We start from the raw sequence: 112,318 nt of genomic DNA, 5'->3' as shown, positions 1-112,318 counted from the left end.
TGGCGGTTCCCGCGGCAAGCAATGCGTCGCCCTTGGGAATGGCGCGGCTCGGGGCCTGTCCGGCCGCGTCACGAATGCCTCGTTCCTTGCGCGATTCCAGCACTTTCATGAAGGCGCCGAGGGCGTTGAGGCTGCGCGGAAAACCTGCGTACGCGTAAAGCTGCACCAGGATTTCCCGCGTATCGCTCACGGTCAGGCCGGCGTCGAGTCCATGGTCGAGGGCCGTGGTCAACCGGCCGATGTCGCCGGTGGCGGCGAAGGCCGCGATGGGAACGATGGCTTGCTGGCGAGCGGAGAGAGCTTCGGATGCCGCTGATTCTTCTGTCATATGGTTGCGTCCTTACGAAGCGTGATCCCCTGGAATTTATTATGTCGGCCGTCGCTCCGTAAGGCCACGCATGCGCATGAGCTTATGCGCATGGTTCATCAATGGCAGCCGATCGGCCGGATGGCTGCGCGCCTTACGGCCGGCGATAGGCAATCGGGACTAAGCCGCCAGCGTCTCGATGCTGCCCATCGCGCGCGCCAGCGCGGCCGCGCGCAGTTCAGGACTGATGTCGACCCCGTCGGCGGCGATCACCTCCAGGTTGTCGATGCCGAGCACCGAGAAGATGGACCGCAAATAGGTTTCCGCATGTTCATGGCACGCGTTCGGCGATCCCTCGCCATAGATTCCGCCCCGCGCCAGAAGAACGATCACGCGCTTACCGCGCGCCAGCCCGACCACGCCGCTGGCGCCAAAGCTGAACGTTTTTCCGACGACACAGATCCGGTCGATCCAAGCCTTGAGGGAGCTCGGGACGGTGAAATTGTAGAAGGCGACGCCCATCACGATCACATCGCTGGCCATGAACTCCTCGAGGACCTTCCCACTTTCTGCCAGGTCGCTCAGTTCGGCCTGATCGAGATCACTGGTGCCCGCGTCGTGCGCATGGGCTGCGAATACGCCCCCGGTGAGATCGCCGAGTGGATGGGCGGCGAGGTCGCGGTATTGGACCGCCATGCCGGGTGATTCACGCTTGAGGCGTTCCACGGCCGCGGCTGACATGTCCCGGCTTAACGATCCCGTCGTTTTGATGCTTGTGTCGATATGCAGCAGCTTCACCGCGTCTCTCCTCGTGGTCTGTATTTGAGATTAGGTAATTTAATGAGACCATGGCGCGGCGTGAAGGAGGCAGAATTTTGGGAAAAGGTAAGGAAGTAGTAACCATCCCGGCATCCGCCGGAGGCCGTTACTTTCACGATCAACCAACGTGGGCGTTCGACTCGCAATGTCCCGCGCGAGACGTTCTCGACCGGATCGGCGACAAGTGGTCGGTGCTCGTCGTGGCGACTCTCGCGAAGGGCCCGCATCGCTTCAGCGCCGTTCAGCGCGCGATCCCGGACATCTCCAAGCGAATGCTGACGCAGACGTTCCGAGATCTGGAGCGCGACGGGTTGATCACGCGGACGGTGTTCCCGACCAGGCCGCCGAGCGTCGAGTACCGCCTGACGCCTCTGGGCGAAACGATTCTCGAGCCCCTGAACGTTCTTGTTCAGTGGGCGAATCGCAACCAGGTGGCGATCAAGAACGCTCGCTTGGCATACGACGGAATGTCGTAAACGGCGATCAGAGATTTTTAGTCTTGAGCCAAGTGCGGATGGCCTGTGTGAGTTCCGTCTTCCGTTCCAGCGGCAACCAGTGTCCCGAGGGCATGCTCGTTACGATGAGGTCTGCGCAGGCCGCGCGCATGGGATCGCCTTGGCGGTTTCCCGTGACTAACCCCGTGTCCAACGGTTGACGGTGAGAATCGCATCAGCGAAATCCCGTGGCGCTTCCCATGGAAGATTGTGGCCACACTCGACGATGCGGTGCTCATGCCGCGCAGCGAACATCTTCGCGTGGTCAGCGGTGCCACCTGGCTTGAGCGGGTCTTGCGTCCCATCCAGCGTCATGGCGGGAACGGTAATCGGCGGTTTCTGCGCGAGTCGTTCTTCCAGGGGTGCCAGTGCGGGGTCCCCCTCGGCCAGCCCGAAGTCGAAGCGGTAGGAATGGATCACGACGTCGACGAAATCGGGATTGTCGAAGGAGGCTGCCGTTCGCTCGAAGGTCGCCTCATCGAACGACCAATGCGGCGACCACTGCTTCCAGAGAATCCGGCAGAGCTCGCGTCGATGGAGGGCGAGGCATTCGCGGCCTCGCTCGTGCTGGAACAAGTGCTGATACCACACGGCTTGCTCCAGGCTTGGTGCATAGGCGTGACCAAGCCGCTCGACGTCGATGATGTCGTAGCCCGCGTATGAAACGAGGCCCGCGACACGCTCCGGCCACAACGCACTCGCCACGCAGGAAGCCAGGCCGCCCCAGTCATAGCCGGCCAGAAGGGCGCGCTCGATACCAAGGGCATCCAACAGTTCGATAATGTCGCGGCCCAACGCCGCCTGCTGACCGCTGCGTATCGTTGCTTCCGATAAGAACCGCGTCGGTCCGAAGCCACGAAGATAGGGCATGATCACTCGCGCTCCGGCGTCGGCCAGCAGCGGAGCGACCTCGTCATATGCGTGAACGTCGTAGGGGAAGCCGTGCGATAGAACGACCGGCCAGCCCGCTTGCGGACCGAGTTCCACATAAGAGATGTTCAAGGTCGCCGTATTGACCGAGTGCATATAGCCGCTCGCCGTGAAATCGCTGCCGCCGGTATGTAAGGTAGGGCGAGTGGACAGCCTGTGAAGTTCCACGCCGTGGAAATGGCGAGCCCTCGTGGCAAGCAAGCTCGTCATGATTCCTCGGGAACGACCAGGTTCTTCCCCCTCCGCCATCAACGATGTCCTAGGAGCCGGGGTGCTGTCTCAGCGCTTCCAACAGCCATTGTCCAGCGGGTCCAGGCACACGATCGCGCCGGTGGGCTGCGTAGATCGTCAATCCGTCGCCAGGTGTCGGATCGTTCTCGATCTCGATGCGAGCCAGGCGCCCGTCCGCGATGGCGTCGGCCACCATGTGGCTGGGCATGCGGCACCACCCGAACCCTGCCAGCAGGAAATCCAGGCGACGCCCAAGATCGACGAAACGCCATAGCCTGGCGCTTGACACCCCGTAGTTGGCCCCTCCGGGATCGACCGGATCCGAGAGTACGAGTTGGACGTGCGGTTCGAGATCGCTGGGTGTCGCAGGCCTTCCGAGCGATGCCAGAGGATGATCGGGTCTGACCACCGGGACCATGTCGATGCGCAGCAGCGGATGCGCGATGAGGTCTTCGGGCACGGCGGGGAGCAGCAGGCAGATGGCCAAGGCGGCGGAGTCATTGCGCAGGCGGCGCAAGGCGCCGCCCAGGCCCTCGGTGGTGAAACTCACGGGAAGGTCCGGATAGGTCGTGCGCAACGCGTGCAGGGTCTCGATCAATGGCGCGGTCGGCACCAGCGGATCGATCGCCAGCGCGAGTTCCGGTTCCAGCCCTGAGCGATTGCTGGCCGCGACGGCCTGGAACCGGGCCGCGCTGGCCAGCACCAGGCGCGCTTGTTCGACCAGCACCATGCCGATGTCCGTGAGCCGCGGCCGATGCCCGCTTCGGTCGAACAGGCGCACGCCCTGTATCTCTTCAAGGGTGGCCACCGCCTGGCTGATGGCCGATTGGGCGCGGCGAAGCTCCCGAGCGGCCGCGGAGAAACTGCCGACGTCGGCAATCGTCACCAGCACACGCAGTTGATCCAGGCTGAGATTGCCGATCGCCATACATCATAAAAACCGATAGAAACTATCTCCATAATATCTCTTTTCAAGAAGAATGGAGGGTCGCAACATGCATGCGTGCAGCCCACCTATGGCTGCCCCGGTTTTCTGGCACCAGCAATGGAGAGTCGACATGTCCCAACTTCTTGTCATCGAAACCAGCCCACGCGGCAATCATTCGGTCTCGCGCAACATGACCCGCCGTTTTGTCGAGGAGTGGCGCAGCGCACATGCGGGAGGCAGCGTGGTCTTTCGCGATCTTGCGCAAATCCACCTGCCCTTTGTCACGGCGCCCTGGCTGCAGGCGTATTTCACGCCACCCGAGCAGCATTCGCCGGACATGAAGGAAGCCTTGAGCCTTTCGGATGAGCTGGTCGCGGAGGTGCTGGCCGCAGATCACATCGTCGTTGCCACGCCCGTCTACAACTACAACATTCCGGCCGTACTGAAGGCATGGGTCGATCACATCGTTCGCAAGGGCACGACGCTGGGGTTCGACGGAAAAGGCCTGGTCCTTGGCAAGAAGGCGACCGTGCTTCTTGCCTCGGGCGGGATCTACACGGAAGGCTCGCCGATTCGCGATCGCGACATCGCCACTCAGTATCTGCGCATGATTCTCGGCGTCATCGGCATCACCGACGTGACCGTCGTCGCTGGCGGCGGTGCCAAGGTCGTCGACCTGGGCGAGGAAACGATGGATGGTTTCATCGCCAAGCTGCACTCCGATCTGCATGAAGCCGCCATGCAGGGCCCGCTCGCGAAGGTCTGAACCGTCGAGGCCTGGATACGCCCGCCGATCACCCTGTCACTTCGATTGGCATGGTTACACACCGGTGGGTATGGCGGCGTCGGCTCTGAACCCGGTGGCCGTCTCCGCGGCACGATGCAATAGCGCTGGTGCGGATACGCCCTGGTGGTCTTGACGAGGGGTGTAAGGAGCTTCCAGTAGCTTCGCCTCATCATCGGTAAGCGTGATCGATAGAGCCGCAACCGCATCATCGATATGCCTGGTTTTGAGTGCCCCGATAATCGGTGCCGCAACCACGGGATTACGAAACAACCAGGCAAGCGCAATCTGTGCCTGATTCACTCCACGCTCGGCAGCGATGGCGGCAACCGCTTCTATGATTTCCTGGTCGCTCGCTGCCGTCACCGGGCTTTGCGCGGCAGCTGAAGTCTCGGTTTGCGACCGTTCGGTGACTTGCCCCCACGGACGAGCGAGACGGCCACGCGCAAGGGGGCTGTACACCATCGTCTGCACACCTTCATCGGCGCAAAGTGGCAGCATTTCGCGCTCTTCTTCGCGAACGAGCAGGTTGTAGTTGTCTTGCATGGAGATGAATCTAGCCCAGCCGTGTACCTTCTGTAGATGAAGCGCTTTACTGAACTCCCACGCCATCATCGACGAGGCACCGATGTAACGAACCTTCCCCATCTTCACGAGATCATGCAGCGCCTCAAGCGTTTCCTCCCAAGGCGTCAGTTGGTCGCGACGATGAACTTGATAGAGATCTATGTAATCTGTCCCTAGCCGACGCAGGCTGTGGTCGACCTCGGCCATGATCGCCTTGCGCGATAGCCCAAAGGCATTGGGACCGTTTCGGGTAGGTGCGGATAGCTTGGTTGCAATGACCACCGCGTCACGATGCGCAAAGTCCTTGAGCGCCCTCCCCACGAACTCTTCGCTCGATCCTGTGGAGTACATGTTGGCCGTGTCGAAGAAATTGATGCCAGCGTCGACAGCGTGGCGAATCAGAGCACGGCTTGCGTCTTCGTCGAGAGACCATGCGGGGTACCCTTGTTCCGGTCGACCGAAACCCATGCAACCGATGCAGATGGGCGATACGTCCAGTCCTGAGTTACCGAGCTTTCTGTATTGCATGATGAATGCCTTTCGCTGAAAATGATAGAGTTCTCCGTATTTAACGGAGAACTCTCCGCTTCGTCAAGAGGTTCATCCAAATTGAGCGAAAAACTGCGCACCGACGCGCGTGCGAACCGGGACCGCATCCTTGAAGTGGCGCGGGACATGCTCGCGGCAGACCCCGATGTGTCGTTGAACTCCATCGCGAAGCTGGCTGGCGTAGGCGCGGGCACGCTTTACCGCCACTTCCCGAACCGGGAGGCTCTGGTGTTGGGGGTCTATAAGAACGAGATCGATGCACAAGTTGAACTCGCGTCAGCGCTACTTGCCCACCATCGCCCCTTGAAGGCGTTTCGCCTTTGGTGCGACCGCCTTGCTCAACTCGGCAGGGTCAAACATGCGATGGCCAAGTCGCTCCAGGCAACGCTCTCGGAACAAGACTCCCAAGACGCCTATCTGCCCATGCTGGACGCGGTACAGAGGTTGATAGCGGCGTGTGAAGCGTCTGGTGAGATGCCGCCGGGTAACCATGCGGCTGACGTGCTGGTCCTACTGTCTTGTCTCTGGCGCATCCCCCCCAACGAGGATGGGGAAGCTCAGGCAGCCAGAGTATTGGCGCTTACTTTCCGCGCCATGGGTGCAAGCAATTGATGGGTATGTAGTGCCTGGTGGGTATGTCTGCATCAGGACCCATCGGCGGCTAGTACACGCATCGTTTCAAAAAGACTTGATTTGGTAGCGATCACTTCCTAACATGAAGACATGTCTAGATCACCTGCACGAGATTCAGCCACCAGGGCGCCAGGGCGCCCCCGGGAATTCGTGCTCGAGGATGTCCTGGACAAGGCGATTGTTGTCTTTAGTGAATTCGGTTATCCAGCAACCTCGCTGGGCAAACTGACGGCGGCCATCGGACTCACCGAGGGCAGCATCTATAAGGCATTCAAGGACAAGCGAGCACTTTTCCTCGCGGCGCTCGAGCGTTATGTCGATCTGCGCGCCGCTCGTCTGGAGCAGGCGCTCTTGGGGGCTCCAACGGGTTTCGAGCAAGTGCGAGCGGTACTGGAACTCTATGTGGACTACAGCCACGGCGCCGCGGGACGACGTGGTTGCTTGGTGGTCGGTAGCGCTGTGGATCTGGCGAGCTCCGATCCGGAGATGGCCAAGCGCGTGAACCTGATCTTCAAGATGCACGAAAAGCGCCTTGTCGGTTGCATCCGGCAGGGACAGGAAGATGGTTCCATCCGTTCTGACGTGGACGCTGAATCCGTCGGACGCTTGCTGGTGTGTGTCTTGCAAGGCATGCGTGTGCTGGGCAAGACCGGCCGCTCCCGCGAGGAAATGACAGGTCCGATCGAGCAGGCACTGAAGCTGCTCGAGTAAGTTTTTTTTGACCAATTTGGTAACGATTGCTATCTAATTAGGTACTGCGCACAGCCGCCAGTCGGACCAATCAGTCACAAAACAGTCATCGAACTTGAAGCGAAGAGGTCTTCTTGTGGAACACGTGATTATTCAAACCCCGGAAAATGACGCAGCGCCCCTTCTCACGCCAGAAGCGTTCTGGTCGATATTCCACCACGGTACGGCCACAGTGAACGGCGTTCGCCTGCACTACGTCGAAGGTGGTCACGGTTCGCCGATCCTGCTGCTGCCTGGCTGGCCACAGAGTTGGTACGCATGGCGATATGTGATGCCGCAGCTTGTCCAGGCCGGGCGCCGTGTCATCGCGCTGGACCCACGTGGCATGGGTGATTCGGAGCGACCGACATCCGGGTATGACATGCAGACCGTGGCTTCGGACGTTCATGGATTAGTCGAAGCACTGGGCCTTCTGGCTGATGGTCCCATCGATGTCGTGGGGCACGATATCGGCGCATGGATCGGCTATGCCTATGCGGCCGGATGGCCGGCGCACGTAAAGCGGCTGGCCGTTTTCGATTCGGCCCTACCGGGTGTCACGCCATTACTGGCGAACGGCATTCCTTCGGAAGAGGCGAACGTGAAGACCTGGCATTTCGCCTTCAATCGTTTGCCCGATCTGCCGGAGATCCTGCTGAAAGGACGTGAGCGCGAGTTCTTGACCTGGCTGTTCCATGCCAAGTCGGTTCACAACTGGGCGATTGGTGCGGTGGATCTGGACGAATACGTTCGCGTCAACTCGGCGCCGGGCGCATTGCGTGCTGCGTTGTCCTACTATCGCCATCAATTCAGCCAACAGGGATTGGCCGAAAGCCGGCAACGCGCCGAACGCAAGCTTGGAATCCCGGTGCTGGCCTTTGGCGCACAGCAAGGCGTAGGCACGATGCTGTTAGAAACGATGAAGCTGGTCGCGGATGATGTGCGGGGTGGAGTATTGAACGCCTGCGGGCACTACATGCCGGAAGAAGCACCCCGTACGGTTGCACGACTCATTATCGAATTCGTGAATGCGTGACACTACAGATGCCGGGTCGGAGGTACGAGAACCGCCCTCGCGTTAGCGGTTCCCTGATAGGCCATCGCAGCTTCAATCTCCTCGAAACGAAAGGTTTTGCCAATCCGGGTTCGAAACAAAGGGTCTGCGATGACCGTGCGCAGATCGGCCATCGCCGCCGCCAGCCGTGTCGGGTCTTGGGCCGTGGTGCTGCTGAAGTTGCTGAATCGCTTCACGACGAGGTTTTTGCTCATGAACAGCCGCGACGGGATTGTCACGGGCACCGAGGCATCCAGCGTTCCATAGATGTAGATCGAGGTATTCATGGGCATGTGTGGCGCAATGCGGTTGATCGAGGCGCCGCCCAGCCCGTCGAACACCGCGGTGGTTGCAAGGCTTTGGGCCAGTTGTTCCAGTTGGTCCTCGAACCCTTCGTCATCCGTCGCCACGACGTGAGCAAGACCCCATTGACGGAGCTCCTCGCCTTGCGCCCGCGAACGCACGAGGTGCACCACCGCAACCTGGCGTTTTTTCGCCAGCGCGGCCAGGGCCAGTGCGGTCGCCGAGGCGCCCGCCGTCGCGATCACACCATGATGGCCTTCGGCCGCAATTTGATCCAGGAAGGCATAGGCCGTGAACGCATTGACCAGCGAACCACAGTAGTCGCGTATCCGCACCTCATCAGGCAGGATGACGCAGCTGGTGTAAAGCAACTGCGCCTTTTCGGACCACAACCCAACCGTCCTGGCACCGATGCCAAGCGACCGATAAATCGCCACGGGCTTCCCCAGGAAGTCCTCCGGCACGTCATCACCGATCGCGGCCACTTTGCCAGCCGCGGACGCGCCCCATACGCTGTTCGATCCACGGAGAACTCGACCGGCCGCGTCGGGCATCGTCAAGAACAGCTTGTCGCCGTGGTTGATGGCGCATGCCTCGATGTCCACGATCACATGACCGGGCGGCGGCGTATCAGGCGTGGGAAGGTCCAGCACGGCCAACCCGCGGCTGGATGTATTGATGCCGATCGCTTTCATGCATGCTCCTCAAGTCCGGCCGTCATTGAAGGGAGTGATACCGGAACCGGGTACATGAGAATCCCAATACTTACTTCTAACAAGTACGGAATTATTTGTTAGTGTCGCCGCCATGAAACTTGAAACGAAGTGCCCTGTGGCGTTCACCTCGCGCATCCTGGGCGGCAAGTGGAAAGCCAGAATCGTCTGGGCGCTCGTCCGGAACGAACCATTGCGTTTCTCGGAGATCCGTCGAGCCTGCCTGCCCGTCAGCGATCGCATCCTGACCAAGGAACTGCGGGAGCTGCAGCACTGCGGCCTGATCTCGCGCAAGGAATTCCCGGTCATTCCGCCGAAAACGGAGTATCGCCTGACCGCCTTGGGTCAGACGCTTCGTCCGGTCATGGCTGTCATGGCCGAATGGGGTTCGGCCAATCGCGAAAACGTGATTGAACCCCCGGAAGATGCCCGCCCACCCGCCTCTACCGAAGACGTCGGACATGACTAGGCTTTCAAACCAGCATCGACTGCTGGGCGAAGATCCCCGCCATCGTGCCCTGCGATGATGCCTGGGTGACCGAGGGCAAGAAGGGCGTGACGAGGTCGCCGGCGGCGTAGATGCCGGGCATGCTGGTTTCGCGGCGCTCGTCGACCTTGAGGACGATGCCGAGGGGTGTATCCACCGTCGCGAGGCCCAGTGATTGATGCAGGCTTGCGGACGGCTTGTTGCGCGGATGGGCGAACAGGATGTCGACCGTGACATTGGGGCCTGTATCGAGATTGACCGTGGCGATGTGGCCCCCGCGATGGGCGATCTCGACGATCCGGCCATCGACGACAGGTATGTTGCGGCGCGCGAGATCGGCTTGGATATCGGGCGGAATGTCGTGACCATCGGCGAAGACAGTCAACGTGTCGGTCCAATCGTGGAACAGCCTGACCGACTGATGCGACTGCGGGCCGGACCAGACGAGGCCCCAATGCTGGCCGGCGACTTCAAAGCCGTCGCAATAGGGGCAAGGCACGATGAATGTGCCCCAGCTTTCGGCAAAGCCCGGGACATCGGGCATCTGGTCGACGACGCCATAGCTCAGGATCACACGGCGCGCCCCACGGCTTTCGCCATCGCTCGTGAGGACGGAGAAGTCGTCGATGGCGCCGGAGACGCTGTCGGCCCGCGCATGGACCAGCCTGATCGTGGGATAACGCGCCAGCTGCCGTCGCGCCTCGGCCAGGATGTCCAGCGGTGGCTTGTGATCGTGGCCGAGCAGGCCATGCGAGTGGCCGGCGAAGCGATTGCGCGGCAGGCCGGTATCGAGCACGGTGACCTTGCGGCGGGCACGGCCGAGCTGCAGGGCAGCGGCGAGGCCGGCAAAGCTGCCGCCGACGATGATGACGTCATCCATGGTGATGGCCCGTGTGGATGGAAAGTTGAAGGACGTGGTTGGAAACCTGCCCACGGCTTGCACATTTTAGATACTACATGGTACCGTAATTCAAGAATTGAGATACTGTCAAGTACTGGAATTGTCGTGACCGAAAACAGCCTGGGCCGGCGCGGCCGGCCCGCCAACGAGGCGCTGGGCCAAGCGATAGTCGACGCGGCGAGCGAACTCTTTGTGGAACTGGGTTTTCAAGCGACGACAATGGACAAGGTCGCCCAGCGGGCGAAGATCTCCAAGCTAAGCATCTATCGGCATTTCGAGAACAAGGAGGCGCTGTTCAGCGCGGCCATCGCTGCTCACTGCCATCAGTTCGCACCACAGGCCCTTATTGAAGGCGTCGACGGTTCGGCCGAAGATCAGCTCATCGCTGTGGGATCATCCCTGCTTCGCACGCTGTTGAGTCCGGACGTCCGCAGTGTCGAAGCCATGATCATGGCCGACAAGACGAATCAAAAGTCGTTAAGCAAGCTCCATTACGAAGCCGGGGCCGCCTATGTCATCGCCCGGATCGAGGCCCTGTTACGCCAGTTGCATGCGAAGGCGGTTCTGAACGTGCCCGATCCTCTCCGGTCCGCCCGCTTGTTCGCCGCGCTTTTCAAAGGATCCGATCTCCTGATCACCGCACGTTTCGATGAGGCGAAAGCAGAGGACGACAACGAAATCGAATCCTATTGCCGGTCGGCCGTGGCCATGTTCATCGCCGCGCACGGCGGCAACGACTATGCAAGCGGATAAGCATTCGATTGCTCATAAATCGTCGTAGAACCCTGGCGCGGCGATGACTCGTCGGGGACGACCAGGCTCTCTCCCGCTTACGACACCATCGCACCTACTCGAAATCCGAATAAATGCAATTTGCCGAAACGCGGTCCCACGACTGGCGGAGCTTGTGCGCCAGCCTCGGGAGCACGAGGGGTCAGACCTGCGCCATGCCGCCATCGACGGCGAGATCCACGCCGGTGATGTAAGAACTTTCATCGGAAGCGAGGAACGTGACGGCCGCCGCGATTTCCTCGGGCATGCCTCTGCGGCCCATCGGGATCTGCGCGGTGAATTGTGCGGCTGCCTGCTCGGCCTGTTCGGCGGTGAGGCCCGTCGTCGTCGCCAAGGCCGGGGTGTCGATCGCTCCGGGGCTCATGGAATTCACGCGGATCCTGCGGTCTTTCAATTCCATGGTCCAGCCGCGCGCGAAGTTGCGTACAGCCGCCTTACTCGCGGCGTAAGCAGTAAATCCCGGAAGCCCGAGGACGTTCGAGACCGAAGAGTTCAGGATGATCGAACCGCCGTCTTTGAAGAGGGAAAGAGCCTTCTGCACAGTAAAGAACATGCCCTTCACGTTCACGTCGAAGGTCTGGTCGAAATGGGCTTCACTAGCTACCGCGAGCGGAGCGATCGTCCCCGCGCCCGCGTTCGCGAAGAGAATGTCGATGTGACCATGTTTCTCTTTCACGACGGCATAGAGCCGGTCCAGATCTTCCAGGCGCGATACGTCGCCGACGACCGTCGTAACGTTTCGCTTGATGGAGGCAGCAGCCTCCTGCAGCTCTTTCTCTCGTCGCCCAGTGATCACGACGTGCGCACCTTCTTCCACGAAGCGCTTGGCCGTGGCCAGGCCGATCCCGCTGCTTCCGCCCGTGATGACCGCAACCTTACCTTCCAGTTTTTTCATGATCTTCTTGACCTTTCGTTCGTGGTGTAAAGCGGCGCCGCTGTTCCCATTGGCACAAAGGCGCCGTATCATTTGGATCATCGATCCACATACTGATTCGAGGCATGTGGATCAGTGATCCAAATATATGGATCAATGATCCACTTGTCAAGAGACACTCATGCGAGCCGACGCAAAAAAAAACTACAGCCACATCCTCACGATCGCGCATGAGGTTCTCATCGAAGATGGTGCCGATGTCTCGATGCGAGATATCGCCCGTCGGGCCAATGTCGGATTGGCGACACTGCTTCGTCACTTCCCGTCGCGGGAAGCCTTGTTCGAAGCGCTGCTATGTACGAATCTGGATGCGCTGACGCAGAAGGCAGGTGAACTCGAAAAATCGAGCTCACCTGGCGAGGCGATCATGTCCTGGTTCCGCGAATGGATGACATTTGCCCAAAACCATAGAGGCGTTGTCGCCCTGATGGCGGCAGCTCATACCAATCCGGACTCCGCGCTTTACGCTTCATGCGCAGCAGTGCACTCAGCGAGTGCCCGACTGCTGCTGCGCGCCCAAGCCGAAGGGACGGCACGTGCCGATATGAATGGGGACGACATGTTCGGCTTGATGGCGGCGCTCGGCTGGCTTGTCGATCTGCCCTCATTCGCGCCACGGGCAGATCATCTTGTTCACCTTATTACGAGCGCCATCCTGACAAACCAGCCCAGCAACGATGTCAAAAAGAAAGGTGTCAAAAAGGCGATGCGCTGAGTCGGATCGGGCCAGAAGTCACTCCCACTCGATCGTAGCCGGCGGCTTCCCCGAAATGTCATAAACAACACGAGAGATGCCACGCAACTCATTGATAATACGAGTGGAGCACTTGTCGAGGAAGTCATACGGCAGGTGCGCCCAATGCGCCGTCATGAAGTCGATCGTCTCCACGGCGCGTAGCGCGATCACCCACTCGTAGGCACGACCGTCGCCAACCACGCCCACCGAGCGCACCGGCAGGAACACGGCGAACGCCTGGCTGACGCGGTCGTAGAGGCCGTGGTTGCGCAACTCCTCGATGAAGATCGCATCGGCGCGCTGCAGCAGGTCGACGTATTCCGGCTTCACCTCGCCCAGCACGCGCACGCCAAGGCCGGGACCCGGGAACGGATGGCGGTAGACCATCTCGCGCGGCAGGCCGAGTTCGACGCCGATACGACGAACCTCGTCCTTGAACAACTCACGCAGCGGCTCGACCAGCTTGAGCTTCATGTGCTCCGGCAAGCCGCCGACGTTGTGATGGCTCTTGATGACATGGGCCTTGCCGGTCTTGCTGCCGGCGGACTCGATGACATCGGGGTAGATGGTGCCCTGGGCCAGCCACTTCACGCCTTCGAGCTTGGACGATTCCTCGTCGAAGACCTCGACGAACAGGCGACCGATGACCTTGCGCTTGGCTTCCGGGTCTTCCACACCGGCGAGCGCGTCGAAGAAACGCTGCTTCGCGTCCACGCGGATGACATGCACGCCCATGTGCTCGGCCATGGTCGACATCACCTGGTCGCCTTCCTGGAAACGCAACAGGCCGGTGTCGACGAAGACGCAGGTGAGCTGGTCGCCGATCGCCTTCTCGAGCAAGGCCGCCACGACAGAGGAATCCACGCCGCCGCTCAGGCCGAGCAGCACGCGATCGGTACCGACCTGCGCGCGCACGCGTTCGACGGCGTCCTCGATGATGTGCGCGGCGTCCCACAACGTGGCCGAACCGCAGAGGTCGACGACGAAGCGGCGCAGCAGCTCCATGCCACGCTTGGTGTGGGTCACTTCCGGATGGAACTGCACGCCGTAGAAGCGGCGCTTGTCGTCGGCCATGGCGGCCAGTGGCAAGCTCGGCGTGGAGGCCGAGACGTTGAAGCCTTCAGGGATCGCCGTGACGCGGTCGCCGTGCGACATCCACACGCCGAGGGATTCACCATCCTGCACCACGGTCTCGAATAGCGCGCAGCTGCCGAAGGTGATCGTGGCCGGGCCGAATTCGCGATGGTGGCCGGCCTCGACCTTGCCGCCGAGTTGCTCGGCCATGGTCTGCATGCCGTAGCAGATGCCCAGCACCGGCACGCCGAGTTCGAACACCACCTGGGGAGCCCTCGGGGAGTCGTCCTCGGTGACCGATTCCGGGCCGCCGGAGAGGATGACGCCGCGCGGGGCGAAGCCGCGGATCTCGTCCGGCGCGTGATCCCACGCCCAGACCTCGCAGTAGACGCCGATCTCGCGAATGCGGCGGGCGATCAGCTGCGTGTACTGCGAACCGAAGTCGAGGATGAGGATCTTGTCGCTATGGATGTCGGTCATCGGGCGGCCTGCAGTTCAAGAATGTCAAAAAGCAGAACGCCCACTTGCGGCGGGCGTCCTGGGTACCTGGAGCGAAGCGCCCGGAGGCGTCAGTCCAGGCGGTAGTTGGGCGCTTCCTTCGTGATCTGGATATCGTGCGGATGCGCTTCGCGCACACCGGCACCGGTCACCTTCACGAACTGGGCCTTCTGGTGGATTTCCTCGATATTGGCCGCGCCCATGTAACCCATGGAAGCGCGCAGGCCGCCCATCATCTGGTGGATGATGTTGCGCAGCGGACCGCGATACGGCACACGGCCCTCGATGCCTTCCGGCACCAGCTTGTCGGCGTCGGCCTCGTCCTGGAAGTAGCGGTCCTTCGAGCCGAGCTGCATGGCGCCGATGGAGCCCATGCCACGGTAGCTCTTGTACGAACGGCCCTGGAACAGCTCGACCTCGCCCGGCGCCTCTTCGGTACCGGCGAACATCGAGCCGAGCATCACCGAGGACGCACCGGCGGCGAGCGCCTTGGGGATGTCGCCCGAGTAACGGATGCCGCCGTCGGCGATGAGCGGGATCTCGCCCTTCAGCGCGGTGGCGACGAGGTCGATCGAGGTGATCTGCGGCACGCCGATGCCGGTGACGATGCGGGTGGTGCAGATGGAACCGGGGCCCACGCCGACCTTCACCGCGTCGGCGCCGGCGTCGAGCAGCGCGCGCGCCGCCTCGCCCGTGACGATGTTGCCGGCGATGACCTGGACCTGCGGGTAGCGCTTCTTGACCCAGCCCGTGCGGTCGATCACGGCCTGCGAATGGCCATGCGCGGTGTCGACCACGATCACGTCGACGCCGGCATCGATCAGCGCTTCGACGCGCTGCTCGGTATCACCGCCCACGCCGACCGCGGCGCCGACCACGAGGCGCTCGTGCGAGTCCTTGGCGGCGTTCGGGTTGTCGCGGGCCTTCTGGATGTCCTTCACCGTGATCAGCCCACGGAGCTGGAAGCCGTCGTTGACGACGAGCACCTTCTCGATGCGGTTGCGGTGCAGCAGTTCGAGCACTTCGTCATGCGAGGCGCCTTCCTTGACGGTGACCAGGCGGTCTTCCCGGGTCATGATGTTGCGGACCGGGTCGTCGTGCTTGCGCTCGAAGCGCAGGTCGCGGCTGGTGACGATGCCGACGAGCTTCTCGCCGTCGACCACGGGCACGCCGGAGATGTTGTGCGCGCGGGTGAGCGCCATGACCTCGCCGATCGAGGTGTCCGGGCGGACGGTGATCGGGCTGCGGATGACGCCGGCCTCGAACTTCTTCACCAGGCGCACTTCCGCGGCCTGCTGGGCTGGGGTCATGTTCTTGTGGATGATGCCGATGCCGCCGTTCTGCGCCATGGTGATGGCGAGGCGGGCCTCGGTGACGGTGTCCATGGCGGCGGACACGATGGGGATGTTCAGGCGAAGACCGCGCGTGAAGCGCGTCGAGGTGTCCACATCGCGCGGCATGACCGTGGAGTGGCCGGGAACCAGAAACACGTCGTCGTAAGTGAGTGCCTCGGCAAGGATGCGCATAGCATTAGTCCCGCGAGTAAATCGCGGCATTATACCGTGCGTTGCAACAAAGCGACAGCCGCCGATGCACTCAGCCGTCGATGGCCTCGGCGGCTTCGAGCGTGTTTTCCATGAGCGTCGCCACCGTCATCGGACCGACGCCACCCGGCACCGGAGTGATCCACGAGGCACGCTCCGCGGCCGGCGCGAACTCCACGTCGCCGACCAGGCGCCCGTCTTCCAGGCGGTTGATGCCGACATCCACGACCACGGCACCCGGCTTGATCCATTCGCCCTTGACCAGTCCCGGCTTGCCGGCGGCGACGACCAGGATGTCCGCCTGGGCCACGAAACCAGCTAGACCCTGCGTGAACTTGTGACAGCAAGTCACTGTACTACCTGCAATAAGAAGCTCAAGCGCCAAGGGGCGGCCCACATGGTTCGATACACCGACGATCACCGCGTGCCTGCCGCGCACCGGGCGGTCGGTATGGCCGAGCAAGGTCATCACGCCCTTCGGGGTGCACGGACGCAGGCCGAAACGACGCAGCGCGAGGCGTCCCACGTTCACGGCCTGGAAGCCATCCACGTCCTTGCCAGGATCGATGCGATCGACCAGCACATCCTCGTCGATGTGTTCGGGCAACGGCGACTGCACGAGGATGCCGTGCACGGCGGGATCGGCATTGAGCGTATCGATCAGCGCGAAGAGTTCGTCCTGCGTCGTCGTGGCCGGCAAGTCGTAACCGAACGATTCGAAGCCCACCTGCTGGCAGGCGCGGCGCTTGTTCTTCACGTACACGGAGGACGCCGGGTCGTCGCCGACCAATACGACGGCGAGGCCGGGCGCGCGACGCCCCTCGGCCACACGCTTGGCTACGCGGCGGCCGATGTGCTCAAGGAGTTCTTGGGCGATGCGCTTGCCATCGAGGATGCGTGCGGTCATGGGAGGGTCGCCCTGCGAAAACGCGGCATTATCGCCGATACAATGTGGGCGTGACCATCGATACCCTTCCCTATCCGCACGACCTCGGCGATGGCGTCGTGTCGCTTCGGGCGCACCGGCCTACGGATGCGGAGGCGCTCGCCGCCGCCGTGCGCGAATCGGCCGCCACCGTGGGCCGCTGGCAGGACTGGTGCCATGAGGGTTATGGCACGGCCGACGCCGAGACGTGGCTGGCCGTGTGCCGCAAGGACTGGTTGCTCGGCGACGGCTACGAGATGCTGATCGTCGATGCGCGCACCGACGTCATCCTCGGCGGCATGGGCGTGAACCAGCGCAACCGCGAGCAGCGCTTCGCGAACCTGGGGTATTGGGTGCGCCAGTCGATGCAGGGAAACGGGATCGCGACGCGAGCCGGACGTCTGGCGATCCGCTTCGCCTTCGAAACGGTCGAGGTCGCACGACTGGAGATCGTGGCCGCCTGGGACAATCTGCCGAGCCGAAAGACGGCTGAACGGCTTGGAGGTGTTTTCGAAGGAAGGTTACGTAAACGACTGGTAGTACAGGGAACTTCTGTCGATGCCGCGATGTATTCCGTGGTCGCCGAGGATCTGGCGGGAACATCAGCCAGCGGAAGCGCACATCCGCTCTAGATCCACGTAGCCTTCGAAACGAGCCCCCGCTCCGCAGCCCGGACAATCCGGATCGCGCCGCAGCACCAGTTCGCGGAAGCGCATGCCGAGCGCGTCGTAGGTAAGCAACCGGCCGACCAGCGGCTGGCCGATGCCGAGCACCAGCTTCATCGCTTCGGTGGCCTGGACCAGGCCCACCAGTCCCGGAAGCACGCCCAGGACACCGGCCTCGCTGCAGTTCGGCGCATCCGCCGCCGAAGGCGGTTCGGGGAACAGGCAGCGATAGCACGGCGAGTCGTCGCGGCGCGGGTCGAAAACGCTGGCCTGGCCGGTGAACCGCTCGATCGCGGCGTAGACCATCGGGATGCCCAGCCGCCGCGTGGCCGCCGCCAGCAGATAACGCGTGGCGAAGTTGTCGGCGCCATCGATCACCACGTCGTGGCCGCGGATCAGATCCTCGACGTTCTCCGCACGCAGGCGATCGACGACCGTCTCCACGCGCACGCGTGGATTCAGCGCCGCCACCGTCATGCGGGCCGATTCGGCCTTGTCCATGCCGACGCGGCCATCGGCATGGACGACCTGCCGGTGCAGGTTGGAGCGTTCGACGCGATCGTCGTCGACGACGGTGAGGTGGCCCACGCCCGCCGCCGCCAGATAGAGCAAGGCCGGAGATCCGAGGCCGCCCGCGCCGAGCAACACTATCCGCGCCTCGCCCAACCGCGCCTGGCCCACCTCGCCGATTTGCGGCAAGAGCACCTGTCGCGCGTAACGTTCGGCGGCATCCGTATCCAGCGCGCCCGCGCTGACCGGTAGGCCCGCGGCCTTCCATGCGCCCATGCCGCCGGCGATGGAAGACACCCTGCGATAGCCCATCCGCTGCAACGCCTCGGCCCCGAGCAAGGAGCGCTGGCCACTGCCGCACAGCACGAGGATCTCGCGCTGACGGTCGGGTTCGCTTTGTTCGATGCGCAACTCGAGGAAACCTCGGGATAATCCCAAGGCGCCGGAAGGCGTGCCGGTGGCGCGCTCGTTGTCTTCGCGAACGTCGATGAGCAAGGCACCGCCGAGTTGCCGGGCCAGTGCCTCGGTGGCGGAGACTTCGGCGACGCGCGAACGCAGTTCGGCCAGCCATCGGTCCCGGTTGAGCTCTTCGGTCATGCGAGGCCTCCTCGACGGGGCGACGCTTATTTTTCGCGTCGCTTCGCGTTACGGATCATGCGCTGGCGGCGGCGCTGCTGGCCTTCCGTCAGGACGTTCTTCTTACCGGCGAACGGGTTCTCGCCATCGCGGAAGTCGATCCGCACCGGCGTGCCTTCCAGGCGGAAACGCTTGCGGAAGAAGCCTTCCAGGTAGCGACGATACGCCGGCGCGATGTGTTTGGTGCGACTGCCGTGGATCACGATCGTCGGCGGATTGGAGCCGCCCGGGTGCGCATAGCGCAGCTTCGGGGCGTGACCGCGCACCAGCGGCGGCTGGTAGGCCTCGTAGGCCTTCTCCAGGGTACGAGTCAACTCGCTGGACGTGAGTTCCTTGGTCGCGGCGGCGTGGGCTCGGATGACGGCTTTCATCAGCTCGCGCAACCCGGAACCATGCAGCGCGGAAATGAAGACCGTCTTCGCCCATTCGGCGAACTGCAGGCGCCGTTCCAGGGCCTTCTGGGTCTGCTCGCGCTGGTAGCTGTCCATGCCGTCCCACTTGTTGACGGCGATGACCAGCGCGCGGCCTTCCTCGATGGCGTGGCCGATCAGCGTGAGGTCCTGGTCGGCCAGGTTCTCCCGCGCGTCGATCATCACGATGGTGACTTGCGACGCAGAAATGGACTGTAGCGTCTTGATAACACTAAATTTCTCTACCGCTTCCTCGACGCGCGCCCGGCGTCGCACGCCAGCGGTGTCGATGAGCGTGTAGCGCCGCCCATCCCGTTCCAGCGACACGCGAATCGGGTCGCGCGTGGTGCCGGCGACATCGGAAACGATGAGGCGGTCTTCGCCCAGCAGGCGATTGATGAGGGTCGACTTGCCGGCGTTCGGCCGGCCGACGATGGCGACACGGATGCCCTGGTCTTCGAGGCCCGGGTCGTCGTCACGGTCGTCCGGCAGGTACGGCAGCGCTTTGGCGACCAGCGTATCGACGCCACGATTATGGGCTGCCGACATGGGCAGCGTGTCGGCGATGCCGAACGAGGCGAATTCGCCGAGCGCCAGCGTCTCGTCGACACCGTCGGTCTTGTTGACCACGACCATGACGGGCTTGCCGCTGCGGCGCAGCTCGTTGAGGATCGCGGCGTCCAACGGCAGGATGCCGTCGCGCGCGTCGACGACGAAGACGAGCAGGTTCGCCTCGGCGATCGCCGCGCGCACCTGCACGGCGGTGAGGCCTTCGATACCTTCGTCGTTGCCCGACAGGCCACCCGTGTCCACGACCACGAAGGGCCGCGGACCGAGGCGACAGACACCGTAGTGCCTGTCGCGGGTGACGCCGGGCATATCGGCGACGAGGGCGTCCCTGCTACGCGTCAGCGCATTGAAGAGGGTCGACTTACCGACATTGGGGCGGCCGACCAGGGCGACGACGGGTAGCATGGGAGATACATCTATCCTGTGAATCAGTTCGCCGGGATGCGGTAGGCGCCGATATGGCCCTCGACATCTTCGACGTACACGGTGTCACCCACCACGAGGGGCTGGGCACGAATGGCTTTCTTGGAGAGGCGCTCGCGGGCGACGATCTTGCCGTCGCTGCCGTTGAGCCAGTGGATATGACCGTCGAGGTCGCCGACCACCACGTAGTTGCCCTGCGCCGCCGGGCCCGTGAGCCAGCGATATTTCAGGCCGTCCTGCTTCCAGACGTTGGCGCCGCCCGACTTGTCGAAGGCGAACACCTGCGACTGGTCGTCCACGCCGTAGATCGAATTGCCATGCACGTCCAGCGAGGTGAACGTGGAGAACGCGTGGTTCCACAGCGGGCGGCCGCTGGGGCCGTCGATGCCGGTGAGCTGGCCATGATAGGCCGCCCCGTAGAGCGTGCTGCCGTCGAGGACGAGCGCGCCGTCGGCATCGGCCAGGCGATCGATCTCGGTGCGGCCTTCGCCGCTGGCGAGGGTCTGTTCCCAGAGCTTCTCGCCATTGTCCAGGCGGATGGCGACGAGCTTGCCGGCATCGCTGCCCATGAAGACCACGCCATTGGCGACCAGCAGGCGGCCATTGCCGCGCAGGCTGAGCAGCGGCACCTGCGACTGGTCGTAGACCCAGCGGCGCTCGCCGCTCTTGGCATCGATACCGTACACGCGGCCGTCGTTGCAGCGGACTACGACGAGATCGCCGACGATGACCGGCGCGGTGATGACTTCGGACGAGACCTCGGCGGCCCAGCGGCGCTCGCCGTCCTTCGCGTTGATGCCGTACAGGTGACCGTCGAGCGTGCCGATGGCGACGAGATCGCCCGCGGCGCCCGGACCGCCCGAGAAGCGGGCATCTTCACGCTTGGCATCGCCCCAACCGAACCAGCCGTGCTGGCGGGTGCTCTTGGACCACAGCTTCTTGCCGGAGGCGGCATCGAAGGCGGCGATCTTGCCGTCGGTGCTGGCGGCATACAGCACGCCATCGGCGACCGTCGGGCGCATGCGCACGCCGGATTCCGCCGCGCCATCACCGATGCTGGACTTCCACAGGCGCTCGACCTTGAGCGAGGGCTCGAACTTCTTGTCGAGCGGGGTCGGCGGTTCGACGTTTTCCTTCTTGAACGAATGGCAGCCGGCCAGCACGGCCAGCGACGAAGTCAACGCGATTGCCCAGAAACGTTTCATGCACCCTGCTTCCCGGCCACGGCCAGATCATCGAGTTTGGTTTGAACCACACCGCGTTGCGGTGCGCTGTCGCCCATCGCGGCGATCGCCGCCTGATAGGCCTTGCGTGCGTCGTCCGGGCGTCCCAGCTTGACCAGCGCATCGCCGCGGAGTTCCTGCGCGAGCGCGACGAACACGCCGCCCTTCATCGCGTCGAGCGCGGCGATGGCCTCCTGCGGCTTGCCCTGCGCGTACTTCAACTGTGCGGCGCGAAGGTCGACGAGGGTCTTCAGGGAATCGTCCTTGGCGTGTGCCCGGGCCCATTCGAGGTCCCCGGCGGCCTTGTCGAGCTGACCCGCCATGACATTGCGCTGCGCGCGCTCGCCGGCGGCGAACACGGACCACGCCGTGTCCGAATAATCCTTGAGCAGGGTCTCGGTACGCATGTCGATCTCGTTGGCGCGGTTCTGCGCCACCGCGACCTGCAAGGCCGAGTATTCCGTGGCGGCGGCCTGCTCGTGATTCGCGCGATGCGATTTCCACTGCTGCCAGCCGAAGATCAGCACGAGGCCGAGGACGATGCCGACGGCGATGGAAACGCCGTTCTTGCGCAGCCACTGCTGGACGCGTTCGCCTTGCTCGTAATCGTCGTATACGTCGAATGCCATGCAATCACCCACTGCGCTCCGCGCAGCAAAACCAAGGAGGAAACGAGCCCGCGACCGGCCATCGGCGATGGGCGGCGCGGATCAATAGGCAAGGATACCCGAAAAGCACGGGCGGGCGGCGCCGCGCGACAACCGCGCGGCGTGCCGGGGAGGATCAGAACGCGACGGGAGCAGCCTTGCCGTCGCGGATGTCGACGCGGAACCGAGCCACGTTGGCGCGGCGGAACCCGTCGAGTTGCACGGGCTGGCCATCGACCGTCACCTGGGCGCCGCTGGCATTGCCGATGCGGACGTCCAGCGGGGTGTCGCTACGGTAGGACTTCTGCGTCCCTGCCGGCAGGATGCCGTACTCCAGCCGCGAGCCGTCGGCGGCGGTCACTTCCACCCAGCTGGCCGAAGGCAGGTTCAGGGTCAGGCTGTGACCGCCCTGCCCGCCACCGGCCTCGGGCGTCGCCGCCGTGGTGGCCAGCGGTGCCTTGGCGGTGTGGTCCAGCGGCGGGAACATCGCCATCGAGGCGAGCAACGGCTGCTGGTCCTCGGTGTGCTGCTCGGTCGCGGGGGCCGGCTTGTTGTCGCTGGTGGCCGCGGTGGCGACCGCCGCGCTCGACGACGAACCGGCGGGCGCGTCCTGCTGGGCCACGGGCGCCGCATCGAGGGGCGCAAGGCGCGCCATGTCGCGGTCGAGCGTGCCACGCACGCCCAGCCAGATCATCGGCACGACGATGACCGCGGTCAGGACCACATAGGTGGCCGCGGTGACATAGCGTTCGAGCAGGTAACGCGAATGGGAAACGCCACCCGTGACCACGAGGTCGGGCTGGCGCGGCGTCAAGCGCGCGAGTTCGGCCTGGATGGCCTCTTCGTCGACACCGACGTGACGACCGTATTTGGAGAGGTAGCCGGCGAGGTAGACCTGGTAGTCGATACCGCCGTATTCGCCGGCTTCCAGTTGGCGCAACAGGCGCGTCGGCAGGCGCAGGGCCTGCCCGCAGGCCTCGATGCTGTAACCGCGGGCTTCGCGTGCCGCGCGGAGGCGCGCGCCGAAACCGCCGGTACCGGACGAATGGTCGATCAGTACGCGACCGCCGTCTTCGCTAACCGCTTCGAGCTGGGGGTCCATGCTTTGCTCCCTGTCTGCGTTCGGCTCGAGTCCGGCGAACAAGTCCTGTTCGCGTCCGTCCCGACCGGAAGAATTCGAAGATGCTGTGGTCATTGACGTGCGGTGGCTTCGAGTGCGCGCGCGGGTTCCGAATCCGGGAACTTTTCACGCAAGCGCTTGGCGTAGTCCTGGGCACCCTCCCCGTTGCCCAGACGGAGCTCGATATCGTGACCGAGCTTCAACGACTCCGGACTCGGGTTTCCCAACGCCTCGTAGCGTTGCAGGAAGGCACGGGCCCTGAATGCATCGTTCTTAAGGTACAACACGTGAGCCATCTGATACAGGGCATCCGCGTTATTCGGATTGCGCTGGACGGCCTTGCGGAAATAGCCCTCGGCCGCGTCGTAGTCCTGCGATTGCAGCAGGCAGGTCCCGGCATTGGCCAAGGCGAGGTCCGGCGTCTCGTAGAACGGATCGGCCAGGGCGCGGTCGAAGAACGCCCTCGCTTCCGCCGGACGGTTTTGCTTGCAGAGGAAAACGGCGAGATTGTTGTTCACCGAACCCTTCTTCGGATCGAACTCGACGGCCTTGCGATAGTGCAACTCGGCGTTGACGGGATCGTTGATGCGCTCGTAGAGAACCGCGATCACCGTATGCGCCGGAACGTATTTCGGGTCGAACTGGAGCGCCTTCTGCAGTTTCTCCATGGCGCCCTTGAGGTCGCCGTTCTGCATGTAGCGCTGGCCGAGCTCGGTGTGGACCTCGGCCCCCTTGGCACGGTCATCGGCGGCCGTCGAGGGTTTCAACCCCGTGCCGTCCCCCACGCAGCCGGCGCACGCGAACGCGAGCGCCGCCAGCATCCCCCACCGCTCAAGCCGCATTCACCACTCCCTCTGCGAGTTTCTTGCGGAATTCCGCCTGACGGCGGGTGCGATCCACCACTTGCCCCTTCAACTGCCCACAGGCGGCGTCGATGTCGTCGCCACGGGTGCGGCGGAGCATCGTCAGCACGCCGGCGTTGAGCAGCTGGGTCTGGAAGGCGCGGATCTCTTCCTGCCCCGAACGCTCGAAGCGCGTACCGGGGAACGGATTGAACGGAATCAGGTTGACCTTGTTCGCCCCCGGAAGCCGGCGCATGAACTTGATCAGCTGCCGGGCATGCTCCGGCTGGTCGTTCACGCCCTTCATCAGGGTGTATTCGAAGGTGATCGACGTGCGCGGGGCACGGGCGATGTAGCGTTCGCAGGCACCCATCAGCTCGGCCAGCGGGTAGCGCTTGTTCAGCGGCACCAGCTCGGTGCGCAACTCGTCGTTGGCCGCGTGCAGCGACACGGCGAGCGAGACGTCGCTCTCGGCCGAGAGCTTGTCGATCATCGGCACGAGTCCGGCGGTGGACAGGGTGACGCGCTTGCTGGCCAGGCCGAAACCGAGGTCGTCGCGCATCAGGCTCATCGCCTTGACCACGTTATCGAAGTTCAGCAGGGGCTCGCCCATGCCCATCATCACCACGTTGGTGATGCGGCGCTGCTGGTGCGGCACGTTACCCAGGTGCTTGGCCGCGACCCAGACCTGGCCGATGATCTCGGCCGTGGACAGGTTGCGCGAGAAGCCCTGTGTAGCTGTGGAGCAGAACTGGCAGTTCAGGGCGCAACCGACCTGGGACGACACGCAGAGCGTGCCCCGCGTCGGCTCGGGGATGTACACGGTTTCGATGGCGTTGCCGCCATCCATGCCGAGCAGCCACTTGTGGGTGCCGTCGACCGCGGCCTTCTCGAACACGGTCGTCGGCGGCCCGATGTAGCAGGTGGCGCCGAGCTTTTCGCGAAGTGCCTTGCCGACGTCGGTCATGTTCTCGAAATCGCTTTCGAGACGGTGGTAGATCCACTTCATGACCTGCTCGGCGCGATACGGCTTCTCGCCGATCTGGGCGAAGAAATCGCGCAGACCCTTGCGGTCGAAGTCGAGCAGGTTGACCTTTTCGGCGGGCGTATTCACGGCGTCACTCAGTGCGAAACGACATCCGAGTCGTTGAAGAAGAACTTGATCTCGGTCGTGGCGTTCTCGGCGGAATCCGAACCGTGCACGGCATTGGCGTCGATCGAATCGGCGAAGTCGGCGCGGATGGTGCCGGCGACGGCTTCCTTCGGGTTGGTGGCACCCATGAGGTCGCGGTTCTTGAGGACGGCGCCCTCGCCTTCCAGCACCTGGATCATCACCGGGCCGGAGATCATGAACTCGACCAGCGCCTTGAAGAACGGACGCTCCTTGTGCACCGCATAGAAACCTTCGGCTTCTTCGCGGGTCAGCTGCTTCATCTTCGCGCCGACGATCTTGAGGCCGGCCTTCTCGAAGCGGGCAAGGATTTCACCGATGACGTTTTTCTTGACGGCATCCGGCTTGATGATCGAAAGGGTGCGCTCCAGCGCCATACGGGTGCTCCGGGAAATGGAAAAAGGACAGGAAAATCTGCCAGGGTCCGTGCGGACGCCCGGTGAACGTTTGGGGCCAAAGCCGTCCGGAATGACTGACTTAGCTCACGAAATCTTGACAGATTCTAGCTCAATCGCAAGTCGTTTGCAGGCATGTGCGGTCGCAGATTGACCCGCCCGGGCAGGCGGGCGTACTCTCAAACGATCGTTTGATTCAAACCACCCGCCTGCGGAGTCCGCCGACATGACGAGCGCACCCTACGCGTCCCGCGAACGCAGCACGAAGGAGCGCATCCTCGGCGCCGCCGAGGCCCTGTTCGCCACCCATGGCTTCGCCGGAGCCTCGCTGCGCCAGGTCACGGCCGCGGCCCGGGTCAACCTGGCGGCGGTGAACTACCACTTCGGTTCCAAGGACAAGCTGATCGAGGAAGTGTTCCGGCGCCGCCTGGACGAGCTCAACAGCCGCCGCCTGGCCGCCCTGGGCAAGGTGGCCGGCAAGGAAGACACCCGCCTGGAGGACGTCCTCGACGCCTATATCCGGCCCGCGCTCGACCTCTCCCGCGTCGACGGTGGCGGGGCGGCCTTCGTCCGTGTCCTGGCCCGGGCCTATGCCGAGCACAACGAGACCCTGCGCCGCTTCCTCTCGGAAAACTACGGCCACGTGCTGCGCCAGTTCGCCGGCGAGTTCGGCCGCCTGCTTCCCGGCCTGGCCAAGGAAGAGATCTATTGGCGCCTGGACATCGTCACCGGCGCCCTCACTTACGCCATGGCCGACTTCGGCATCATCCAACGCAAGAGCGACGTCGCCGAGCGCGACCATCGCGAGACCGCCGCCGAGCACCTGATCCGCTTCGCCGCCGCCGGCCTGCGCAACCCATCCGTTTCGAATTCCCCGGCCAGCCGCTGACCGGGGAACGATTCTTGAGCCATCGGAGATCACCATGACCGCAACACCGTTACGCATTCGCAAGGCCGCGGTTCTCGGCGCCGGCGTCATGGGTGCGCAGATTGCCGCGCACCTGACGAACGCCAACGTCGAGACCGTGCTGTTCGACCTGCCCGCGAAGGAAGGTCCGAAGAGCGGCATCGCCATCAAGGCGATCGCCAACCTCGCGAAGCTCTCGCCGGCACCGCTGGCCGACAAGAACCTGGCGGCGGCGATCATCCCGGCCAACTACGAGGAAGACCTCGCCCTGCTGGCCGACGTCGACCTGGTGATCGAGGCCATCGCCGAACGGATGGACTGGAAGCTCGACCTCTACACGAAGATCGCGCCGCACGTGTCGAAGACGGCGGTCCTGGCCAGCAACACCTCGGGCCTGTCCATCAATGGCCTCGCCGAGGCCTTGCCGGAGGAAATGCGCCACCGCTTCACGGGCGTGCACTTCTTCAATCCGCCGCGGTACATGCACCTGGTCGAGCTGATCCCGACCCGGCTCACCGACAAGGGCGTGCTCGAAGGCCTCGAAGCCTTCCTGACGACCACCCTCGGCAAGGGCGTGGTATACGCCAAGGACACCCCGAATTTCATCGGCAACCGCATCGGCGTGTTCTCGATGCTGTCCACCATGCACCACACGGAGAAGTTCGGCCTGGGCTTCGACACCGTCGATGCCCTGACCGGCCCGGGCATCGGCCGCCCCAAGAGCGCCACCTTCCGCACGGCGGACGTCGTCGGCCTGGACACCCTGGCGCACGTGGTCAAGACCATGAGCGACACCCTGCCGGACGATCCCTGGCACTCGTATTTCCAGCCTCCGGCGTGGCTCAAGGCGCTGATCGAGAAGGGCGCGCTCGGCCAGAAGACCGGCGCGGGCGTCTATCGCAAGGCCGGCAAGGACATCCAGGTGCTCGACCTGCAGAAGCAGGATTACCGGGTCTCCGAACAGAAGGCCTCGGACGAGGTCTCCGCCATCCTCGCCATCAAGGATCCCTCGGAGAAGTTCGCCAGGCTGCGCACCTCGTCCGATCCGCAGGCGCAGTTCCTGTGGGCGGTTTTCCGCGACCTGTTCCACTACTCCGCCTATCACCTCGCCGACATCGCCGATACCGCGCGTGACGTCGATTTCGCCATCCGTTGGGGCTACGGCTGGAAGCTCGGCCCGTTCGAGATCTGGCAGTCCGCGGGCTGGCAGCAGATCGCCGGCTGGATCGCCGAGGACATCGCCGCGGGCAAGACCATGAGCAGCGCCCCCCTTCCGGCCTGGGTCACCGATGGCCGCGGCGGCGTGCACGGCAAGGCCGGCTCCTACTCGGCCAGCGCCAACGCCGAGAAGCCGCGTTCGAGCCACCCGGTCTACGCCCGCCAGGCCTTCCCCGATCCGATCCTCGGCGAGAAGTTCGACCAGGGCACCACGGTCTGGGAGAACGACGGCGTGCGCCTGTGGCACGCGGGCGACGACATCGGCGTGATCTCGTTCAAGACCAAGATGCACACGGTCAACGACCAGGTGCTCGACGGCATCCAGCATGCGATCGGGCTGGCCGAGCAGCAGTTCCGCGGCGTGGTGCTCTGGCAGCCGTCCGAGCCGTTCTCTGCCGGCGCGGATCTCAAGGGCGCGCTCGGCCTGCTGCAGGCGGGCAAGCTCGCCCAGTTCGAGGCGATGGTGGCGAACTTCCAGGCCACCAGCATGCGCATCAAGTATTCGCTGGTGCCCGTGGTGGCCGCGGTGCGCGGTCTCGCCCTCGGCGGTGGCTGCGAATTCCAGATGCATTCGGCGCGCACCGTGGCGGCGCTTGAAAGCTACATCGGCCTTGTCGAGGCCGGCGTGGGCCTGCTGCCCGCCGGCGGCGGCCTTAAGGAACTGGCCGTGCGCGCGGCGCAGGAAAACCCGGACGATCCGTTCGAGTCCTTGAAGAAGGTGTTCGAGACGGTGGCCATGGCGAAGGTCTCGGCCAGCGCGCTGGAAGCGAAGTCGCTGGGCTTGTTGCGCAAGGACGACATCGTCGTCTTCAACAGCTACGAACTGCTCCATGTGGCCAAGGCGCAGGCCCGGGCGATGGCCGAATCGGGTTACCGTCCGCCGCTGCCCGCCCGCGCCATCCCGGCCGCGGGCGACGTCTCCACCGCCACGTTCAAGGCCTCGCTGGCGAACCTGGCCGAGGGCTATTTCGCCTCCGCCCACGACATCGAGATCGCCAGCCGCATCGCCGACACCCTGTCGGGCGGAAAGATCGAACGCGGCTCGCCGGTCGACGAAGCATGGTTGCTCGCCCTGGAACGCCGCCACTTCGTGGAACTGGCGCAGACCGAAAAGACCCAGGCCCGTATCGCGCACACGATGACGACGGGGAAGCCGCTGCGTAACTGACGCGCCACGCGCTCTTACGCATCCGACCTCCTCACTTAAAGGAACCACCCCATGAGCAAGCAAGTGCAAGACGCCTATATCGTCGCCGCCACCCGCACCCCGGTAGGCAAGGCGCCGCGCGGCGTGTTCCGCAACACCCGTCCCGACGACCTGCTGGCGCACGTGATCCGCGCCGTGATCGAGCAGGCGCCGGGCATCGATCCGGCCCTGATCGCCGATGCCGTCATCGGCTGCGCGATGCCGGAGGCCGAGCAAGGCATGAACGTGGCACGCATCGGCGTGCTGCTGGCCGGCCTGCCCGAACAGGTGCCGGGCGTCACCATCAACCGTTTCTGCTCATCCGGCGTCCAGGCCATCGCCATGGCCGCGGATCGCATCCGCCTCGGTGAAGCGGATCTCATGCTGGCCGGCGGCACCGAGTCGATGAGCATGGTGCCGATGATGGGCCACAAGATCGCAATGAACCCCGCGATCTTCGAGAACGACGAGAACCGCGCCATCGCCTTCGGCATGGGTATCACGGCCGAGAAGGTCGCCGAGCGCTGGAAGGTCAGCCGCGAGGACCAGGACCGCTTCGCCCTGCAATCGCACGAGCGCGCGTTCGCGGCGATCGCCGCCGGCGAGTTCAAGGACGAGATCACGCCGTTCCAGCTCGACGACCGTTATCCGGACCTGAAGAACCACAGCGTCCGTGAGGACCGCCGGATCATCGACACCGACGAAGGCCCGCGCAAGGACACCTCGCTGGAGGTGCTGGGCAAGCTGCGTCCGGTGTTCCGTAACGGCCAGTTCGGCGGTTCGGTCACGGCGGGCAATTCCTCGCAGATGTCCGATGGCGCGGGCGCCCTTCTTATCGCGAGCGAGAAGGCGATCAAGGACTACGGCCTCACGCCCCTCGCACGCTTCGTGGGCTTCTCCGTCGCCGGCGTGGCCCCGGAGATCATGGGCATCGGACCGAAGGAAGCGATCCCGAAGGCGCTGAAGCAGACCGGCATCACCCAGGACCAGCTCGACTGGATCGAACTGAACGAAGCCTTCGCGGCCCAGGCCCTGGCGGTGATCCGCGATCTCGGCCTCGACCCGGCCAAGGTGAACCCGCTCGGCGGCGCCATCGCGCTGGGCCACCCGCTGGGCGCCACGGGTGCCATCCGCGCCGCCACGCTGATCCACGGCCTGCGCCGTCGCAAGCAGAAATACGGCATGGTCACCATGTGCATCGGCACCGGCATGGGCGCGGCGGGGATCTTCGAGGCGCTCTGACCGGGCGCTCCGGCCGGAGGCCAATCGCCGACCGGGTCGGCTCCCACCGAAGTCTTGAGCCCTGGTGGGAGCCGACCCTGTCGGCGATGCTCTTAGATGCTCTTAATAGGGCCTCTTATAGGGCCTCTTGTTATAGGACCTCTTGCAGGAAACTCGTGCGGGAGCCGAAATCGTGTGGGGATCGATATCCTGTGGGAGCCGATTCATCGGCGATCCCGCGGCAGCGGGCCAGTCCCGTTCGCCGCTGAAGCGGCTCCCACACAGAGCCTCGGCACCTGGATCAACACGAAGCTTCCACACGCTGCCCGCGCCCCTGCATTAGTCTTGGCGCCATGCATGGCATCCACACCATCGACACCGGTTTCGGCCGCCCATCGTTCGACGCCGCCTACCTCGTGGTGGAGCGTGGCCGGGGCGCCTTCATCGACAGCGGCACCACGCACTCGCTACCGCGCTTTCTCGATGCCATCGCGGCCGCCGACCTGGAGCCACGCGACATCGACTGGGTGATCCTCACCCACGTCCATCTCGACCACGCCGGCGGCGCCGGCGAACTCATGCGACACCTGCCCAACGCCATGCTCGCGGTGCATCCGCGCGGTGCACGGCACATGATCGATCCCTCGGTCCTCATCGCGGGCGCCAACGCCGTCTATGGCGAAGACGCCGTCCGCCGGGACTATGGGCAGATCGTTCCCGTGGACAAGGATCGCGTGATCGAGGCGGATGACGGTTTCGTCGTCGACCTCGCCGGCCGCGCCCTGCTCTGCCTGGACACCCCGGGACACGCCCGCCATCACATCGCCATCCGCGACGAACGCGCCAACGCATTCTTCACCGGCGACATCTTCGGGCTCTCCTACCGCGAACTGGATTCACCCGGCGGCGCCTTCATCATTCCCACGAGTTCGCCGGTGCAGTTCGAGCCCGACGCCGCGCACGCGTCGATCGAACGCATGCTGCGCTACGAGCCGGAGGCGATGTACCTCACCCATTTCGACCGCGTCACCGAGGTGAAGCGGCTCGCCAACGACCTGCACGAGCAGATCGAAGCCATGGTGGCTATCGCCAGGCGGCATGCCACGGCCGACGACCGCGAACAACGCATCGCCGCGGACTTCGCCGACCTCTACGTCGACCGGGCACACCGCCAGGGCGTGACGCTATCGCGGGACGCCATCGTGAAACTGCTGCAGATAGACATCCGCCTGAACGCCCAGGGGATCGTCGTCTGGCTGGATCGGGGAAGCGCCAGGCTATAAAGCAGGCCTGGGAACGAAGCCTTCGCGGCCGAGGCGAAACAAGGCATCTCTTTCGCCCTGGCGAGAGCCGCCCCTTATGGAAGCCGACTCTTGTGGGAGCCGACCTTGTCGGCGATGGGTGCTTGCCTCGACCTGGCCCGCTGCCGCGGGATCGCCGACAAGGTCGGCTCCCACAAAAGCCGCACCGAAGGCTCCCACCGAGGTCATCGGCAGCCCTAGGCCAGTCGCGTCCCGTTCGGCACCGTGCGTTCCGTCGTGGTGATCACCACGCCCTCATCCGTGGGGAATCCCGTCAGCAGGAATTGCGAACGGAACGGACCGATCTGCTTCTCGGGGAAATTGATCACCCCGACGATCTGCTTCCCGACCAGTTCCTCCGGCTGGTAGATCGTCGCCACCTGGGCGCTGGTCTTCTTCTCGCCGTGAGGCCCGAAATCCACCCATATCTTGTACGCGGGCCGGCGCGCTTCCGGAAAGGCCTCGGCGCGCACGATCGTGCCCGCCACCAGCATCACCTTCTCGAAATCGGCCCAGCTGATGTCTTCGCTCATCTCATCCTTCCAGTCGTGACTTGAACCAGTCGCGCAGTTCATGTTTCCAGTACGTACCCTGCGCGGCAAGGTATCCGAACGGCCGGTGCACCGGTTCCAGCCCGAAGCCGGCATAGGCATCGAGCGTCGATTCGCCCGACGCGATCGCGTCGGCGAGTGCCTCGCCCGCGGCACAGGTCGGTGCGAGTCCGTGTCCGCCGAAGGCCTGGGCGTACCAGAGCCCGTTGCCGTGAGTACCCACCTGCGGCATCTCGTGACGGGCGTAACTCATCAAACCCGACCAGGCCTGCTCCACGCGCACGTCTTTCAGTGACGGGAAAACCCGCGCCATGTCGCGCTTCAACACGCGCTGCACGGCGCGCGGCGAACGATCCCGTATCGAGATGCGTCCACCCCACAGCAGGCGGGTGTCCGCCAGCGGCCGGTAATAATCGAAGGCGAAGCGCGTGTCGTAGATGGCCGCGCGGGTGCGCAGGCACTCGGCCAGACGCTCGCCCAGCGGCTCGGTCACCATGACATAGGTGGCGATGGGCAGCACCGCGCGATCGATGCGGCGGTCCAGCCCGGCCAGGTAGCCACCACACGCCAGGACGACGTTCGGCGCCTCGATCTCCGCGTCGCCGACGCGCAGGATCCAGCGCGGTCCGCGCCGTTCCAGCATGCGCACCCTCGAACCCTCGTGAATCGCCACGCCGGCCTGTTCCGCCGCGCGTGCCAACCCTCGCGCGTAGGCGAGCGGGTCGATGTGCAGCGCGTTCCGTTCATAGAGCCCGTCGTGATAGCGCGTGCTGCGGACGAACTCATGCATGGCGTCGGCTGGTATCCACTGCCAGTCCGCGTCGTAACGCTCCGCGAGCAGGCGCTGCCTTGAGCGCAAGACCTCGCCATCGCGGAACCAGTTCGCCCAGACGACGCCGGCATCCACCGCTTCGCAATCGATCGACAAGGCGGCGATGCGTTCGCGGATGAGATCGACCGCATCCACCGTGCGCCGGTAGAGTGCCCTGGCGCGCTCGGCCCCGGCCTTTTCCAACAATGCCTGTTCGCCCAACGAATAACCGGCGAAGACGAAGCCGCCATTGCGCCCCGATGCCCCGTAGCCGATCGACTTCGCCTCTAGCAGCACGATGTCGCGGACGCCACGCGCGGCCAATCCCACGGCCGTGTTGAGCCCGGCGAAACCTCCGCCCACGATCACGACGGACGCTTCCCGCCGGCCTTGTGGCGGCGGGCGAAGCGCAGGTGTCGCGACTCGGTCGTGGTACCACGACAGCATGACGTATCGATGCGTTGGGAAAGGGATAGCTGTTGTACGACACGACGAGGCAACGCGAAAGGGTCGGAAGACCTTACGGGAGCCGCATGCAAGCCGCTTCGGGATGGGGCCGGCTTCAGGTGGGAGCCGACCCTGTCGGCGATGGGTGCTTGCCGTAACCACTCCGCTACGGGAATCGCCGCTGAAGCGGCTCCCACGGCGGAGTATGATTTCCCCGACTTCCACACCCGTGCCATGCGATGAGCCTCCTGCCCCCGATCGACCTCCAACGCTGGATCGACGACAACCGCGCCCTGCTCAAGCCACCGGTCGGCAACAAGTGCATCGTCGATGGCGATTTCATCATCATGATCGTGGGCGGTCCCAACGCGCGCACGGATTATCACTATGACGAAGGTCCGGAGTTCTTCTACCAGCTCGAGGGCGAGATGGTGTTGAAGGTGCAGGACGATGGCGACGCGCGTGATATTCCGATCCGGGCCGGCGAGGTGTTCTACCTGCCGCCGAAGGTGCCGCACTCGCCGCAGCGCATGCCCGACTCGATCGGGCTGGTGATCGAGCGGCGGCGGTTGGCTGGAGAAAAGGATGGCCTGATGTGGTTTTGCCCGAACTGCAACCACAAGCTGTTCGAACAGTATTTCCCGCTCGGCAGTATCGAGACCGACTTCCCGCCGGTGTTCGAGAGGTTCTACCGCTCACTCGAAGCCCGCACCTGCACCCGGTGCGGCACGGTGCACCCCGCACCGGCGAAGTACTCCGACTGATCCACCACGGCAGCCGGGCCACCTGGCAGGAATCGACCTTGCCTGGCAAGGACCGACCTTGCCCTGGTGGGAGCCGACCCTGTCGGCGATGGGTGCTTGCCCCAATCCGCCCCGCTGCCTAAGCCTGGCCCGCTGCCGCGGGATCGCCGACAGAGTCGGCTCCCACCAGGCCCTCTGGTGCTCCTGTTGCACGTAGGGCCAGCCATTTGCCCGCCATGCGGCGCAGGGAATCGTCGGACGATGGATCCGCCGCGATGTCGGAAATGGACCGCCAGGACAGCGCCAGTGACTCCTCGTTCACCGTGAACGCCTCCTCGCCACGCGCCAGCACCACATAGCGCACGTCGTAATGCCAGTGCGCCGGCTCGTCGCCCCGAGCCGGAATGAGGTGGCGATCCAGGTCGAAGATGCCGGGCAGCACCTCAAGGTCGCGCAGGCCCGACTCTTCTTCCGCCTCGCGCAAGGCCACGGCCGCGAGATCCGCCTCGCCGTCCGCGTGCCCGCCCAACTGCAGCCAGCGTCCCAGCTTGCGATGGAGCATCAACAGCACCCGTTCACCGTCGGCGCTCACCAGCCATGCGGAACCGGTGAAATGCCCCGCGTGCGTTTCCCGGTGGAACGGTCGCGGTTGCCCGGTCAGCCAATGGATGAAAAGAGGAATGCCGGCTTCATCAGGCCAGCGGGCCGCGTAGCGAAGGAAGGCCTCTTGCAAGGCTTGATGCGTGATGTCCATGGGGAGATTACCTGGAAGGGGCACGGCATTTTCGCACGTCATTTTCGGACTTGTCCGATGTCGCCCGGGCCGGGGGCCTGCCTACGATGTATCCGGGGCGCACGACGCGCCACGCCAGCCCGCAGCGCCCGCTGCGTAACGCAAGGAAGGCACGTATGTCGCAAAAACCGACGATCACCCTCGGCATGGCCCTCGCCTGCATCGTCCCGATGGCCGCATCGGCCACCGAAGGCCACCGCGAGGCGAACTTCACCGGCCCCCTGGTGACACCCGCCGTCAACTCGATGCCGGCAGGCACGTTCAACATCGAGCCCTACCTCATCCATACCAATACACGCGGCAGCTACGACAATGCCGGCGACCGCAAGGAGCGCAAGCCCACGGTTCGCCAGTGGCAAGTGGCGATGCCTCTCACATACGCGCTCACCGACACGCAATTCGTCCAGTTGACGCTCAACGCCTCGCGCACCTCCGGGGACGGGCTGCACAGCGATGGCATGCGGATGGGCGATTCGGCCATCCGCTTCCAGCAACGCCTGCGCGGCCCCGACGCGGACGGCGGCGGGCTCGTCCTCGCACTGGCGCTCCAGCAACGCCTGCCCACGGGCAAATACCACCACCTCGATACGAACCCGCTCAATGGCACGGGTAACGGCGCCATGCGTACCACCATCGCTTTCGGCGCCCAGCAATTGCACTGGCTGGACGATGGCCATGCCCTGCGCTGGCGGACGCAGCTGGCCTGGAGCCCGTCGCCCGGCCGCATCCGTGTCCGCGACGGCAGCGTCTACGGCACGCAGTCGGGCTTTCGTGGCCAGGCGCGCCCGGGGCAGGCCTGGAACGCCTCGGTCGCCGCCGAATACGTGCTCGATCCGCGCTGGGTGCTGGTCGGTGAAGCCATCTGGAACCGCGCCAGCGCCACCACCCTTCGTGGCAACGCGGGCGATGGTTCCCCGGTGGCCCGCCGGCTCGCACCGAGCCAGGAGTTCAGCCTGGCCCCGGCCGTCGAATACCACTTCACCCCGAATCTCGGTCTCATCGCGGGCGTCCAGTTCACCGTGGCCGGACGCAACACGGCCGACTACGTGGCGCCGCAGGTGGCGCTGAACATGGTCTTCTGACCACCGCGCGATGCACATGTACAACCGCCGCAAGTCATGGTCGACACCCGCGCCTCGGGCATGCAATGCCTTGGCAGGCCTCGCAATGCAGCTTGTACGGCCGATGCCCGCTGGGCTATGGTGCCGTGCCAGCGCTCCAGGGCAGCGGCGTGTCCACCGTTACTCACGCGGCGGTCCCAATAATAAAAGGCTACATTCCGGCAGTAGGGGATACACATGTTGAAACACCTGTTCGCGACGCACGCCATCGAGGCCGCGCCGCACGTAGACGCTGGTGAACACATTGAAACCGGCGCGCACGGAGGCGAGCTCAAGCGAGTCCTCACCGCGAAACACCTCATCCTCCTGGGCGTCGGTGCCGTCATCGGTGCGGGTATTTTCGTCATCACCGGCCAGGCCGCCGCGTTGCACGCCGGTCCCGCGCTGGTCATCAGCTTCCTCATCGCCGGTTTCGCCTGCGCCCTCGCCGGCCTGTGCTACGCCGAATTCGCGGCGATGCTGCCGGTTTCGGGCAGCGCCTACTCCTACTCCTACGCCACGCTCGGCGAATACGTCGCCTGGTTCGTCGGCTGGAACCTGGTCCTGGAATACCTGTTCGCCGCCGCGACCGTCGCCGCCGGCTGGTCGGGCTACTTCAATGAACTGCTGGGCCTCATCGGCCAGATGACCGGCAGCAACCTCGCCCTGCCCGCCACCCTCGCCTCGGCGCCCTTCCAGTTCGTCGAGGGCCACATCCAGGCCACCGGCACGCTGATCAACCTGCCTGCCGTGGTCATCATCGCGGCCCTGTCGGGGCTGTGCTACGTCGGCATCACCCAGTCGGCCTTCGTCAACTCGATCATCGTCACGATCAAGGTCACCGTGATCCTGCTGTTCCTGGCCTTCGCGATCCAGGTGATCAACCCGGACAACTGGCATCCGTTCATTCCGGAATCCGAAGGCCCGGGCACGTACGGCTGGGGCGGCATCTTCCGCGCCGCGACCATCGTGTTCTTCTCCTACGTCGGCTTCGATGCGGTCTCCACCGCCGCGGGCGAGGCGAAGAACCCGCAACGCGACATGCCGATCGGCATCCTCGGTTCGCTGGCGATCTGCACGGTGCTGTACATCGCCGTGGCGCTGGTGCTCACGGGCATCGCCCCGTTCCGCATGCTGAACACGCCGGAACCGGTCGCCACCGCGCTGGGCCTGTACCCGCACCTGTCCTGGCTGAAAGCCATCGTCGTGCTCGGTGCGATCACCGGCCTTTCATCGGTCATCCTGGTGATGCTGATGGGCCTGCCGCGCATCTTCTTCTCGATGGCCAAGGACGGTCTCCTTCCGCAGACCATGGCCAAGGTGCACCCGAAGTTCCGCACGCCGTATATCGGCACGATCATCGTCGGCGTCGCCGCGGCCGCCATGGCCGGCCTGTTCCCGGTGAGCGTGCTCGGTGAACTGGTCTCGATGGGCACCCTGCTCGCCTTCGCCACCGTCTGTATCGGCGTGCTGATCCTGCGCTATACCCGTCCGGACCTGAAGCGCAGCTTCCGGGTGCCATTCGTGTGGCCGATCTGCATCATCGGCGCCCTCGCCTGCGTTTATCTCTTCTGGCAGGCTTTCGAGGAACACTGGCGCCTGATGATCGGCTGGATCGTCATCGGACAGTTGATCTACTTCGGCTACGGCTACGCGCACAGCAAGCTGCGCAAGTCGCTCGGCTGATCGAAGCGACAGGGGAAAGGCCGGCGGATGTCCGCCGGCCTTTCCGTTCGCGGCATCCTTTCCACGTTCCTCCACTTCCAGGCTGTCCATGCTCCAGCAGTTACTCGCCAAGAAAGCGCCCCAGGCCGAACCCGACGACGCGCACGGCCCCGCCCTGCGCCGCACCCTCGGTCCGTGGGGCCTCACGGCGCTGGGCATCGGTGCGGTCATCGGTGGCGGAATCTTCGTCATCACGGGCGTGGCCGCGGCGGAACACGCCGGCCCGGCCATCATCCTGTCCTTCATCCTCGCCGCGATCTGCAGCACCTTCACGGCGCTGTGCTACGCCGAGTTCGCCTCGCTGATCCCGGTCTCGGGCAGCGCCTACTCCTACGCCTATGCCACGCTCGGCGAGGGGGCGGCCTGGTTCATCGGCTGGAACCTGATCCTCGAGTACGGCGTCTCCGCCTCCGCCGTGGCGGTGAGCTGGACCGGCTATTTCGTCAGTCTGCTCGACCACGTCGGCATCCACATTCCGCCCGCGCTGACCAACGCGCCGGTGGACTGGGTCGACGGCCACATCGTGCTCACCGGCGCGTTGTTCAACATGCCCGCCGTGGGCATCACGCTCGCGCTGACCTGGGTCTGCTACGTGGGCATCAGGGAATCCGCGGGCATCAACATGGCGATGGTGCTGCTGAAGACGGCGCTCATCGTCGTCGTCATCATCGTCGGCGCGAGCCACATCGACACCGCGAACTGGCACCCGTTCATCCCCGCCAACCAGGGTGGCGACAAGTACGGCTGGTCCGGCATCCTGCGCGGTGCCTCGATGGTGTTCTTCGCCTACATCGGCTTCGAGGCCACCTCGACCGCGGCGCAGGAATCGAAGAATCCGCAGCGTGACATGCCCATCGGCACGCTCGCTTCGCTGGGCATCTGCACCGTGCTCTACATCGCCATGGCGGCGGTGCTCACCGGCCTCGTACCGTTCGACCAGCTCGGCACGTCGGAGCCTGTCGTCACCGCGATCCGCCAGCATCCCGAACTGGGCTGGCTGCGTGGCATCGTGGAGGTCGGCGCGTTGATCGGCCTTTCGTCGGTGGTGCTGGTGATGATCATCGCCCAGCCACGCATCTTCATGATCATGGGACGCGACGGCCTGATGCCGAAGGTCTTCACCACGATCCATCCGAAGTACCGCACGCCGCACATCAACACCGTGATCACCGGCCTCGGCATCGCCTTGCTCGCCGCCGTGTTTCCGCTGAACGTGCTCGGAGATCTCACGTCGATGGGCACGTTGGTGGCTTTCTCCGCCGTATGTGCCGGCGTGATGATCCTGCGCAAGACCGCCCCCGACCTGCCGCGCACGTTCCGTGTGCCGTGGGCACCGGTGACATGCGTGCTCGGCATCCTCAGCTGCATCGGCCTGTTGTGGTCGATGGGTATCCGCAACTGGGTGTTGATGGGTATCTGGACCGTGCTCGGCATCCTCATGTACATGGTCTATGGCTACCGCCACAGCCGGCTCAAGCGGCCGCGCTGAGCCCTGGCGCATAGCCGAGGCCCCAATCTCGGCCAAGGTTCAGGTATTTGCCTCAAATACTTGATATATAAGTATTTGCTTGAAAAGTTCGTGCGTCATTCAACTGCCATTGGCCGGTCGCCACCCGAGGGGAGTATGATCCCGAGTCCGCGGGTATATCACTTGGCAGTGGGCCCCGGATTGCCGCCCAGCGCGTCAGGCGGGTCAGCTCCTCGGCCTGGCGCGCTTGGGCTGCATTTTTGTGAAAGGCATGAAAAAGGCCAGCCCGAGGGCTGGCCTTTGTCGTTCCCGGGGACGGGCCGGATCAGATCATCACGGCGTGGGACACGCACCAGCCCTTGGCGGCCACGGCCTTGCCCGGGAAGAGCTGGCAGGGCCCCCAGGCGGCTCCCGCCTTGCCCTGGTAGAAGTTGCAGTTGAAGCAGGCGTCCTTGGGATCTTTCCTGCCCGCGGCCTTGCTGGCGTCCTCCGTGTACTTCAGGGCCGACGCGGTCGGGTCCGACGGGGAGAGATGCGGAAGGTCCTGGGCCCGGGCCCGTCCCGGCAGGGTGCCGAGGATGGTGGCGGCGGCGACGCCGCCCGCGGCGGCCTTGAGGAAACGCCGGCGCCCCTCATTGTTCTGATCGTGTTGCGACATAGGTGAACCTCCGTCGATGGTGGACCTCGGGCCTGGGCCTCCGGTGCTGGCGTCGATCCTACCGTCTTCGGTCAAAAGCGAGTGGTTCGCATTAATCGTGCGAGGCCACGGAAAGCCCCCATGTTATGATCGAGCCCTGTTTGGACGTCCAAATCCCCATGCCGAAGACCCTCCCCACCGTCGACCCCATCGTGCTGGCCGAGCGCGCGGATGCCATCGCGGACGCCGCCCGTGAACTGGCCGCGTTCGGCTGGACTCCGGCGACAAGCAGCAATTTCTCGATGCGGATCGACGAGGATCTCGCCGCCATCACGATCTCCGGCCGTGACAAGGGCCGCCTCGGGCGCGATGACATCATGGTCGTCGACATGGAGGGCAAGGCCGTGGGCTCCGACCACCGCCCGTCCGCCGAGACCGGCCTGCACACGCAGGTCTATCGCCGCTTCCCCGGCGCCAACGTGGTGCTGCACACCCATTCGCGCACGCAGAGCGTGGCCTCGCGACTGTTCGCCTCGCAAGGGCGCGTGCACCTCGAGGGCTGGGAGTTGCAGAAGGCCATTTCCGGTTACACCACGCATGAAAGCGTGCTCGACATCCCCGTATTTCCCAACACCCAGCACATGCCCGAGCTCGAGGCCCGGGTGGATGCCTGGATCGACGCAGGCAAGCCGCTGTACGCCTACCTGATCGACGGGCATGGCATCTATACCTGGGGCCGCGACATGGCGGAGACCCGTCGCCACCTGGAAGCCCTGGAATTCCTGCTGGGCTGCGAACTCGACCTGAGGAGGCTTTCCCCATGAGCCGTCTGCGCATCTACGACGACAACAAGAACGACGCCCCCATCGCGCTCCACGTGGACCATGCCGACATCGCCAGCGCGCTGAACGCGGTCGGCGTGCGCTTCGAGCGATGGGAAGCCAGCCAGGCGATCGCTCCCGGCGCCAGCCAGGAGGAAGTCATCGCGGCATACCGCGCCGACATCGATCGCCTGATGGCCGAGAACGGCTATCGTTCGGTGGACGTGATCAGCCTCAAGCCCGATCACCCGGACCGCGCGGTGTTCCGCCAGAAATTCCTGAACGAACACACGCACAGTGAAGACGAAGTGCGCTTCTTCGTCGCCGGCGCGGGGCAGTTCACCCTGCACATCGATGGCAAGGTGTACGAGGTGCTTTGCGAGCAAGGCGACCTCATCGGCGTGCCCGACGGCACCCCGCACTGGTTCGACATGAGCGAATCGCCCTACTTCGTGGCGATCCGCCTGTTCACCAACACCGAAGGCTGGGTCGCCAATTTCACCGGCACGGACATCGCCGAGCGTTTCCCGCGCATGACGCCGCATACCTCGGCCACCACCGTATCGTAAGCGCGCCCCGTCGTTTATCCTGCGGATCTCCCCCGATCCGCAGGTTTCTACCCGCATGTCCGATATCCGCGCCGTCCTCACCGACATCGAAGGCACCACCAGTTCGATCGACTTCGTCAAGGACGTGCTCTTCCCCTATGCCCGCAAGCACCTGCCGGCCTACGTCGAAACGCATACGGACGAAGCCGAGGTGCAGCACTGGCTGCATGAAGCCGCGAAGGAAGCGGGCATCATGGAGGCGACGCGCGGCGAGATCATCGACCTCTTGATCCGCTGGATCGACGAGGACCGCAAGTCCACGGCGCTGAAGGCCTTGCAAGGCATGATCTGGCGCGAGGGCTACGAGTCCGGCGTCTATGTCTCGCACATGTACCCGGAAGTGGCCGATCGTTTGCGCGCATGGCACGCGCAGGGCCTGAAGCTCTACGTGTATTCCTCGGGCTCCGTGCCCGCGCAGAAGCTCTTGTTCGGATTCACCGGCGACGGCGACCTCACGCCGCTGTTTTCCGGCTATTTCGATACCCAGACCGGGCATAAGCGCGAGGTGGAGTCATATCGCCGGATAGCGGACGCGATCGGCTTGCCACCCGCGCAAGTCCTGTTCCTCTCCGACATCCGCGAGGAACTCGACGCGGCCCGCGAAGCCGGCATGCGCACCACGCAGCTCATCCGTCCTCCCCTGCCCCTGAGCGACAACGGCCATCCCGCCGTGACCGATTTCAATGCGATCACTCCTTGATCCGCGCCGGCGGACGGCGATCTACGTCCTGATTTCCTTCGCCACGGGCGTCCTGCTGACCGTGGGCCTGCTGCGTCACGGGCCGGAGCCGGTCACGGCCCGGCCCGAGCCCGCCGCAGCGGCGGCATCCTCGCCACGACCCGCGGCCACGCCGGCCATCGCATCGTCGGCCGCAGCCCCGGCAGCGGATTCGGCCCCCTCGACATCGGCTTCCGACGGAGGCGACGCCGAACTGGATGCGAGCGCCTGGCCGGACACCGCGCCGACCCCGGAACAGGTCTTCTCGGCCCAGCCGGATGCCATGCGCAAGGCTATCGGCAAGCTCGCACCCCGCATGCGCGGCAAACCCAACATCTACGCCATCGCCTTTGGCGGCGATGGCTCCGAGGACGTCTTCCGCAATGAAGCGGAATACGTCGACACGCTGATGTCGAACCGTTTCGGCAGCCCCGGACATACCCTGGTCCTCGAAAACAATCCGGCAAGCCTCGCCACGCGCCCCCTGGCGAGTTGGACGAACCTGGAGGCCGCGCTCGACGGGCTGGCGAAGGTGATGGACCCGCGCGAGGACGTCTTGTTGCTCTACGTGGCCACGCACGGCGGCAACGATCACTCGTTGCTGGTCGACATGGACCCGATTCCCCTCGACCAGCTCGATCCCGAGGGCCTGGCCGAGATCCTTGGCAAGCATGCCTTCCGCTGGAAGGTCGTGGTGGTGAATGCCTGCTATTCCGGTGGCTTCGTTCCTAAGCTGCGCGGCGCAGGCACGTTGGTGCTGACTTCGGCGCGGAGCGATCGCACCTCGTTCGGGTGTGGCGCGGATTCCGACATCACCTATTTCGGCCGTGCCTGGCTGGCCGACGGACTGAATGCCACGCCCGATTTCATCGAGGCCTTCGGCAAGGCCAGGACGGAAATCGCCGCGTGGGAAGCGAAGGAATCACTGGAAGCTTCGGAACCGCAGATCGACGTGGGCGCGGGCATCGAGGACAAGCTGGCCGCATGGCGCAAGACGGCCAAGATCGGGCCGGCGGTGCCGTTCAAGGCGGCAAAGTAGGCGGTCTGTCGCCGCTGAAACGGCTCCCACGGTGTCGGAGCGGGCCAGGTGGAAGCCGCTTCAACCGCGATGCCCCTGGGTGGGAGCCGACCCTGTCGGCGACGCCTCTCATGAACCCGGATGGATGCCTCTCATGAACCGGTATGTGGGAGCCGCTTCAGCGGCGACGCCCTTCAGGCCGAGGTATCCAACGAGAACCGGTCGGCATCCATCCATGCCGGGAAGCGCTCGCGGTGTGCCATCAGCGGCGCCGGGTCCAGAACCATCGTGACCACCTGCTCCTGCGCGCCCAACTCCACCAGTGGCTCGCCCACCGGATCGATCACCGCGCTGTCGCCCGCATATGGCAGGTCGTTGCCGTCGACACCGACGCGATTCACGCCGATCACGTAGCACAGGTTTTCGATCGCCCGCGCGCGAAGCAAGGTGCGCCAGGGCTGCCGGCGCGGCGCCGGCCAGTTGGCCACGAACAACGCCAGGTCGTAATCCATCCCGCCGGCCGACGATTCACGGCGGCCGTTGCGCAGCCATACCGGAAACCGCAGGTCGTAGCAGACCTGCGGCAGGATTCGCCAGCCTTTCAGCTCCACGATCAGGCGTTCGTTGCCACCGCCATAGCGTGTGTGCTCCCCGGCCATGCGGAAAAGATGGCGCTTGTCGTAATAAGCGAGCGAACCGTCCGGCGAGGCCCAGATCAGCCTGTTGTAGACGGTATCGCCGTCGCGGATCACCAGGCTGCCGGTAATCGTGGCGTTCACCTCGCCGGCAAGCGCGCGCATCCAGGCGACGCTGGGACCATCCATCGACTCGGCATTGCCCAACGTGTCGTTGGTGAAACCCGACAGGAAGGTTTCCGGCAGCACGATGAGGTCGCTGCGGGCGGCACCGCGCACGAGCGCACCGTAATAATCGCGATTGCCTGGGGCGTCGTGCCAGCGTGTCGCGCCCTGGACGAGGGAGACGGTCAGAGTTTGCACAGGAGCTCCGCGGCGGCTTCCATGGTGGCATCGTTCTTGGCGAAGCACAGGCGGACCAGCCGCGTGTCCGGTGCGTTTTCGTAGAACGGGCTGAGCGGGATGACGGCCACGCCACCCTCCCGGACCAGCCATTCGCTGAAGTTGATGTCGTCGACGTCACGGATGGCGCTGTAATCGACGAGCTGGAAGTAGCCACCGGGGACGTCGAGCAGCGTCAGGCGCGACGGCTTCAACAGGTCGCGGAAACGGTCGCGCTTGGCCTGGTAGAAAGCCGGCAGTTCGAGGTAATGCCCGGGTGTGGATTCGAGGAATTCCGCGAACGCCCATTGCGCCGGATTGAAGGTGCAGAACGTGAGGTACTGGTGCACCTTGCGGAACTCGGCCGTGAGCGCCTTCGGCGCGATGGCGTAGCCGACCTTCCAGCCGGTGCAGTGGTAGGTCTTGCCGAACGAGGAGACGACGATGCTGCGTGCGGCCAGTTCCTCGTGGCGCAGCACGCTCTGGTGTTCCCGCCCGTCGAAGACGATGTGTTCGTATACCTCGTCCGAAAGAACGACGATCGACGTGTCGCGGACGATATCGGCCAGTTCGTCGAGATCGGCGCGGGAGAGCACGGCGCCCGAAGGGTTATGCGGCGAGTTGATGAGGATCATCCGCGTCTTCGGGGTGACCGCGTCGCGCACGCGCTGCCAGTCGATCGCGAAGGCGGGCAAGGTCAACGGCAGGTGTATGGCGGTGGCGCCCTGCAATTCGATCGCCGGCTCGTAGCTGTCGTAGCAGGGGTCGAAGACGATCACCTCGTCTCCCGCGCGGACCACGGCCGCGATAGCCGAGAACAGCGCCTCGGTGGCTCCCGAGGTCACCGTGACCTCGGTGTCCGGGCTCACCCGGTGGCCGTAGAGGCGTTCGGTCTTGAGCGCGATCTGCTCGCGCAGCTTCGCGATGCCCACGCCCGGCGCGTACTGGTTCTTGCCTTCGGCCATGGCCCGCGTGATGGCTTCGCGCAAGGATTCCGGCGGTTCGAAATCGGGAAAACCCTGGCCCAGGTTGACCGCTTTGTGTTCGATGGCCAGCTGGCTCATGACACTGAAGATCGTGGTTCCCACCTTGGGAAGCTTGGTTTCGAGCTGCATCGAACGCCCTTACTCGTTTGGACGGCCAAACGCCGTCGGATGTGCCGATCCTACCATGCGCGCCATGCGGATCGCTCCGGCCTGCTCCGGGTTCGCGACGGCTTTCTCGCAATCCTTGTGGAATTCGGCCTGGGCCCGCGGCAGGCGTTCGGCCAGGAAGTCCACGAAACTGCGAATGGCAGGCAACAGTCCACGACGACTCGGATACACGAAATGCAGCGTGCCCTGTGCGGTCGTGTACTCCGGCAACACCCATTCGAGATCGCCGTTGGCGAGCAACGGCCCGCAAAAATCCTCGGGAAGCAACGCCACGCCGCAACATTGCACGGCGGCGGCGATCAGCACCGAAAAATCGCCGCTCACCAGGCGCGGCTTCACCTCCACCGCCGCCTTCTTCCCGTTCGCGTCGACCAGTTCCCAGACCTGGGCTCCCTCGTGTTCGTACATGGACAACGCCGGAAGCAAGGCCAGTTCGTCCAGTGTCTTCGGCCTTCCGTTGGAATCGAGGAACTTGGGACTCGCCACCAACAGGCTTCGCGCATAACCGATGCTGCGCAACACCAGGGTCGCGTCGGTATCCAGCTTCTCGCGGACACGAATGGCGACGTCGTAACCCTCGCCAATGACGTCCACGCGACGGTTGGTGGCGGTCAGGCGCACCTGCACCTTCGGATGTTCGAGCAGGAAGGCCGGCAACATGGGGCCGACCACGTTCTGCGCGAGCGAGATGGGGCAGCTGACCCTGACCACGCCACGCGGCTCCGTGCGCAACTCGTCCACGGCATCCTGTGCCGCGCGCGCCTCTTCGAGCACGGCCCGGCAGTGCTGGTAGAACCGTTCGCCGATCTCGGTGACCACGAAGCGACGCGTGGTGCGCTGGAGCAAGCGCACGCCGAGACGGTCTTCCAGTTGGGCGATCCGCTTGCTGAGGCGGGATTTAGGGATGCCCAGGGCGCGCCCGGCCGCCGAAAAGCCGCCGTGTTCCACCACCGAGGCGAAAAAGTACAGATCGTTGAGGTCCTGCAGCGCGCCTTCCATCGGAGGTTCCCGTCGTTTCGCCTAAGAAACAATGAGTCTACTCCAAGCCGGCTTATCCGTGGATTGTCTGCGGCGTATCGTTCTTCGCATGCCGCTCAGGCGGCCAATCACTGAGGATTCGTCCATGAAACTCCTGCATATCGATGCCAGCGCACTGGGTGCCCATTCCGTGTCGCGCGGCCTGACGGCCGCCGTCGTGGCCGAATTCGTCCGCAACCATCCCGGTATCGAGGTCACCTACCGTGACCTGCATGCCGCCCCCCTCGCCCCCTGGGCGCTGCCGGCAGGCGAGAACGACCCGAATGCCGCCGAAGCGGAAAAGGTGATGGAGGAATTCCTGGCCGCCGACGTCGTGGTCGTCGGTGCGCCGATGTACAACTTCGGCATCAGCAGCACACTCAAGGCCTGGATCGACCGGATCGCCGTCGCCGGCAAGACCTTCCGCTACACCTCGGCAGGCCCTGAAGGGCTGGCGGGCGGGAAGCGGGTGATCGTCGCCTCGTCGCGTGGCGGCATCTATACAGCGGGCACCCCGGCGGCGGCCATGGACTTCCAGGAGCCGTACCTGCGTGCGGTCTTCGGCTTCCTCGGCATCACCGACATCGAGTTCGTTCGCGCCGAGGGCATGGCGATGGGCGACGACCACAAGAACCAGGCCATCGGCGGCGCCGTCGCCGGCATCGGCAGCCTCCTGCGCAAGGCGGCCTGATAAAACAAGGCGGCCTGATAAAAAGGTTCTTCGCGGAAGTCCGGTAAGCGCGGCTGGCGGAGCCGTTACGTCTGTCCTCCCTCACGCGGGTGCGGCAGGCGGCACGGCGAGCGGTGCTCTTTCCCACCAACCCACCCCAGGGTCGAGAGAGCTGCCGGGCGCCACCCTCGGCGCGACATTAGGAGCCGAGGACGGGCGGGCGGACAAGGCCCGTAGGGGATCGGCCAGGACGGCCGATCGTTTCCGCTGAGCCAGGAAGGCGAATCGGAAACCCCCGCCCGACCGTCCGAGCCCGCCGGGGCGCAGCCATCAAACACGGCCGCGCAGCGGCATCCTTGCCCAAGGGACGGCGACTACCGTCGCGCCGAGGGTGGCGCCCGGCAGCTCCCCCGCCACGCCACACAACGAATGCGAGGGCGAAGCCGAGCCCGCACCAGGCGAACCCCGGAAATACGCGAAGAACCAAAAAAGAAGAGCCGCGCAAGCGCGGCCCTTCTTTTCCTCAGGACGACGGGGAATTCTGTTTTCCCGGTTTGTCCTTGGGCATGTTCTGGTGTTCCCGCGGATGCCCTTCGCCAGGAATCTTGGGCTTGCCGTGCGAGGGCTTCGGATTGTCTTCCCGATAGCCGGGCGTCTGTTGCTTGCCGTCGTTGGTCATCTGGATTCCTCTTTCCACTCAAGGCCGTTGCTGGCAGGCGGCATGGCCGCATTCACAGGCGCCACCCACGTTCTGGCTCTCGGCGGCCATGCGGCAGCTTTCGCTGCAATAGTCCCTCGATACCGGCACCTGGCAGTTGCAGCCCACGTGATCACAGGGTTTGCTGGCTTCGTTCATGCGTCGACTCCTCAACGTTGCCTCGACGAGCCTGCGCGGACCAGCGTCTATTTTTCGTAACCGGACGGCGAAACGGCAGCCCCATCCACGGCGGCCCAGCCATGCGCCTCCACCAGCAGGCCGCTCAGGCTGCGGACGTCCTGGAGATTGTGTTCCGCCACGCGGATCAGGTTGGCCGACGAACCTCCACGCAGGTAGGTGAGCCAGGCGCGCGGCGCCTCCGACCCGGGCAGATCGTCCTCACGCACGATGTGCAACAACTTGCGCTCGGCCGTCTGCATCTTGCAGTTCTCCCAGGCCTGCCGGTAGCGGCGGCGCATGGGATGCAGCAGGTCGACGTGCGCGCGGCCACGCAACGGGTTCGGCATTCGTGCAAGCCGGTAACGCGTGGCCAGCAACGGCGCGTCGTACGACTTGCCGTTGTAGCTGACCAGGACCGTCTCCGGTTCGATCCACCGCGCGAATTCCCGCAGCATGGCGGCCTCGGCCGCCATCGCCGTGATGTACAACTGGCGGACGCGCAACGCGCCGTCATGCCAGTCCGCGGCACCGATCATGAAGGCGCGCGTGCCGGTGCCGCCGGCCAGGCCCGTGGTTTCGGTGTCGAAGTGGAGGAACTGCTCGCGGCGGGCCGTGGCCAGCTTCGCGAACGAAAGGTCGAGTTCCGCTGGCGGCTCCGCCCAGGCGAAACGCTGTTCGAGGTAGCGCAGGCCTGGCGAGAGTTCATCGCCGGGTACATCACGTGTGTGCGCACGCAGGGGCGCGCGCGGCTGGGCGAGGCGCTCGCGGACGCCGGCCATGCGGCGGAGCGTGGCGAGGTCGGGGGTGCGGGTGGGTGTGTCGCGAGCACCCTTCGCCGACCGTGTCGGCGATTCCTGCGGAGCGGCGATTCCAGCTTGCCGGCGCAGGATGGCCAGCTTCGACGCCAGGTCGCTCATGCACCGGCACCCAACAGCCGCAGCACGCGCGCCGCCAACGCCCGCGGCGTTTCCTCGCGCCCCTCGTCGGCGGCGAGCACGGGTCCCACGCATGCCGGGCAACCCGCCTTGCAGTCACAACCTTCGACCGTCGCCAAGGCGTGCCGCAGCAATTCCGATGCGCGGCGGAACAGGGGTTCGCTGAGCCCGACGCCGCCGGGGAAGTTGTCGTACAGATAAACCGTCGGCAGGAAGCGCTCCAGCGTGTCCGGCGATGCGAGACCACCGTCCGGCGCGCGAACCTGTCCACGCCCGGTGGCATCCACCTGGGCGGACCAGACGCCGTCACCGGAGCCGACCGCCTTCTGCAAGTCGCGCGGCTCGGCCATCACCGCGACGACGGCCGCGGTGTGCACGGCATATGCCGCGCCGAGGAAGCCATCGAGGGCGTGCTGCCGCGAACGAAACGCTTCGTCGAGCACCGTCTGCGGCAACTGCCACCACACGGCGGTGGAATGGAGTTCCTGGTCTGGCAGGTTGACCGGCCCGTAGCCAATGTTCTCGTGCGTGTAATAGCGGATCTTCTTGTATCCGGACACCCGGCGCACGACATGGACTTCACCGTGTCGCGCGCTGCCGTCGCCCGACTTGCAACCGTCGAAACATTCCAGCTCCTTGAGCTTGGTGTAGTCGATGGCGTCGGTGTAATAGTCGACGCTGGTGCGCGTGCAATAGGCCTTGCGCCCTTCCCAGTCGAGCTTTTCCACCTGGTAAGGCACCGACTGGATCATGTGGATCGCACCCTCGTAAAGCGTCAGCGCCGCAGCCGAGTAGTCCACTTCCGCGATGATCGCCTGCCTGCCTTCCGTGCGGTCCACCACCACGAAGTTGCCGTCGGCGACCGAGCGCAGGCTCACCGCGTTGGCCGGGTAGCTGTCGGCGATCCATTCCCAGCGATCGCCCTCGTTGTGCAGCACTTCGGATTCCGCCAGCACCTGCAGGTACGGCTCGGCGTCGTCCGGGCCGAAGGCGTCGCCGGTGACGAAGGGGAGTTCGAATGCCGCGCAGCGGATGTGGTCGAGCAGGATCAACGGCTGGTCGGGCTGGATCCTCGCATGCTCCGGGCTGGCCTCGGTAAGGAAGGCGGGGTGTCGCATCAGGTACTGGTCGAGCGGTGCACTGGTGGCGACCAGCACGCCGAGCGACGGTTGCTGCCGGCGCCCCGCCCGGCCGAAACGCTGCCACGTGGCCGCGATCGATCCGGGATAACCGTTCAACACCACGGCATCGAGGCTGCCGATGTCGACACCCAACTCCAGCGCCGAGGTGGAAACGATGCCGTCCACGTTGCCCGCTCGCATCTCGCGCTCGACCTCGCGCCGCTCGGTCGGCAGGTAACCGCCACGATAAGCGCGTATCCGCGCCGGCTTGCGCGTGTCGTGGTCGAACACGTCCTTCAGGTACTTGGTGAGCACCTCGACCATCAGCCGCGACTGGGCGAACACCAGGGTCTTCATCTTCGCCTTGATGGCGACGCGCGCGATGAGGTTGGTTTGCGAACGGGCCGAGGCGCGCAGGCCGAGGTCGGGATTGACCACCGGCGGATTCCACATCAGCACGTGCTTGTCGCCAGTGGGTGCGCCGCTGCGGGCGATGGTGGCCACGTCATCCTCGATCAGCGCCCGGGCATGCTCCGTGGCGTTGCCGATCGTGGCCGAGCACAGCACGAATTGCGGGCGCACCCCATAGAAGGCGCAGATGCGCTTGAGCCGGCGCAGCACGTTGGCCAGGTGCGAACCGAACACGCCGCGATAGGTGTGTATCTCGTCGATCACCACGTAGCGCAGGTTCTCGAAGAACTGCGCCCACTTGGTGTGATGTGGAAGGATGGCCTGGTGCAGCATGTCCGGGTTGCTGACGACGACATCGCCATGCAGGCGGATGGCCTGGCGCGCATCGCCGGGTGTATCGCCGTCGAAGGTGAACGCCTTCACGCCGAGGCCGCCGGCGCGGTTGATGTCGAGCAATTCGGCCACCTGGTCTTGCGCCAGCGCCTTGGTGGGAAACAGATAGAGCGCCTTGGCACCTGTTTCCAGCACCGAGGCCAGCACCGGCATCGTGTAGCAAAGCGTCTTGCCCGAGGCCGTCGGCGTGGCGACCAGTACGTGCCTGCCCGCGCGCGCGGCGTCCCAGGCTTCCTGCTGGTGGCTGTAGAGGCGGTCGATGCCGCGGACCATCAAGGCCTGTGCCAGGCCGGCCGGGAGATCTTCCGGCAAGGGCACGAAACTGCCTACCCGGCCGAAGACCGTGAAGGCGGAACAGACCCGGTCGCCGTATTTTTCGGTCAGGCGGTGTGCGAGCGTGCGGCCGTCGTGGCGGGTGGCGAGGACCGAGTCGGCCTCGTCGGTGCGCAGGGCTTGCAGATAGGCGGCCATGAGAACTACCGGGCACAAGGGGGTGCCCGTTATCCCGTGTCACGGTCTCATAGGCTGAGACGCGTGAGGGGCTGCCGCGGTCACGTCATCGCGAGTAGGCCCGTCGCGCACCCTCCAGCCAGTCGGCGTGCTTGATCCCACGCTCCATGGCGGCATCCACCGCGAGACGTTCTTCCACGAATTCGTCCAGCAGCGTGATCATCACGAAGTCGCTCGGACCCGCATGCGCGACCGGCTCGACGATATAGGCCGCCTTCCAGCGGCCCACCGCCGCCTTCAACGTGCGGACTTCCACGGAATACCGGCCAACGATACGTCGATGCACGAGTACGACTCCCTTGGTCGGATGGAGAAAAACTCAGGCTTTCGGTGGCGCCCGCATGTCCAGCCCTTCCCCACTGGCGGGAATGGTGAAGGTCTTCGTCTCGCCCTGGCCCACGCTGGCATCGGCTTCGACCCGCTCCGCCGCACAAGCGCCGTGCGGGAGCATGCCGAGTTTGCGCGTGCCCGAGGGAACGTGGAGGACGAGTTGCTCGCCGATTTCCATGTCGGCCACCACTTTGTCGTCGACATAGATGGCCGTGGAGCAACCGGCACCCCACAGGCCCTGCTCGCGGACGATGTTCAGGGTGGCGTCGCCGCCGCTGGGATCCTGGTAGCCGAACACCGTACTGGACGGAACGTCGTGGATGCCGACGTGGCGTTCGTTCTGCGTGGCGCAGCCGGCAAGCAGGACCAGGGCGGAAAGAGCGATGTGGCGCATCGGGGAACACTCCATGAATGATGAAGGCAGCATTCGTTTCATAATGTCTAGATTACGTGAAAATCACTCCGCCCCTGCGCCATCTGCCAAGACATCCGGTTCGGCGCTAGACTTTCGCGATGACCGTCCAGCACGCCAGTACGCCCACCGCCCTCGTCTTCGACCGCGCCCACATGGTGGCGGAGACCGTCGCCCTCGTCCTTGCCGACGCTGGCTACGCGGCGCGTGCGACCGTCACGTACCGCGACGCCAAGCGCGCCTTTCAGGAACTACCGGAACTGGCCCTCATGGTGATCCATGCCGACACCCCCGGGGAGCGCAGGGCCTCCGGTCTGCTGCAGGCGCTGATCCGCGAACGGCCGAATACCGCGATCGTGGTCGTATCCAGCCGGTTGCCGCAGGACCTGGAGCCATTCCCGCTATCCGCGGTGTTCCTCGAGAAGCCCTTCGACCGCGCCCAGCTACTCGACGCCGTGGAACGCGCGAGGGAATCCCGCCCGCGCGCCTGAGCCGTCAGAGGCAGGAAATGGCTTCGTCGCGGAAGCGGCTGTCGTAGTCGCCCTTGCCCTTCTGGATTTCGTACATCACCACCTGGGCGCCAGCACCGTTGGCGGTGACGTCGAGACGCTCGTGCTTGCCGTCGTCATTGGCGGTCACGCGGCCCTTGTCTTCCTTCGCGTCGCCCTTGGCACCCTTGACGAGGGCCTGCCACTTCGGCTCCACGCATTGCACATAAGCCGTGACGCTCTTGCCCGTCTTGCTGCTGAGCTTGGGCAGGGTATCGGTCATGCCACTGGTGGCGCAGCCGGCGAGGACGGTGCAGGCGGCGATCGCAAGAACGTGTTTCATGCTGGATTCCACGGTAAGGGTCCGGGAATTCTAGCGCGACGGGGCGGCCGCGATCAGGTACCCGCGCGTGCGACGACGTTCGCCTCGGCTTTCGCCAGCTGGCCGTTGGTGCACTTGAGGTAGTTCGACGAGGCCAGCCAGCGCTTGTCCGGATAGTACGAGAACACCATCTGGCCACCCTTCAGGGCATCGATCAGCTTGTGCGCGATGGCCGTGCGTACGGCCGGGCAACCCCAGCTGCGGCCGATGCGGCCGGCTACCTTCGCCATCGCCTCGTTCACGTAGGCGGCACCGTGGATCACGATGGCGCGCGCCATCGCCTGGTCGTTCACGCCCGGCTCCAGCCCACTCATGCGAAGCGAATAACCATTCTTGCCGGTATACGTATCCGACGTGCGGAACAGCCCCAGGCTGGAGGCGAGGCTGTCCGGCGCGTTGGAGAATTTCGTGGCGTTCGCGTCGCCGCTGTTCTTGCCGTGCGCCACCAGTTCCTGGAACAACAGCTTGCGGTTGACCGTGTCGAACACCCACAGGCGCGGCTGCGACGATGGCTTCGAGTAGTCGATCACCGCGAGGCGGTCGGCGGGCTGGCCGCCCTGTGTCTGCGCGCATTCCGCCGCCTGGACGGCGAGCCCGATGACCTTCGGGTCGGCGGCGGGAGCCAGGCGCGACAGGGCCTCGCCGAGCGAATCGGCGGCATGGGCCTGGGCGGGGAGGAAGAACAGGGCGCCAAGCAGCGGCGCGGACGCGAGGAGCGTTCGGAACGGTCGAATCATGCGGCCAGCCAGAGGGGTTACGACGGGGCATCCTAACGTGCTGATCATTTATTGACCACAACACCGTCACTTCTTTGCCATTCAGATAGGTGAAAGCGTAGGGTGATCAAGGGTTCGACCAAAGGAAGCATCGAAGTGACCATGGACGCCAGGACATTACGCCGCCGCATCCTGATGGCGCTGTGGAGCGCCCTCCCCGCCTGGGCCTGGGGCCAGGACCTCCCTTCGCCGCCCTCGTCCGCGGCTTCCCCGCCACCGATCGTGGCCGCGGAGCCGGCATCGGCCGCCAGCGTACCCCCGCCCCAGCCGCCGCCCGCCGACGACCCGCTCGCGCAGGCCATTTACGCTCGTTTGCAGCAGATGACGCCGCTGGATGGCGGTCCCCTGCCTCGCCAGGACGCGGCGCTCGGAAAGGCGGTGGCGGACTTCTACGCGCAACGCCACTACACCGCCGCCTGGGCGGACGAGACGAACGTGCGGCAACTGCTGGCGGGGCTGGCTTCGACGGAAGGCGACGGCCTGCTGCCCGAGGATTACCGATTCTCCCAGCTGAAAGCCACGGTAGAGGCGGCGGACTGGATGAACGCATCGCCCCAGCGGCGGGCCGAGTTCGAGGTGGAGGCGACGGGTGCCTACATCACGGCGCTGGTCCAACTGGCCCGTGGAAAGGTGGACCCGGTGCGCCTGGACCCGACCTGGAACTTCGACCCCGCCGCGATCGACCCGCAGGAAGGCATGACCCTGCTGCAGACCTCGATCGACGAACGCAGCATCGACCAGGCCTTCGCCACGGCCCGGCCGCAAAACCCGCTTTACGCGAAGCTGCGCGACGCGCTCGCCCAGCTTCGCGCCACGGCCGCGGAGGGCGGCTGGCCCCACGTACCGGAGGGCCCCGTCCTGAAACCCGGGATGACGGATGCCCGCGTCGTCGCGTTGCGGGCACGCATGGTCGCGGGTGGTTACCTCGACCCGACGCTCGCCGAAGGCGACCGCTTCGACAATCCACTGAAGGACGCGGTCAGGCGCTTCCAGGCCGACCAGTACCTGGACGCCGATGGCAATGTGGGCGGTGAAACGATCGCCGCGCTGAACGTGTCCGTCCAGGACCGCATCGGCCAGGTCCGGGCCAATCTCGAACGGGCACGCTGGTTGCTGCATTCCCTGCAAGGCACCTTCGTCGTTGTCGACGTGGCGGGCTACAAGGTGACCTACTACCGCGACGGCAATCCGGTGTGGAAATCGCGCGTCCAGGTCGGCAAGCCCTACCGCAGTACACCGATCTTCCGCTCGCAAATCACCTACGTCACCTTCAACCCGACCTGGACGATCCCGCCCACGATCCTCAAGAACGATGTCTTGCCGAAGATCCGCAAGAATCCCGCCTACCTCGCCAACAATCGCATCCGGGTGCTCGACAGCGGCGGGAATACGTTATCCCCGTCGAAGGTGAACTGGGCCAACCCGCGGGGAATCACGTTGCGCCAGGACGCCGGGCTCGGGAATTCGCTCGGGCAGGTGGTCATCCGCTTCCCCAATTCGTTCGCCGTCTACCTGCACGACACACCGCACCAGGAACTGTTCGAGAAGGCCAAGCGCGATACGAGTTCGGGCTGCATTCGCGTCGAGCACCCGCTCGAACTGGTCGAGCTGTTGTTCAACGACGCGCAGAAATGGAATCGCCAGGCGATCGACGAGCGCATCGCGACGAAGAAGACGCAGAACGTGACGTTACCCACGGCGGTACCGGTCCTGCTCGCTTACTGGACCGTCGACATCGCGGACGACGGGAAGCTCGCGTACAAGCCGGACGTGTACCAGCGCGATGGTTCGCTGCTGGCCGCCCTGGACAAGCCGCAGCCCCTTCGTACTCCCTGAGCCGCGATCACCCGTCGGCCCGGCCAACGCCGGCAGCGTGGATGCCGGCCTCGGGCTATCGCTCGCGCAATGCCTGCTCGCCCATATCGCGGACCAAGGTGATCTTCCCGTTCGGTTCCAACCGGCCGATGACCACCGAGCTTTCGTCCTCCATGCCCGCCGCATGCAAGGCACGATTGAACGCGGCCTCGGGAAGATTCTGCCGCCGCATCTCCGCGGGATCGCGGCGGCCATTGCGCACGAGTTCGGCGGGCAAGCCCTCCACGAGGCGATTGAAGCGAGGCATGCGCGTACACAACCAGGCAAGCCCCTTGTTGGCCAGCAGGATGCTGGCCACGCCGATGAACGCACCGAGGTAGCTGTGGTCTTCGCCGACTATCGCCGTGCGCAGGGTTCCGCCGACGAGCACGAGCACCAGCACGTCGAAGGCGGACATCTCGCCGAAGCTTCGCTTGCCCGACAACCGCATCAGGATCAACAAGCCTACATAGGTCAGGACGCCACGGGCGGCGAAGTGCCACCACGGTTCCGAGAGTTCGAACCATTCGTTCATCGCAACGCTCCTCGACTCTTCGCCCGTGCTTCACGGGCAACGAAACACCCTGCGCACGTTGTGGCCGTTCGGCCGCATGGACGAAGTGAAATCGGGAGACGTGGGCATGGCAAGCGACAGCAACGACCAGAGTTTCTTCACCCGCATGGCGATGGCCGTGGCGAAGGCGTCGGGGAAGCCGGCCACGTTCGCCGCGGCGGTGGCCATCGTGGTGATCTGGGCCGCCACCGGCCCGGTCTTCGGCTTCAACGACACCTGGCAGCTGGTGATCAACACCGGCACCACGATCGTCACCTTCCTCATGGTGTTCCTGATCCAGAACACCCAGAACCGTGACACGGCCGCGATGCAGATCAAGCTCGACGAGTTGATCAACGCCTTGAACGGGGCCAACCCCGCCTTGCTCGACCTGGAGGAACTGGACGAAGCCACCCTCGACGAGATCCGTGCCCACTACACACGTCGCGCGGCCGAGGCGCGCAGGGCCCAGGGGCATGACGGCGATCCGGAGCACGAAGCCCCCTGATCGCCCATGCACGCCTGCCGGGGCCGTTTGCCGCAGTGCGGGGATGGGGCGCCGCCGTATACTGCAAGTCATGAACGCGCCTCTCGAAGTCAGCGAAACGACCCTCCACGACCAGGTCCGGGACGAGGGTTTCGCCTTCGTGCATGGTCCGCACATGCGTGCCCTGGTTGAACAACTGGCGCCGCTGAGCGATTGGGAGGCTTTCGTCGCCAGCTGGGACGCGCTCGAGCCGGACACCTACCTGGCCGCCACGGGGCGTTTTCGACGCCGCCGCCACGCAACCTTCGCCGCCTCCCGCTTCGGCCATGTGGAGCCGAAGCCGCACCAGGCACATTTCCAGACCCTCGCCTACAACAGTCTCCAGGGCGATATCGCGCGCTGGTTCGAGCCTGTCCTTCCCGAGATCGCCACCGGCGCCACGATGAGCGCGATCCTCGACTTCTGCCGCGACTTCTTCAGTGGACTGTCTCCCGGGATAGGTCAATGGCATGTCGAGGTGCACCAGTTCCGGATCGAGGCGACGGCCGGCATGGCGGGCGAGCCCACCCCGGAAGGCAGCCATCGCGATGGCGTCGACTATGTGCTGGTGCTACTGGTGGACCGGGAGAACATCGCCAGCGGGACCACCACCATCCATGCCCCCGATGGACGCGCGCTGGGCGAATTCACCCTGGCCCAACCGTTCGACGCCGCGCTGATCCACGATCCGAGGGTGTTCCACGGGGTGACGCCGGTCATGCCTCTGGACCCGACGAAGGCGTCGCATCGCGATGTGCTGGTCGTGACCTTCCGCGCCGCCTGACCCGCCACCCACACCGGGGACGTCGCCACCGGCGCCGCGGCGGGTCCCCTCCTGATATCCACAGGCGCTGTGGAAAGCACTTGCATAACCATGTGGATAAGTCCGACGTTGCCTTGCTCGACGGCTACTTGCGTTGTGTTGGTCACACAATCGTCACGATGATTTGGCCGGCAATCTCAAGCCGGGAACGGACGACCGTGCCACAATAGGCATTCCTCCAGCGCCAAGCAGCACGATGAACTCGTCCGGCAAATACGACTTCAAGCAGTTCCAGGAGGAACTTGCCGCTCTCGACCGCCAGGCCTCGGGAAGCAAGCCCCCTGCGGCCGATCCCGTGCCTTCCAAGGCGGCGGCTCCCGAACCGGCCGCCCCGAAGCGCCGCGGGCGCCCGCCCAAGGTCGATCCCCTGGCCGGTGCCCGTGCGGAGTTCGAAGCCCTGCGCCTGCGTCACGGACTCACGGTCGCCGACGTGGTGTCCTGGTTCCCCCAGGAGGAAGGCGTCGCCTACCTGCAAGCCCTGATCGCCGCCAGCGAACCGAAGCCACGGCGGCGGCGCAAGGCGCTCGATGCGGATGCCGGCCCGGGTGACACCGACGCCGCTGGCTGATCGAAGGCGCGAAGCCCTCGATGATGCTATCTAATGCGCATGCCCCGGACCGCGCCGCCGACCATCGCCGACGCCCTCGCTTCCTTCGCGATCAGGGAGTGCCGCGCGGCCATGCGCGCCCTGGCGGATACGAAACGGCGCCATCGCGGCGTTCATGAGGCGCGAAAGGCCATCCGCCGCCTGAAGAGCCTGCTCGCCCTCGCGGCGGAGCCGTTCGCCGCGTCACTACCGTCGATCGAGGCGACCCTCGGCCACCTCGCCACCGGATTGTCGCCACTGCGGGACGCCTACGTGGCGCTCAACATGGCTCGCACGATCGCAGGTCCCGCACCCTCTCCCGAGTGGCGACATGCCATCGAGGCCCTGGAACATCGGAGCGAAGGGCGCCTCGCCGCCGCCCTGGCCAAGGACCCGCGCTTCCTCAAGCGGCGCCGCGAACTGCGTGATCTCGCGGGCGTGATCGAAGCCCTGCCGTGGAAAGAAGTGGATCGCAACACCGTCGAACGAGCGATCGCCCGTTCGGAGCGGCGCGTCGCCAAGGCGCACAAGCGCGCATCCCGCGACCCGTCACCGGCCAACCTGCATCGCTGGCGCCGGCGTGCGCGACGCCTGCGCATGCAACTGGACACCTGGCGCAAGGCGTTGAAGACGACCGGCAAGTCGTCGCACCACCATGCGCACCAGAGCAAGACCGCGGCCCATGCCATGTCGAAGCTCTCCGATGCCCTCGGCGCGAAGCAGGACCTCCGGGCGCTGCGCACGACGCTGCGTTCGTTGCGCGAGCCGCAAGCCATCGCTCCTTTACTGGAGCAGATCCGCCGGGAACTGGCGAACCACCGAAAGATCGGCTGAGCGACCCACCGATCCATGGAAGTCCAGACGTCCATACCCCGGCGCACGGCACCGCTTGCCGGGTGCGTTACGCTCGCCGTCCCACTCCCCGGAGCTTCCCATGATTCGCAATCGTTCGAAGATCATCGCGATGGCCTGCTGCCTCGCCATCCTGCCCGTGCATGCCGCGGACGAGGACCAGGGCTGGACCTCGCTGTTCGACGGCAAGACGTTTTCCGGATGGCATTCGTTCGGACAGAAAGGCGTCGGCAAGGATTGGAGCGTCGTCGACGGCACCATCCAGCTCCAACGCGACCTGAAGGCACCCGCACGCGATTTCGCCGACCTCGTCACCGACAAGGAATACGAGAACTTCGACCTCAAGCTCGAATGGACGATGACGCCGTGCGCCGACGCCGGCATCATGTTCAACGTGCAGGAGTCGCCGAAATATCACGAGACCTGGGAAACCGGCCCTGAGATGCAGATTGCGGACCTGGTCTGCACCAAGCCGGACAGCTACACGCTGTACGAACGATCGGGCGACCTGTTCGATCTCATCTCTTCCGACATCGAGAACGTCAAGGAGCACGGCAACTGGAACGCGGTGGAGATCATCGTCGACCACGGCCACGTCCAGTTCTTCCAGAACGGGCACAAGACCGTCGACACGACGCTATGGACCCCCGAGTGGAACGCCCTCGTCGCGAAGACGAAGTTTTCCCGGATGCCCGATTTCGCCCGCTTCCACAAGGGCCGCATTTCCCTGCAAGGCGGCGAAGACAAGGGCATCGAGCCGATCCGGATCGCCTACCGGAACATCCGGATCAAGGCATTGGACTGATCCCTTGCCGGGACCTTGACCTTCGTTGTCATTCGAGGACATCGGACAGGTCATGAACCCCGGAGGCACCTGACGCACCGCATCAGGCGCCTCCGCCCTCCAGCACCCGAATTATCGCCGCATGTGGCCGGATATCCGCCGCACTGCGCCATCGGTTCGTTAAACGCGCTTCACGCCGGCCGTCACACTTCGCCGCATTGCAAATAGACAACGTTGTCATTCGGGACTAAACCGGACCCGCGTTTCGTCGTGGTTGTTCAGCGCAGGGGACGCAGTCAGGGGAATCAAAACTACTCTCGATCAGGAGGCGCTCCATGTTCATGAAGACATCCGGTGTGCGGTCTCGTGCGGTTATCGGTGGGTGTTCGGGCACGCTGGGCGTGGCCATCGCCATCGCCCTCTCCTCGGTGGTGCCTGTGCGACAGGCCCATGCGGCCGGCGCCTGCGCCGCCGCGTGGAGCGCGACGGCGGTCTATACCGCCGGCAATACGGCCAGCGAGAACGGCACCAACTACATCGCCAACTGGTGGACGCAAGGCAACGACCCCGCCACCAACAACGGTGGCAGCGGATCGGGACAACCGTGGACCTCGCAGGGCTCGTGTACCGGCGGCGATACGCCACCGCCCGATAACCCGCCACCGGACAATCCGCCCCCGACCAGCGGCCAACTGCTCTTCAGCCCCTACAAGGACATCACCATCAACCTCGACTGGAACACCAACATCATGTCGACGATGGTGACCGGCACGCGCCTGCCGGTCGTGGGCAGCGGCAGCCTCGTCTCCACCCAGGTGCCGAACCTCGGTGCGATCACACTGGCCTTCGCCACCGGGGAATGCGGAAGCGAGAACTGGGGCGGCGTGCCCGCCGCGGCCTTTGCCAGCGCCAACATCGCGCGCCTGAACAGCGCGGGCGTGAACTATGTCGTATCGACCGGTGGCCAGGCGGGCGTGTTCACGTGCGGAAGTGCGACGGGCATGGCGAAGTTCCTCTCCACGTACATGACCTCGCACATGGTCGGCATCGACTTCGACATCGAAAGCGGACAAACCCCGGCACAGCTCAACGCCCTGGTCAGCAACGCCGTCTACGCCGAAAGCCTCTATCCGAACCTGCGCTTCTCCTTCACCCTCGCCACGCTGGCTGCCTCCGATGGCAGCTACGGCGGCGTGAATGCCACCGGCGACGCGGTAGTGCGCGCCGTGAAAGCCTCGGGTCTCAAGAACTACACCATCAACCTCATGACCATGGATTACGGCTCCGCCGGTCCAGGCATATGCGTGGTGAAGAACGGCAGCTGCGACATGGGCCAATCGGCGATCCAGGCGGTGACCAACCTGCAACATACTTACGGCATCCCGCTGAGCAAGATCGAGATCACCCCGATGATCGGCGTGAACGACGTTTCGAGCGAGACCTTCACCGTCGCCGATATCGACACGGTCACCAACTATGCCGTCGCGAACAAGCTGGCCGGCCTGCACTTCTGGTCGCTCGACCGCGACAATCCTTGCTCGGGCGGGTTCGCCTCGCCCACCTGCAACTCCGTACCCAGCACCAGCGTGTTGCAATACACGAGGCGTTTCCTGAGCAACCTCGGCAAGTGACGGCCGCACGGTCGCGAAGCCCATGGGCTTCGCGACCGTGCGAAAGCAGGACGCCATGCGGTGGGAGCCGACCCTGTCGGCGATGGGCGGCCGCATCGACCGCCTTCAGGCTGCGACCGCCGCAAGATCGAAATCCGTCCGCCGCGTGATGGCCGGATCGGCGACGGGGATGGCGAAACGGGGCTCGGCATCCGCAAGGAAAGTCAGTTCCATGCGCGGTGAATCGAAGAAGGTCGCGCGCAGCAGATAACTTCCCGGCAGCCAGGCGATCATCCTCGTGTCGCCCACCCCGCCCACCTCGATGCCGCTGACCGTCGGCAGGAGGAAGGGCAACTCGATCACGCGGACCGCATCGGCCGCCACGAGCTGGCATCCCCGGACCCGCGTCACCTGGATCTGGTGGGGGCCGTCTTCCTGGTGAAGACGGAACGAAGCCGAGCCGGGACGCCACGCGAAACCCTGGGCGATCTGTCGTTCGCTCCAGGCGCTGAAGGGCGAATCCATCGCCGCCCAGCAGACGACGACCTGCCGCCGGGTCAGCCGTACGTCGATGAGCGTCCTGTCCATGTGTCCTCCTGACGAAAGCAATTCCGATGATACCCGTGAGATGATACCCGTGATTATTTGCGAGTGTCGGAAACCGGCCGGCGGGTAACACGGTTGCCATACAACGATCCTAGGCTCGCCTGACGAACCCGGAGCCACCGTGTCGATCGAGACGCCGCAGAGCTGGGCGCGCCTCCTCGTGGACAAGGGCCCGTCGCTCGCCAACTACTTCCTTCGCCGCGTGGCCCATCGCTGGGACGCGCAGGATCTCGTGCAGGAGGTTTACCTGCGCCTGCTCCGGTCTGGCCAGGGCGACACGGGCGCGGTTCGCAACCCGGAAGCCTACCTGTTCACCGTGGCCGCCAACCTGGTGAAGGAGCATGCGCAGATGCGCCAGCGGGCCCCGGTCGGCAGCGAGGGACTCGAGGAAGTCATGGAGCGGCTGGCCACTCCCTGCGACGCGGGGGCGGACATCGATCGCCAGCTGCGCCGACAGCGACTGGCCACCTTGATCGATCGCCTGTCGCCGAAATGCCGTGCCGTGCTGGTGCTGCACTATCGCGACGAGCTTTCGTATCGCGAGATCGGCGAACGCTTGTCGATCTCGCCGAACATGGTGAAGAAATACATCGTCAAGGGACTGGCCGCGTGCCGGCAAGGATTGCAGCGTTATGAATGACCGGCGAATCACCGAGGAAGCGGCTGGCTGGTACCTCGACATGCGCGAGAGCCCCGGCGCGCAAGCCCGGGAGCAGTTCCTCGCATGGTTGCGCCGCTCGCCACAACACGTGGCCGAGTACCTGGCGATCGCCCAGCTGCACGGTGACATGCGCGCGGTCGCGGCGATGGATGGCACGTCGCTGGACGAACTTCGGGCGCTGGCCGCGACCGAACCGAGCGTGGTCCCGCTGAGGCGCGGCCAGGAAACGGAACCACGGGAGGTTTCGGCAAGGCGACCGCGACCGCGACGGCCCCGCCGCTGGGTCGCCGCCGCGTCGGTCCTCTTGCTGGCAGCCATGGGGTGGTTCCTGGGGCGGCCGTCGATGGAACCGCCCGGCATTCGTTACGCCGCCGCGGAAGATGGCATCCGGACCGTCACGCTGGCCGACGACACGCGGATCCAGCTCTCCCCGGGCAGCATCGTGGATGTCCGTTTCGACGACCGCTCGCGCCGCATCGAACTGGTGTCCGGCGACGCATCGTTCGACGTCGGCCGGGATGCCACCCGCCCCCTGGAGGTGGAGGCCGGCGGCCAACGCATCGAGGACGTCGGCACGGTGTTCAACGTCAGCCGCCGCTCCGACGATATCGAGGTATCGGTGATCAGCGGCCGCGTGGCGATCTCCCACGTGCCGGCACCCTGGCTGGACCGCACCCGGCGTCGCCTCACCGGCCGCGGCTGGCCGCCCGAGCGCATCGCCGAGATCGGTGGCGGTGAAACCGCGCGGGTGTCGGCGGATGGACGACTGGTCGGCCGCGGCAAGGCCGACGTGATCACGGCGGCCATGTGGCTTCCCACCGAAATTCGCTTCCACGACAGCCGCGTCGCCGACGTGGCACGCCGTTTCAACGCGTACATCGCGACGCCGTTGTCCGTAGACGATCCCGTGCTCGCGGAGAAACGCATCAGCGGCGTGTTCCATGCGCGCGACCCGGAAGCCTTCGTGAGCTACCTGGGCAGCCTGCCCAATGTTCGCGTGGTGCGCGAGCCGAACCGCATTCGCTTCATTTCGGCCCGTGGCAGCCATCGTCTGTAAGAAAAAATTCATCGAAAGAGCGGTACCCGATGGGGTGCGAGCGGACTCTTTGAAGGTGTATCCCATCGAAGGAAGCTCCTCCATGCGTCGTTCGCTCGCGTTCTGTATCGCCCTGGCCCTTGCCGGTCCGCCCGTGTCGTCCGCCTTCGCGGAAGCCCCCGCCACGACGCCCATCGCGTCGATGCCACTGGCACAGGCGCTCGACCGGTTCGCGCAGGAATCGGGGTGGCAGGTGGTCTACGACACCAGCGTATCGGACACGATGCGCAGCGGTGCCGCGCCCGGTGGCGTTCCGGCGGAGCAGCAACTGGTCGCCCTGCTGCGGGGTACCCACATGACCTATCGGTTCGTCACCCCTACCGCCGTGAAGATCGTGCCGGGAAACGCCCGGGCCGGCATCTCCCCGGCCAACGACGCTATCCCACCCATCGACACCCGTGACGAGGCGAAGAACCTCGCCCCCATCAGTGTCCACGCCAATGCGGTCGACACGCTGGCACCGAGCGCCGCGCCGCTGGACGCCACCCAGCCCACCTCGGTGATCGACGAACGCTTCATCCGGGATGGCCTGCGCTTCAACGCCAACTTCGACGACATCATCAAGTATGCGCCGAGCATCACGGTGACCTCTCCCGAAGGGCCCGGCCTGGGCAAGAACGAAGGCATCAGCCTGCGCGGATTCCAGGACGGCCAGTTCAACATCACCTTCGACGGCATTCCCTTCGGCGACGCGAGCGACCTGCACCATACGACCTCGGCCTATTTCAACAACCACGTGCTGGGCCAGGCCGAGATCGACCGTGGCCCCGGTGGCGGCAGTACCATCGGCAACGCCACCTTCGGCGGCACGATCGCCCTGCGATCGCGCGATCCCTCGGACGAGCCCGGCATCACGCCCTATCTGACGCTGGGCAGCTGGAACACGCGGGCGGGCGGTGTCGCCGCCGACGAATCGATCGGCAACACGCGTGTCTTCGCGGATATCTCCAAGGAGTCCAGCGACACCTACCTCAAGGGAACCGAAGACAAGCGCGAACACGCGTTCGTGAAGACCATCAGCCCGTTGGGCGATGTCACCGCGCTTACGTTCGTCACCAGCTACAACCGCGAACACCAGAACACCGTGCAAGGCGCCACCAAGGACGAGATCGACCGGTTCGGCTGGCGCTTCGGTCTCGGCGGCGATCCGGCCGTACAGAACTACAAGGGCGCGAACAACGCGGCCTACTATTCGAGCTTCACCTACCTGGGCCTGACCAGCCAGGTCGGTGGCTGGGATGTCGACGACAAGGTCTACTACAACACCTTCGACCATTGGGCGCGGAAAGCCGCCGACGCCACCGACATCGATCCTGCCGACAACGGAGTCACCTTCTATGACGCGAAGGGCAAGAAGGTGTCCAAGGCAGCCACGGACCTGCCGGGCAAGCTGTCCGACTCCGGCTTCCACGCGTTCGGCAACGTCCTCCGGCTGGGCCACGATCTCGGGCCGGGCACCCTGCTCACCGGCGCCTGGCTGGAACGCAGCATCGACGCGCGTTACCAGTATCCCGTGGACCTGACCACGGGCGTGAAAACCGGCACGAAGTACGGCCCCGTCGAAAACTACGTGCTGTCCGATCGCACCGATACCGTGCAACCCTATGTGCAATACGACTGGAAGCCGACCGACAGCATCACGGTGAGCCCCGGCATCCGTTATTCGGAAGTGACACGCAGCATCGACGCGCCGCTGAACAAGGTTTCGCCACCGGTGCCGCTGACCGCGGAAGCGACCTACCACGCCACCCTGCCCTCCATCAGTATCCACGACCGCCTCGGCGATTCGTGGAGTGCCTATGCACAGGCCGCCAAGGGCTTCCTCGCTCCGCCGATCGACGTGATCCAGGTGAACGGATCGCGCGGTCTCTCGCCGGAAACCACGCGCAACTACCAGCTCGGCACGGCCTACGCCTCGCGCGAACTGACCTTTGGCGCGGACATCTACTACATCGATTTCTCGAACTACATCTCGCAGACCGAAATCGCCACCGACAACGGCAACGAGGACACCTTCGTCAACGGTGGCGGCGCCATCTACAAGGGTGCCGAGGTGGAGGCGACCTGGGCGCTCACCCCCACGGTGAGCGTGTATGGCAATGCGAGCTACAACAAGGCCACCTACAAGGACAGCAGCGTGCAGGTCGCGGGCACTCCAAAGGTCACCGCGGCGCTGGGCCTGCTCTACAGCGGAAGCAACGGCTATTTCGGCTCGCTGATGGGCAAGTTCCTCGGCCACCAGTACGGGGTGGACAACACCACGGACGACGACGGCGACCTGGTCTTCCACAACGACCGGCGTATCGCAGGCTACCTGACCGTCGACGCCGCCGCAGGTTATCGTACCGACAAGGGCCCGGCGGGCACGAAGGGTTTCTCGGTGAGCGTGGACGTGAACAACCTCTTCAACGTGCACAAGTTCACCGGGTATGCGGGAACCCAGTCGGTCAGTGGTGCTCCGCTGTACTTCGGCCTGCCCGGCCGTGGCATCTTCCTCGACCTGTCGGTGAAGCTGTGAGAGCCGCGCCGAGGCTCGTTCTTCTCGCCCTGGCCTGCCTGGCATCGACGGTCGCCACGGCCTCCGGCGACGGCGTCAGGCTGGAGATCGTGCTGATGCGCCACGGCGTGCGCTCGCCCACGAAACCGTCGGCGACCTATGCCGACTATGCCAACGCCGCGTGGCCCGAATGGCCGGTGGCACCGGGCCAGCTCACGGCGCATGGCCGCGAGGGCATGCGGGCCATCGGCGAACAGCTGCACCGTCGACTCGTCGCCGATGGTGCCCAGGGCAAGGGCTGCCCGACGCCATCGTCGCTCGTGGTCGTCGGGGACAGCACACCCCGCAACCGCGACAGCAGTGCCGCCCTGCTCGACGGGCTGGCACCTGGCTGCGACATCGGATACCTCGCCACGGAGGGCGATACGAACAATCCCCTGTTCCACTTCAGCAAGAATGACGACGATGACGACGGCACGGCGGCGGCGATCCAGCCACCCGTGGCGCTGGCCGAGCTGCAGTCACTGCTATTGGATTGCGCCGGCTCTTCGTGCGCGGAAGCCGCGAAACGCACCGGCAAGCACCTCCTTCCCGTCGATACGGGCAAGGCGATGAAGCTCGCCGGAACACTCAGCGAAAACCTGATGCTCGCCTATGCGGAAGGCATGCCGATGAACGCCATCGCCTTCGGTCGCGGCGACGGCGTGCTGCTGGGCCGCCTGATCACCTTGCACAACGCTCAGTTCGAGGCAACGAAGAAAGCCATGCCGGCCGCTGCCCGCGCTGGCTCGAACCTCGTGGCGCACATCGCCGCGACGTTCGACGCCGCGCTCGGCGAGAAGTCTTCCGTCGAGCCGCTCATGGCATCGAAACGCGGCGTCGTGCTGCTGGTCGGCCACGACACCAACCTCGCCAACGTCGCAGGAATACTGGGCCTGGACTGGCATGATCCGAAACGCCCGGACGATTACCCACCGGGGGGTGCCATCGTCCTGTCACTGGTGGCCCACGAAGGCCACGACACGATCCGCATACGCAGCCTCATGCCGGACATGGACCAGCTGCGAACCAACCGCTTCGACGACATGAAGGCACTGCCTGTGCATGTCGTGGGATGCCACGTCATCGGCGAATGCACGGTGGAAGAGTTTCGCGCGATCGTCGGCCGCGGCGTCGACACCACGCGCGTCGACGCCGCCCTCCCGCCGATGATTCAGACGGGACGCGCTTTCCCACGGCGCCTGTGAACGAGCTTGGACCAGAAGGCCAACTCGAACAGCACGCCAAGGCCTACGAGGACCATGATGCCGGCGATACTCCCGGTGACATAGGAACTTGCCGCGGCCAGGGCCAGGAGCACGAGCACCAACGTGTGTTTCATGGGTTTTTCCCGTTCATGGCGCGAAGGCGAAGAAGATGAAGCATGCGAACAGCATGAGGTGAACGGCGCCCTGGAGCAAGTGCGTACGCCGGCTGGAAAACGTGACCATGCACAGGAACAGGGTCAATACGAACAGCACCAGGTCCGTGTGGCGCAGGCCGAGCATCACCGGATGATCGGTCAAGCCACCGATGATGAGGATCGCGGGGATGGTGAGTCCGATCGTGGAAAGCACCGAACCCATGAAGACGTTCACGGCCCGCTGCAATTCGTTGCGATTGGCCGCGCGTATGGCGCCCATGCCCTCGGGCATCGCCACGAGTATCGCCATCGCGAGGCCACCGAGGGCAGCCGGCGCACCGAGTGTCTCCACCACGTAATCGACGGGCACCGCCAGCCTGTCGACCAGGAAAACGACCGGCAGCATGTACGCGATGAGAAGCAAGGCAGATATCAACGGTCCGTGGGGGGTGACGGATCGCGGCCTAGGCCGCTTCCCACCCGAGGGCATGCCGTCCGGAACGAAATAGCCTTTCAATCGCCGCGTCTGCAGGAACAGGAAGGTGGCATAGAGCACCAGCGCGAAGATCGCCAGAAACAACTGATGGGAGAACCTCAACGGCGAGTCGGCGGCATCCCGGGTGAAGCTCGGCAACACCATGCTGAGGACGCCGAGCGGAATGATCAGGCCGAGGTAGGCATTCGCGCCTTGCAGGTTGTACGACTGCTCGCTGTGTTTCAGGCCACCCAGGAGCAGTGAAAGCCCCACCATGCCGTTCAATACGATCATCGTGACGGAGAACAGCGTGTCGCGGGCGAGGGTCGGATTGTTCGCGCCGTGAAGCATCACCGCCGACACGCTCATCACTTCGATGGAGGTGACCGCCAGCGTGAGGATGAGCGTGCCGCGCGGCTCGCCCAGATGGTGCGCAAGATGCTCGGCATGGCGGACGACGGCGACCGCCGAACCCAGGACGACGAGGAACAGCCAGGCGAAAACCACGGCCAGCCAACCCATCGATTCCAGTCCGGTGAGCAACACCTCCGGCACGGCGAGGAACACGAGACAGGTGACCAGGCTCACCGCAAGGAACCATTCGGTACGGAACAGGGATCGCCTGCCCATGTCTGCTCCCGAAGCGTGGAGATGGATGCCGGGCGAAATCCTAGCATCCGAAGCCATGGGACACGGACCGCCTGGGCTAGTTCCGTGTCTCGGCGGGCCGTTGGGGTACCAGCCAGACACATAAGGCCATGAACGCCAGCAACACCACCGTGGCGCTGTAGCGGCTCAACGCCAGCCCGCCATCGTCGAGCGGCTTGTCGAGGAAATCGCCGAGCGCGGCGCCGAGCGGCCGCGTGAGCACGAAGGCCATCCAGAACAGCAAAGTACGCGATACGCGGGTCATGGAATACACCACGGCGATGGCGGCCAATACGCCACCGAAAAGCATGGCGCTACCGAAGTAGCCGAGGCCGGCGTCATCCGCCGTCCAGTCGCCCAGGGCCGTGCCGAGCGTCTGCGAAAACATGATGGTGACCCAGTAGAACCATTCCGCGCGTGGCGTCACGATGTGATGTATGGACACCGTGCCCATCGCCCTGTACCAGGCCGCCAGCGACGCCAGCACCGCCGCGAGAAGCAAGCTGCTGCCACCGGCATAGCCAATGCCCAGGGAGCGATCGGCGAAGTCGGCCATCGTGGTACCGACGGTCGTGGTGGCGACGATCGTCACCCAGTAGAGCCAGGGATGAAAACGTGTCGCACGAACCTGCGCCACGACCGCGACGACGAAGATCGCCAGGAAGAGGCCGCTGGCCAGGAGATAGCCCAGGCCCAACGACATCGAAACGGCGTCGCCACCCGTCTCGCCGAGCGTGGTGGCGGCAACCTTCAGGATCCAGAAGACGACGGTGACCTGCGGCACCTTGCCGACGGTGATCGAGGTGGGAGTGCGCATCCTTTGGCCTTCGCTTGGGGAGTGATCGAGTCTAGGAAGCGCTCCTTAGAAGGACCTTTTCCTGATCGGATGGCAGGAAGGTGGAAACGCACCTGTCACGGCAAGACGCTGCAATTCAGCCGGGCCGCTCGTCCTGCGACAATCCTTCACGTGCCAAAACGTCGCGCCGGCGTACCCTGCGCGCGCCACGGCCTAGACTGGATGCCAGACGGAGATTCCCATGCACGTATCCGACACGGCGCTCCTATTGGCCCGCTGGCAGTTCGCCTTCACGGTGTCCTTCCACATCATCTTCCCGGCCATCAGCATCGGCCTGGCCAGCTATCTGGCCGTGCTCGAAGGCCTGTGGCTGAAGACCGGCAAGGTGGTCTACAAGGAACTGTTCTTCTTCTGGTCGAAGGTGTTCGCCGTCGGTTTCGCCATGGGCGTCGTTTCCGGCGTCGTGATGAGCTACCAGTTCGGCACCAACTGGTCGGGCTTCTCGGCCGTTGCCGGTGCGGTGACCGGCCCCCTGCTGGCCTTCGAGGTGATGACGGCCTTCTTCCTCGAAGCGGGCTTCCTCGGCATCATGCTTTTCGGCTGGACCAAGGTGGGCCCCAAGGCGCACTTCTTCGCCACGCTGATGGTCGCCGTGGGTACGCTGATATCGACCTTCTGGATCCTCTCCTCGAACAGCTGGATGCAGACGCCGCAGGGCTTCGAACTGGTCGACGGCAAGATCGTTCCCACTGACTGGCTCAAGATCGTCTTCAATCCTTCCTTCCCTTATCGCCTCGTGCACATGGCGCTGGCCGCCTTCATCGTGGCCGCCGTGATCGTCGGCGCATGCGGCGCATGGCACCTTCTTCGCGGACGAAAGGACGACGCCATCCGCAAATCGTTCTCGATGGCGTTGTGGATGCTGCTGGTGGTCGTGCCGATCCAGGTCGCCGTGGGCGACGCGCATGGGCTCAATACCCGCGAGCACCAGCCGGCCAAGATCGCCGCCATCGAAGGGCTTTGGGAAACCGAGAAAGGTGGCACGTCGCTCAACCTCGTCGGCTGGCCGGACATGGAAGCCGAAACCACCCGCTACGCCGTCAAGGTGCCGCACCTGGGCAGCGTGATCCTGACGCATAGCTGGAATGGCGAGATCCAGGGCCTGAAGTCGTTCCCGCCGGAAGACCGCCCGAATTCGACGATCGTCTTCTGGAGCTTTCGCATCATGGTCGGCATGGGGCTGTTGATGCTCCTGCTCGCCGTCTGCGGACTCGCCTTGCGGCGCAACGGCCGCCTGTACGAGGCACGCTGGTTCCAGCGCTTCGCCCTGTTCATGGCTCCCTCGGGCCTGATCGCGCTGTTGGCCGGATGGGTGACCACCGAGGCCGGCCGCCAGCCGTGGGTGGTCTACGGCGTGTTGCGCACGCGCGACGCCGTCTCGGCCATCACCGTGGACCAGGTCGGCACATCGCTGATGATCTTCGTGATGGTGTACTTCCTGGTCTTTGGCACCGGCATCTATTACATGCTCAAGCTGATGGCGAAGGGGCCGAACCTGCCCCACGACGAGGCCGGTGCGGAGGCCGGCGACACCGGCCGCGGCAGGGAACGTTTCGACCATCGCCCGCTGTCGCGTCCCACCGATTCCATCGACGAGTAACCGCCATGCCTATCGACTTGCCAATCATCTGGGCGGCCATCATCGCGTTCGGCGTGTTCATGTACGTCATGCTGGACGGCTTCGACCTCGGCATCGGCCTGATCTTTCCCTTCTTCGACCGCGAGGGCGAACGCCAGGTGATGCTCAACACCGTGGCGCCGGTATGGGACGGCAACGAGACCTGGATGGTGCTCGGCGGCGCTTGCCTGTACGCCGTGTTTCCCCTCGCCTATTCGATCCTGCTGCCGGCGACCTACCTGCCCATCATCGCCATGCTCTGCGGGTTGATCTTCCGTGGCGTGGCTTTCGAAATCCGTGCGAAGGCCCGGCGCACGCAGCACCTGTGGGACCTGGCCTTCATCGCCGGTTCCGGCGTGGCCACGTTCGCACAGGGCGTGATTCTCGGCACCTTGCTGCAAGGCGTGGAAGTACGCGACGGCAAGTTCGCCGGCGGCCCCTTCGACTGGTTTTCGCCGTTCAACCTGTTCAGTGGCATCGGCCTGCTGGTGACCTATGCGACCCTGGGCTGCGGCTGGTTGCTGATGAAGACCGAAGGCGAGCTGCAACGCCGCATGGCGGTGTTGATGCGTCCCTTGACGCTCGCGCTTGGCACGACGGTCGGCATCGTGAGCATCTGGACCATCGCGGGGCAGGAATCGGTGGCGAAGCGCTGGTTCGCGCTACCGGATCTCTTCTTCTTCCTGCCGGTGCCCATCCTGGTGATCGCCTGCCTCATCGGCATCCTGGTCTGCGTACGCCGCGGTGCCGACCGTGCGCCCTTCCTGCTGACCCTGGCGATCCTGTTCCTTGGCTACACCGGATTGATCATCAGTATCTTCCCGAACATCGTCCCGCCGACGGTCGACATCTGGACGGCCTCGGCGCCGCGGTCGAGCCAGGTATTCACCCTGATCGGCGCCGCCATCATCATTCCGATCATCCTCACCTACACCACCCTCGCCTATTGGGTCTTCCGGGGCAAGGTGAGGGCCGGCGACGAGGGCTACCACTGATGCCCACCCACAGCCGATGGCGACAGGCGGCATGGTTTGTCTTGCTTTACGCGGGGGGCGTCGTCGCGGTCACCCTCGTGGCCCTCTTCTTCCGGCTGCTGATCCCTCGCTGACCTTGCACGGCCTTCACCTCCTTGTGGGAGCCGCTTCAGCGGCGATGGGTGCTCGCGGAAGCCTGTCGCGTCACGAGCCGGAAGGGAGCCGTGCACCCGGACCTCCGGCGACGTCCCGAACAGATGCGCAGCCGCTTACTCCGCGTCGCCTGCCAGGAAACCCATGTAACTCACCCCATCCGACCCGACCTCCGAAGCGCCCAACGATACCGTGCCCGCCGAACGCAAAAGTTCGAGCGTTCCCTTGCGGTTACTCACGATGGACCATCCGGGCTTCGTACCACCGAAGGTAACGTCCGCATCGAGCGCCGACTCCAGCGCCGCCAACAAGCGCCCCCGCTCGGGCGCATGCACGACCACCCCTTCGTTCGAAAGTCCGCCCATGTCGATGCCCAGCACCGCGCAAACCCGCGCCTTGACCCCTGCGTCGCGCGCGTCCGCCTCACGCATCCCCACGACCGCCCGGGCCACTTCAGGGTCGCTCCACTCGCCGTCGTCGTTCTGCAAGAGTCCCTCGGCCTGCCATGCTTCGGGTGGGCACAGCTTGCCGGCACGATCGACCTGGAAGAACGGGTTCACTTCCGCCGGATACACGCGGCAGGCACGCGGACGGCGTTCGTAGATCCCGCAACGCAGGTCGGGTTGGAGGTTCGGGCACGGGCCCTCGAACGTCGCCATGAAGGAGACGATCACGCGCAGCGGCAACAGGCCGCTCGTCGCGGGAAACGAGCGGCGGTGCTTGTACCAGGCGGGAAGATTGTCGGCGGCTGGATCTTCCGGCCAGGGAATCGCCTCGCAGAACACCTGCACGTCGCCGCCGTCGCGAAGCCAGGCGATGGCTTCGTCGACACCCACGGGCAGACGAAGGCCGTTGCAGCAACGGCCGCACATGGTGCAGGAGAAGTGGATGGTCATGACGGATCGCGCGGTATGCAAAACGCGAGTATGTCTCAGAACGCCAGGTTCAGGCCCATGTTGATCCAGCGGTCGGCCTGCTGGCCGAGGGCACGGCCCAGCACGAGATCGATACTGTTGTCGCCGAAAGGCAGCCGGACGCCCGCCTGCAAGGTTCGCCCGGAACCCGTCGTGTCCAGTACCTCGGCAAGCAGCGTGGCGCTGGCCGACGCGGCGAATTCGATACCGCCGCCGAGGATGCGCCGCGTCGGTTCGCCTCGCTGGTGCGTGGCACCGAGGTTCACGTTGAACAGCCAACGTCCCGCCTCGTCCAGCTGGACCGTGGAAGCCGCATAGGCGACGGCCCCATGCACACGCCCGCCTTGCACGGTCAGGCCGGCATCGAGCGCCGTCGACACACGCGACCCGTTGAACACCTGCCACTTCGCGCCGGGCGCCACGCTTCCCGCCCCCGCATGAACACCGCCGGTGAGTTGCGCGGAGAACTCCACGGCGCCCCAGGAGCATGCGGGCACGGTGGTCACGGTTCGGGCCGTGGTACGGAACTGCATCCAGCTTTCGAGCTGGCAATGCGATGCGGGCGTGATGGCCGCGTCGTCGACGAGATAGCTACCGCCCGAGGCGAAGCTCGGCAGGCTGACGAATACAGACCCCATGGCCAGCAGGAGTAGAAAGAACCGGGACATGCTGCACCTCGGCAACCGGAGCCTTGCTGCCGGTCGCACTGGAGGGCTATCGCTTGGAAAACGACAGCCGGATGGTTATTCACCGCATCCGGATGTCGTCGGAGACGGTGCTACGTATGGGAAACGAACCGACCAGGGTCGTCTTTCATGGGTATGCCCGTCTTTGGGGAAGTGGTGCGCATTGTCCCCGGCTACATCGCCCAGGGTCAATATGGTGTCGCTCACGCCTCGTCGGCTTCGCCGATGAAATCCCTGTTGTCGTCGTAGGCGGGAGAGACGGGATGAAGCTTCGTGGCGATCGCCGCCGCGGCGACCAGCAGGACAATGCCACAGCCGACGAATACACCCTTCGCCCCGGTGGCATCGAACACCACGCCACCCACCGCGGCACCGAGCGTGATGGCCAGCTGGACGGCGGCGACGATAAGACCACCGCCACTCTCGGCCTCGTCGGGCACGGTGCGCGTGATCCACGTCGTCCACGCGACCGGCACGGCACCGAAGGCCATGCCCCATAGCGCCACGAGGATGGCATCGGCCACCGGCGCGCGGCCAAGCACGACGAGCGCGAGAGCCATGCCGCCCATCGCCAACGGCATGAGTAGCAGGGTCATGCGCAGGTTTCGTTCGAGCACGAAGCCCGCCAGCGACGTGCCGATGAAGTTGGCCACGCCGAAACCGAGCAACATCCCGGACAAGCCATTGACGCCGACACCGGTGACCACTTCGAGGAACGGCCGCAGGTAAGTGAAGAAAGCGAAGTGGCCGGTGAACACCAGCACCACCGCGATCATGCCCATGCGCATCGCCGGCCGCTTCATCACCTCCACCAGCGTTCCCATGCGCGCCGATCCGGTCGGCGCCATGCGCGGCAGGGTGAAAAGTTGCCAGATGAAGGCGAACACGCCGATCGCGGTGGCGATGAGGAAGACGTTTCGCCAGCCGATCAGGTGGCCGAAGTAGCTGCCCAGAGGCGCCGCCGCCACGGTAGCGACCGAGACGCCACTGAAGATGATCGACAGCGCACGCGGCACCATCGCTTCCGGCACCAGCCGCATCGCCGTGGCGGCGGACATCGTCCAGAAACCACCGATGGCGATGCCCAGCAGCACGCGGCCCGACAACACCACCGTGAGGTTGGGCGCGAACGCGACCAACAGGTTCGACCCGACCAGTAACACGGAGAAAGCCAGCAGCACCCAACGCCGGTCGATGTTGCGCGTCACCACCGCGATGACCAGGCTCGTCACCAGGGCCACCACCGCGGTGGCGGTCACGGTCTGCCCGGCCATCCCTTCGGTCACGCCGAGCGTGGCCGCCATGGGCGTAAGCAGGCTGGCGGGCAGGAATTCGGCGGTGATGAGGCCGAATACGCCCAGGGTCATGGCGAAGACCGCGCCCCAGGCGGGCTGGACCTCCTCGGGTGCCGCGACGGCGGCTTCCACACAGCTGTTCATGTCACATCCGTCATCAAGGAAAGCGGCAGGTTAAGCCTCAGGCGCCGGACGGTATATGATGCTGAATCCTCAATACTTGATCTTTCGTCCGACCATGGCCACACTCGCCCCGAACCGCGCCCCCGATCCCGCCAGCGAACTGCTGCTCGGCATGCGCCTGAATGGCGTGCAGTACCGACGGATCGAGGTCGCCCGCCCGTTCGGTATCGCCTTCCACGCGGCGCCGGGCCGGGCACAATTCCACTTCGTCGGACGCGGGCCGGTGCTGCTCCGGACAAGCGACGGCACGCTGTACCCGCTCTCGAAGGGCGACGCGGTACTCATGCCGCAGGGAAGCTCCCACACACTGCTTTCCTCGTCCGACGTGGCCTGCCGCGATATCGCCAGCTTCGACACCACGCCCTTGTGCGAGACCGTGAACGACATCCACCCTGACTGCCCTGTCGCCACCCGCGAGGACGGCGCGCTGGTCTTCAGCGGTTGCATGGAATTCGAGTTGGGCGGCATGCAACCGTTGGTCGCCGCCATGCCTGAAGTGATGCAGGTAGGCACCTTGCTGGAGAAGTATCCAGAACTGCCACCCATCCTGGATGCGATGGAGCGCGAGTCCTGTGCGAAGCGGGCGGGATTCGCCGGCATCCTCGCCCGTCTCGCCGACGTCGTCTCGGCGATCATCGTGCGTGGTTGGGTCGAATGCGGTTGCGGTGACGCCACCGGATGGGTGCAGGCCTTGCGCGATCCGCGCCTTGGCAAGGCGATCGTCGCGTTGCATCGCGATCCAGGGAGGAACTGGACCGTTGCCGAGCTCGCCGCGGAAATGGGCAGCTCGCGCTCGGTGTTCGCCGAGCGTTTCCTCGAGGCCACCGGCATGACGCCGCTGCGCTACCTCACCGACCTGCGCATGCGGTTGGCGGCGCAGTGGATCGGACGCGAACGCGAGCCGATCGAGTCCGTCGCTTTCCGGTTGGGCTACGGTTCGCTCGCGGCGTTCAGCCGCGCGTTCAAGCGCGTGATGGGACGCCCGCCGGGCGCCGTGCGTGGCGCCGGCGGGCTCTAGTCCGCCGCCTTGGGCCGCCGCTTGGAGCGGGGGCGAAGTGGCGCCAGGGCGAAGGCGAAACTCATTAGCCGCTCGCGTCCGGGCGCCTTAGGCTGGCTGGTCAGCGCGCTGAGTCGCTCCAGGAGCCGCGAGACTTCCCGTAGATCCTCCTTGCTCAGCCAGCCCTTGTTGCGTGAAGCCCAGAGTTCGCGCCCAGGTCCCTCGGTAAGGACCTCCGCCGACGTCAGGGCGGCCTCGAAGTCCTGGGCGGCGATCTGGAGGAGCGCGCGGGCGAACGCGCCCAGTTCGCGTCCATTCCCCTGCGGTCCCAGGTCATAGGCTAGCCGCAACGGGCCGTCCCCCTCGCCAGCCAATCGATAGCGGCGCTCGTCGTCGCCCACGACGGCGATCTCTTCCACCAGCCCACCGTCGATCAGGGCGCGCAGGTGGTAGTAGAGGCCGTCAGCCGGACGGCCCAGGTGCACCGCCATGGCCGCAACGCTCGCCTCGCCACCCAGGGCGGCCAGCGTGTCGACGATTTCCTGCCGCACGGCCGAACTCAGAAGCCGGATCTGCCCCGGGTCGCGAACAGCGCGCTGGACGAATGGCTCAACCATGTCATGGACTCTTGTTGAAATTTACTGATACTATTTCAACATAAGGGCGCGCTGGCAACCTCGTCGTCGTCGGAATTGGGAACGGGTCTTGGAAGCAAATCTCTTCAAGAGGCTGGGTTTAGCCATGATGGCCGCGGCCCTGGCCGCTGGCGCAGCCAAGGCGGTGGAAGCGCCGATCTCCGTCACTGGCCTCCGCGCGGACCTGCGGCTGGCGGTCGATACGATCGAGCAGAACCATCCAGATCTCTCCCATTCGGTAGGCAGGGTACAGTTGGAGCGCGCCGCGCGGCGGGTCGACCGCCAGCTGGATCATCCGATGACCCGGGCCCAGGCCTGGGCCGCGCTGGCGCAACTCAATCCAGTGCTCGCGGATGGCCACCTGTTCATCGGGCTGCCCGATTGGCGGAAGGAGAGCGCCCAGGCGGCGGCTGAAGGCAAGACTTTCTTCCCATTCGAAGTCAGCCTGGACGCGCAAGGCGCTCTGCGGATCGTCTCCGTCCTGGGCGGTGCGCCGACGCCGTTCGCCGGCCAACGCATTCGGCAAATCAACGGACAGGACGCAGGCCTGGTGGTGAGGGCGTTGTTGGCTCGCGTGCATGGCGACACGCCCACATCCAGATCCGCTCTATTGGCCAAGCGCTGGTGGCTCTTCTACGCCAAGGTCTACGGATCGCCGGTCGCGTTCGACATCGACCTGGCCGACGCCGGCCGCCAGACCATAGCGGGCAGCGGCGAGACGCCGGCCATACTGCAGGAGGAAGCGAGCTTCGAACGCACCTATCAATGCGATGTGAGGAAGCAAGGAGCCGTCCTGACAGCCGCTGCGTTTTCATGGCCGGACAAGACGCGGTTCTTCGCCTTCACTCGCGACTGCTTTGCGAGGATCGCCGCGACGGGCGTGACCCGGTTGGTCATCGACATCCGCCAGAACGGCGGTGGCGACGACGACATGTGGCGTGATGGCTTGCTCCGCTATATCGCTGACCGGCCCTACAAGCATGGCTCACGATACATCAAGCGGGTGCTTCAACCGCGAGCGCCGGGCGAGATCGCTGGCGAGGTCGTCTCCGGCGTGATCGAGACCGCCGCCACGCCGCCCGCCGACGAGCCACTACGGTTCGCAGGACAGGTCTATGTGCTGGTCGGCCCGCTTACCTATTCCTCCGCCGTGCTCTTCAGCAATGTGGTTCAAGATTACGGCTTCGCCAAGGTCGCCGGGGTAGGCGGCGCGGTCCGCGCGCGCCAGTCGGGCAGCGTTCAGAGCCTCCGCCTGCCGAACACCGGCCTTCTGTTATTTTATCCTCGGTTCGTGCTCGACCGCCCCTCGGAAACGGCGACGACCACCTATATCGAGCCCGATCTACCGGTTCCCGACGACCCGCTCCACCAGCAGGCCGCAGTGGACGCGCTGCTCCTGGGCTCGAATGGCCCGCTACCCCCGAACAGTAGCTCCAGATGACTTGCGAAGGTCCGCTGTGGGTGGAGGCTATGTGGAAACACAGGCCTGAGCCGACTCGCGGAGGAAAGACATGGAAGAGAGTTTCGGCACAGGCGAGTTCATGCGAGAGCAACGAAGCCTCGCAGTGTGCTTTCGAAAAATAAGCCATCGGGCATGACAGCCAAGGAGACAGCGATGCCCCCATGGCTGCCACGCTTGACGGTCAAGCCTCCCCATGGACGACGTGCGCGCCGAAACCCGATCTGCCGGGCGAGATCCCGTCCTTCAGCGTAAGCTCTGGAATGGCATAAGCACCGCCATTCTGCGGCAGGAAAGGAATGGGTGCCGTCTCCCACAGGTTGTCGAGCCGTTCACCGAGCGCCTGGCAAGTCGCCGCGAAACGGGCTTCGTCGACCTTGCTCGTGCGGTAGACGACGAACGGCGGCACGACGTCGAAGCCGGGGAAATACAGGATGCCGTGCTGGATGGGAAACAGCACGTCGTTCATCGGCCCGTTGATACCGCGCGCGCTGTAATGCGACTCCCATCCCCCCGTGGTGACGATCAGCATGGCCCGCTTCCCGGCCAGGTTGCCCTCGCCGTAACGGTTGCCCCAACGCTGGTCGGAGTGCTCACCGACACCGTATGCGAAGCCGTTCGCATATACGCGGTCCACCCATCCTTTCAGGATCGCGGGCATCGAGAACCACCACAGGGGAAATTGCAGGATGAGCGTATCCGCCCACCGGAGCTTTTCCTGCTCCGCGGCTATGTCGGCGCTTTGATGCCCGTTCGCGAAGGCACGTGCCGAGGCACTTGAGGCATCGAAGCGCTCGTCCTCGTTCCACTCGGTGCTATCGGCTGCATCCAACGCTGGCTTCCAACCCATCGCATACAAATCGGAGACCTGGACCTCGTGGCCCGCCTCCGTGAGCCGCTTGACGACAAAATCCCTTATCGAACCGTTGAGCGACCTGGGTTCAGGGTGGGCATAGACGAGAAGAACTTTCATGACGAGCTCCAAAAAACCGGGATGCCACCATGATGAGGTCGCATCAGGTATAGTCAAAATGAATTTATTCAATTGCAGCTATAGTCATGACTAATCTTCGTCGGATCGACCTCAACCTGCTGGTGACCCTGGATGTCCTTCTTGCCGAGCACAACGTGACCCGCGCGGCAGAGCGCCTGCATCTTTCGCAGCCTTCGGTCAGCGTGCACCTGGCAAAGCTCAGGGACATTTTTGGAGATCCCCTCCTGCTTCCCGGCCCACGGGGGATGCTGCCGACGGCCCGTGCGGAAGCGCTACGCGGGCCATTGAAGGAAGCACTCCATGGGCTGGAGCGCGCTGTCGCACCCACCGCCCCTTTCGATCCGGCCGTGGCGGACCAGACCTGGCGCGTGTCCGCGGCCGACTACGGCGAATCGACGGTACTCATTCCCGCCATGCGCGGCTTGCGCGCCGCGGCGCCGGGTACGCGCCTCGCGGTGCTCGACATCACGCCCGAACGACTGGGTCGCCTGACGGAGCGTGGCGACATCGACCTGGCCCTCCGGACGAAGGACATGGCACCGCCGGAACTCCATCAGCGTGCATTGTTCACGGAGCGCTATGTGCTTGCCGGTCGACTGGGACATCCCGCATTGAAGCGGCGGCCCACCCTGTCCCAGTTCGGCAAGCTGGAACACGCCATCGTTTCACCCGACGGTGGCGGCTTCCACGGCATCACCGACGAAACGCTGGCCAAACGGGGACTGAGCCGGCGCGTGGTTCTCTCCGTACCCCATTTCCTCTTCCTTCTGTCCGTACTGGCGACCACCGACATCGTCGCGATGGCACCGGAGCGCCTGGTCAGGCGCGCCCCGGGACTGCGGGTGGTCGAGCCACCCGTGGACGTGCCCGGGTTCGAGATGGTGATGCTGTGGCACGAGCGCTCCCATCGCGATCCAGCGCACATGTGGCTTCGCGAGCATATCGCGGCTTCCGTCTGACACAGGCACGCGGCGTGGCGCATGTTACGCGTCGAACGTCGGGATTTCACAATCGTCTGCCTACACTGGCGGCATCCAGATCGAGGCTCTTGCCATGGCCGCCGCCCATCCCGTCGTCACATCCGGTGAATTGATCGTCCTGCGATTGGTCGACATCGCCTATAGCATCGACCTGGCGCAGGCGGAGCGCCTGTGGACGGCGCATGCGAATACCGCGTTCAACCGTTCCTATCTTTCAAGCACGCCACCCAAGGCCGTCGCCTTCGGCGTCGCTCCGCTATGGCTTTCACTGGGGGATATCCATGTTCCGCTTGCGGGCGGGCCGGTGCGGGCCGCGGTCTCGGTCCGCTTGTACGACTTCGGCGTGGCGACGCTCTCGCTTCGCGCACCATGCACGGACCGGTCCTGGCCCGATTACGTCAAGGATGTCGCCACCATCGACGCTCGATTCGGCCCGTCCGCGCGGACATCGTTCTGGGACGATCTCCTGGACCGTGTGCACGAGGTGATTCGTCCCGCCCTGGACCGTCCCGCCGAAGGCGAACGATTGGACGAGGATTACCTCATCGCGACCGTCCAGGCGTTCGACGAACCCATGGACGCGGAGACGCTGAAGGAGCGCCTCGACCTGACGGAAGTGCTTTCGGGGGAGACTCGCCCGCTTTCCAGGGCCTCCCGAAAGGAGCTTCTGTCACGAAACTTTTCCTATTACGCCGACGACCTCGTCGTCCTGAACTGGGATCGCGCCTTCGTCTACGAGCCGCGAAGCGACTCGGACGTGGCGGACGTCATCGAGGTGGCCAACGCCCAGCTGGTCGAACTGCGCTATTACGACATCCTCCTCGACAACGAGCTTCCACGCATGTACGACCAGGTGGAAAAGGCACGAACCGCCGCGTCGCTTTTCGCATCGCGTCGTTTCGCCCACCTCGCACGGCGGCTCTATACCCTCGTCGCCGAGGTCACTGAACTGACCGAACGCGTCGACAACGCCTTGCAGGTCACCGAAGATGTCTACCTCGCACGCGTCTACAGCACGGCACTGTCCTTGTTCCGCGTACCCGCGCTGAGCGCCTCGGTCGATCGCAAGCTCGCCATCGTCCGGGACACCTATGCGGCGCTCTACGACGAAGCATCCAGCCGGCGTGCCGAGTTGCTCGAGATCGCCATCGTCGTGCTCATCATCGTGGAAATCGGCATATCGCTATTGCACGCCTGAAGCCCCTGCATGCGTCGTATCGGTGACCGTACTGACACCGGCCAGGTTACGGCAACATGGTGGGAGCCGACCTTGTCGGCGATCCCGCGGCAGCGGGCCAGGTTACGGCAAGCTCCCATCGCCGACAGGGTCGGCTCCCACCAGGCTTCCATCAGAACTTTCCCTCTTCCCTCTCCTGTGACAAGCCTCAAAGATTCACCTTGCCGCCGTACCCGACCAGTTCGAGATAGCCCCGGCCTCCATCCACCTCCACGGCACCCTCCCAATAGACCGGCCCGCCGGTGCGCCGTGTATCCAACTCCTGGTCGTCCATCAAGGGACGGAGTTCGAAACGCCTCGTACCGGCCGGGGTCGTGACCGACACCGTGGTCTCGACCGGATAGTCCGCACCCGTACGTGGCGAGTGCCAGTGGCGACGAGGCGAGAAGGCCACGTCCCCGGGGCCGAGAATGGTGAGCGCACCGTCCGCCGCGCGCACGCTGCCGCCCGCCCATACCGGATGGCCTTGCGCGTCGCGCACGCGGAACACTGTCACGGCGCTTCCATCGTCCATGTTCAGGCCCGCCCAGTCCCAGCCCACCGAGCGAGGATTGAGCAGGCTCGACGACCACTCGCGGTCGAGCCACGCTTCACCGCGGATCGCTTCGGTGTGCGTGCCGCGCGTCAACCGTCCCGTGACGGCCAGGTGCGGCATGCTGAAATAGGCGCTCGCTTCACCCTGCCCGGGGCCTTTGCGGCTATAGCCATGGTCGCCTTGCAGCAGGGCGGCCTGGGTGGCGTTCAATCGCAAGTCCAGGGCGAAGCCGGCCGTGCCGGCACGGGCCGTGAAGCTGCCATCCTTGTTACGCACGAGACGCCAGTCGTCGAGCACGACATCCGTATCCCTCGTGGCCGCCTCGGCCAGGCCGAAGCCTTCGCGTGCGAGCCGCTGCCCATGATCGAGATGCCCTGTCGCGGGATCGGCAAGCGCGACATGCCCGACGATGACCTGCCTGGCCGCGAAACGGCTGGGATTGCCATCGTCGAAAGGCAGGCGCGATCGGAAGAACGTCACCTGGAAACCGACCGGGCCGCCCTTCGTTTGTAACCATCCGGTGACGTACCACCATTCGGTCTTGAAATCGGGATGCGCACCGTGGTCGCGCGGCAGCACTACCGGTGCATCCACGGGCACCGGTGCGTAGGTGACGCGGTCGTCGGCCCATCCACACGCCGCGAACCCCAGCAACGACAACACGACAAGGCGAAGCAAGCGCATCACCAATCCTCCCGCACCGCGCGTACGGCATCGGCGGAAAGCACGCTCCGGCCCACGACCAGGGCGGTGCCGGATGTCGCCACCGCCAGCCCGGCGATGACCCAGCCAAGCAAGGGCCACGGCAGCAAGGTGTCCATCGTCCAGTGGAACGACTGTGGGTTCACGACATGGATCAACACCTGGCTCATGGCCACGCCGAGCGCGACACCGGCGATGCCACCCACCAGCCCCAACAGTGCCCCTTCGATGAGCAACATGCGCACGAGATCGCGGCGCAACGCACCCACGTGACGCAGCATGCCGAACTCCCGTATGCGCGAAAGTACCTGCGCACCGATGGTCGCCGCGACGCCCGCCAGGCCGACGCATACGGCGATGCCTTCGAGCAGGTACGTGATGAGGAAACTGCGATCGAAGGCTTCCAGCGCCTGCCGGCGGATATCCTGTGGCCGGCTCACGGTAACGCCGACGCCACCGGTCGCCACCGCCGAACGCAGGCCCGCACTGACCGTATCGATGTTGGCGCCGGGAACGAGGAGCACCGATACGCCAGTGCGCCTGCGATCTCCGGTGAGGCGGGCGTAGGTCCCCTCTTCCATGACGATCGCGCCGTGTTGGCGTGCATAATCTCGCCACACGCCGGCAACCCTCGCCGTTGGCGAACCGGGCAAAGGCAACGTCAGCGTGTCGCCCGGCTTCCAGTGGTAGATCCGCGACGCGGGCTCGGAAACCCACACAGGGATCGCGCCGGCGGGGACGGTTATCCGGGGCCCCATCAATGCGAGGTGACCGCCCGGCCCCGTCAAAGTGCGCGCGAGAAGCGTAACGGCAGGGCGCCGCGCATCGAACTGAAGCGGTGTCTCCTTAAGCACGCCCAACCATGCCACCCCCGGTACCTTGCGCAGGCGTTCCAGCGTCGTGGCATCGAGCCCTCCACTTCCGCCGTCCGCGATCAGATAAACATCCGCTTGCAACACATCGCCGAGCCATCGCTCCACCGAACCACGAAAGCTGGTGACCATCACCGCCATCGCCACGGTCAACGCGGTGGACGCCACGATACCCGCCAACGCGACGGACGCCTGCGACGGCGCACCCCAAAGTCGGGCGGCGGCGAGCCGGAACGGGACATTGCGAATGGGCACATGCCGCAGCGGGGAAACGAGCGTACGGGCGAGCCAGGGCATGAGCATCACGCCACCGGCCAGCAACAGCGCCATCGCCACGTAGCCGAACAGCGCGATCCCGCCCACCGCGGGCAGCATCGACGCCAGGAGCGCTCCCGCCAGGCATGCGACCGCTTGCCATGGACGCGCACGAACGCGTGGATCGACCACGTCGCCGACGTTCTTGATCGCCAGGGCCGGGAGGATGCGCGAGGCCGCCAGGGCGGGAACCATGCTGCCGAGTACCGCCGCGCCGATGCCAAGCAGCCCGAAGATCGCCGCCGCCCAGGGCGCGAAGACGAGTTGCGGCGCATTGCCGTGGAAATAACCGCCACCAAGGTCGCCACCCAGCAGGTTCAACGCGAGCGACGCCAGGCCAAGCCCGAGCGCGACCCCGGAACCCGCCCCGACCACGCCCAGGGTCAAGGCCTCGGTCAGCACCTGTCCCAACACCTTTTTGCGCCGCATTCCCAGGACGCGTAGCAACGCGAACTGCGCACGCCGCCTTGCCACCGACAGCGATTGCGCGGAATAAACGAGGAAACCGCCCGTCAGCAAGGCGATAAGCGCCAACATGTCGAGGTTCACCCGATAGGCGGCGGAAAGTCCGTCGTTGCGCGCCGCTTCGCTGGCGGTATCCGCCACGATGGCATCGGGTGGCAATACCGCGCGTATCGCACGCATCGCCCCGGCGGCGCCGACGCCGGGTGCGAGTCGGATATCCAGGCGCTGGAGACGGCCGAGCATGCCGAAGCGCCACTGGACGGCGGCGATGTCCATCGTCGCGGCGTTCGTGTTCGCGCTCGATGGCAAGGTACCGGCGATGCGAACACGGATCGCGTGACCGTTCGCGCCAAGCGTGATCGAATCGCCTACCTTGCGTCCCGTCGCAGCGAGCGCCGCCGCCGATAGATACGCCGAACGACCCGAGAGGACATCGGCGAATCCTTCCGACGCGCCGTTGGAAACACCCTGCCCCATTCCGCCAGCGCGCAGGACGTCGATGCCTTCCAGCGAGACCGGAGTCTTGCCGTCCACGAGCGCGGAAAGCGCAACGACAGGAAAGACGTCCAGCCCCGGCAGGCGTGCAACCCGTGGATAGACCATCTCATCGAAACCGAAAGCGCTGGCCGAGCGTACCTTGAGATCCGCCGCCCCGCTCACCGCATGCACCGCCTTGTCGAACTCCCCTAGCGCCGACGCGTTGACCAGGTGCACGGCAAATCCCAGCGCCACGCCCAGCGCGATCGCGAACACGGCGGCAAGTGCCCTGCCCGGATACGCGCGCCACTCGCTCCACACGAGCCAGCGGCTGGCGACAGATGGGGACGCCTCCCTAGCCACGTTCGACCAGACCCCTCGGCGAAAGCACGAGCGTGCGGTCGGCGGCGGAGGCCGCCACTGCGGAATGGGTCACCAACAAGACGGCGGCGCCGGCATCGCGCACCTGGTCGACGAACAACGCGAGGGTGCGCGCCGCGGTGTCGGGGTCGAGGTTACCGGTGGGTTCGTCGGCCAGGATGAGGCCGGGCCTGTGGACCAGCGCGCGGGCGACCGCCACGCGCTGGAGTTCGCCGCCCGAAAGCTCGCGTGGGTACGCATCGCCGCGACCGCCAAGGCCCACGGAAACGAGCATCGCCTCCGCCGCGGCGAGCGACGCATGCGCATCGTGTCCCTGCAAAGCCAGCGGCAACGCCACGTTGTGGGCAAGGTCGAGGTGCGGCAGGACATGGAACGCCTGGAACACGAAGCCGATCCGGTCACGCCGGAGCCCGGTGCGGCCATCATCGTCGAGGCCAGCGATATCGGTTCCATCGATATGCACGCTCCCCGCATCCGGCGAATCGAGGCCGGCGATCAGGTTGAGCAAGGTGGACTTGCCAGCCCCCGACTCGCCGGTCACGGCGACGAATTCCCCGCGAGCCAACGACAGGTCGAGCCCCTCGAAGAGGGTCCGCCCTCCGGGAACGGTCTTCACCAATCCGGTGACGTTGAGCATGCGGCGATTCCGGGGCAAAGATGCCAGTTTACCCCGTGAAAAAAGCCCCGCCCACATCAGGCGCAGGCGGGGGGCGCGTGAAGCGCGAACCTCGTTCAAGGCGTGGATGTGGCGCCACCACCCACGGTCAACCCGGAAATCGCCCAGTCGTAATCGAAATTCCCGTCTTTGCTGGCCGCGACGCGAATCAAGCCATTGTCGTCGGTCACGAGCACGCCATCCGTTGAAGCCCGCTTCTCGTAGGCACCGTCCTTGCCGCAGTGATAGACATGCAACGGCACGCCCTTCAGCACCGAAGCCAGGTAGTTGTTCACCGAATAGCAGCGCGGATGCAGGAATCGTTCTCCCGCGCTGAACATGAGCAATTGCGGCGCGGTAGCCATCGCCCAGCTCGGCGAATTGCTGCCAAAGCTCTCGGCACCATGATGCGCACCCGTGACGACATTGCTCTTCAACGACACGGGCGGCCCGGCCCCGAGAATCTTCTGCTCCGTCGTCGCCGTCATGTCGCCGGTGAAGATGGTCTGGAAGTCGCCGTACTTCATGGCGATCACCATGCTGGCATCGTTGGGCGTGGTCCCGGCGTTGACGCCCAGGATATAGCTAGCGATATCCAGTTCCGCGCCGCCGTGGCCATTGGGACGCCAGCAGCTGAGATTGCTGTCGGGGGATTTCGAGGAATAGAACCCCGCATGGGTCGACACGGGCATGCCAAAAGCCCTCTGTTCGGCCGCCACCCAGTTACGGAAGTTCTGGTCGTAGTTGGACAGTTGCGTGCCCAGGTAAAGATTGTTCACGCGCAAGCCGTTGAACACGGCCGGGATGTAGTTGTAATGGTCGCCATCGGGATGGCTGACGGTAACCGTGATCTCGGTGCTGCCGTCGATCATCGCGCCGATGTACTTGCCGACGTCGTCCCTGGACCAACCGTTGCTTCCCAGGCCTTTCGAACCACAGTCCATCATGACGATCTTGTTCTGCTCCGGGCAATGGACCACCTGGCAGTTACCCGCGCCCACCGGCAACGTATAGATCATGAACTTGCCATTGGGCGCGAGGTCGACAGCGGGCGGACCGGTGAGTTCGGTGGGTCGTGGAACAGGGGACGTGACGGGCCTGGTGTGCGGTCCGCCGCAACCCGCCTGGAGCAGGAATGCGGACAAAAGCAGCCCGCGACCGATGAAATCGATGCGTGTCATAAGACGATCCTCGATGGTAGGGACGGCCCAAGTAGCCGTCGATCGAGACCGTGGCAAATTTCGGGCCAACCCTTCCACGCGCTTTCATCTTCATCGCAGGCCCAGCGTGCGAACGCGCCTGCGCAGCGACTCACGCGGCGTACGCAACCGGGAAGCCCAATATGTCGGGTCGTCCGGCGCCTGGCGCACCACCGCTTCGATTTCGGCAAGTGGAATCGCATCCGCGCGGCGAATCGAAGCGATCGATTCGAGCAACGCGTAGAGCGACGGACGCGACATCGACAGGTGCTCGGCCGCCTTGCGAACGCACCATTGGCTGGCCTCCATGGCGTCCAGCACTTCGGCTTCGCCGATATGCGCGGGCGAGCGATAGCGCACGCGCTGTACCGGCCGCGGTGCCGCTTCCGTCCCCACTCCGGCGGACATCGCGTGCGCCGTCGCCGGCAACAACTCGTCGAGGCTGGGCCACTCGCCCGCTTCGGTGGCCAATGACAGCCGGCGTAGCACATGGCCGAGTTGGCGCACGTTGCCCGGCCAATCGTACAGGCACAATGCCTGCACCAGGGAAACGGGCAACGCGGGCATGGACTTGCCGTCATCGCTCCATCGACGCAATAGATCCACGATCAATACACCCAGGTCTTCGCGGCGCTCGCGCAGTGGCGGCATCGAAATCACGAACGCTTCCAGGCGCCGTAGCAGCGGCTGGTTGAATCCCTGCACGGAGAGGTCGCGGTCGGTGGCTGCGATCAGGCGGACGTCCGCCCGTTCCACGCGAGCACTTCCCAAAGGACGGTATTCACCGGTTTCCAGCGCTCGCAGCAACATGGGTTGTACGGCGACGGGAGTGTCGCCAATCTCATCGAGAAACAGCGTGCCGCCGTCCGCTTCGGCGAAAAAGCCGGCACGTGCACCATGCGCACCGGTATAGGCGCCCTTTACCGCACCGAAGAGATCCACCGCCGCCAACGATTCCCCGAGCGTCGCCATGTTCACGCTCACCATCGTCCGGTGCGAACGTGCACCCGCCGCATGGATCGCCTGGGCGACCAATTCCTTGCCCGTGCCGGTTTCGCCAAGGATCAACACCGGCACATCCGTGCCTGCCACCTGCCTGATGGCATGACGCGCCTTGGCTATCGCCGCGCCGACACCAACCAGTGCGTTCGACTGCCGCGGTGACGGTGCCAAGCCGACAAGCCCGACACAGAGCAACACGTTCCCGCCAAGACGAAGAACCACGCCATGCTTCAGCCGCGCCGTGTCCAACACGACGCGATGCTCGACGCCATCGGCGGGTATCGCCCGCCCGTCGATTTCGCAGCGCATCCGGCTGGGCGGGATCACCAGTTCGACGCCACCGTCGGACCGCTGCAAAAAACGCAACGGTTTCCGGGACAGGCCCTGATCGTCCAACGCCGCGCAGACATCGCTGCCTGCGCGATGAAAATCGGGAACGTAGCGACTCAATTCCCATGCGCCACGTTCGAATACCATGACCGCCTGCTCGCCGATTCGCTGCGAGCGCGGATGCCATAGCACCGTCACCCCCGGCATGGCGGTCCCGGCCGCCACCAGCGTGTCCAGCGGCGCGGACAGCGTCGCCTCCCTGTCGTGCGTCTTTACCGGCACGGCTACCTCCCCTTCCTGGTTCCCTTGCCCGGATCCTAACCCGAACCCTCGGTGCCCTGCGCGCCGGCATGTCGGACATGTCGGTCGACATGTCGGCACGAGCGGATATCGCCGGCGCTGTCGCCCTAGGCCGCCACAGCGGGCATTTCGCCGTTGGCACGGTTCTTGGGTTGATGCGTTCCGGGGCGCATCGGGCGCCTCGCATCCCAACCCATTCAGGAGTTCATCGCATGTCGAACATCACCCTGATCAACCAGACCAGCGAAACCGTCCGGCTCGCCGTATTCCAGAAGCCCGTCCGCAACCCCACGCTGGCCACCATCGCATGGCAGATCGCGGCCCCTCCGCCGGGCGGAAGTTCCCAGATCGAAATTCCGTCCGATTTCACCTTGAACGTTCGTTATTCGAACGACCCCACCCGTCCCTCCAATCTCGACACATCGGCCAAGCCGGCCGCGTTTTCCGAGACGTCCGCCTCGTTCACCATCGACGGCGTCATCACCCAGGATCGCCGTTCGAACGGCGCCGTGATCAACCAGAGTTTCACCGGCCTGGTTCTCAATGAAGTGCGAGTGGTCAACAACTTCAGCGTCGGGGTCGAATCGGCGATCAACCGTGGCGGAGACGCGATCTACGAACCGCAGGTGATCTGGCCGGGTGGCCTGTTCATGGAGGATGTGCGCGCCAGCATGTTCGTGGCGGTGGTTTCGCAGTTCACCTACAAGGGCCAGCGGCTGGTGCAGGAGGAAATCAGCCTGACGCAGCTCGAGGTGCTCGAAGGCGATTCGCTGGTCGTCACCGGTTCCATGTGGACCGGCTACTCGCTCAGCAAGGCCTGATCCACCCCGCGGGGCGGCCCATGCGCCGCCCCGCTCCGCAAATCAATGGAGCCCGATATGACCCCTGCGCATACGAACCAGGCGAATCCCCGCGATACGAAACATCTGCCACGTAACATCTGGGCGCCCTACGCGGGTGCCAGCATCATGGTCTACTGGCGTCGCGATCGCGGCACATGCTTCGAATTCGCCCTGCAATTGATCGACCGCGCCCTGCTAGACGATGGTGATCCAGGAATCATCGTATGGACGACGGTGGGTCCGGACCACCCCCGCCAACCGTTCTCGCTTCGTGGCGAGGCTTCCCCTGCCGAGATCCTTTCCGGCCGTTTCGAATGGCGATGGAGCGTCGAGGGCACCGCCCAACTCTGGTTGGTCGATGCCAACTATCCCGACGGATTCACCGCCGAAGCCCAGATAGCCTGAGCGCCCGGAGAACGGATGATGGATACGAATCCGATGGACAATCATGGCTCGCGCGAAATCGGGCCGGTCCGCATCGGCTGGACCTTCCACGACGACGGGGCGGCCTGCGGCATCGTCGTGGACTGGCTGGGGCAGTCCATCGCCAAGCGCGCCATGGACGGCCGACACCCTCGGTTGAATTTCGACGTGCGCACCGAATCCGCGCCATACCAACGCGTTTCCGGTGAACTGTGGTTCGACGCCGGCAACGGCACGCTGAGCTTGAAAAGCCTGGCCTATCCGGGGGGCGGCGCCACCGACATGCTGCTCGCCCGCTTCCGCCCCGAGCCATCACCACCGGCCGATCACGACGACGCCGAAGTGGAGCAGGCCATCGTCGGGGAGGCTGGCAACCTGTTCCCCTATATTCATCTGCGTGCTTGGCCACCCGCGAGCGAGCAGGCCCTGGCCGACCGCTTTGTCTTCTACGCCACTGTATGCGCGATCGACGACCCGCGCCTGTACTGCCGGCTCGCCGCGATCGATCGCAAGCAAGCCGGTGCGCGCGCACGAATGATCGAACAGGCACTGGGATTCGTGCGGGGACAATCGCCTTACGAGGGGCAATTCGCCGCCAGCCCGGCCGCGTTGGGCCCGGAGTTCTTAGCCCTGGACGAATTCGCCGTGCTGGCGGGGCACATCGAACAACCGAGCACGCAGGTGTTGATCGACCTGATCGTCGAGTTATGGGGCAAGCCATGGCCGTCGATCATCGAGTCCCTCGGCTCGATCGCCTTCGCCCAGGTACTCGACCAGGCTTGGCAAAACGTGTTCGCGCTCGACTGCGTGCTCGGTTACGATCGAGGCACCCTCGGGGGCATGATCCGCGCGATCGTCGCCGCCCGTCTCCTGCAACGGATGGCCGGGGCCGTCGATGACGATTGGCCCCCTCAGCGCCTGCGTGACGGTCTGCAGGCGACCGTGGTGCTCCCCGCGACCATCTTCCCGCTGCCCAGCGCCTTGCCATCGGACATCGGGGAAATGGCGCCGATAACGATCCTGCCTTATGCGATCGGCAACCTGCACCTGGTGAAGCGCCGTCTGTTGGGCTATGCATTGGGCGAGGTCAGCCATGTCGAGAGCGTGATGGCGGACGAGAAGAAGCTGCGCGCACGGAACGAGCGATTCGAGGAAGAAAGCCGCAGCGCTACCCAGGCACTCGAACAGGATTCGCGCGACGATGAGCGGTCCGGTAGCGGCCTGTCGCTGGAAGCCCAGGTGCGCGCGACACTGCGCGAGCAGTTCCAGATCGACTATTCGACGAATTACGGGCCGCCGACCGAGAGCAAGCAAACCGGTTCCTATACACGGAAGCCGCTCGATGATTCGCCCACGCGCGAAGACGAGACGACGCAAGGCAGGCTCGCCCGTCGCGTCACCGAACGGGCGGCGCAGCGGGTATCTAGCCAGCTAGGTGAGCAGCGCCTGCACCGTCGGCGTCACGCGCGCCAGAGCGAAACCTCGCAATGCTTCGACCGCCGTGGCCGCACCGAAAATCAACGCGGCATCTATCGCTGGCTGGACGCACGCTACCGTTGCTGGGTGATGCGAATCGGACGTCGTTTGATGCTTGAATACTTCGTCCCCCATCCCGCCGCGCGGATGGCCGCGGCACGACTTGAACTCACCGGTGTCGACCTGGTGCGGCCGGTGCCGCCGGCGCGACTCGGGCTTTGCCGCTTCGACGACATCTCGCTGGACCCGGGAAGCGACCTTTACTACGCCACCCTTGCCGCGCGTTACAGTGTCGATGCGTCGTCGCCACCGCCCGCGCGCGCCTACGCCTGTGCCGTCGTCGAATCCGGCGCTCCATTGCTGAGCCAGCTGATGGCGCTCCCATCTGGCTACGCCGCCGCCACGGCCACGCTCTCCCTCACCACGGCGTCGAAGACCCTGACCGTGCGGGGACGCATCGGCGCGAGCGAATTCGTCGTCGGTGGCGATGGCCAGGGCGGCAGCCAGACGGTCGCCCTGGCCGCACAGACGAACTCGTTGCCGGTTTCCGTCGCGATCGACGATGGTAACGACGAAGGGAACAGCTATGGCCTGAACGTGGAGGTGGAGTTACGGCGCACCCTCTCCGCGATCGCGGAGTGGAAATCCCGGTTGTACGACCGACTGCTCGAAGGCTATCGGCGACAGGAGGCTCACTACCTGGAAGCGACGGGCCTGGCGGCTGCGCGTCGGGTCGATCCACTGGCATGCCAACGGACGATCCGCGGTGAATTGAAACGCGCCGGCATGCGCGGCTTTCTTCAACTGGCCGCCATGCGCACCGGAGAACTCCGGCGCGAGCGGCGTTTCGAACCGGCCTTGCAACTGTGGCTGGAGCAGGCCCTCGAATGGACGGAACTCACCTATGCGTTGATCGACGACCCCGAGGCGGAAGCTGTCGCCGGCGCCGACGGCGAGCCTTTCATGGCTTTCCTCCAGGCTGCGTATGCGCGCGTATTGCTACCGGTGGCGCCGGATCGCGAACGCTCGTTGCTGTATTACCTCGCATCCGGCATGGTCTGGACCGGTGAGGACGCGTTGGCTCCCACCTTCGACAGCCCGATCGGCGAGGATGGCATGGGACCGCCCGCCACCACGACCTACGTGGACCTGATGGACGATCTGAAAGCCACGGCGGCTCCGCTCGAGCCGATACACACCCGCGACAGCTGGACGCTGATCCTGCCCACCACGATGTCCGTGCTCCAGGATGGCGACCGCTTGCCCGAGTTTCCGGACCACGCATGATCGGGCATGTACCCATCGGAGGCGTGTGCCTTTACCTGGGCAATGTCGCCCAGGTATCCAGCACCCGGAATCCCGCCTGGCCACCGCCGGACCCGGCGCGGCCGTCGTCGGGCCAGGACGGAGGTGGTGGAGCCGTGGCGCTGTTGGAAGCCCAGGGATGGATGGTGTGTGATGGGCGCGAGTTGCAGGTCTGCGCCTTCCCCAGGCTCCATGCCGCCCTTGGCTACCTCTACGGCGGCGAGGGCGGCATGTTTCGCTTGCCCGACCTGCGCGGCGTCTTCGTCCGTGGCGTCGATCATGGCGCTGGAGTCGACCCGGACCCGGGCACGCGCAAGCGTCCGGACGGCAAGGGAGACTATGAGGGCGTTGGTTCGATACAGCTGGATGCGCTCCAGGTACACCAGCACGACTACGACGAACCCGCGGGAAGCGCCGTATCGGACAAGGGTACGCCCGCCTATAACGTGTCCCCGAATCCCAAGCCGACAAGCGACCCGCTCGCACCGGCACGCACCAGCACCAATGAGACGCGCGCGCGCAATGTCGCCGTCTATTACATCATTCGCTATGCCTGAGCCCGGGGCCGTCGTGGTCGCCCGGTCGATTCCTCGTCGGCATCGACCTCGGCTTCGGCGCTGAACGAGAATACCCTTACTTCCTCGAAGAGCCCTTCATCCGCATGCCGCGCGATCGACACGGTGAGGACCAGCGACAGTTTCCAACGCCCGTGCCTCTGGACCACCTGCAGAGGCGTCAACGACCGCTGTACCGATGCGGTGAGCTTCCTGCCACGGTAACGATGGATTTCAACCGGCGACCACTGATCGATCGGCGTGGTGGCACGCACATGCGAGAAAGGCGATGCCGATGGAGAACGGTCGGCTCCAGCGGCAAGCGGCACCGTTTGCAGCATGGCATCGAGCAGGTTCGTGGAGACCATCCGGCCGGCCTTCCCATAGCCGGTGACCTCCACGATGACCGGCTCGCCATCGCGCAAGCGCATCGTGCCGGCATAGCGCCCGGTCGTCGGATGGATTTCGCGGTCGCCGGCGGAGTCGCTCGCGCGCCAGAGGAGATCCGTGCTCACTTGTTCCACATCGAAACTCAACCGGATGATCGCCGAATCGGCCTTTCGTACATCGGGTGCGGGAACCGGCCGCGATGGCGTGGCAGACGTGACGACCCTACGCTGGCGGCGAACCGGAGCACCTGGCCGCTGGCTTGCCTGTAAGCGGACGAGCTCACTGTGCACCTGCTCCATTGATACCGGTCGGCCGGCGACATGGCGCCGGGTCATGCGCTCGATGAGGGAACGCAATCCCGCGTCGCAATGCGCAGGGATCGTCCAGCCGTCCTCGCGCCCATACAAGCGTTCGCGCAAGGCATCCGTGGCATCCTCATTCCCGGCAACCAGGCGTCGGGTCACCGCTTCATACAGCACCAGTCCCAGCGAATATATGTCGCCGCGCACGCTGGCCTTCGCGCCCAACAGTCGCTCGGGCGCCATATAGGCAAGGGTTCCCGCCGGCGGTTCAACCGACGACGTCGACAGCGTGTCGAATGGATCGATCGCGGCAGCCGCCCCGAAATCGAGAATACGCAACCTGCCTTCGTCGGCCAGCATGAGATTGGAAGGCTTTACGTCGCCATGGACCCAACCGGAGCGGTGCGCCTCCGCCAATGCCGCGGAGGCTTCCACGCCCAGGCGCAATACATGTTCCTGGCGCAGCGCTCCCGCCTGGGCGATGGCTTGCGCCAGCGTACGCCCACGCACCAACTCCATCACCATCGCAAGTTCTTGCGGACGCTCCTCCAATGCGAAGACGTTGACGAAGGCACGGTGCCGCTGCGAAGCGAGGCGTTGCGCCTCGTAACGCAGGCCTTCTTGTCTTCGACGATCGGTACCGGTGAACTTGATCGCCACCTCCCGCGCCAACCGCTCGTCCCAGGCTGCATGAACGCGTCCGAAGCCGCCCTCCCCCAGCACTTTTCCAAGCCGGTAATGAGCGAACCGTCGCGCCTCCTCCTGTAGCCGCCTTCCCGACATCGTCCCCCTCCTCGATCCATGCCGACAATGAAAGAGGCAGGATCGAACGCGAGGCGAAGCTCGCTGTACCGGCAGACGATCGCGCCGGCACTGCGCTGCGACAGAGATCGGGCGCACGTTTCCCCTCGACGGACGAAACTGCACCAGGTCACGGTATCGCCGTGGTCACCGGCGATATCGTGATGCAGGTGGTGAAACGAGGGTGGCGAATTCTTGCATCGTGTCGCGATGAAGGCGCATGCCCCGACCGAGGCACGTATTCGGCACGACAGCTAAAGGCAAGCCTGCTTGCGCCGATATCCATCCGTTCCGAACCGAACCGCGCCGAGTTCTGCCGTCGGGTTCCGATTCTCGTCTACGGTTTCAAACGACATCCTGAGCCTCATCAGGAAACCCCGATCCTCGCGCTGCCGCAACGGACCACTCCGAGCCGGCAACGTGGCTTCAAGGCCGGCGAAACTCGAAGTTGTCGACTACGACATTGTTGGCCACCTTGAACCTGACCTCGCGAATGCCCTTCGCGTTTTCATACGCCACGACGCTGACGATATCCGGTCCGGCAAGGACGGTTCCCAGATGCGTTTGGTCATTAGCGTAGAACTCGATGTGGCCCCTGATAGCGTTCAGGTCGACACGCCTCATCGTGAACCGGACTCGGCTGGTGACCTCCTTGAAGTATATGGTGACCTCTTCAGGGTAAAAAACATCGCCGCCCAGGAGAACCCGCTTCCCCATCATGTGCGGAAACGCGTCATTCGCTTCGGAGATGACATAAAGACGCTTCTTGTTGTGAATCTTCAACAGCGGCGTTTCCAGCAACGAGGTGTGATCCCCATTCGTCAAATTTTTGAAGTATTCGAGTGCCATGTCTCCCTCCGCGGGACTCGCAGGCACGGCGGCGGAAGCTTCGACGATTTCGGGGCCTTCCTCGACGGTTCCCGCGGTTGCACCGGGGGGTACGAGAACGCCCTCGTAGTTATCGAAGTAAACGACGTCGTAGGTCAAGAAATGAACCCTGCTGATTCCGGGCGGGTGTTCCAGAGCGACAACGCAAGGTTCGCCTTTCGTGACTTCGACACGCTTTATCAGTTGATTCTCGCGGTCGAAAAAAGCGACGACTCCATTCTCGATCCCGCCATGGACATCGTTCAGAATGAACTTGATCTCGCCTGGATGACCATCGATCAACAGGTCGACCGAGAGATGATTATCCGGTCGTGGAAATTGCACACACCGCCCCATGAAGTAGGGATACCAGTCATCGGGCGCGCGAACGATGGACATGTCGCCTCCCGTGAGCTTGATAACGAAATAAGGCGTCGTCAAGCCCGCATACGAGCCCAAGGGATACTCTTCGAACTCAACGGTATAAGTGGCGTCCATGCACGGATCCCTCCTTCCTGAGTTGACTGACGACGACAGGAACGCCATCAGTGCCTGGATGACACGCTACACCCATGACGTCGCAGGCGTCTTGCGGACATCGCACATCGGGCAGCGCATTACTTCGAGTACGGGCGCGACGAATCGAAATCGTTGCCGAAGATGCGCAATGCCTGTGATCCCAAGAAAAAGGTTCTTCACGGAAGTCCGGGGAGCGCGGTAGGCAGGCCGTCGGCCGCCACCCTCGTCGCTCCGGTTGCACCGTCGCTCGGGAAAGGGTGCCTGTGGGAGCCGACCCTGTCGGCGATGGTGCTTGCCTCACCCTGGCCCGCTGCCGCGGGATCGCCGACAAGGTCGGCTCCCACAACGGGGTTTCCGATTCGCCGCCCGGTGATCTCAACCAAGCAAAACGCGCTAACGAAGCACCGGCCCATGGCACAGGCATTCGCCATCGTCGTTCGCATGCCCCAGCAAGGCTTCGAGCAAATCACCGGACGGCGTCCACTCTCCGATCGCCGGATGGATCAGCATCGCCTTGCGCGCTTCGAGCCGGCGCTGGTCCAGCACCGAGGCGATCGCCGCGCGCTCGTACGCCTTCACCGAACGAACGAGGCCGTTCACCGCATCCGGCAACGATGCGATCGGCTGCGGAACGATGGAATCGAGCGAGATATCCGATGCGATCTCGACGATGTCGTCGTCGGGAAGGTCGGGCAAGGCGCCACGATTGCGCGTGTTCACCACGATACGGGCAGGCCTGGCGCCGGTCAGCGCGCTCATCACGTCGATGGCGATGCGGTGATAACCGGTCGCCACGCGGAACGGATCGCCTTCCAGGCTCACGCCGTGGTCGAAGGCCGATCCGCCTTCCGCTTCGAGTTTCATGTACGAACCGGAGCGCTGGTTCAGGTACGCCGCGTAGATGTCGACGGCCGCCTCGCCATCGCCCGCGTCCAGGCGCGAGGTCAACGTCGCCAGCAAGTCGTCGTTGAGGCGCTGGATCTCCGCGCCACGGCTGCCACCTTGCCTGCGCTGGTTATCCAGCGCGCGACGCTTCTCGTAGTAGAAGAACAGATACTCGGTCGGAATGAGGCGCAGCGCGCGAATCATCTCGAAGTCGAACAATGGTGCGAGGTAGAGCTGTCGAAGCAGGTCGTCGTCGGCCAGCAGGCGATCGAAGACGTCCTCGCCACGTACGCGCACGCCGCGCACCCAGCCAAGGTGGTTGAGTCCCACGTAGTCGCACTCGACCTCGTCCGCCGGTTCGCCCAGGGCACGCGCGATGTTGTGGAACAGTTCGGTGGGCGTGTCGCAGATGCCGACGATGCGCGCCCTGCTGTGGTCGGTGACGGCCTGCGTGATGAGGCCGGCGGGATTGGTGAAGTTCACCAGCCAGGCCTCGGGACTCAGCCGTTCCACCAGCCGGGCCTGCTCGATGGCGACGGGAATGGTGCGCAGCGCCATGGCGACCCCGGCGGGACCGGTGGTCTCCTGGCCAGGATATCCATGGTCGATCGACACCCGTTCGTCGGCCGCCCGGCCGACGATGCCACCGATGCGAATGCTGTTGAGGACGAAGTCGGCGCCCTCGATGGTGTCTTCCAGGGAGGTCGCACCGCGCAGGCGCAGGTCGCCACCGAAATGCCGGACGATGGCCTTGCCGAGGTCGACCATGATCCGCAGCCGTGCGGGATCGGGGTCGTACAGCACCATCTCCGCGGCGCCGAGCGCTTCAGCGGCCTCGTTGACACCGAAAACCACCAGGGGCGAGCGGACGCTGCCCCCTCCAATCAATGCGATCTTACGATCCGTACGTCCGCTCACGAAGAGTCCTCAAGGTCGGGGAATGGGGAAGAGCATGCAAGGCGCCCGCCGCGGTGGTGCACAAGGCGCCGGTGACACAGGCGCGCTGCACGCAGCGGTCCAGCGTTTCGCCGTCGAGCACGGCGTCGATGAGCCCGGCGTCGAAGGCATCGCCGGCACCGGTCGTGTCCAGCGCCTCGACAGCGGGCGCATGGACGATTCGGATTCCCGCCGCATCGGCCACCAGCGCGCCTTGCGCGCCCAGCTTGAGCACCGTATGGCGCAAGCCCTGCGCGCCGGACCATGCGGCATAGGCATCCGCGTTGTCGTCACCGACGAGCAGGGCGGCTTCCTTCGCATTCGGCAGGAAAAAATCGATGTCGCGGCAGGTCGTGTGGTTGGCGGGATCGCGCAGCCAATCGGCGCTGTAGCCGACGTCGAGCGAGGTCGTGCATCCCGCCTGGCGGAGCTGCGGAAGGATACGCGCGGCCAGCTCGCGTGACAGCGGCATCGCGAAATGCACGTGGCGAGCGGCGACCAGGTCGGCGATCACGGTCGGCACTTCGAGCAGCTCGGACAATCCGGCGTTGGCACCCAGGTAGGTGAAGAACGAGCGGTCCTCGCGGGTGGAGACGCTGACCGTCGTACCGGTGCCGTCGGCGCCGAGGCGGATGCCGTCCATGCCGACGCCGAAGTCGCCCAGCCGCCGCTCGAACCAGTCGAAGTCCGCCTCGCCGATCAGCCCCACGAGGCGCGTGCGCCGGCCGAGCCGCGACAAGCCGCACGCGGTGTTCACGCTGCCGCCTCCGAGCTCGCGCAGGTAATCCTTCGCGAGCACTTCCTCGCCCGGCCCCGGCCAGCGGGCGAAGCCGCTGAATACGTGGTCGGCATAGATCTCGCCCACGACGGCGACATCCCAGGATTTCAGGTCGATGGAAACGGCCACGAGCGCGTTCTCCGGGCTTGCCAAAGGAAGATGAGGGTACCGGCGACGACGGCGACCACGGCGGTCACGATCGACGACCAGCCGCTGGTCGCGACGAGGTAGAGCCAGCCCACCACGCTGATGGCGATCGGCAGCGGGTAGAACGGCATGCGGAAGGCGTCGGCCGAAACCTTCCTCCGGCGCAAGGCCACCACCGCGAAACACTGCGCGATGTACTGGAACAGGATCTGCACGACCATCAGCGTGGCGATCAGGCGTTCCAGTGAAAGGAAACATGCCAACGCCGAGGTCACGCCGACAAAGACCAGCGACACCGTGGGAAAGCCGCCGCGCGGATGGAGCTTCGCGAACACCCGGAAGAACTGTCCGTCGGCGGCGGCCGCATAGGGCACGCGCGAATAACCGAGCAGTACCACCAGGGCCGATCCCCAGCTGGCGAGCAGGATCAACGCCACGGCCAGCGTGCCGCCGATGCGGCCGTGGATGGCTTGCATGAAATCCGCCACCACGGCTTTCGACTGCGCGGCCTGCTCCCACGGCAGCACGCCGAGGATGCTGATGTTCAGGCCGAGATAGAGCACCGCCACGAGCGGGATCGAGGTCAGCACCGCAAGGGGGATGGTGCGGCGCGGCTGCTTCACTTCGCCACCGAGCATGCACACGTTGTTATAGCCGCCGTAGTCGTAGACGGCGATCAGCGAAACCGCGCCCAGGCCGAGCCAGAATCCATGCGTCGATTCCGTGCGCATGTGCAGGAACCGGCTGGCGGTCGCCATGTCGAAATGCGCGATGCCGCTGACGACGACCCAGGCGCAGGCCACGACGACGATGGCGGTGATGAACATCGACAGCTTCTGGATCTCGCCGACACGCCGGTACAACACGGCCGTATTCGCCAGGCACAGGCCCGCCGCCACGAGGATCCGCCCGCCGTCGCCGAGCGACGGCACGAGATAACCCAGGTATTGGGCGAATCCCACGGCGGCCGAGCCGATCGAAAGGGGCGCGGTGAGCAGCGTCTGCCACAGGTAGAGGAAGCCGAACAGGCGACCCATGCGTTCGCGCCCGTACGCTTCCCGCAGGTAGTGGTACGGCCCACCGGACTCCGGAATGGTCGAGCCAAGCTCCGCCCACACCAGTCCGTCGCACAGGCACAGGAAGGCGCCGGCGATCCAGCCTAGGAGCACGCCCGGTCCCGCAAGGGCGGAGAGCGCGAGCGGAATGGTCACGAACGGCCCGATGCCGATCATGTTCAGCACGTTGGCCGAGAGACCGCCCCAGAAGCCGATCGCCCGCGGCGGTACGTCGTGTGTCGGCACGGTCTCCTCAGTCATGCAGGCGTTCCGCGGCATGGATGCCCGCACCGGCGCTCCGGTGCAGGTCGAGCACCATCACGGTATTGTCGCCTTCGCGCAGCCATGGGCCCGGGCAGAACAATCGTCGTTGCGGCCCGATGTGCCAGTAGCGGCCCAGCAGCTGTCCGTTGACCCAAAGATAGCCCTTCGTCCACTCGCCCATGTCGATATAGACATCGCCCGGCCTGGCGAGGTGGATCTTGCCCCGGAAGAAGACTCCGCCACGGGCCGGCGGTCCCTTCAACGGCCGCAGGTGTTCCAGCCAGCTGCCATCCAGGGGCAAGGGCCAGGCATGGAAGTCACGCAAGGGCGCGCCATCGAGCGTCACCGGCCCGATCAGGCCCTTGTGGTCGCCCAGGCGCGGACCGAAGTTCACGTGCCCGAACGTGTCGACAAGTACATCCAGGATGCATCCGCGTGGCAAGGCGACATCCGGCGACGACGACACGTCCGCATGTTCGACGCGCGATACGTGGCCGGCCTCGTGGCCATCCATGTAGACCACGGCATAGTCGCGCACGCCGTCCAGGCGAAGCCGCGAGCCCGCCTCGACGCGCTTGCGGTAGAGGACCAGGCCCTGGTCCTGTCCGAACAGGATCTCGTTCGGCCCCGGCACGGGTATGCGTGCCGGCTCTTCGAACAGGTTGTCCCACAAGGATGCGTATGGATCGAGTTTCACCGGCGCGAACGTCGCCGAGGGTTCGGCAGGCGGCACGGCGGGCGGTGTTGTCCCGGTCGCTTCCGCGATCGCCTTGCGCAAGCGCTCGTACTGCGGGGTCGGGTATCCGCGCTCGTCGATCGGTGCGCCGTAGTCGTAGCTGGTGATGACAGGCTGGAACCGCGAACCGTCGTCTTCGAGGTTGGCCCCCGCGGTCAGGCCGAAGTTCGTGCCGCCGTGCACCACGTAGAGGTTGAACGAATAGCCCGCCTTCATCACGCGGCGCAGCGTATCCACGTAGTCCTTCGATGCGAAAACCGGCTCGCCCCAATGGGTGAGCCATCCCGGATATCCCTCGCCGACCCATACCGGCGCCTCGCCCGCGAACGCCCGGCCCTTGGCCAGGATGTCCACGTCCGCGCCGTCGAGACCCAACGCGGCGCCGGGCAGATAGGCACGTCGGCGCGTGAGATCCTTCCAGCCGTCGGAGACGGCAAAGGGACCGGTGATGCCCTGTGCACGCCATGCCGCCTCGACCGCCTTGAGGTAGCCGACGTCCCCGGCGAACATCGAATACTCGTTCTCCACCTGGAGCATCAGCACCGGGCCGCCCCGGGACACCATCAAGGGCGCGACATGCGATGCCAGCGCGGAGATGTAGCGCCGGACGGCCGCCATGTAACGCGGATCGTCCCCATCGCGCAGGCGCGTGTCCGGATCGCGAAGCAGCCATGCCGGCAGACCGCCGTTCGTCCACTCGGCGCAGACATAAGGACCCGGGCGCAGGTATACCCACATGCCCTCTTCCTGGCACAGGCGGATGAAGCCGACGATGTCGCGGTTGCCCGTTTCGAAATCGAACTGCCCTGGCTCGCGCTCGTGGTGGTTCCACATGACATACAGCGCGATGGTGTTGAGCCCCATCGCGCGTGCCATGCGTATCCGGTGGCGCCAGTGGTCCTTCGCGATACGCGCCGGGTGCATCTCCCCGCTGTGGATGCGGAACTCCCTGCCGTCGAGCAGGAACCGCCTCCGGCCGAAGCCGAAGGCGTGCGCCTTGCCGTCGGGCGGCACCGGCTTTACCGGCGCGGCCGTTCCCGCCAGCGCCACCGGCGGGGTTCCGCCCCATGCCAGTGGCGCGAGCAACGAGAACGCGAGGAAGTCCCGGCGCCGCATGCTCAGAACGAGTACTTGACGGTGAGCAGCGTGGTCATGCCGGCATCGACGATATCCGAGTTGGCCAGGCTGTTCCTGCCGATGTGCGACCAGTACGAATACTGCTTGGTGAGGTTGCTCACCTGCAGGTCGAGCTGGATGCCATTGGGCAGCAGATAACCCGCGTGCAGGTCCACGCGGCGGATCGGACGGATCCACAGGTCGTCCCAAGGGCTGCCCTGGTTGAGGAAGTCGTAGGTCGAGAGGTAGGAACCCGTGTAGTGGTAGCTGAGGTTCAACGAGAAACCGTTCTTCTCATAGAACAGTTCCGCGTTCGCCATGCGTTCCGGTGCCGCCTGCAGACGCTCGTTGCCGAAGCCTTCGCGCCCCAGGTCGACCTTCGAGTTCTGCCGCGTCGCGTTGACGCTGAAGCCGAGGCCATCCCACGGCGCGGGAAGATCCTGGAACTTCTGCCGCCAGGTCATCTCCAGGCCATACACCTTGCCGTCGCCGCCGTTCGTCGGCGTCTTGGTCAGCACGGTGCCCTCGCCTACCGTGTCCGGGTTGGCCTGGCCGCCGCCGCTGTCGTAGATGTAGTCACGCAGTTTCTTGTAGAAGCCGGAGAACGACGCATAGCCTCCGCGATCCGTGGTCCATTCCGCGGCCAGGTCGACGTTGGTGGACTTGATCGGGCTGAGGTTCGGGTTGCCGCGGGTGATCGTCGTCACGCCTTCGGAGGTGTTGATCTGCGAACCGCCGCCGAGCTGGACGAAGGCGGGCCGCGTGTAGCTTTGCCAGACCGCGGCGCGGTACACCACGTTTCCGTTGGGCCGGTAATTGATGAACAGGCTGCCCAGGGGCTCGTTGTAGACCGTACGGTTATTGTCGAAGAAGCCCGGCAGCTCGTTGCCGTCCGCGTCGGTCGGCGTGGTCCAGAACGTGTTGTGGATGGAGGTATGCTCGAAGCGCACGCCGGGGATGATCTCCAGCGGCCCCTGGTTGATCGTGGCCATGGCGTAGGCCGCGGTGACCGCCTCGGTGCCGCGCATGGTGTCGCAGTTGTAGTTGTTGAAATCGAGCGAGCTGCACGTATCCAGGTCGGACGGCAGCACGTGTTGGTCGATCAACGCCGCGACCGCCGCGCGGCTCACGTCGGGGGTGCGCCAGTGGTACTTGTCGGGGAAGATCGACGAGTAATAACCCTTGAAGATGCCCAGGTCGTCCAGCGTCGTCACGCCGTCGTTGATGCCGCCGGTGGACCAGTCGCGATTGGTGAACTCGCGCGAACTGTCGCTGTACTTCACGCCGAACTTCACGGACGAGACCGGGCCGCCATCGAAGTCGTAGCGCAGGTCGAGCTTGGCGCCACCCCGCTTCTGGCCCGAGCGGATGTCGGTGACCTCGCCATAATCGTTCGCCCACATCCCGCCGATGTTGTTCACCGAGCCGAGCAGGCCCGGGGTCAGCTGCGGATACGGGAAACCGCCACCGCCGTAACGCAGCAACGAACTGCCGCCGTAGGCGAAGTTGTCCTGGGAATACTTGTCCTCGCGCCCGTCGATCTCCACGTGGTTGGGCCGGTCGTTGCGACCGATGCTCCAGAACACGTTCGGCGAGATCGTCCAGCCCCCGGCGACCTTGTCGGCACCGAGCTGGATCGTGGCCAGGTCGGCACGCTCGGGATTGGTCTCGAACCAGAAACGATTGGCGATGCGGCCGATGTTCGGCGCGTACACGCCGGGCGTGGCGGTGGGGACGTACGTCACGTTGGACGGCAGCAACTGCGTATACGTGGTGTTCTGCTCGGTCAGCGCATACGCGTAGGTCATCTTCGCATAGGCTTTCAGCGTGGGATCGACGTTCCAGTCCAACGAGACGTTGCCTCCGTAGCGGCGCTCGAAACCGGAGGCGATGCCCACGTTCGTGCCCGTGCTCACGAGGTTGCGGGCGGGATCGTAGCCGGGTGCGTTGTCGCCATCGGCCGTCGCGTGGAGGAAGGCCCAGGAGCCGTCGTTCGAGGCGCTTTCCGCCGCGCCGATCTCGCTGTTGGCGATGTTCCGGTAGTCGTAATAACCACTCACGTACACCCCGAACTGCTTCTCCGCACCGAACTTTCCTTGCAGTTCCCCGGCAAGGCCGCCACCGAGGCCGCTGCCGCCGTAATCGCGCGCCCGGCTTTCCGAGCGTCCGCTGGCGGTCACGCTGCCGCTGAAATCCTTCTTGAAGTCGAAGGCGCTGGGCGTACGGAAATCGATCGTCCCACCGATCGCGTCACCGTCCATGTCGGCCATCGATGTCTTGTTGAGCACGATGGTCTGCAGGCCCGAAGGCGGCAGCAGGCTCAGCTGGACGCTGCGGCTGTACGGCATGCCTTGTGCCACGTTGGAGCCGTTGATCAGGTTCACGTTGTATTCGGAAGGCAAACCACGCACCGAGGCGAACATGCCCTCGCCGCGTGCCGCGCCATCGATGCCGCCGAAATAGCCGGTGCCCGTCGTGGTCACGTTCACCCCGGACATCAGGCCGAGCGCCTCGGCCACGTTATGCACGGCGGTGTGCTGCAAGTCGTTCGCCGACAGCACCTCCACGGTATTCACCGAATCCATGCGCATATTGGTCGCGTCGTAGCGGTTCGCCACCACGCTGAGCCCCTTCATCTGCACCGCCTTTTCCGGCTTGGCCGGCGGCGGCGCGCCTTGCGTCGTGCCTTGCGTCGTGCCTTGCGTCGTGCCTTGCGTCGTGCCTTGCGTCGTGGTCGCGGCGTCCGCCGGAGGCGTCTGCGCCTGCTGCGCGAACGCGGGCACGACCGTGGATCCGATAACGGCGCACAGCGCCGCGACGAGCGTTTTCCTGGTTGGACAATAATGAGTACGCACAAGCCACCCCACCCCGAAAGTGTTCATGAGAGTTCTCGCACGGCCCCTCGGCGTGCGATGCGCTGTTCCGATGATCAGCGGGGTTCACCAGCGGGTCCGGACATGGCCTGCGAGCACGCCTGCGCGTGCAGGCGTGCGTCGACGAGCCGTCGGACGAGGAACGTGCCGATCAGTCGAATGGGATCAGCGGGAGGTGTGCGGGGGAGAGTAACCGGCGACGCATTTGCCGCGCGAACGCAATGCGCTCAGCTTGGCACGCGCGAGGATCGGCAGGCCGTCGGCCATCACGCGCGGGAAGGCGTGCCCTGCGAAGGCGCAGCTGGTGTTCGCATGATTTGAAGTGAGGCGACGCATCGTGGCTGTCCCATCATTCATCGCGAGCTGCGCGACCGGCATGCCCCATGCATGCGCGGCCTTGGCGTGCGACGGACGGCGATACCGAGCGCCTCACACGATTCAACGTATAGCGCACCGCAAATTACGCGTCAACGGCCGAATTTGCATAGGTGGCCGGTTGCTGCGACGCACCAGGAAGCGGCACGGCCGATGCGTGCATCCACGGCACCTGAACGTAACGCAGGATTCTGCTGCGACGCAGGATGACAGTCACGTGTCACTCCCTCATTCTCCGGCCCGCGGCGCGGGGGCGCCGGTCACTCAACCGGAATGCGGGGAAAAACAAGATGAATCGTCGCCGTTTGACGCAGGCTCTTTCCGTGCCTGTACTTCGCCCGCAGCCGCTCGCCATGGCATGCGCCACTGCATTGCTGCTCATGTTCGCCTGCGCCGCGAACGCGCAGAACCAGCCCCAACAGACCTCCGAACCGGCTGCCAACCCGCCCGCCAGGACGACACAGAAGAAGCCCGCGAATCCGGATGCCGTGAGCAACCTCGATGCCGTTGTGGTCACCGGTATCCAGGGCAGCATCCAGAGCGCGATCAAGGCCAAGCAGAATTCGGACAACATCATCGAGGCCATCTCGGCCGAGGACATCGGCAAGCTTCCCGATAGCAGCATCGCGGAAAGCCTCGCCCGCCTGTCCGGCCTCGCCACGCAGCGCGTGGATGGCCGAGCCAACCAGATTTCCATCCGCGGCCTCTCGCCCGATTTCGCGGGAACGACGCTCAACGGCCGCGAGCAGGCCACCATCGGCGAGAACCGCGGCGTCGACTTCGACCAGTACCCATCCGAGTTGATCAGTGGCGCGGCCGTCTACAAGACGCCGGATGCCAGCCTCATCGGCCAGGGTTTGTCCGGCACCGTCGACCTGCACACGATCAAGCCGCTCGACCTGCCCAAGCGTACGTTCGCGACCAACCTGCGTGGCGAAAATACCTCCAACGGCAGCCTGAACCACGGTACGGGCGTGGGCGACACGGGGCACCGTGCCAGCTTCTCCTATATCGACCAGTTCTTCGACCACACGCTCGGTCTCGCCGTGGGTTTTGCACAACTCGATTCGCCGGTGCAGGAAAAGCAGTACCAGGCGTGGTGGTGGAGCCTCAACAACGGTTCGCAAGGCGCGGAGACGAACTGGGGCGCGCCGCATACGCCCGGCATGCCCGACAACGTGCTTTCGCAGGAAGGCATGCAGTTGCGCGCCAAGTCGGAGAACCAGTTGCGCAATGGCCTGATGACCGTGCTGGAATGGGCTCCGGACGACCATTACCACTCGACGCTGGATCTCTACTACTCCACCTTCAACCAGGAGACCTACCTCAACGGCGCGCAGTGGTCGAGCAGCCCTTATGACAACGTCTCCTATTCGAACGTGGGTTACGTGCCGGCATTGCCCTATCCCATCGTCACCACCGGTCACATCGACGGGCTCAAGTCCGTCTTGCAGAACGAGTACACCAAGGAACACGACAAGCTGTTCTCGGCCGGCTGGAACAACCAGTACGACTTCGGCAACGGCTGGGTGATCACCGCCGATGCCTCGTATTCCAGTGCGAAGAAGCGCCTGCACGACGCCTATCTGTTCGCGGGCCTGCCTGGCCAGGCCACGTCGTCGACGGACTTTGCCACGCCCGAACACGAAGGCTTCCCCGATTTCCGGCCGGGCGTGAATTTCGCCGATCCGTCGGCCATCTTCTTCACCGATCCGAACAACTACGGTTACAACGGCCGCGAAGAGTTCGACAAGCAGAAGGACACCATCAAGGCGTTCCGCCTGGAGGTGAGCCATCCGGTCGGCTGGATCTTCAGCGATGTCAACGTCGGCGTGAACTACTCCGATCGTCGCAAGACCAAGCAGGCCGACGTTTATTTCGCCTGGCTCAACGGCAATGGCTCCACGGGCGACACCTACGTGCCCGGCTTCGCCACGCCGATCGATCCGTCCTTCCTGAGTGGCAGCACCGACCTCGGCTACGGTGGCATTCCGGGCATCGTCAACTACGATGTCCTGCGTGCCCTGGGCAACCAGTTCTATCTGACGCAGCGCAACGGCCAGTCCGACTGGAGCCGCAACTATACGGTGGAAGAGAAGGTTCCCGTCGCCTACGTCAAGTTCAACATCGACACCAGCCTGGGCGATGTTCCCCTGCGCGGCAACGTGGGCGTGCAGGCCGTGCGGACCGACCAGTCGTCCGATGCGCTGCAAACCAATGGCGATGCGCTCGTCGGCCGCATTTCCGACGGAACGAAATACACCAAGGTGCTGCCCAGCCTGAATCTCGTGGCCGAGATCGCGGACAAGCAGTTCCTGCGTTTCGGCCTGGCCAAGACGATGGCGCGCGGCCGCATCGACGATGAAAAGGTCGCCACCTCCGCCGGCGTCGCACTGGTCAACGACGGCCCCGCCGCTGGACAGGTGCTCTGGTCCGGCAGCGGTGGCAACCCGAAGCTGAAGCCTTATATCGCCGTTGGCGCCGACCTTTCGTGGGAGAAATACTTCGGCACGTCCAGCTATGTGGCGGCCGCCGTGTTCAACAAGAACCTGCTGAACTACATCTACAACCAGACCACGCTCGACTACGACTTCTCGCGCTACGTCAACGACAACCCCACCCTCACGCCCACCAGCACGATCGGTTCCTTCACGCGGCCGGAAAACGGCACCGGCGGCAAGATGCAGGGCCTGGAATTGTCGGGTGCGCTGGAAGGCGCCTTGATCGCCCGTGCGTTGGACGGCTTCGGCGTGCAAGCCAACTTCTCGCTCACCAACAGCACCCTGCCGGTGAGCGCGGTATCGAGCATTCCCGGCAGCCCGTCCACCCTGCCCGGCCTGTCGAGGAAGGTGGCCAACCTCGCCCTGTACTACGAGAAGTACGGCTGGTCGGTGCGCATCGCCGAACGCTACCGCTCGTCGTTCACGGGAGAGGCCGTCGCCCTCTTCGACCAGCTTGGCTACACGCGTGTCCTGGCGGACAAGCAGACGGATTTCCAGCTCGGCTATGCCTTCGACCACGGCACGTGGAATGGTCTCTCGATCCTGCTCCAGGTGAACAACCTGACCAACTCGCCGATGAAGACGGAACAGATCGCCTCGCTGCCGAACAACGTCAAGGTCGCACGCCCGCTCGAATACGACACCTTCGGCCGGACCGTGATGTTCGGGGTCAACTACAAGCTTTGAGTCAGCCGATCCAGGGTACGCTCGGCGAGTGCTGGGCCAACGCCGTTTCATCGCGTTCGGTACAGGCCCAGCACGGTATCTCCACCTGGCAACCGACGTCCTCGTCGACATAGGTGACGATGCCGGTACCCTGGCAGATCGGACAGATCGTGGATTCGCTGGTGGTTGGCATGGGGAATCGCCCCTCGCGGAAACGATTCCGTTATACGCCACTCCGGCGAATGCGGCGTCAAGCCCTGTCCACGCGTGCGGCATAGCATCCGTACGCGGCGTAATGGGCATGGACATAGCTGACCGCCGACATCGCGAACAGGCGTTCGATGGCCTCCGCCGCCGCATCGCCGTCGACGACGACGGCGCTGGCGATATGGTGATGACGGTCGAACCCCCGCAGCGACAAGGTACGGACGCGCATCACGTCCGGCACTTCATCGTAGCCTTCGTAAGGGACCGTCGCGCCTTCGCGGATGAAGATCGCATGGCTCGATCGGTACGGTGTATCCGCCGGTTGGTGCATATGGTTCAGCAACAACAACGGCTCACCCCGGCGCGCGGCACGGAGTTCCACGCGTTCGGGAAAACCGGTGCCGTCGGTGGCCATCGTGCGGATCACGCCGCGGGCCTTGAGCGATGCCTCGTCGAGGCCGTACAGAGACATGTAAGGTTGAGGGTCGAGGCCGCTGATACGGAATGACATGGTGGAAGGTTCCTTGAGGGGGTCACACGCATCGTCCCCCGCGAACCGCCCGCGAACCATCCGCATCTTGCGCCCCATGAAACCCGCATCCCACTCCTGCCACCCCCTTGCCACACCCTGGTGGGAGCCGACCTTGTCGGCGATCCCGCGGCAGCGGGCCAGGTCATCGCAAGCACCCATCGCCGACAGAGTCGGCTCCCACAACAGCGGAACTCCCCCTACCAAGGATGACCAGACCTGGTGGGAGCCGACCTTGTCGGCTATCCCGCGGCAGCGGGCCAGGTCACGGCAAGCACCCATCGCCGACAGAGTCGGCTCCCACAACAGCGGAACTCCCCCTACCAAGGATGACTAGACCTGGTGGGAGCCGACCTTGTCGGCGATCCCGCGGCAGCGGGCCAGGTCACGGCAAGCACGCATCGCCGACAGGGTCGGCTCCCACAACAGCCTTCCAACAAGGCCTTCCACCAGGGATGCCCGTTCACCTCAACTGATTGTCCCGCCGGAAGCGGGCCGGCGTGGTGCCCATCACACGTGCGAAGGTCTTGCCGAAGGCCGACTCCGACTTGTAGCCCACGCGATCGGCCACGGCGCCAGCCGTTAGCTCGCCGCGACGCAACAGGTCGCCGGCAAGGTGCATGCGCAACAGGGTGAGCACCTCGTGTGGCGGAACCTTGCCCTTCGCCTCGAAGTGTCTGGCGAAGGTGGCGCGCGACATCGCCGCTTCCGACGCCAGCATCGCCACGGTCCACTCGCGTGCCGGATCGCGCAGCATCGCGAGCACCGCATTGGCGAGCCGCGGATCGCCCATCAACGAGAGCAGCGATGGCGGCAAGCTGTCCTGGCGGAGATGGGCACGCAGGGCAAAGACGAACAAGGCGCGCGTCAACGCCGTCACCACCGACAGGGCCCCGGGCTCGAGTCGCGTTACTTCGTCGCGAAAGATGCCGACGATGGCTTCCAACGCGCCCATGCCGTGGTCGTCCGCGAGCCTCGCATGCATGACTTCAGGCAGCGCACCCAGCAACAGGCGCGCCGCATCGGGCGCGAACGTGAAACGTCCACAGAGCAGGTCCAGGTCGGCTGGCCCCAGCGTGTTCCGCTTGATATCCAATGGACCACGGTTGTCCAGCAGCGGTTCCACGGCCGCCGAACGCGGCCCACCATCGTGAATGCGATGACGAGTCCCCTGCGGAAGCACGACCAGGTCGCCCGCGGCCATGTCCACGGTGACATGTCCCGGCAATTCCAGCCTTGCCGCACCGGAAAGCACGAGATGGAACGGCGCTTCGCCCGGCAAGGCATCCTGATGATCGAGGCTGAAACCTCCCGCGAGGTAACAGCGAACATCGAGGGCGCCTTGCACATTGGCCAGTTCGAGCACGCGGGTAAGAGCATCCATGCCCGAAGTATTCATGGTCACGGCACGGCGGGCAAATCAGAAGCGATATCCCACGCTCACGCCATAGACCCAGGGATCGACGTGAGCCGTGCCGACCGTCGTTCCCGCCACGCTCACCTTGCTGTCGATATCGATGTATCGCGCATCGACGGTGAAGCTCCAGCGCGGGTCCAGCGCGATGTCCACGCCGGCATGCCATGCGATGCCCCAACTGGATTCGAGATCGGTATCGACGCCTTCCAGCACGCCACGCCCCTTGGCGTCGAAGAACTTCGTGTAGTTCACGCCGGCGCCCACGAACGGCGACACACGCTTGCCGGGCAGGAAACGGTAATTCACGCCGATCACGGGAGGTAGCTGCTTCACGCGAACCGCTCGCTGCCCGGATAACCGCACGTCATGCTGGAACGGCACCGCGGCAAGAGCTTCGATGCTCCACGCGGGGTCGAGCTTGTACTCGATGCTCACGGTAGGACGTGTACTGCTGCCCACGCTGGCGGGCATGCCGGCCAGATGGCCGCTGTGCGAGGTGGGATCGACGACATGGATGCCGACATGCAACAGCCATGGCGATTCACTGGACTGGGCGAAGGCAGGCGCGGCGGCGCACAACAGGGTCGCGGTAAGTGTCTTCAGGTAACGCACGGTGGTCTCCTTGAGTGCTTTCCGCGCAAAAGCTACCGCCGTTCCTCGCCGATCCCTGCGAATGCGCGCTCCCTGCGACCTTCCGTCCGCCCACCTCATGACCGGGACTGAGACGATCGAGCCAAACCTTGCGTCACCGCGGCGTTCACACGCCCCCTGTCCAGGATCATGATGTGCCTGCCGACGACGCATACCGTGCCGCCGGATCATCGGAGGACCATGTCATGCTCGATTGGGTCGAATATCGCAGTCAGTTGATGGGACGTATCGGCGAGATCGCCAAGCTGAGCCCCGGCACCGTGCAGGGCTACCAGGCGCTTTCCGCCGCGGGAGCGAAGACCAACCACCTCGACGCGAAGACACGCGAGTTGATCGCGCTCGCCGTCGCGGTGACGACGCGCTGCGACGGGTGTATCACCGTGCATACCGCGGAAGCGCTGAAGAACGGTGCGACGAAGGAGGAGATCGCCGAAGCCCTCGGCGTGGCGGTGGCGCTCAATGCCGGTGCGGCGCTGGTCTATTCGGCGCGCGTGATGGACGCGACCGAGGCCTACTCGAAGGCGTGATGGCATCGGCCGCGGCGGCTGGCGCCGCGGCCCCTGCCCCATCGGCTACATGCGCGGCGGCACGTCCAGGCCGAGCAGGTCCAGCGATGTTTCAAGCACGCGCAGGGCCAGCATGCACAGTCCGAGCCTGGAGGCGCGAACGGCGGGATCGGGTTCGCCGATCACGGCGCACGCCGCGTAAAAGCGGCTGAAACGCTGCGCCACGCCGAATGCGTACTCCGCCAGGATACCCGGCTGCAGTTCGCGCCCCGCCTCCGACACGGTGCCAGCGAAACCGAGGCACGACAGCAGCAGGTCGCGCTCTTCGCCCAGGACCGGCACCACCGGTCCCGATGCGAAGCCGGCAGCCTTGTCCAGCAACGAACGCAAGCGCACGCACGCGTATTGCAAGTACGGCCCCGTGCGTCCCTCGAACGCCACCAGGCGATCCGCGTCGAATACATAGCCGGACAGGCGATCGCCGGAGAGGTCGGCGAACTTCACCGCGCCGATACCCACCTGCCTTGCAAGCACCATGCGTCCGGCGTCGTCCAGGCCGGCTCCATGACCGGATTCACCGATACGCGCGGCGGCCCGTTCGATGGCTTCGTCGAGCAGGTCGGTAAGCCTGGCCACACCGCCGTCGCGCGTCTTGAATGGCTTGCCGTCGCGCCCGTTCACGGTACCGAAGCCCGCGTGCA

The 112,318-nt window shown here is 64.9% G+C and carries 108 protein-coding genes (2 of these 108 only partly in view); 46 read left to right on the top strand and 62 right to left on the bottom strand.

Going from position 1 to position 112,318, the window contains the following annotated elements; all coding sequences use genetic code 11:
* Together ACR9Y6_RS05105 and ACR9Y6_RS05100 are read right to left on the bottom strand one after the other, a co-directional pair.
* A protein-coding gene (locus ACR9Y6_RS05105) for a carboxymuconolactone decarboxylase family protein (protein WP_481280299.1) crosses the window boundary here: on the bottom strand, window positions 1-328 show its start. 329 nt of this gene lie to the left of the window's left edge; only the first 328 of its 657 coding nucleotides appear in the window; the start codon lies at window positions 326-328; the stop codon falls past the left edge of the window.
* Between the two features lie 159 nt (window positions 329-487).
* A complete protein-coding gene (locus ACR9Y6_RS05100) occupies window positions 488-1,105 on the bottom strand; it encodes an FMN-dependent NADH-azoreductase (RefSeq protein WP_481280298.1) in 618 nt (205 codons plus the stop codon).
* A gap of 50 nt (window positions 1,106-1,155) precedes the next feature.
* Here ACR9Y6_RS05100 and ACR9Y6_RS05095 point away from each other — a divergent pair, with 50 nt between their 5' ends.
* Entirely contained in the window at window positions 1,156-1,602 is a 447-nt protein-coding gene (locus ACR9Y6_RS05095) for a winged helix-turn-helix transcriptional regulator (RefSeq protein ID WP_481280297.1), read from the top strand.
* A gap of 156 nt (window positions 1,603-1,758) precedes the next feature.
* On the opposite strand, the gene ACR9Y6_RS05090 is transcribed toward ACR9Y6_RS05095, so the two are convergent.
* Both ACR9Y6_RS05090 and ACR9Y6_RS05085 read right to left on the bottom strand, forming a co-directional pair.
* Window positions 1,759-2,760, bottom strand: coding sequence for an alpha/beta fold hydrolase (locus ACR9Y6_RS05090; protein WP_481280296.1), 1,002 nt, complete (start codon window positions 2,758-2,760; stop codon window positions 1,759-1,761).
* Window positions 2,761-2,809: 49 nt separating this feature from the next.
* On the bottom strand, window positions 2,810-3,709 hold the full coding sequence (locus ACR9Y6_RS05085; RefSeq protein ID WP_481280295.1) for a LysR family transcriptional regulator: 900 nt from the start codon (window positions 3,707-3,709) through the stop codon (window positions 2,810-2,812).
* A gap of 67 nt (window positions 3,710-3,776) precedes the next feature.
* Between ACR9Y6_RS05085 and ACR9Y6_RS05080 the strand changes: the two genes are divergently transcribed.
* Entirely contained in the window at window positions 3,777-4,475 is a 699-nt protein-coding gene (locus ACR9Y6_RS05080) for an FMN-dependent NADH-azoreductase (RefSeq protein ID WP_481280294.1), read from the top strand.
* 54 nt (window positions 4,476-4,529) lie between these two features.
* Here ACR9Y6_RS05080 and ACR9Y6_RS05075 read toward each other — a convergent pair whose 3' ends face one another.
* On the bottom strand, window positions 4,530-5,588 hold the full coding sequence (locus tag ACR9Y6_RS05075) for an aldo/keto reductase (protein WP_481280293.1): 1,059 nt from the start codon (window positions 5,586-5,588) through the stop codon (window positions 4,530-4,532).
* Window positions 5,589-5,669: 81 nt separating this feature from the next.
* Between ACR9Y6_RS05075 and ACR9Y6_RS05070 the strand changes: the two genes are divergently transcribed.
* From ACR9Y6_RS05070 to ACR9Y6_RS05060, 3 genes are all read left to right on the top strand, one after another.
* A complete protein-coding gene (locus ACR9Y6_RS05070; RefSeq protein ID WP_481280292.1) occupies window positions 5,670-6,221 on the top strand; it encodes a TetR/AcrR family transcriptional regulator in 552 nt (183 codons plus the stop codon).
* 171 nt (window positions 6,222-6,392) lie between these two features.
* Window positions 6,393-6,953, top strand: a complete 561-nt coding sequence (locus ACR9Y6_RS05065; protein ID WP_481280291.1) for a TetR/AcrR family transcriptional regulator — start codon at window positions 6,393-6,395, stop codon at window positions 6,951-6,953.
* Window positions 6,954-7,068: 115 nt separating this feature from the next.
* Window positions 7,069-8,007, top strand: a complete 939-nt coding sequence (locus ACR9Y6_RS05060) for an alpha/beta fold hydrolase (RefSeq protein ID WP_481280290.1) — start codon at window positions 7,069-7,071, stop codon at window positions 8,005-8,007.
* 2 nt (window positions 8,008-8,009) lie between these two features.
* On the opposite strand, the gene ACR9Y6_RS05055 is transcribed toward ACR9Y6_RS05060, so the two are convergent.
* A complete protein-coding gene (locus ACR9Y6_RS05055; RefSeq protein ID WP_481280289.1) occupies window positions 8,010-9,023 on the bottom strand; it encodes an MDR/zinc-dependent alcohol dehydrogenase-like family protein in 1,014 nt (337 codons plus the stop codon).
* 112 nt (window positions 9,024-9,135) lie between these two features.
* On the opposite strand from ACR9Y6_RS05055, the gene ACR9Y6_RS05050 reads away from it, so the two are divergent.
* Window positions 9,136-9,510 carry a winged helix-turn-helix transcriptional regulator gene (locus ACR9Y6_RS05050; protein ID WP_481280288.1) on the top strand — a complete coding sequence of 125 codons (375 nt, stop codon included), beginning with the start codon at window positions 9,136-9,138 and terminating at the stop codon, window positions 9,508-9,510.
* Between the two features lie 4 nt (window positions 9,511-9,514).
* Here the strand turns inward: ACR9Y6_RS05050 and ACR9Y6_RS05045 are convergent, their stop codons facing one another.
* A complete protein-coding gene (locus tag ACR9Y6_RS05045) occupies window positions 9,515-10,408 on the bottom strand; it encodes an NAD(P)/FAD-dependent oxidoreductase (RefSeq protein ID WP_481280287.1) in 894 nt (297 codons plus the stop codon).
* Between the two features lie 126 nt (window positions 10,409-10,534).
* Here ACR9Y6_RS05045 and ACR9Y6_RS05040 point away from each other — a divergent pair, with 126 nt between their 5' ends.
* Entirely contained in the window at window positions 10,535-11,182 is a 648-nt protein-coding gene (locus ACR9Y6_RS05040) for a TetR/AcrR family transcriptional regulator (RefSeq protein ID WP_481280286.1), read from the top strand.
* Between the two features lie 181 nt (window positions 11,183-11,363).
* On the opposite strand, the gene ACR9Y6_RS05035 is transcribed toward ACR9Y6_RS05040, so the two are convergent.
* Window positions 11,364-12,116 (bottom strand): SDR family NAD(P)-dependent oxidoreductase, encoded by a 753-nt coding sequence (locus ACR9Y6_RS05035; RefSeq protein ID WP_481280285.1) that lies wholly within the window; start codon window positions 12,114-12,116, stop codon window positions 11,364-11,366.
* 160 nt (window positions 12,117-12,276) lie between these two features.
* Here ACR9Y6_RS05035 and ACR9Y6_RS05030 point away from each other — a divergent pair, with 160 nt between their 5' ends.
* Window positions 12,277-12,870 carry a TetR/AcrR family transcriptional regulator gene (locus ACR9Y6_RS05030; protein ID WP_481280284.1) on the top strand — a complete coding sequence of 198 codons (594 nt, stop codon included), beginning with the start codon at window positions 12,277-12,279 and terminating at the stop codon, window positions 12,868-12,870.
* A gap of 18 nt (window positions 12,871-12,888) precedes the next feature.
* On the opposite strand, the gene guaA is transcribed toward ACR9Y6_RS05030, so the two are convergent.
* The 3 genes from guaA to folD all read right to left on the bottom strand — a co-directional run bounded on the left by guaA (window position 12,889) and on the right by folD (window position 16,914).
* Complete coding sequence (guaA, locus tag ACR9Y6_RS05025; protein ID WP_481280283.1) at window positions 12,889-14,445, bottom strand: glutamine-hydrolyzing GMP synthase; 1,557 nt, start codon at window positions 14,443-14,445, stop codon at window positions 12,889-12,891.
* Window positions 14,446-14,534: 89 nt separating this feature from the next.
* Window positions 14,535-15,989 carry an IMP dehydrogenase gene (guaB, locus tag ACR9Y6_RS05020; RefSeq protein WP_481280282.1) on the bottom strand — a complete coding sequence of 485 codons (1,455 nt, stop codon included), beginning with the start codon at window positions 15,987-15,989 and terminating at the stop codon, window positions 14,535-14,537.
* 70 nt (window positions 15,990-16,059) lie between these two features.
* Complete coding sequence (folD, locus tag ACR9Y6_RS05015) at window positions 16,060-16,914, bottom strand: bifunctional methylenetetrahydrofolate dehydrogenase/methenyltetrahydrofolate cyclohydrolase FolD (RefSeq protein WP_481280281.1); 855 nt, start codon at window positions 16,912-16,914, stop codon at window positions 16,060-16,062.
* Between the two features lie 50 nt (window positions 16,915-16,964).
* On the opposite strand from folD, the gene ACR9Y6_RS05010 reads away from it, so the two are divergent.
* Window positions 16,965-17,564, top strand: coding sequence for a GNAT family N-acetyltransferase (locus tag ACR9Y6_RS05010; protein WP_481280280.1), 600 nt, complete (start codon window positions 16,965-16,967; stop codon window positions 17,562-17,564).
* Here the strand turns inward: ACR9Y6_RS05010 and moeB are convergent.
* The 8 genes from moeB to ndk all read right to left on the bottom strand — a co-directional run bounded on the left by moeB (window position 17,535) and on the right by ndk (window position 25,526).
* Window positions 17,535-18,704: a molybdopterin-synthase adenylyltransferase MoeB gene (gene moeB, locus ACR9Y6_RS05005; RefSeq protein ID WP_481280279.1), complete on the bottom strand. Its 1,170-nt coding sequence runs from the start codon at window positions 18,702-18,704 to the stop codon at window positions 17,535-17,537. The genes ACR9Y6_RS05010 and moeB overlap by 30 nt on opposite strands.
* 26 nt (window positions 18,705-18,730) lie before the next feature.
* The gene (der, locus tag ACR9Y6_RS05000) at window positions 18,731-20,128 is read right to left on the bottom strand and encodes a ribosome biogenesis GTPase Der (protein WP_481280278.1); all 1,398 of its coding nucleotides are present in this window, start codon (window positions 20,126-20,128) and stop codon (window positions 18,731-18,733) included.
* A 23-nt stretch (window positions 20,129-20,151) separates the two neighbouring features.
* Window positions 20,152-21,351 carry an outer membrane protein assembly factor BamB gene (gene bamB / locus ACR9Y6_RS04995; protein WP_481280277.1) on the bottom strand — a complete coding sequence of 400 codons (1,200 nt, stop codon included), beginning with the start codon at window positions 21,349-21,351 and terminating at the stop codon, window positions 20,152-20,154.
* Window positions 21,348-21,998, bottom strand: coding sequence for a YfgM family protein (locus tag ACR9Y6_RS04990; protein WP_481280276.1), 651 nt, complete (start codon window positions 21,996-21,998; stop codon window positions 21,348-21,350). Before ACR9Y6_RS04990 ends, bamB begins: the two co-directional genes overlap by 4 nt.
* A gap of 154 nt (window positions 21,999-22,152) precedes the next feature.
* The gene (locus ACR9Y6_RS04985; protein WP_481280275.1) at window positions 22,153-23,118 is read right to left on the bottom strand and encodes a helix-turn-helix domain-containing protein; all 966 of its coding nucleotides are present in this window, start codon (window positions 23,116-23,118) and stop codon (window positions 22,153-22,155) included.
* Between the two features lie 89 nt (window positions 23,119-23,207).
* Window positions 23,208-23,978: a type IV pilus biogenesis/stability protein PilW gene (pilW, locus tag ACR9Y6_RS04980; protein WP_481280274.1), complete on the bottom strand. Its 771-nt coding sequence runs from the start codon at window positions 23,976-23,978 to the stop codon at window positions 23,208-23,210.
* Window positions 23,968-25,092 carry a dual-specificity RNA methyltransferase RlmN gene (gene rlmN / locus ACR9Y6_RS04975; RefSeq protein WP_481280273.1) on the bottom strand — a complete coding sequence of 375 codons (1,125 nt, stop codon included), beginning with the start codon at window positions 25,090-25,092 and terminating at the stop codon, window positions 23,968-23,970. Before rlmN ends, pilW begins: the two co-directional genes overlap by 11 nt.
* Window positions 25,093-25,100: 8 nt before the next feature.
* Entirely contained in the window at window positions 25,101-25,526 is a 426-nt protein-coding gene (gene ndk / locus ACR9Y6_RS04970; RefSeq protein ID WP_481280272.1) for a nucleoside-diphosphate kinase, read from the bottom strand.
* Between the two features lie 244 nt (window positions 25,527-25,770).
* Here ndk and ACR9Y6_RS04965 point away from each other — a divergent pair, with 244 nt between their 5' ends.
* The 4 genes from ACR9Y6_RS04965 to ACR9Y6_RS04950 all read left to right on the top strand — a co-directional run bounded on the left by ACR9Y6_RS04965 (window position 25,771) and on the right by ACR9Y6_RS04950 (window position 31,359).
* Window positions 25,771-26,433 (top strand): TetR/AcrR family transcriptional regulator, encoded by a 663-nt coding sequence (locus tag ACR9Y6_RS04965; RefSeq protein ID WP_481280271.1) that lies wholly within the window; start codon window positions 25,771-25,773, stop codon window positions 26,431-26,433.
* 34 nt (window positions 26,434-26,467) lie between these two features.
* Window positions 26,468-28,837, top strand: coding sequence for a 3-hydroxyacyl-CoA dehydrogenase/enoyl-CoA hydratase family protein (locus ACR9Y6_RS04960; RefSeq protein ID WP_481280270.1), 2,370 nt, complete (start codon window positions 26,468-26,470; stop codon window positions 28,835-28,837).
* 51 nt (window positions 28,838-28,888) lie between these two features.
* Window positions 28,889-30,097: an acetyl-CoA C-acyltransferase gene (locus ACR9Y6_RS04955; RefSeq protein ID WP_371021905.1), complete on the top strand. Its 1,209-nt coding sequence runs from the start codon at window positions 28,889-28,891 to the stop codon at window positions 30,095-30,097.
* Between the two features lie 332 nt (window positions 30,098-30,429).
* Window positions 30,430-31,359: an MBL fold metallo-hydrolase gene (locus tag ACR9Y6_RS04950; RefSeq protein WP_481280269.1), complete on the top strand. Its 930-nt coding sequence runs from the start codon at window positions 30,430-30,432 to the stop codon at window positions 31,357-31,359.
* Between the two features lie 215 nt (window positions 31,360-31,574).
* Here the strand turns inward: ACR9Y6_RS04950 and ACR9Y6_RS04945 are convergent, their stop codons facing one another.
* Entirely contained in the window at window positions 31,575-31,910 is a 336-nt protein-coding gene (locus ACR9Y6_RS04945) for a tRNA-binding protein (RefSeq protein WP_481280268.1), read from the bottom strand.
* A gap of 1 nt (window position 31,911) precedes the next feature.
* Window positions 31,912-33,108: an NAD(P)/FAD-dependent oxidoreductase gene (locus ACR9Y6_RS04940; RefSeq protein WP_481280267.1), complete on the bottom strand. Its 1,197-nt coding sequence runs from the start codon at window positions 33,106-33,108 to the stop codon at window positions 31,912-31,914.
* A gap of 317 nt (window positions 33,109-33,425) precedes the next feature.
* Here ACR9Y6_RS04940 and ACR9Y6_RS04935 point away from each other — a divergent pair, with 317 nt between their 5' ends.
* Window positions 33,426-33,950: a 3-hydroxyanthranilate 3,4-dioxygenase gene (locus ACR9Y6_RS04935; protein ID WP_481280266.1), complete on the top strand. Its 525-nt coding sequence runs from the start codon at window positions 33,426-33,428 to the stop codon at window positions 33,948-33,950.
* A 118-nt stretch (window positions 33,951-34,068) separates the two neighbouring features.
* Here the strand turns inward: ACR9Y6_RS04935 and ACR9Y6_RS04930 are convergent, their stop codons facing one another.
* On the bottom strand, window positions 34,069-34,683 hold the full coding sequence (locus ACR9Y6_RS04930) for an NUDIX hydrolase (protein ID WP_481280265.1): 615 nt from the start codon (window positions 34,681-34,683) through the stop codon (window positions 34,069-34,071).
* A 155-nt stretch (window positions 34,684-34,838) separates the two neighbouring features.
* Here ACR9Y6_RS04930 and ACR9Y6_RS04925 point away from each other — a divergent pair, with 155 nt between their 5' ends.
* From ACR9Y6_RS04925 to ACR9Y6_RS04915, 3 genes are all read left to right on the top strand, one after another.
* Window positions 34,839-35,804: a transporter gene (locus tag ACR9Y6_RS04925; protein ID WP_481280264.1), complete on the top strand. Its 966-nt coding sequence runs from the start codon at window positions 34,839-34,841 to the stop codon at window positions 35,802-35,804.
* A gap of 216 nt (window positions 35,805-36,020) precedes the next feature.
* A complete protein-coding gene (locus ACR9Y6_RS04920; protein WP_481280263.1) occupies window positions 36,021-37,508 on the top strand; it encodes an amino acid permease in 1,488 nt (495 codons plus the stop codon).
* A gap of 88 nt (window positions 37,509-37,596) precedes the next feature.
* Window positions 37,597-39,036 carry an amino acid permease gene (locus ACR9Y6_RS04915; RefSeq protein ID WP_481280262.1) on the top strand — a complete coding sequence of 480 codons (1,440 nt, stop codon included), beginning with the start codon at window positions 37,597-37,599 and terminating at the stop codon, window positions 39,034-39,036.
* Window positions 39,037-39,340: 304 nt separating this feature from the next.
* On the opposite strand, the gene ACR9Y6_RS04910 is transcribed toward ACR9Y6_RS04915, so the two are convergent.
* Window positions 39,341-39,673: a high-potential iron-sulfur protein gene (locus ACR9Y6_RS04910; protein ID WP_481280261.1), complete on the bottom strand. Its 333-nt coding sequence runs from the start codon at window positions 39,671-39,673 to the stop codon at window positions 39,341-39,343.
* A 158-nt stretch (window positions 39,674-39,831) separates the two neighbouring features.
* Between ACR9Y6_RS04910 and ACR9Y6_RS04905 the strand changes: the two genes are divergently transcribed.
* From ACR9Y6_RS04905 to ACR9Y6_RS04890, 4 genes are read left to right on the top strand one after another with little or no spacing between them, the layout of a single operon-like run.
* A complete protein-coding gene (locus ACR9Y6_RS04905; RefSeq protein ID WP_481280260.1) occupies window positions 39,832-40,476 on the top strand; it encodes a methylthioribulose 1-phosphate dehydratase in 645 nt (214 codons plus the stop codon).
* Window positions 40,473-41,042 carry a 1,2-dihydroxy-3-keto-5-methylthiopentene dioxygenase gene (locus tag ACR9Y6_RS04900; RefSeq protein WP_481280259.1) on the top strand — a complete coding sequence of 190 codons (570 nt, stop codon included), beginning with the start codon at window positions 40,473-40,475 and terminating at the stop codon, window positions 41,040-41,042. Before ACR9Y6_RS04905 ends, ACR9Y6_RS04900 begins: the two co-directional genes overlap by 4 nt.
* Before the next feature lie 55 nt (window positions 41,043-41,097).
* Entirely contained in the window at window positions 41,098-41,781 is a 684-nt protein-coding gene (gene mtnC, locus ACR9Y6_RS04895) for an acireductone synthase (protein ID WP_481280258.1), read from the top strand.
* Complete coding sequence (locus ACR9Y6_RS04890; protein WP_481280257.1) at window positions 41,765-42,838, top strand: C13 family peptidase; 1,074 nt, start codon at window positions 41,765-41,767, stop codon at window positions 42,836-42,838. The genes mtnC and ACR9Y6_RS04890 overlap by 17 nt, the downstream gene beginning before the upstream one ends.
* Before the next feature lie 173 nt (window positions 42,839-43,011).
* On the opposite strand, the gene ACR9Y6_RS04885 is transcribed toward ACR9Y6_RS04890, so the two are convergent.
* The 3 genes from ACR9Y6_RS04885 to ACR9Y6_RS04875 are packed head-to-tail and all read right to left on the bottom strand — an operon-like array spanning window position 43,012 to window position 45,986.
* Window positions 43,012-43,815 carry an amidohydrolase gene (locus ACR9Y6_RS04885; RefSeq protein WP_481280256.1) on the bottom strand — a complete coding sequence of 268 codons (804 nt, stop codon included), beginning with the start codon at window positions 43,813-43,815 and terminating at the stop codon, window positions 43,012-43,014.
* The gene (locus ACR9Y6_RS04880) at window positions 43,803-44,948 is read right to left on the bottom strand and encodes a pyridoxal phosphate-dependent aminotransferase (RefSeq protein WP_481280255.1); all 1,146 of its coding nucleotides are present in this window, start codon (window positions 44,946-44,948) and stop codon (window positions 43,803-43,805) included. Before ACR9Y6_RS04880 ends, ACR9Y6_RS04885 begins: the two co-directional genes overlap by 13 nt.
* A gap of 9 nt (window positions 44,949-44,957) precedes the next feature.
* Window positions 44,958-45,986: a LysR substrate-binding domain-containing protein gene (locus tag ACR9Y6_RS04875; protein ID WP_481280254.1), complete on the bottom strand. Its 1,029-nt coding sequence runs from the start codon at window positions 45,984-45,986 to the stop codon at window positions 44,958-44,960.
* 124 nt (window positions 45,987-46,110) lie between these two features.
* Between ACR9Y6_RS04875 and ACR9Y6_RS04870 the strand changes: the two genes are divergently transcribed.
* Complete coding sequence (locus ACR9Y6_RS04870) at window positions 46,111-46,695, top strand: FMN-dependent NADH-azoreductase (RefSeq protein ID WP_481280253.1); 585 nt, start codon at window positions 46,111-46,113, stop codon at window positions 46,693-46,695.
* 502 nt (window positions 46,696-47,197) lie between these two features.
* On the opposite strand, the gene ACR9Y6_RS04865 is transcribed toward ACR9Y6_RS04870, so the two are convergent.
* From ACR9Y6_RS04865 to ACR9Y6_RS04840, 6 genes are all read right to left on the bottom strand, one after another.
* Window positions 47,198-47,353 (bottom strand): hypothetical protein, encoded by a 156-nt coding sequence (locus ACR9Y6_RS04865; protein ID WP_481280252.1) that lies wholly within the window; start codon window positions 47,351-47,353, stop codon window positions 47,198-47,200.
* An 18-nt stretch (window positions 47,354-47,371) separates the two neighbouring features.
* Window positions 47,372-47,530 carry a hypothetical protein gene (locus ACR9Y6_RS04860; RefSeq protein WP_371021924.1) on the bottom strand — a complete coding sequence of 53 codons (159 nt, stop codon included), beginning with the start codon at window positions 47,528-47,530 and terminating at the stop codon, window positions 47,372-47,374.
* A gap of 47 nt (window positions 47,531-47,577) precedes the next feature.
* Window positions 47,578-48,468 carry a ribonuclease H-like domain-containing protein gene (locus tag ACR9Y6_RS04855; RefSeq protein ID WP_481280251.1) on the bottom strand — a complete coding sequence of 297 codons (891 nt, stop codon included), beginning with the start codon at window positions 48,466-48,468 and terminating at the stop codon, window positions 47,578-47,580.
* Window positions 48,465-50,882 (bottom strand): DEAD/DEAH box helicase, encoded by a 2,418-nt coding sequence (locus ACR9Y6_RS04850; protein ID WP_481280250.1) that lies wholly within the window; start codon window positions 50,880-50,882, stop codon window positions 48,465-48,467. Before ACR9Y6_RS04850 ends, ACR9Y6_RS04855 begins: the two co-directional genes overlap by 4 nt.
* An 85-nt stretch (window positions 50,883-50,967) precedes the next feature.
* Window positions 50,968-51,207, bottom strand: a complete 240-nt coding sequence (locus tag ACR9Y6_RS04845) for a hypothetical protein (RefSeq protein ID WP_481280249.1) — start codon at window positions 51,205-51,207, stop codon at window positions 50,968-50,970.
* Window positions 51,208-51,240: 33 nt separating this feature from the next.
* On the bottom strand, window positions 51,241-51,645 hold the full coding sequence (locus tag ACR9Y6_RS04840; RefSeq protein WP_481280248.1) for a hypothetical protein: 405 nt from the start codon (window positions 51,643-51,645) through the stop codon (window positions 51,241-51,243).
* A gap of 119 nt (window positions 51,646-51,764) precedes the next feature.
* On the opposite strand from ACR9Y6_RS04840, the gene ACR9Y6_RS04835 reads away from it, so the two are divergent.
* Window positions 51,765-52,154: a hypothetical protein gene (locus ACR9Y6_RS04835; protein ID WP_481280247.1), complete on the top strand. Its 390-nt coding sequence runs from the start codon at window positions 51,765-51,767 to the stop codon at window positions 52,152-52,154.
* Between the two features lie 4 nt (window positions 52,155-52,158).
* On the opposite strand, the gene ACR9Y6_RS04830 is transcribed toward ACR9Y6_RS04835, so the two are convergent.
* Together ACR9Y6_RS04830 and ACR9Y6_RS04825 are read right to left on the bottom strand one after the other, a co-directional pair.
* Entirely contained in the window at window positions 52,159-52,494 is a 336-nt protein-coding gene (locus tag ACR9Y6_RS04830) for a hypothetical protein (RefSeq protein WP_481280246.1), read from the bottom strand.
* Window positions 52,495-52,547: 53 nt separating this feature from the next.
* The gene (locus ACR9Y6_RS04825; RefSeq protein WP_481280245.1) at window positions 52,548-53,270 is read right to left on the bottom strand and encodes a murein L,D-transpeptidase catalytic domain family protein; all 723 of its coding nucleotides are present in this window, start codon (window positions 53,268-53,270) and stop codon (window positions 52,548-52,550) included.
* A 141-nt stretch (window positions 53,271-53,411) separates the two neighbouring features.
* Here ACR9Y6_RS04825 and ACR9Y6_RS04820 point away from each other — a divergent pair, with 141 nt between their 5' ends.
* On the top strand, window positions 53,412-55,145 hold the full coding sequence (locus tag ACR9Y6_RS04820; RefSeq protein WP_481282692.1) for a L,D-transpeptidase family protein: 1,734 nt from the start codon (window positions 53,412-53,414) through the stop codon (window positions 55,143-55,145).
* 55 nt (window positions 55,146-55,200) lie between these two features.
* Here the strand turns inward: ACR9Y6_RS04820 and ACR9Y6_RS04815 are convergent, their stop codons facing one another.
* Complete coding sequence (locus ACR9Y6_RS04815) at window positions 55,201-55,698, bottom strand: DUF421 domain-containing protein (RefSeq protein ID WP_481280244.1); 498 nt, start codon at window positions 55,696-55,698, stop codon at window positions 55,201-55,203.
* Between the two features lie 106 nt (window positions 55,699-55,804).
* Between ACR9Y6_RS04815 and ACR9Y6_RS04810 the strand changes: the two genes are divergently transcribed.
* The 6 genes from ACR9Y6_RS04810 (at window position 55,805) to ACR9Y6_RS04785 (ending at window position 60,918) form a co-directional block, all read left to right on the top strand.
* Entirely contained in the window at window positions 55,805-56,224 is a 420-nt protein-coding gene (locus ACR9Y6_RS04810) for a low affinity iron permease family protein (protein ID WP_481280243.1), read from the top strand.
* A gap of 70 nt (window positions 56,225-56,294) precedes the next feature.
* Window positions 56,295-57,026 (top strand): 2OG-Fe dioxygenase family protein, encoded by a 732-nt coding sequence (locus tag ACR9Y6_RS04805; protein WP_481280242.1) that lies wholly within the window; start codon window positions 56,295-56,297, stop codon window positions 57,024-57,026.
* 235 nt (window positions 57,027-57,261) lie between these two features.
* Window positions 57,262-57,633: a 2-hydroxyacyl-CoA dehydratase gene (locus ACR9Y6_RS04800; RefSeq protein WP_481280241.1), complete on the top strand. Its 372-nt coding sequence runs from the start codon at window positions 57,262-57,264 to the stop codon at window positions 57,631-57,633.
* Between the two features lie 33 nt (window positions 57,634-57,666).
* Entirely contained in the window at window positions 57,667-58,485 is an 819-nt protein-coding gene (locus ACR9Y6_RS04795; RefSeq protein ID WP_481280240.1) for a CHAD domain-containing protein, read from the top strand.
* Window positions 58,486-58,585: 100 nt separating this feature from the next.
* Window positions 58,586-59,308, top strand: coding sequence for a 3-keto-disaccharide hydrolase (locus tag ACR9Y6_RS04790; protein WP_481280239.1), 723 nt, complete (start codon window positions 58,586-58,588; stop codon window positions 59,306-59,308).
* 314 nt (window positions 59,309-59,622) lie between these two features.
* On the top strand, window positions 59,623-60,918 hold the full coding sequence (locus ACR9Y6_RS04785) for a carbohydrate-binding protein (protein ID WP_481280238.1): 1,296 nt from the start codon (window positions 59,623-59,625) through the stop codon (window positions 60,916-60,918).
* A gap of 105 nt (window positions 60,919-61,023) precedes the next feature.
* Here ACR9Y6_RS04785 and comJ read toward each other — a convergent pair whose 3' ends face one another.
* Window positions 61,024-61,485, bottom strand: a complete 462-nt coding sequence (gene comJ / locus ACR9Y6_RS04780) for a competence protein ComJ (RefSeq protein WP_481280237.1) — start codon at window positions 61,483-61,485, stop codon at window positions 61,024-61,026.
* A gap of 139 nt (window positions 61,486-61,624) precedes the next feature.
* Here comJ and ACR9Y6_RS04775 point away from each other — a divergent pair, with 139 nt between their 5' ends.
* The 4 genes from ACR9Y6_RS04775 (at window position 61,625) to ACR9Y6_RS04760 (ending at window position 67,004) form a co-directional block, all read left to right on the top strand.
* Window positions 61,625-62,143 (top strand): RNA polymerase sigma factor, encoded by a 519-nt coding sequence (locus ACR9Y6_RS04775; protein ID WP_481280236.1) that lies wholly within the window; start codon window positions 61,625-61,627, stop codon window positions 62,141-62,143.
* Entirely contained in the window at window positions 62,136-63,221 is a 1,086-nt protein-coding gene (locus tag ACR9Y6_RS04770) for a FecR family protein (RefSeq protein ID WP_481280235.1), read from the top strand. The genes ACR9Y6_RS04775 and ACR9Y6_RS04770 overlap by 8 nt, the downstream gene beginning before the upstream one ends.
* 82 nt (window positions 63,222-63,303) lie before the next feature.
* Window positions 63,304-65,778 carry a TonB-dependent receptor gene (locus ACR9Y6_RS04765; RefSeq protein WP_481280234.1) on the top strand — a complete coding sequence of 825 codons (2,475 nt, stop codon included), beginning with the start codon at window positions 63,304-63,306 and terminating at the stop codon, window positions 65,776-65,778.
* A complete protein-coding gene (locus ACR9Y6_RS04760) occupies window positions 65,775-67,004 on the top strand; it encodes a histidine-type phosphatase (protein ID WP_481280233.1) in 1,230 nt (409 codons plus the stop codon). The genes ACR9Y6_RS04765 and ACR9Y6_RS04760 overlap by 4 nt, the downstream gene beginning before the upstream one ends.
* Here the strand turns inward: ACR9Y6_RS04760 and ACR9Y6_RS04755 are convergent.
* From ACR9Y6_RS04755 to ACR9Y6_RS04745, 3 genes are all read right to left on the bottom strand, one after another.
* Window positions 66,971-67,138 (bottom strand): hypothetical protein, encoded by a 168-nt coding sequence (locus tag ACR9Y6_RS04755; RefSeq protein ID WP_481280232.1) that lies wholly within the window; start codon window positions 67,136-67,138, stop codon window positions 66,971-66,973. The genes ACR9Y6_RS04760 and ACR9Y6_RS04755 overlap by 34 nt on opposite strands.
* Window positions 67,139-67,151: 13 nt before the next feature.
* Entirely contained in the window at window positions 67,152-68,264 is a 1,113-nt protein-coding gene (locus ACR9Y6_RS04750) for a calcium:cation antiporter (RefSeq protein WP_481280231.1), read from the bottom strand.
* A 76-nt stretch (window positions 68,265-68,340) separates the two neighbouring features.
* Entirely contained in the window at window positions 68,341-69,099 is a 759-nt protein-coding gene (locus ACR9Y6_RS04745) for a COG4705 family protein (protein WP_481280230.1), read from the bottom strand.
* 220 nt (window positions 69,100-69,319) lie between these two features.
* Here ACR9Y6_RS04745 and ACR9Y6_RS04740 point away from each other — a divergent pair, with 220 nt between their 5' ends.
* Window positions 69,320-70,738, top strand: coding sequence for a cytochrome ubiquinol oxidase subunit I (locus ACR9Y6_RS04740; protein WP_481280229.1), 1,419 nt, complete (start codon window positions 69,320-69,322; stop codon window positions 70,736-70,738).
* A gap of 5 nt (window positions 70,739-70,743) precedes the next feature.
* Window positions 70,744-71,751, top strand: a complete 1,008-nt coding sequence (cydB, locus tag ACR9Y6_RS04735; RefSeq protein WP_481280228.1) for a cytochrome d ubiquinol oxidase subunit II — start codon at window positions 70,744-70,746, stop codon at window positions 71,749-71,751.
* A 248-nt stretch (window positions 71,752-71,999) separates the two neighbouring features.
* Here cydB and ACR9Y6_RS04730 read toward each other — a convergent pair whose 3' ends face one another.
* From ACR9Y6_RS04730 to ACR9Y6_RS04720, 3 genes are all read right to left on the bottom strand, one after another.
* A complete protein-coding gene (locus ACR9Y6_RS04730; RefSeq protein WP_481280227.1) occupies window positions 72,000-72,779 on the bottom strand; it encodes a YkgJ family cysteine cluster protein in 780 nt (259 codons plus the stop codon).
* A gap of 35 nt (window positions 72,780-72,814) precedes the next feature.
* The gene (locus ACR9Y6_RS04725) at window positions 72,815-73,465 is read right to left on the bottom strand and encodes a hypothetical protein (protein WP_481280226.1); all 651 of its coding nucleotides are present in this window, start codon (window positions 73,463-73,465) and stop codon (window positions 72,815-72,817) included.
* A gap of 221 nt (window positions 73,466-73,686) precedes the next feature.
* Complete coding sequence (locus ACR9Y6_RS04720; RefSeq protein WP_481280225.1) at window positions 73,687-74,922, bottom strand: MFS transporter; 1,236 nt, start codon at window positions 74,920-74,922, stop codon at window positions 73,687-73,689.
* Between the two features lie 94 nt (window positions 74,923-75,016).
* Between ACR9Y6_RS04720 and ACR9Y6_RS04715 the strand changes: the two genes are divergently transcribed.
* On the top strand, window positions 75,017-75,979 hold the full coding sequence (locus tag ACR9Y6_RS04715) for an AraC family transcriptional regulator (protein ID WP_481280224.1): 963 nt from the start codon (window positions 75,017-75,019) through the stop codon (window positions 75,977-75,979).
* Here the strand turns inward: ACR9Y6_RS04715 and ACR9Y6_RS04710 are convergent.
* Window positions 75,976-76,575, bottom strand: coding sequence for a winged helix-turn-helix domain-containing protein (locus ACR9Y6_RS04710; RefSeq protein ID WP_481280223.1), 600 nt, complete (start codon window positions 76,573-76,575; stop codon window positions 75,976-75,978). The two genes, ACR9Y6_RS04715 and ACR9Y6_RS04710, sit on opposite strands and share 4 nt — an antisense overlap.
* A gap of 88 nt (window positions 76,576-76,663) precedes the next feature.
* Here ACR9Y6_RS04710 and ACR9Y6_RS04705 point away from each other — a divergent pair, with 88 nt between their 5' ends.
* Window positions 76,664-78,034, top strand: coding sequence for a S41 family peptidase (locus tag ACR9Y6_RS04705; protein ID WP_481280222.1), 1,371 nt, complete (start codon window positions 76,664-76,666; stop codon window positions 78,032-78,034).
* Window positions 78,035-78,236: 202 nt separating this feature from the next.
* Here ACR9Y6_RS04705 and ACR9Y6_RS04700 read toward each other — a convergent pair whose 3' ends face one another.
* Window positions 78,237-79,097, bottom strand: coding sequence for an NAD(P)H-dependent oxidoreductase (locus ACR9Y6_RS04700; protein ID WP_481280221.1), 861 nt, complete (start codon window positions 79,095-79,097; stop codon window positions 78,237-78,239).
* Between the two features lie 14 nt (window positions 79,098-79,111).
* Between ACR9Y6_RS04700 and ACR9Y6_RS04695 the strand changes: the two genes are divergently transcribed.
* Window positions 79,112-80,005, top strand: coding sequence for a LysR family transcriptional regulator (locus ACR9Y6_RS04695; RefSeq protein ID WP_481280220.1), 894 nt, complete (start codon window positions 79,112-79,114; stop codon window positions 80,003-80,005).
* A 94-nt stretch (window positions 80,006-80,099) separates the two neighbouring features.
* On the top strand, window positions 80,100-81,224 hold the full coding sequence (locus tag ACR9Y6_RS04690) for an RMD1 family protein (RefSeq protein ID WP_481280219.1): 1,125 nt from the start codon (window positions 80,100-80,102) through the stop codon (window positions 81,222-81,224).
* 187 nt (window positions 81,225-81,411) lie between these two features.
* On the opposite strand, the gene ACR9Y6_RS04685 is transcribed toward ACR9Y6_RS04690, so the two are convergent.
* From ACR9Y6_RS04685 to ACR9Y6_RS04665, 5 genes are all read right to left on the bottom strand, one after another.
* Window positions 81,412-82,482 (bottom strand): lipocalin-like domain-containing protein, encoded by a 1,071-nt coding sequence (locus tag ACR9Y6_RS04685; RefSeq protein ID WP_481280218.1) that lies wholly within the window; start codon window positions 82,480-82,482, stop codon window positions 81,412-81,414.
* A complete protein-coding gene (locus ACR9Y6_RS04680; protein WP_481280217.1) occupies window positions 82,482-84,992 on the bottom strand; it encodes an FtsX-like permease family protein in 2,511 nt (836 codons plus the stop codon). Before ACR9Y6_RS04680 ends, ACR9Y6_RS04685 begins: the two co-directional genes overlap by 1 nt.
* A complete protein-coding gene (locus tag ACR9Y6_RS04675; protein WP_481280216.1) occupies window positions 84,985-85,647 on the bottom strand; it encodes an ABC transporter ATP-binding protein in 663 nt (220 codons plus the stop codon). Before ACR9Y6_RS04675 ends, ACR9Y6_RS04680 begins: the two co-directional genes overlap by 8 nt.
* A 95-nt stretch (window positions 85,648-85,742) precedes the next feature.
* Window positions 85,743-86,846 (bottom strand): ComEC/Rec2 family competence protein, encoded by a 1,104-nt coding sequence (locus ACR9Y6_RS04670; protein ID WP_481280215.1) that lies wholly within the window; start codon window positions 86,844-86,846, stop codon window positions 85,743-85,745.
* A gap of 90 nt (window positions 86,847-86,936) precedes the next feature.
* Entirely contained in the window at window positions 86,937-88,478 is a 1,542-nt protein-coding gene (locus tag ACR9Y6_RS04665) for a sigma 54-interacting transcriptional regulator (protein ID WP_481280214.1), read from the bottom strand.
* Window positions 88,479-88,708: 230 nt separating this feature from the next.
* On the opposite strand from ACR9Y6_RS04665, the gene ACR9Y6_RS04660 reads away from it, so the two are divergent.
* The 4 genes from ACR9Y6_RS04660 to ACR9Y6_RS04645 are packed head-to-tail and all read left to right on the top strand — an operon-like array spanning window position 88,709 to window position 93,099.
* A complete protein-coding gene (locus ACR9Y6_RS04660) occupies window positions 88,709-89,317 on the top strand; it encodes a hypothetical protein (RefSeq protein ID WP_481280213.1) in 609 nt (202 codons plus the stop codon).
* 57 nt (window positions 89,318-89,374) lie between these two features.
* A complete protein-coding gene (locus ACR9Y6_RS04655) occupies window positions 89,375-89,743 on the top strand; it encodes a hypothetical protein (RefSeq protein ID WP_481280212.1) in 369 nt (122 codons plus the stop codon).
* Between the two features lie 18 nt (window positions 89,744-89,761).
* Window positions 89,762-92,524: a hypothetical protein gene (locus tag ACR9Y6_RS04650; protein ID WP_481280211.1), complete on the top strand. Its 2,763-nt coding sequence runs from the start codon at window positions 89,762-89,764 to the stop codon at window positions 92,522-92,524.
* Window positions 92,521-93,099, top strand: a complete 579-nt coding sequence (locus ACR9Y6_RS04645; RefSeq protein WP_481280210.1) for a phage tail protein — start codon at window positions 92,521-92,523, stop codon at window positions 93,097-93,099. The genes ACR9Y6_RS04650 and ACR9Y6_RS04645 overlap by 4 nt, the downstream gene beginning before the upstream one ends.
* Here ACR9Y6_RS04645 and ACR9Y6_RS04640 read toward each other — a convergent pair.
* From ACR9Y6_RS04640 to ACR9Y6_RS04605, 8 genes are all read right to left on the bottom strand, one after another.
* The gene (locus ACR9Y6_RS04640) at window positions 93,090-94,571 is read right to left on the bottom strand and encodes a serine/threonine-protein kinase (RefSeq protein ID WP_481280209.1); all 1,482 of its coding nucleotides are present in this window, start codon (window positions 94,569-94,571) and stop codon (window positions 93,090-93,092) included. The genes ACR9Y6_RS04645 and ACR9Y6_RS04640 overlap by 10 nt on opposite strands.
* A gap of 444 nt (window positions 94,572-95,015) precedes the next feature.
* On the bottom strand, window positions 95,016-95,954 hold the full coding sequence (locus tag ACR9Y6_RS04635) for a hypothetical protein (RefSeq protein WP_481280208.1): 939 nt from the start codon (window positions 95,952-95,954) through the stop codon (window positions 95,016-95,018).
* A 414-nt stretch (window positions 95,955-96,368) separates the two neighbouring features.
* Window positions 96,369-97,778 carry a family 4 glycosyl hydrolase gene (locus ACR9Y6_RS04630; protein ID WP_481280207.1) on the bottom strand — a complete coding sequence of 470 codons (1,410 nt, stop codon included), beginning with the start codon at window positions 97,776-97,778 and terminating at the stop codon, window positions 96,369-96,371.
* Window positions 97,756-98,703 (bottom strand): carbohydrate kinase family protein, encoded by a 948-nt coding sequence (locus tag ACR9Y6_RS04625; protein WP_481280206.1) that lies wholly within the window; start codon window positions 98,701-98,703, stop codon window positions 97,756-97,758. Before ACR9Y6_RS04625 ends, ACR9Y6_RS04630 begins: the two co-directional genes overlap by 23 nt.
* A complete protein-coding gene (locus ACR9Y6_RS04620) occupies window positions 98,682-100,037 on the bottom strand; it encodes an APC family permease (RefSeq protein ID WP_481280205.1) in 1,356 nt (451 codons plus the stop codon). Before ACR9Y6_RS04620 ends, ACR9Y6_RS04625 begins: the two co-directional genes overlap by 22 nt.
* Entirely contained in the window at window positions 100,030-101,892 is a 1,863-nt protein-coding gene (locus ACR9Y6_RS04615) for a beta-galactosidase (protein ID WP_481280204.1), read from the bottom strand. The genes ACR9Y6_RS04620 and ACR9Y6_RS04615 overlap by 8 nt, the downstream gene beginning before the upstream one ends.
* Before the next feature lie 2 nt (window positions 101,893-101,894).
* A complete protein-coding gene (locus ACR9Y6_RS04610; RefSeq protein ID WP_481280203.1) occupies window positions 101,895-104,675 on the bottom strand; it encodes a TonB-dependent receptor in 2,781 nt (926 codons plus the stop codon).
* 255 nt (window positions 104,676-104,930) lie between these two features.
* Complete coding sequence (locus tag ACR9Y6_RS04605; RefSeq protein WP_481280202.1) at window positions 104,931-105,101, bottom strand: hypothetical protein; 171 nt, start codon at window positions 105,099-105,101, stop codon at window positions 104,931-104,933.
* Between the two features lie 329 nt (window positions 105,102-105,430).
* Here ACR9Y6_RS04605 and ACR9Y6_RS04600 point away from each other — a divergent pair, with 329 nt between their 5' ends.
* Window positions 105,431-108,328 (top strand): TonB-dependent receptor, encoded by a 2,898-nt coding sequence (locus ACR9Y6_RS04600; RefSeq protein WP_481280201.1) that lies wholly within the window; start codon window positions 105,431-105,433, stop codon window positions 108,326-108,328.
* A 1-nt stretch (window position 108,329) separates the two neighbouring features.
* On the opposite strand, the gene ACR9Y6_RS04595 is transcribed toward ACR9Y6_RS04600, so the two are convergent.
* From ACR9Y6_RS04595 to ACR9Y6_RS04580, 4 genes are all read right to left on the bottom strand, one after another.
* Window positions 108,330-108,500 (bottom strand): hypothetical protein, encoded by a 171-nt coding sequence (locus ACR9Y6_RS04595; protein ID WP_481280200.1) that lies wholly within the window; start codon window positions 108,498-108,500, stop codon window positions 108,330-108,332.
* A gap of 57 nt (window positions 108,501-108,557) precedes the next feature.
* Window positions 108,558-109,025 carry a DUF1203 domain-containing protein gene (locus tag ACR9Y6_RS04590; RefSeq protein ID WP_481280199.1) on the bottom strand — a complete coding sequence of 156 codons (468 nt, stop codon included), beginning with the start codon at window positions 109,023-109,025 and terminating at the stop codon, window positions 108,558-108,560.
* A 481-nt stretch (window positions 109,026-109,506) separates the two neighbouring features.
* Window positions 109,507-110,427: an AraC family transcriptional regulator gene (locus ACR9Y6_RS04585; protein ID WP_481280198.1), complete on the bottom strand. Its 921-nt coding sequence runs from the start codon at window positions 110,425-110,427 to the stop codon at window positions 109,507-109,509.
* A gap of 36 nt (window positions 110,428-110,463) precedes the next feature.
* On the bottom strand, window positions 110,464-111,072 hold the full coding sequence (locus tag ACR9Y6_RS04580) for an OmpW/AlkL family protein (protein ID WP_481280197.1): 609 nt from the start codon (window positions 111,070-111,072) through the stop codon (window positions 110,464-110,466).
* Window positions 111,073-111,296: 224 nt separating this feature from the next.
* Between ACR9Y6_RS04580 and ACR9Y6_RS04575 the strand changes: the two genes are divergently transcribed.
* Window positions 111,297-111,638 (top strand): carboxymuconolactone decarboxylase family protein, encoded by a 342-nt coding sequence (locus tag ACR9Y6_RS04575; protein WP_426284762.1) that lies wholly within the window; start codon window positions 111,297-111,299, stop codon window positions 111,636-111,638.
* Between the two features lie 45 nt (window positions 111,639-111,683).
* Here ACR9Y6_RS04575 and argS read toward each other — a convergent pair whose 3' ends face one another.
* Window positions 111,684-112,318, bottom strand: the 3' end of a protein-coding gene (gene argS, locus ACR9Y6_RS04570) for an arginine--tRNA ligase (RefSeq protein ID WP_481280196.1). Its footprint extends 1,126 nt past the window's final position; 635 of the gene's 1,761 nt are visible here — the last part of the coding sequence; its start codon lies off the right edge, out of view; the stop codon is at window positions 111,684-111,686.

It is taken from the genome of Luteibacter sp. TLI7-4A, from assembly GCF_056754745.1.
Note: the sequence above shows the minus strand (reverse complement) of the source record. Positions and strands in the feature narration are given on the sequence as shown.

What these genes read in the sequence shown, in the direction of transcription:
- ACR9Y6_RS04740 (WP_481280229.1), top strand. Translation starts at nt 69,320, where the DNA reads ATGCACGTATCCGACACGGCGCTCCTATTGGCCCGCTGGCAGTTCGCC.
- ACR9Y6_RS04725 (WP_481280226.1), bottom strand. Translation starts at nt 73,465, where the DNA reads ATGTCCCGGTTCTTTCTACTCCTGCTGGCCATGGGGTCTGTATTCGTC.
- ACR9Y6_RS04835 (WP_481280247.1), top strand. Translation starts at nt 51,765, where the DNA reads ATGACCGTCCAGCACGCCAGTACGCCCACCGCCCTCGTCTTCGACCGC.
- ACR9Y6_RS04955 (WP_371021905.1), top strand. Translation starts at nt 28,889, where the DNA reads ATGAGCAAGCAAGTGCAAGACGCCTATATCGTCGCCGCCACCCGCACC.
- ACR9Y6_RS04960 (WP_481280270.1), top strand. Translation starts at nt 26,468, where the DNA reads ATGACCGCAACACCGTTACGCATTCGCAAGGCCGCGGTTCTCGGCGCC.
- ACR9Y6_RS04865 (WP_481280252.1), bottom strand. Translation starts at nt 47,353, where the DNA reads ATGACCAACGACGGCAAGCAACAGACGCCCGGCTATCGGGAAGACAAT.
- ACR9Y6_RS04870 (WP_481280253.1), top strand. Translation starts at nt 46,111, where the DNA reads ATGAAACTCCTGCATATCGATGCCAGCGCACTGGGTGCCCATTCCGTG.
- ACR9Y6_RS04805 (WP_481280242.1), top strand. Translation starts at nt 56,295, where the DNA reads ATGAACGCGCCTCTCGAAGTCAGCGAAACGACCCTCCACGACCAGGTC.
- ACR9Y6_RS04710 (WP_481280223.1), bottom strand. Translation starts at nt 76,575, where the DNA reads ATGGTTGAGCCATTCGTCCAGCGCGCTGTTCGCGACCCGGGGCAGATC.
- ACR9Y6_RS04815 (WP_481280244.1), bottom strand. Translation starts at nt 55,698, where the DNA reads ATGAACGAATGGTTCGAACTCTCGGAACCGTGGTGGCACTTCGCCGCC.
- ACR9Y6_RS04990 (WP_481280276.1), bottom strand. Translation starts at nt 21,998, where the DNA reads ATGGCATTCGACGTATACGACGATTACGAGCAAGGCGAACGCGTCCAG.
- ACR9Y6_RS04795 (WP_481280240.1), top strand. Translation starts at nt 57,667, where the DNA reads ATGCGCATGCCCCGGACCGCGCCGCCGACCATCGCCGACGCCCTCGCT.
- ACR9Y6_RS04645 (WP_481280210.1), top strand. Translation starts at nt 92,521, where the DNA reads ATGATCGGGCATGTACCCATCGGAGGCGTGTGCCTTTACCTGGGCAAT.
- ACR9Y6_RS04695 (WP_481280220.1), top strand. Translation starts at nt 79,112, where the DNA reads ATGACTAATCTTCGTCGGATCGACCTCAACCTGCTGGTGACCCTGGAT.
- ACR9Y6_RS04585 (WP_481280198.1), bottom strand. Translation starts at nt 110,427, where the DNA reads ATGGATGCTCTTACCCGCGTGCTCGAACTGGCCAATGTGCAAGGCGCC.
- der (WP_481280278.1), bottom strand. Translation starts at nt 20,128, where the DNA reads ATGCTACCCGTCGTCGCCCTGGTCGGCCGCCCCAATGTCGGTAAGTCG.
- ACR9Y6_RS05095 (WP_481280297.1), top strand. Translation starts at nt 1,156, where the DNA reads ATGGCGCGGCGTGAAGGAGGCAGAATTTTGGGAAAAGGTAAGGAAGTA.
- ACR9Y6_RS04590 (WP_481280199.1), bottom strand. Translation starts at nt 109,025, where the DNA reads ATGTCATTCCGTATCAGCGGCCTCGACCCTCAACCTTACATGTCTCTG.
- ACR9Y6_RS04910 (WP_481280261.1), bottom strand. Translation starts at nt 39,673, where the DNA reads ATGTCGCAACACGATCAGAACAATGAGGGGCGCCGGCGTTTCCTCAAG.
- ACR9Y6_RS05055 (WP_481280289.1), bottom strand. Translation starts at nt 9,023, where the DNA reads ATGAAAGCGATCGGCATCAATACATCCAGCCGCGGGTTGGCCGTGCTG.
- ACR9Y6_RS04595 (WP_481280200.1), bottom strand. Translation starts at nt 108,500, where the DNA reads ATGCCAACCACCAGCGAATCCACGATCTGTCCGATCTGCCAGGGTACC.
- mtnC (WP_481280258.1), top strand. Translation starts at nt 41,098, where the DNA reads ATGTCCGATATCCGCGCCGTCCTCACCGACATCGAAGGCACCACCAGT.
- ACR9Y6_RS04930 (WP_481280265.1), bottom strand. Translation starts at nt 34,683, where the DNA reads ATGGACATCACGCATCAAGCCTTGCAAGAGGCCTTCCTTCGCTACGCG.
- ndk (WP_481280272.1), bottom strand. Translation starts at nt 25,526, where the DNA reads ATGGCGCTGGAGCGCACCCTTTCGATCATCAAGCCGGATGCCGTCAAG.
- ACR9Y6_RS04655 (WP_481280212.1), top strand. Translation starts at nt 89,375, where the DNA reads ATGACCCCTGCGCATACGAACCAGGCGAATCCCCGCGATACGAAACAT.
- ACR9Y6_RS04615 (WP_481280204.1), bottom strand. Translation starts at nt 101,892, where the DNA reads ATGCGGCGCCGGGACTTCCTCGCGTTCTCGTTGCTCGCGCCACTGGCA.
- bamB (WP_481280277.1), bottom strand. Translation starts at nt 21,351, where the DNA reads ATGAAACGTTTCTGGGCAATCGCGTTGACTTCGTCGCTGGCCGTGCTG.
- guaB (WP_481280282.1), bottom strand. Translation starts at nt 15,989, where the DNA reads ATGCGCATCCTTGCCGAGGCACTCACTTACGACGACGTGTTTCTGGTT.
- ACR9Y6_RS04890 (WP_481280257.1), top strand. Translation starts at nt 41,765, where the DNA reads ATGCGATCACTCCTTGATCCGCGCCGGCGGACGGCGATCTACGTCCTG.
- ACR9Y6_RS04755 (WP_481280232.1), bottom strand. Translation starts at nt 67,138, where the DNA reads ATGAAACACACGTTGGTGCTCGTGCTCCTGGCCCTGGCCGCGGCAAGT.
- ACR9Y6_RS04830 (WP_481280246.1), bottom strand. Translation starts at nt 52,494, where the DNA reads ATGAAACACGTTCTTGCGATCGCCGCCTGCACCGTCCTCGCCGGCTGC.
- ACR9Y6_RS04575 (WP_426284762.1), top strand. Translation starts at nt 111,297, where the DNA reads ATGCTCGATTGGGTCGAATATCGCAGTCAGTTGATGGGACGTATCGGC.
- guaA (WP_481280283.1), bottom strand. Translation starts at nt 14,445, where the DNA reads ATGACCGACATCCATAGCGACAAGATCCTCATCCTCGACTTCGGTTCG.
- ACR9Y6_RS04810 (WP_481280243.1), top strand. Translation starts at nt 55,805, where the DNA reads ATGGCAAGCGACAGCAACGACCAGAGTTTCTTCACCCGCATGGCGATG.
- folD (WP_481280281.1), bottom strand. Translation starts at nt 16,914, where the DNA reads ATGACCGCACGCATCCTCGATGGCAAGCGCATCGCCCAAGAACTCCTT.
- ACR9Y6_RS04880 (WP_481280255.1), bottom strand. Translation starts at nt 44,948, where the DNA reads ATGCAGCTCGAAACCAAGCTTCCCAAGGTGGGAACCACGATCTTCAGT.
- ACR9Y6_RS04945 (WP_481280268.1), bottom strand. Translation starts at nt 31,910, where the DNA reads ATGAGCGAAGACATCAGCTGGGCCGATTTCGAGAAGGTGATGCTGGTG.
- ACR9Y6_RS05085 (WP_481280295.1), bottom strand. Translation starts at nt 3,709, where the DNA reads ATGGCGATCGGCAATCTCAGCCTGGATCAACTGCGTGTGCTGGTGACG.
- ACR9Y6_RS04635 (WP_481280208.1), bottom strand. Translation starts at nt 95,954, where the DNA reads ATGGACGCCACTTATACCGTTGAGTTCGAAGAGTATCCCTTGGGCTCG.
- ACR9Y6_RS04785 (WP_481280238.1), top strand. Translation starts at nt 59,623, where the DNA reads ATGTTCATGAAGACATCCGGTGTGCGGTCTCGTGCGGTTATCGGTGGG.
- pilW (WP_481280274.1), bottom strand. Translation starts at nt 23,978, where the DNA reads ATGCGGCTTGAGCGGTGGGGGATGCTGGCGGCGCTCGCGTTCGCGTGC.
- ACR9Y6_RS04850 (WP_481280250.1), bottom strand. Translation starts at nt 50,882, where the DNA reads ATGGCCGCCTATCTGCAAGCCCTGCGCACCGACGAGGCCGACTCGGTC.
- ACR9Y6_RS04790 (WP_481280239.1), top strand. Translation starts at nt 58,586, where the DNA reads ATGATTCGCAATCGTTCGAAGATCATCGCGATGGCCTGCTGCCTCGCC.
- ACR9Y6_RS04690 (WP_481280219.1), top strand. Translation starts at nt 80,100, where the DNA reads ATGGCCGCCGCCCATCCCGTCGTCACATCCGGTGAATTGATCGTCCTG.
- ACR9Y6_RS04720 (WP_481280225.1), bottom strand. Translation starts at nt 74,922, where the DNA reads ATGAACAGCTGTGTGGAAGCCGCCGTCGCGGCACCCGAGGAGGTCCAG.
- ACR9Y6_RS04925 (WP_481280264.1), top strand. Translation starts at nt 34,839, where the DNA reads ATGTCGCAAAAACCGACGATCACCCTCGGCATGGCCCTCGCCTGCATC.
- ACR9Y6_RS04685 (WP_481280218.1), bottom strand. Translation starts at nt 82,482, where the DNA reads ATGCGCTTGCTTCGCCTTGTCGTGTTGTCGTTGCTGGGGTTCGCGGCG.
- ACR9Y6_RS04770 (WP_481280235.1), top strand. Translation starts at nt 62,136, where the DNA reads ATGAATGACCGGCGAATCACCGAGGAAGCGGCTGGCTGGTACCTCGAC.
- ACR9Y6_RS05090 (WP_481280296.1), bottom strand. Translation starts at nt 2,760, where the DNA reads ATGACGAGCTTGCTTGCCACGAGGGCTCGCCATTTCCACGGCGTGGAA.
- ACR9Y6_RS04600 (WP_481280201.1), top strand. Translation starts at nt 105,431, where the DNA reads ATGAATCGTCGCCGTTTGACGCAGGCTCTTTCCGTGCCTGTACTTCGC.
- ACR9Y6_RS04675 (WP_481280216.1), bottom strand. Translation starts at nt 85,647, where the DNA reads ATGCTCAACGTCACCGGATTGGTGAAGACCGTTCCCGGAGGGCGGACC.
- ACR9Y6_RS04660 (WP_481280213.1), top strand. Translation starts at nt 88,709, where the DNA reads ATGTCGAACATCACCCTGATCAACCAGACCAGCGAAACCGTCCGGCTC.
- ACR9Y6_RS05050 (WP_481280288.1), top strand. Translation starts at nt 9,136, where the DNA reads ATGAAACTTGAAACGAAGTGCCCTGTGGCGTTCACCTCGCGCATCCTG.
- ACR9Y6_RS05080 (WP_481280294.1), top strand. Translation starts at nt 3,777, where the DNA reads ATGCATGCGTGCAGCCCACCTATGGCTGCCCCGGTTTTCTGGCACCAG.
- ACR9Y6_RS04985 (WP_481280275.1), bottom strand. Translation starts at nt 23,118, where the DNA reads ATGGACCCCCAGCTCGAAGCGGTTAGCGAAGACGGCGGTCGCGTACTG.
- ACR9Y6_RS04840 (WP_481280248.1), bottom strand. Translation starts at nt 51,645, where the DNA reads ATGCGCCACATCGCTCTTTCCGCCCTGGTCCTGCTTGCCGGCTGCGCC.
- ACR9Y6_RS05075 (WP_481280293.1), bottom strand. Translation starts at nt 5,588, where the DNA reads ATGCAATACAGAAAGCTCGGTAACTCAGGACTGGACGTATCGCCCATC.
- ACR9Y6_RS04650 (WP_481280211.1), top strand. Translation starts at nt 89,762, where the DNA reads ATGGATACGAATCCGATGGACAATCATGGCTCGCGCGAAATCGGGCCG.
- ACR9Y6_RS04640 (WP_481280209.1), bottom strand. Translation starts at nt 94,571, where the DNA reads ATGTCGGGAAGGCGGCTACAGGAGGAGGCGCGACGGTTCGCTCATTAC.
- ACR9Y6_RS04965 (WP_481280271.1), top strand. Translation starts at nt 25,771, where the DNA reads ATGACGAGCGCACCCTACGCGTCCCGCGAACGCAGCACGAAGGAGCGC.
- cydB (WP_481280228.1), top strand. Translation starts at nt 70,744, where the DNA reads ATGCCTATCGACTTGCCAATCATCTGGGCGGCCATCATCGCGTTCGGC.
- ACR9Y6_RS04730 (WP_481280227.1), bottom strand. Translation starts at nt 72,779, where the DNA reads ATGACCATCCACTTCTCCTGCACCATGTGCGGCCGTTGCTGCAACGGC.
- ACR9Y6_RS04745 (WP_481280230.1), bottom strand. Translation starts at nt 69,099, where the DNA reads ATGCGCACTCCCACCTCGATCACCGTCGGCAAGGTGCCGCAGGTCACC.
- ACR9Y6_RS04620 (WP_481280205.1), bottom strand. Translation starts at nt 100,037, where the DNA reads ATGACTGAGGAGACCGTGCCGACACACGACGTACCGCCGCGGGCGATC.
- ACR9Y6_RS04670 (WP_481280215.1), bottom strand. Translation starts at nt 86,846, where the DNA reads ATGACACGCATCGATTTCATCGGTCGCGGGCTGCTTTTGTCCGCATTC.
- ACR9Y6_RS04750 (WP_481280231.1), bottom strand. Translation starts at nt 68,264, where the DNA reads ATGGGCAGGCGATCCCTGTTCCGTACCGAATGGTTCCTTGCGGTGAGC.
- moeB (WP_481280279.1), bottom strand. Translation starts at nt 18,704, where the DNA reads ATGACCGAAGAGCTCAACCGGGACCGATGGCTGGCCGAACTGCGTTCG.
- comJ (WP_481280237.1), bottom strand. Translation starts at nt 61,485, where the DNA reads ATGGACAGGACGCTCATCGACGTACGGCTGACCCGGCGGCAGGTCGTC.
- ACR9Y6_RS04765 (WP_481280234.1), top strand. Translation starts at nt 63,304, where the DNA reads ATGCGTCGTTCGCTCGCGTTCTGTATCGCCCTGGCCCTTGCCGGTCCG.
- ACR9Y6_RS05030 (WP_481280284.1), top strand. Translation starts at nt 12,277, where the DNA reads ATGCGAGCCGACGCAAAAAAAAACTACAGCCACATCCTCACGATCGCG.
- ACR9Y6_RS04905 (WP_481280260.1), top strand. Translation starts at nt 39,832, where the DNA reads ATGCCGAAGACCCTCCCCACCGTCGACCCCATCGTGCTGGCCGAGCGC.
- ACR9Y6_RS04920 (WP_481280263.1), top strand. Translation starts at nt 36,021, where the DNA reads ATGTTGAAACACCTGTTCGCGACGCACGCCATCGAGGCCGCGCCGCAC.
- ACR9Y6_RS04825 (WP_481280245.1), bottom strand. Translation starts at nt 53,270, where the DNA reads ATGATTCGACCGTTCCGAACGCTCCTCGCGTCCGCGCCGCTGCTTGGC.
- ACR9Y6_RS04935 (WP_481280266.1), top strand. Translation starts at nt 33,426, where the DNA reads ATGAGCCTCCTGCCCCCGATCGACCTCCAACGCTGGATCGACGACAAC.
- ACR9Y6_RS04900 (WP_481280259.1), top strand. Translation starts at nt 40,473, where the DNA reads ATGAGCCGTCTGCGCATCTACGACGACAACAAGAACGACGCCCCCATC.
- ACR9Y6_RS04950 (WP_481280269.1), top strand. Translation starts at nt 30,430, where the DNA reads ATGCATGGCATCCACACCATCGACACCGGTTTCGGCCGCCCATCGTTC.
- ACR9Y6_RS04915 (WP_481280262.1), top strand. Translation starts at nt 37,597, where the DNA reads ATGCTCCAGCAGTTACTCGCCAAGAAAGCGCCCCAGGCCGAACCCGAC.
- ACR9Y6_RS04875 (WP_481280254.1), bottom strand. Translation starts at nt 45,986, where the DNA reads ATGGAAGGCGCGCTGCAGGACCTCAACGATCTGTACTTTTTCGCCTCG.
- ACR9Y6_RS04715 (WP_481280224.1), top strand. Translation starts at nt 75,017, where the DNA reads ATGGCCACACTCGCCCCGAACCGCGCCCCCGATCCCGCCAGCGAACTG.
- ACR9Y6_RS04605 (WP_481280202.1), bottom strand. Translation starts at nt 105,101, where the DNA reads ATGCGTCGCCTCACTTCAAATCATGCGAACACCAGCTGCGCCTTCGCA.
- ACR9Y6_RS04800 (WP_481280241.1), top strand. Translation starts at nt 57,262, where the DNA reads ATGAACTCGTCCGGCAAATACGACTTCAAGCAGTTCCAGGAGGAACTT.
- ACR9Y6_RS04860 (WP_371021924.1), bottom strand. Translation starts at nt 47,530, where the DNA reads ATGAACGAAGCCAGCAAACCCTGTGATCACGTGGGCTGCAACTGCCAG.
- ACR9Y6_RS04855 (WP_481280251.1), bottom strand. Translation starts at nt 48,468, where the DNA reads ATGAGCGACCTGGCGTCGAAGCTGGCCATCCTGCGCCGGCAAGCTGGA.
- ACR9Y6_RS04820 (WP_481282692.1), top strand. Translation starts at nt 53,412, where the DNA reads ATGGACGCCAGGACATTACGCCGCCGCATCCTGATGGCGCTGTGGAGC.
- ACR9Y6_RS05035 (WP_481280285.1), bottom strand. Translation starts at nt 12,116, where the DNA reads ATGAAAAAACTGGAAGGTAAGGTTGCGGTCATCACGGGCGGAAGCAGC.
- ACR9Y6_RS05045 (WP_481280287.1), bottom strand. Translation starts at nt 10,408, where the DNA reads ATGGATGACGTCATCATCGTCGGCGGCAGCTTTGCCGGCCTCGCCGCT.